We start from the raw sequence: 114927 nt of genomic DNA on the forward strand, positions 1-114927 counted from the left end.
GAAGGCTTGTCAGCCTTCTCTTCCTCCGGAGCTTTCTTTGGCTCCTCTTCTTCCTGAGGCTCCTCGTCCTTTGCCGAGTCCGATGCCGGAGCTTCGCCTTCTTCGCCGATAATCACAATCACGTCACCGACATCAACGGTGTCGTCTTCCTCGGCCTTAATCTCGAGGATTACACCGGCGACAGGGGAAGGAATCTCCGTGTCGACCTTATCGGTGGAAACCTCCAGCAATGGTTCGTCGACCTCTACCTTGTCGCCGACTTCCTTCAGCCAGGTGGTGATAGTGCCTTCCGTGACGGATTCGCCCAGCTCAGGCATCTCGACAGAGTGCGCCATAATTTAGTCTCCTCGCAGATACATTTTCGTAGAAGCTATACAGGTCAATAGCGTACCTGTCACCGAAGACTTTCGTGCCTTTCGGGGGCAACTAATTTGTTGAAGGCCACCAAACGCAGAATTGGGGCGTCGAGAAATATCCGTATGATGAGAGAAGTGTTTAACCTGTTCGGCAAGCGGAAGAAGCAGACCACCTTCAAACCCCCACGCGCACCCGGCGAAACCATCCGGCCGGAAGACGCTGCCTACCTCCAGGAATGGGTTGCGAAGCGTGCCTTCGTTGAGGGGTTTGTTGAGCCGGAAACGATGGTCAACGAGATGTCCGTCGTGCTTGTCGATGAAGAGGGCAACTACACCCGCCGACGCATCGGAGGTCCCAAAGGTATCGACGCCGTCGCTACGCTGCTGAATATATCTCTTTATGACGTCGAAGAGACCGGATACCCGGACCGGATGCGTCGCAAGATGGAGCAAGAACGCATCCTGCGAAAGCGAGCGGAACAGAAAGAACGCCGCGCCAAGTTTGAGCGCGGCGAACATCCCTTTTCCTAAATCCGGCGACTAGTTGGCTTCAGCGATGCTGCGAAGCGTTGCAACGATCGTGCGCAACGGGGCGCCCGTCGCACGCTTCGGCGTGTAGCCGCGTGGCGAGCCACCGTTCCACGCCGGGCCGGCGACGTCGATGTGCACCCACTCGGTGTCCTCGCCGACGAAGCGGGACAGGTACAGGCCAGCGAACAGCATGCCGCCGGTACGGGCATTGTGGACGTTGCGGATATCGGCGACGGGGGACTTCAGCTCTTCTTCCTGTTCCTCCAGCAGCGGCATCGCCCAGGCCTGCTCGCCAACCTCGCGGCCCAGCGCAGCGACGCGGTCGCGGAACTCATCAGAGCCCATGACGCCGGCAGTGCGGTTGCCGAGGGCGACAAGCTGAGCGCCGGTCAGCGTGGACGTCTCAATCATGAAGTCAGGGTTATCTTCAGCCGCGCGTGCCATCGCGTCTGCCAGCACGAGGCGGCCTTCAGCATCGGTGTTGAGTACCTCGCTGGTGATGCCGCCGTAGTGGCGAATCACGTCGCCCGGGCGGGTAGCGGTACCGGACGGCATGTTCTCCGCGAGTGGCAGCCAGGCGTCGACCGCAACATCCAGGTTGAGGCGGGCAGCTGCAACAATTGCGCCGAACTGAGCAGCAGAGCCGCCCATGTCGGAAATCATGTCCTCCATCTTCGCACCCGGCTTGAGGGAGATGCCGCCGGTATCGAAGGTGATGCCCTTGCCAACCAACGCGACAGAGGACTTCGACGCGGAAGGCGTCCACTTCAGGTGCACCAGGCGCGGCGCGCGGGCGGAGCCTTTGCCGACCGCGAGGATGCCGCCGAAGCCCTGCTCCTCAAGCTGCTTCTCGTCGAACACCTCGACCTCGAGTCCAACCTGCGTGCCGACGTTCTCGATGAGCTCCGCGTACACGGCAGGGTAGAGGTGGTTCGACGGCGTGTTCACAAGATCGCGCGCCAGCATGACCGACTCGGCGAGAATCACTGCCTGGTCGAATGCTTCCTTTTCGTCGTCCTTGCCTACAACGGTGACGTCGGTAAGTCCGTGCTCGCCGTCGCAGCCGCACTGGCACGGGGCCTTGAAGCCTTTGTACTTGTACGCGCCGAGCAGCAGGCCCTCCACGACGGGGGCGACGCCGAATTCAGTCGAGATCACCGCAGACTCCGTGCCATACAGTGTGCGAGCCAGGGAACCGACAGCGCGACGGACAGTCTCGTCATCAATCTCATCGGCGTTGCCCAGGCCAAAGGCGATGACCAACTTCCCATCAACGACCACGCGGGTGATCTCGCCGGCGGTGCCCTTCGCGCCGACTGTCTCCAGCGCCTCGAGTGCACCCTTCGGTGCCAGTGAGGTCACTGGGACTTCAACCTTCGAGTCATCCGAGGTCACGGGTAGCAAGAGGGCAGCGGTGTCGCTCGGAGCGGACGTCGAAAAGTTGAGGGAGACGGAGTCGCCCCGGACCGGGAGCAGCGATTCAGGAACCGAAAAAGTCATGAGTACATGCGCCTTTCTTAAGATTATTGAACATCGCCAAGGGTACCTGGAATAAGGGACGCGTGGCGCGGGGCAAGCTATTTGTGCGTGGAAGAAAATATGGAATTCCGGTTCCAAAGAGTGGAATCGGGGAGTAGGGTGGTCTGCATGACTCAAGGCACACCATTTGAAATTATCCCGAATCCGAACAAGGCAACTGACGAAGAGCGCAATGCAGTGCTCGCAAACCCAGCCTTCGGGCAAGAGTTTACTGACCACATGGTCTCCATCGACTGGGACGAGGCCAACGGCTGGCATAACGCGCAGGTCCGCCCGTACGGGCCGATCTCGCTGGACCCGGCGACCAACGTCTTCCACTACGGGCAGGCGATCTTCGAAGGCCTGAAGGCATACCGTCACCACGACGGCTCGATCACGACGTTCCGCCCCGAGCAGAATGCGACGCGTTTTGCCCATTCCGCGCATCGCCTGGCAATGCCTGAGTTGCCGGAGGATCTGTTCATCGAGTCGCTGCAGCAGCTGGTGACGATTGATAAGGACTGGGTCCCCGAAGCCGGTGGGGAAGCGGCGCTGTACCTGCGTCCATTTATGATTGGCACCGAGAAGACGCTCGGGGTGAAGCCCTCGAGCACCTACACCTATTACCTCATTGCATCCCCAGCTGGCGCCTACTTCTCCGGCGGCGTCAAGCCCGTCAGCGTGTGGATCTCCGAGGAATACGTCCGCGCGGCGCCCGGCGGCACCGGTGACGCCAAGTTCGCTGGTAACTACGCGGGTTCCCTGCTCGCGCAGGCCGAGGCAGAAGAAAAGGGCTGCGACCAGGTTGTCTGGCTCGACGCCATTGAGCGCAAGTACATCGAAGAGATGGGCGGCATGAACCTCATGTTCGTCGAGGGCAGCGGGAAGGACGCGAAGTTGATCACCCCAGCACTGTCCGGTTCCCTCCTGGCGGGCATCACCCGCAAATCCCTGCTGCAGGTTGCGGAAGACCTCGGCTACAGCACCGAGGAGCGCAAGATCACGGTGGAGCAGTGGCACAAGGGCGCTGAAAACGGCACCATCAGTGAGACGCTTGCATGCGGTACCGCAGCGGTGATCACTCCGGTCGGGCGTGTGCTGAGCCGCCACGGTGAGTTCACCGTAAACAACAATGAGGCCGGCACCATCACTATGCAGCTGCGCGAGCGCCTGCGCGGTATCCAGGACGGCTCGGTCGAAGACGTCCACGGCTGGAACCACACGCTCGTCCCAGCCGAGAACTAGAGGGATCTCAGGCCGGGGCGCCCTCTGGGGCCTCCGGCCCGAGCACTGTAGTAACGAGCTCAGAAGCCAGGTTGATTTGCGGCAGCGCTGCGAGCGCGCCCACTCCCTGGTTGAGCGACAAGTCCAGTGCCAGCACCGGAATGATATCGAGGGCCTGGAGCGCCAGCATCTGGGCGGGTTCCGGACTGAGCTGGCCCGCCATGATCCACTGCTTCGTGCCGGGTGCGAGGCGCTCGGCGGCGTAGGCGGCGACGGTGGCGTAGAGGCCGTCGAAAAGTACGGGGGTTCGACGAACCGCGGCCTGCGCGAACATACCGACAAGGAACGCGAAATCTGGCCCCGAAAGCTCGGCAAGGACGCGGGGGACGTCGTCACTAAAGGTGCGCACCCGGAACATGGCGTCCCGAATTGCCGCAACTTTCACTTTCCAGACGTTGTCGTCGATGCCCGAGCCGCGCCCGATGACCTTGACCGGCTCGGTGCGCGACAGCGCGCCATAGACGGCGGCGGCGACCGTCGAATTGCCGACGCCAATGTCTCCAGGAATGAACAGGTCAACTCCACTGTCTACGCCCTGGTCAACGACGCGAGCACCGTGCGCGACTGCCTGCTCGAACGCCTCGGGCGTCATGGCGGCTTGCCGGTCTATCGCGCCTGTCGGCAGCGTTAAGTAGTCATTAATCTGAATAATCGACGCGCCCGCGGCTTCCGCTGCAACACGAGCGACACCGCCACCTGCCGCAATCTGCTTTACGGCGGTCCAGGCGGCGTCGTGTGGTTGCGCGGAAATACCGCGTGCTGCGACACCGTGATTACCGGCGACAAGCACGCACTGCGGCTGACGGAACGCAACCGGGCGCGTACGGTTTTGCACCGAGGCAGTCCACTCCGCAATCGTTCCCACGCGACCGAGACCGCGCCCCTCCGGGCTGCGCAGTAGTTCGCGGGCAAGCTCGTGGCGCAGGGTTTCGCTTGGATGCTCAATCGGGTCGAATGCAACAGCCATGAAACGTCCTTTACCCAGTTAGTTCACGGTCTCGCCGATGCGCACCTGTGGCTTCGGCGAGCGCCACTTCCGCGGCTGCGACGCGCGAGAGAACGCGTACATACCAAGGCCGAAGCCGGTATCAGCCGTACCAGGGAACTTCGCGCGCACAGCGTTGTTCGCACGCTTGCCGATCAGGAATGCCTCACCAAGAATCAGCACGATAAACACCATCGGCAAAATAGCGATGGCGCCGGCGATCTCCGGGTACCAGGAGCCGATGAAGAGAATGAGGAACAGCAGGATCGCCAGCGGCATCGCGTAGTTGTTCATGAAGCGGCGCGAATCTACCCAGTCGCGGACGAAGCGGCGGGTTTCGCCACGGTCGCGGTCCATGAGGTAGCGCTCGTCGCCAGCGTCCATCTTGGCTTGGACCTCGCGATTGTGCTTCTTCGCCTCTTCGCGCTGCTGCTTCTTGTATGCCTTCCACTCCTCCTTCGACATCGACTTCTTCAGCTCTTTATTCTTCTGGTACTGCTGAGCGGGAGTCGTCGCGTTGGGGTCGCGGACCACGCCGCGCTTAATCTCCTGATCAAGGCGCTTCGGCGTCGGCCGACCCTTCGGAGGGGTGTAGCCCTTCGGGTACTTCTTCGCGGGTTCCGCGTCGGTTTCGGGAGTCTCCGCTCGATTCGCTGCGGCAGCAGCGGCGGCTGGAGCCTCATCAGATTTCTGCCAAGGAAGTTTCACGCTATACAGGCTACAAGGCCGTCCCCGAAAGTGGGGAATAAGCGCCCGCTCCCATACGCTGTAGACGATGACGGTGTGATGCGAGTACGCTAGTGCCACACTCCGAAGCACGCATCTTGCGTGAAGATATTCGCTAAGCAAGGAGAAAGAATGACTGCACCTACCTCTGCCACGGGCGTGACCCTTACTGAAGCAGCGGCTGCAAAGGCGAAGGCTCTGCTCGACCAGGAAGGCCGCGACGACCTTTCGCTTCGCATTGCTGTTCAGCCAGGTGGCTGCGCTGGCCTGCGCTACCAGCTGTACTTTGACGACCGCGAGCTCGACGGCGACAAGGCTGACGTTGTCGGGGGTGTGCGCCTCGTCGTGGACAAGATGAGCGTGCCGTACCTCACCGGTGCAACGATCGATTTCGCTGACACCATCGAGCAGCAGGGCTTCACCATCGACAACCCGAACGCTGGCTCGGCCTGCGCGTGCGGCGATAGCTTCAACTAAGCAGTAGCTTTTCGACGCCAACACCCCGCGACCCCTCTTTATTGAGGGTGAACGCGGGGTGTTTTGTCTGCGTGGACTATTTGCAACCGTGCTCGGTCGCAAGCCATTGCATCGCTTGCTCGAACGGCACATCGGTTTCGACGTCGGGCTGCACCGGATCTTCGGCGAACTCCTCGCCAGTGCGTGCCTTGTCCTTCGCGATAGTCAGCATTAGCAGGCTGCCGTCCGGGAAGTCGTACACCATATTGGCCGAGGCGTAGCCTGCGGTAGGGGAGCCGAAACTTTGTGAGCGCTCAAGTCCCCGGAACGACAGCATCGTGGCCTCGCCCGACGAAGCAGTGTCGCCATCGACTAAGACCGCCACCGGCGCATCCCACTTCCCGCCAGAAGTCGTGATCGGGGTGCCGCCGCCGGTCACCGAGTTCCCCTCAACCGTGACCTGCGTGGTGTTCGTCCGCGATACGAACTCGAGTGCCGTGCCGTCCGGCAACAGTGAGGAGAGGCCTGCGACCATTGGGCCCATGTCGCCACCGTCGTTGCCACGCAGGTCAACGACCGCCCCGCATGCCCCGGTATCACGTGCGGAAGCCAGGCCAGTCGCGAGCGTGTCTGCGTAGCCCTGCACATCATCGTGCCGATCGACGCCAGGCACGGTTGCCACCGCAACGCGGCCCTCGACGCTGACTGCGGCTTCCGACTTCTCTTCCATAGTCCAGCCGAGGTTAGGGTTACCAGGTTCAATCAGACGGGAGTGCTTCCCGCCAGCAGCTTTGACTGCGTCCTCGAGGGCGGGGTAAACGTCGTGAAGTGTATCAGCCTGCTTTGCGGCCTCCTTTGCGCGGGCCTTCGCCTCCTCGAACTCTGTTGAGTCGGCGTAGATGCCCTGCTCGGCGAGCGCGAGCACCGTCGCGCTATACCGCTTCGGCGTCTGTGTCCCCGCGAAACGAGCGGTGCCCGTCAGCATCGCGGTGAGCGTCGGACCGTAGACGAACGCCACGGCGCCAACTGCAAGCAGTAACGCGCTGAGCATCGCAACGATGGTGGTCAGTACTCGTTTCTTGGTCCACATGAGCAGGTCCTCCTTAAAGCTGAACCGGGTATTCCTTGTGCTCGATGCCCGGATCAATGCGATGCTCGACAAAAATGCCGTGCCAGATCATAAACGCGAGCACCGTCCAAAGGCGACGCGAATGATCGGAAACACCGTCACGGTGCTCCTTGAGCATCTCCAGCACCTGGTCCTTGGCGAAGATATGGTCGGTCTGCGAATCGCGGATAGTGTCCTGCGCCCAACCAAAGAGCTCATCGCCGGCCAGCCAGTGGCGCATCGGAACAGGGAATCCCAGCTTCTTGCGGTGGAGAACATGCGGCGGAACGATCTGCTCCATCGCCTTACGCAACGCGTACTTGGTGGTGCCGTGCGCGATCTTCTGGTCGTACGGAATCGCCTGTGCGACCTCAAAGACCTCCTTATCCAGGAACGGCACGCGCAGCTCCAGCGAGTTCGCCATGTTCATCTTGTCCGCCTTGACCAAGATATCGCCGCGCATCCAGGTAAACAGGTCCAAGTTTTGCATCCGGGCAACTGGATCCATCTCTGTCGATGTGGCGTAAATCGGCGCGGTGACCTCGCGGTGGTCCCACTCGCGCTTCGCCCATGGCAGCACACGCTGTAGTTGCTCGAAGTTAAAGGAACGAGCGTTACCGTAGTAACGGTCCTCCATTGGGGTCGTACCGCGTTCGAGTAAGCTCTTGCCCTTCATGCCTTCCGGCAGCACACGGCTTAGCCTGTTCAGTCCCCGCAGAAGAGGCGTCGGCAACTTCTCGAACGGCGCGAGCGACAGCGGTTCCTTATAGATGGTGTACCCGCCAAACAGCTCGTCGGCACCCTCACCCGAGAGCACCACCTTGACGTGCTTGCGGGCCTCCTGTGCGACGAAGAACAGCGGGACAAGCGAAGGGTCCGCGACCGGATCATCGAGGTACCACATGATCTTCGGCACCGCGTCCGCGTACTCTTCAGGCGAGACAATCTTCACGATGTGCTCAACGCCGATCGCTTCAGCGGACTCCGCAGCCACGTCTACCTCGGAGTAGCCCTCGCGCTCGAAGCCGGTGGTAAACGTCAGCAAGTTCGGATTGTGCCTCTTCGCCAGGGCCGCAATCGCTGTCGAATCAATGCCGCCCGAGAGGAAAGAACCGACGGTGACGTCCGCACGCATATGCTTCTCGACGGAGTCTTCGAGCGCCTGAGCGATCCTGTCGTAAAGCTTCTGTTCTTGACCTTGTGGGACTTGCTGGGGCTTGAAGTGTGGTTTGAAGTAGCGCTCCGATGTGACTTCACCGCCAGGCGTCAGTGACACCGTGCAGCCAGACTCCACGCGTCGAATGCTCTCGTGCAACGTTTCTGGTTCGGGAACATACTGCAGGTCAACGTAGTGCTCGATAGCTCGCCGATCTAGGTCGAGACCAATCTCCAGCTCTGGAGCCATTTCTAGGATGGACTTCTTCTCGGAGGCGAACACGGTACCGACCGGGGTAGTGGCGTAAAACAAGGGCTTAATGCCGAATTGATCACGTGCCGCGAACATACGCTGTGTCTCGGTATCCCAAATGACAAACGCGAACATGCCACGCAGATGTTCGACAACCTTCTCTCCCCAGTGGTGGAAGCCAACAACGATTGGCTCGCCGTCCCCCGAGGTATTGAAATCGTAGCCTGCCTCCTGCAGTTCCTCGCGAAGCTCGATGTAGTTATAAATCTCGCCGTTGAACGTCAGCGCGTAGCGCTCCGGATTCTCCTTCGGGCCCCAGCGTAGGGGTTGGTGAGAATGCTCGAGATCGATAATGGCAAGGCGGTTGAAACCAAAAACGGCGTGGTCGTCGTTCCAGGTGCCGGCGGCATCAGGGCCACGGTGATACATGCAGGGCAACGCGCGTTCCGCGGCTTCCACGAAGCTTGCAGCATTGCTGTTTGTGGTGAGTAGAGCCAACAGGCCACACATAGACTTGAAAACCTCTCCTATATATAAGGTGTACGCAGCCGTGCGGAGTGCTGGGCCACGAAGCATTTCTTCCAATCAACAATAGGGTTTTCTGTAGGAGATGCGCGAACCAACGAAACCAGCGCCAAAATGCGGAAATTCTTCATCCTTTATTCGGTCCCCAAAAGGGGGCCAACTTATGGTTGAGCAATTTGAGTGAAAAATAAAGCTCTTACCAGGACGTTTGTACCGTTTTATGCAAAACCCGTTGAGTGCACGGCTTTTGCATACACGGTAAAAGATGTCAGCTGACCGCGAATGCTTACCTCGACTCAAAATCAAAAGAATTCAGAGGCGATGCGCCTTATCCACTATTCTGACGGAGTAACAATGCTTGGGCGCACCTGTTTGTGCGTCCTGCCGTAAACAGCGAGTGTGGACAGGAAGGCAGACACACGTGGAAAAGGTAAAGGACCGCAACTTCGCGAAGAAAATCGCAGTTGCCGGATCGCTCCTGCTGGGCGGTCTCGCGCTGACGGGCTGTGAGGTTGCACCGCCAGAGGCGCTCTCGAAGGTGCTGGATATGGGTTGGCCAGATCCTGTTACCCCTGAGGGTGAGCAGATGTACAACTTCTGGGTATGGACCTGGGTTGCAGCATGGATTATCGGCATCATCATGTGGGGCTTGTTCCTCACCGCGATTTTCAAGTGGAACGCGAAGAGCCAGGAGAAGCGCGGCAAGTCTGAGTTCCCGAAGCAGCTCCAGTACAACGTGCCGCTGGAACTTGTACTGACGATCATTCCGATCGTCATTGTTATGGTGCTCTTCTTCTTCACCGTCCAGGCGCAGACGAAGACTACAGCCCTCGGCAAGGACCCGAAGGTGACGGTTGACGTAACCGCATACCAGTGGAACTGGAAGTTTGGCTACGCAAACGTTGACGGTGAGTTCACCTCGAACGGTCAGGCATATGACGGTGTTGACACCGAGCGTCAGGCCAAGGCCGAGGCAACGAAGTACGACGACGAAAACATTAAGAACCCGAACCCGATCCACGGCACTTCTACCGGTGACCTCTCGTACCTCAATTTCAATGAGATTGAGACTCTCGGAACCACCGAAGAGGTTCCGGTGCTCGTCCTGCCAACCGATCGTGCGATTGAGTTCCGTCTCGCATCCGGTGACGTGAACCACGCATTCTGGGTTCCTGAATTCCTCTTCAAGCGTGATACCTACGCTCACCCAGAGGTGAACCAGCAGCAGCGTGCATTCCAGATTGAGAAGATCGATAAGACTGGCGCATTCGTTGGTCGCTGTGCCGAAATGTGCGGTACTTACCACTCGATGATGAACTTCGAGGTTCGTGCCGTGACCCCAGAAAAGTTTGCTCAGTACATTCAGTTCCGTATTGACAACCCTGAGGCGCCAAACTCCGATGCGCTCGCATCCATCGGCGAAGCGCCGTACGCCACCTCCACACGTCCGTTCGTGTCTGACCGCCACGGCACCCGCGACGGCAACAACACCAACGACCCTAACGCGACGGTATAGAAAGAGAAGGCAGAGAAATGGCAACTGGTTCAAAAGTTTTCTACGCAATCGGTACCTTCCTGGCGCTGATGGCAGTCTTCTACATGATCAGCACAGCGTGGATTGGTGAAGATGCTTACCTCTACGGGCTCGAATGGGTCGGTGGCGTTGGCTTGGTTCTCGCTACTGCGCTCTGCTTCATGCTCGCCGTCTACCTCGACATCACCGAGCGTCGCATGGACGTTGTTCCGGAAGACTGGGAAGAGGCAGAGGTTGAAGATGGCGCAGGCGTGCTCGGCTTCTTCTCGCCAAGCTCCATCTGGCCGTTCGCAATGTCTGGTGCGGTTATGTTCCTCGGACTCGGAATTGCATTCTGGCAGCTGTGGCTCGTCGTGTTTGGCGCAGTATTCCTCGTGTGGACCACTACGCAGCTGAATCTGCAGTACGGTATCCCGCGCGAGAAGCACTAAAGATTCGCTGACCTCCCCGCCTTCGGGAGGTGTCGGCGAAAACTGATCCCCTTCAGCTAAGGCTGAAGGGGATTTTTGCTTGCTATTTTCATCCTTTCGGTTGAACTCATTCGTAACACTTGGGGGTCATACGAAAGTAGGTCTGCAGGCGGAAACGGCAGCGGTGGAATGTGAGTCCCATCACTATTGGGAACTTTTGAAACACCGCAAAGAATCGATGAAAAAGAATCCTGGATTGCCTAAAAATCAGCCGAAAGTGAGCTGAATGAAGTCGAGAAAGTTGTGACCTGCATTGATGTAGTCGGATGAGTGGCTAGAAAAGTTCCCGGTATTGCAGAAAGTTATTTCCTTCGAGCGCTATTAGGCCAGAAAAGGCAGGTTAGCGCGAAATCTGCCGAAAAGTTTGTGGGTGAAAGGAGATGACTTTGACCCGAAAACAGGGGATAATCACATGCGTGACGACCGCAATTTCTAACCAAGGTATGGCGACACCGCAGAATCGTGTCCCGGCGCTGAACCGACCAAACATGGTCAGCGTTGGCACGATCGCGTTCCTCGCCCAAGAGTTGATGTTCTTTGCCGGTTTGTTCGCGATGTATTTCACCTCGCGTGCAAACGGTATGACCGCAGGCGACTGGGATAACCAGACGGCACACCTGAACGTGATGTTCGGCTTGATCATCACGATCGTGCTCGTGTCTTCTTCCGTGACTTCTCAGTTCGGCGTATTTGCAGCAGAAAGGGGTGACGTTTTTGGGCTCCGCAAATGGTTCACGGTAACTATCGCGCTTGGCGTTGTCTTCCTCGGACTCGTGGCTTTCGAGTGGGGAGAAATGATCATGCACGGCGTGACCATTCAGGCGAGTGTCTTCGGGTCAGTGTTCTTCATCATCACTGGCTTCCACATGGCGCACGTGACCGCCGGCATCATTGCCTTCGTGGTTGTGCTGCTCCGCGTATCTAAGTCGAAGTTCACTCCGGCACAAGCTACTGCAGCAATGGTGACCTCTTACTACTGGCACTTTGTTGACGTAATTTGGGTCGGCGTCTTCATTACTCTGTATATCGTTCAATAGGTATCTGATACGTAGAGTCGCCGTCGAAATGACGGAAGGCCATTTATCTGTATTAGACACTGACGCTCAAAGGGAACAAGATGGAAAAATCACCTAAGAAAAAGCGCAGTCGGCGCAAGGCGCAGCGCACCTTTGCTGGTGCAGCAGCCTTGACGCTCGGCCTCACGGGTGCGGGTTTCCTCGCATCGGCGCTTGCCCCGAACGCGCAGGTCGCTACTGCGCAAAAAGATGACCAGGCAATGATTCAAGAAGGCAAGGACATTTACGACGTCGCTTGCATCACTTGCCATGGCGCAAACCTCCAGGGTGTTGAAGGCCGCGGCCCGTCCCTGATCGGCACCGGCGAAGGTGCTGTGTACTTCCAGGTCAACTCCGGACGTATGCCGATGATGTCGAATGACGCTCAGGCTGAACGCAAGCGTCCTCGTTACACCGAGTCTCAAGCACTGGCACTGGCTGCCTATGTTGCTGCCAACGGTGGGGGACCGGAGCTGGTGTACAACCCAGACGGATCACTCGCGAAGGAAGAGCTTCGCGGTAAGAACTACGATGGCCAGATTCAGGCTGGCGACGTCGCACGTGGCGGCGAGCTCTTCCGCTTGAACTGCGCGTCTTGCCACAACTTCACCGGCCGCGGTGGCGCACTGTCTTCTGGTAAGTATGCGCCGGAGTTGGACCCAGCGAATGAGCAGGAGATCTACCAGGCGATGCTGACTGGCCCGCAGAACATGCCAAAGTTCTCGGACCGCCAGCTCAGCGCCGACGAGAAGCGCGACATCATTGCGTTTATTAAGTCCTCGAAGGAAACCCCAAGCCCTGGCGGTTACGCCCTTGGTGGCCTTGGCCCAGTTTCTGAAGGTATGGCTATGTGGATGATCGGCGTAACGCTCGTTGCTGCCGCAGCTATCTGGATTGGATCGCGCTCATGAGTGAAGTAAACAAGAACTACACATCCCAAGATTTGGACCGCATGAATAATGCGGAGCTCGCTGCTCTGGGCACGGAACTCGACGACGTCACCGTTGCGTACCGCAAGGAGCGGTTCCCAGTTGATGGCGACCCACGCGAGAAGTCTTCCGAACTCGGAATCAACATTTGGTTGATTATTTCGGTGCTCTGCGGAATCGCGTTCCTCGGTGTCTACCTCTTCTGGCCATGGGAGCCACGCTTCCACGGCGATGAAGGACTTTGGGTTTACACGCTTTACACGCCACTGCTCGGCCTTACTTCTGGTGTCGGTTTTGCCGCCCTGGGTATCGCGATTGTCCAGTACGTGAAGAAGTTCATCCCTGAGGAGATCTCCGTACAGCGTCGTCACGACGGCCGTTCTTCCGAATTGGACCGTCGCACGACGACCGCTCTGCTGAATGATGCCTGGGAGACTTCCACCCTTGGTCGTCGTAAGGCAATGAAGGGTCTGCTTGGCACCGCTGGTGTTCTCGCCGGCCTCATGGTCGTTGCACCCCTCGGTGGCATGATCAAAAACCCGTGGAAGAAGCGCCACGACCTTAACTACTTAGGTGATGGCACGCTTTGGACACACGGGTGGACCATGCAGGAGAAGGGCGTCAAGGTTTACCTCGGTCGCGACACTGGCGCGATCGCCGAGCTGCACGAAGGCGTAGCTGGCTCGCACTACTCCACGGCAGGTGTTTCCCGCCTGGTGCGTATGCGTCCAGAAGACCTCGCTGCTGCTTCTATGGAGACGGTATTCCCGCTCTACCCGGAGGATGTCAACGATGGTGACATTTACGACCCAGAGCGCGACGTATACGAACACCACATGCACTCGCTGCATGGCCCTCGTAACGCAGTTATGCTGATCCGCCTTCGCTCTGAGGACGCACGCCGCGTCGTTGAGCGTGAAGGTCAGGAAGATTTCCACTACGGGGATTACTACGCATACTCCAAGATTTGTACGCACATTGGTTGCCCGACCTCGCTTTACGAAGCGCAGACGAACCGCATCCTTTGTCCGTGCCACCAGTCGCAGTTCGACGCACTGCAGTACGGCAAACCGATCTTCGGACCGGCTGCCCGTGCTCTGCCTCAGCTTCCTGTGACTGTTGACGAAGACGGTTACCTCATCGCCAACGGAAACTTCATCGAGCCCGTCGGCCCGGCATTCTGGGAGCGTAAATCCTAATGAGTACTAAACTTGCACAAGCCGCGGACAACGTTGATTCGCGGTACACGGTAGCCGGTTTCCTCCGGCCACAGTTGAATAAGGTCTTCCCGAGCCACTGGTCTTTCATGCTCGGTGAGATGGCGCTGTACAGCTTCATTATCTTGCTGCTGACAGGTATTTACCTCGCGCTGTTCTTTGACCCTTCCATTACGAAGGTGATCTACGACGGCGGGTACCTACCGCTCAACGGCGTGGAAATGTCACGCGCGTACGCCACGGCTCTGAATATTTCATTCGAGGTCCGCGGTGGCCTGTTCGTTCGTCAGATGCACCACTGGGCTGCGCTGATGTTCATGATGGCGATGTTCGCCCACATGATGCGTATCTTCTTCACCGGTGCGTTCCGCCGCCCACGTGAGGCTAACTGGGTCATCGGCGTTACCCTGATTCTCATCGGCATGGCCGAAGGCTTCATGGGTTACTCCCTGCCAGACGACCTGCTCTCTGGTGTTGGCCTCCGTATTATGTCTGCCATTATTGTTGGTATCCCGATCATCGGTACCTGGATGCACTGGGCAATCTTCGGCGGCGACTTCCCGTCTGACCTGATGCTGGACCGCTTCTACATCCTGCACGTTCTGATCCTCCCGGGCGTGATCCTGGCTCTGATCGCAGCGCACCTGCTGCTCGTCTGGTTCCAGAAGCATACCCAGTTCCCAGGCCCCGGCCGTACGGAGAACAACGTTGTTGGCATCCGCATTATGCCGGTCTTCGCAGTCAAGGCGATCGGCTTCATGATGGTTGTCTTCGGTGTCCTCGCTGCTATGGCTGGTCTGACCACCATCAACGGCATTTGGAACATCGGCCCATACAACCCGTCGCAGGTCTCCGCCGGTTCGCAGCCTGACGTTTACATGCTGTGGACTGACGGCGCAGCTCGTGTCATGCCAGCGTGGGAGCTCTACCTCGGCCCATACACCATTCCGGGTGCCTTCTGGGTTGCCCTCATGTGTGGCGTCATGGTCGTCCTGCTGATCAGCTACCCGTTCATCGAAGCGAAGGTGACCGGTGACACGGCGCACCACAACCTGCTGCAGCGCCCACGTGACGTTCCAGTGCGTACCGGCCTCGGTGTGATGGCACTCGTGTTCTTCCTGTTGCTGACCGTTTCCGGTGGCAACGACCACGTTGCTCACTTCTTCCAGATCTCGCTGAATGCGATGACCTGGTTCGGTCGCATCGGTCTCATTGTCTTGCCGCCGTTCGCATACTGGCTGACCTACCGTATTTGTGTTGGTTTGCAGCGTTCCGACCGTGAGGTTCTGGAGCACGGTATCGAAACGGGCATCATCAAGAAGCTGCCTAACGGTGCGTTTGTGGAGATCCACCAGCCGCTTGGCCCAGTCGACGAGCATGGACACCCAGTGCCACTCGATTACGCTGGTGCTCCGGTTCCGAAGCGACTCAACCAGCTCGGCTTCGCTGACTCCGAGACCATCGGTAAATTCAAGCCTGCTGAGCTTGGCGTTTCCGAGCGCGTCCGGGACGCGCAGCGCGAGAACCACCATGAGGAGATCGAGACGTTGCGCAAGCTCGAGGAAACCAAACACCTCGATGACCGCAATGCTTCTGAATAGGCTCTAACACACTAGCGGTCGCTCAAGGCGCCCTGGTTGGTTGTACGAGAGTACAGCTGGCCAGGGCGTTTTTGTATGTCTGGTCAGTTCACTTTTGGAACTCAGCACCTTTATCTCGCCCGTGCTATGACACGAGCCCACTTCTGACTTCGTTCTGTTACGGCACTTGGTATAAATGCGGAGCAATGGCTCACCGCTTCACGTCTGAAGGCGGAGGAATTTGAAGCCATTTCGAAGCGTTATGGAAGCGTTACACAATATTAGTGAGTAATGTCACATAAGAGTGATTTAGTGCATTTTTACCAAATCGGCACTCTGTGTACAGGTGAGGAAGGTTCGCAAAAGCGCAGGTAGCAGGTCGTTCGTCAGGTTCGGTACATTGTGGCGCTCTGCTTGTAGTTCTCAGGAAAATTCGCGCGGAATGAGGGGAGGGAAAAATAACGGAACGATAACGGCGGTGTCGTTGGACAAAGATGTTTCCGTTTCGTAACCTAATCGAGACATTGCAGCAACAGCCGTTGAAAGCAAACAGTAAGTACATATAGCGCCTAATTCCCTGAGCCTTAGTGGCTTCGGGAAGCCGGGGACCCAAGCAGGATTTTCTCTCTGGGGTGAATGCGAACGAGAGCGGAGTTTTCCGTGGAAGTCGTAAGGCTGGTTCTCTAGCCCAACCCGTCAGCTAACTCGGTCGGCAAAAGAGAAGATATGGAGTTTTACAATTATGGCTAAGCACCGTCGTCAGGCACACAGCACTGCACGTAACGTCGCGGTAGTGACCGCAGCAGCTGCAGGTGCCTCGCTGCTCTCGCCAATCTCTGCAGAGGCGGCTGAGGTTCGCGTCCCGAACTCGCCGGTAGCTGTTCAGGTTCCAGGTATTGAGAACGTGCCGGGCATCGCTGCGATTCCTGGCATCGAGGCTTGGATCCCATCCCTGGCAGGTCAGAAGTCCAATGCTGATGTCCCTACGGCAATTGCACAGGTTCGTGCGGTTCCTGGCGTTAACAACGTACCTTCGTTTGGTGCATGGCTGGCAAACGTCGAGGCTCAGTTCAAGGCGCCAGTCGCGAAGGCATACTCCGCAAACGTTGCTGCGCCGGCAGTTGCTCCAGCGCCGCAGGTCTCCGCAGGTCAGCGCCTGGTCGATATTGCACGTACAAAGATTGGTGCTGCATACGTATACGGCGCTGCAGGCCCGAACGTGTTCGACTGCTCCGGTTTCACCTCCTGGGTATATGCGCAGGCTGGTAAGTCCATCCCTCGTACCTCGCAGGCGCAGGCGGCTGCGGGTACTCCGGTTCCGCTTGATCAGCTTCAGCCTGGTGACATCGTGGCTTACTACGGTGGCGCTTCCCACGTTGGTATCTACACCGGCAACGGCACTATCATTGATGCACTGAACACCAACGCTCCGGTCGCTGAGCGTCCGCTGCACATGATGCCAGTGCACTCCGCTGTGCGCTTCTAAGCACGGTATTTATCGGCCGATCCAAACGATTGTGGTGGGGGTCGGCAGAAGAATTACAGGATTGTAACTTTAAGCCCCTCTCGCTATATTGGTGATAGTTTTTCTTGCCAGCGAAGGGGCTTTAAGTGGCTAAACACTCTTTACATGCGCGTCATGTTGCAAATGGGCGTTCCTGGGGGAAGCGCGTGGCGCTGGGTGCATCGCTCTCTGTCGTTGTGGGCAGTAGCGTTGCTGCTCCGTCCGCAGTAGCGGATGATGTCGAGGAACTGATTCATCAGGTTGATGAGCTTTCGCATGAGGTCACCGCAAAGGTAGAAGAGCTCAAGGGCGTTGAGGATGATATTGCCGCGAAGTCGGAGGAACTTGAGCGCCTGCAGTCTGAGGCGGCGGATGCACGTACCCAAGTCCAAGCTGCGAAAATCGCTCGTGATGATCTCCAAAGGGAAGTAGACCGCCTCGCTGCGTCCCGGTACCGCAACGTCCAGGCCGATGTGATCCTTACAACGCTGGACTCTGGTAGTCCCCAGACTGCTATTGACCGTGCTGCGTACCTGGATTCGCTGTCCCGCAAGCAGCAAAGTGTGCTCCGCGAGTACGAAGGCGCTGCCCAGGACGCGGCAACGAAGGCGAATGCTGCAAACGTAGCCCTTGCGGAAGCGCAGTATCTCCGCAATGACCTTGATTCAAAGCGTTCGAAGCTCGAGCGTGAGCGCGAGGCGCTGCAGGGACAGATTGAGGAGATTGAGGCGCGCGTCGATAATTTGTCGCCGGAGGCGCGTTCGTTGTGGGAGGGACGTCTGCACCCCGTTGATGCTGGCTCGTTGCCTCCGGTGGGGGATGGGGTTGTCGGTGCCGCGCTCGCGCAGGTTGGCAAGCCTTATGGCTGGGGCGCGACGGGGCCGTCGGCGTTCGACTGCTCTGGGCTCATGGTGTGGGCTTACGGGCAGAACGGTAAGGCGATCCCGCGTACCTCGCAGGCTCAGCTTGCTGGTGGCATGCCGGTGAGCATGGGGGACCTGCAGCCAGGTGACATTGTCGGTTATTACCCGGGAGTGACGCACGTTGGCATGTATATCGGCGACGGCATGGTTGTGCATGCCTCTGACTACGGTATTCCGGTTCAGGTTGTCCCGTTGAATTCGATGCCTGTCCAGGGCGCTGTCCGTTATTAGGCACCATGACTGTTTTATTGGTGACGAATGATTTCCCACCGACTGTCGGTGGGATTCAGTCGTACTTGCGGGACTATGTGCAGGAAGTCGTTCACCGTCGGGGGGCGCAGAGCATCATTGTGTTTGCCTCGATGCAGGATAAGGCGGCTGCTCTCGCATGGGATGCGGAACAGCCGTACACGATTATTCGCTGGCCCTTTCCAGTAATGTTGCCTACTCCTGCTGTCCGGAGGATGATGCAGCGAATTATCAGGGAACAGCACGTCGATACGGTGTGGTTTGGTGCTGCAGCTCCTCTTGGAGTGATGGGGGGTGCTGCGAAGCGTGCGGGTGCTTCGCGGGTTGTGGCAACGACGCATGGCCATGAGGTCGGGTGGTCAATGTTTCGCGTTGGTCGTCGACTGCTGCGAACGATTGGCGGTAGTGCCGATGTAATCACGTACATTTCGGAGTACACACTGGGGCGATTCAAGGAAGCGTTTGGTCCGAATCCTCAGTTCGTTGCGCTTCCCTCAGGCGTATCGACGTCCCGCTACGCGCCCGCAACGCAGCAGGAGAAGTTGGAGACCAGAGCTTCGTTCCGAATCGGCGCGGAGTCTCCGCTGATTGTGTGTGCGTCGCGTCTGGTGAAACGCAAAGGGCAAGACCGGTTGATCCGCGTCCTGCCGCGAGTGCGCCAGCGGGTGCCGGGTGCACAGTTGGTGATTGTTGGGGAGGGGCCGTATGCCCGTCGGCTTCACGCGATGGCGGAGGGCGTCGACGGTGTCAGGTTCACCGGGCGGGTCAGCGACGATGACCTGTGTCGAATCGTTGCGGCTGCAGACGTGTTCGCGATGCCGGTTCGTACCCGCGGCGGAGGCCTCGACGTTGAGGGTCTCGGGATTGTGTTTCTCGAGGCCCAGGCGTGTGAGGTGCCGGTGGTCGCTGGTGATTCGGGCGGTGCGCCGGAAACGGTGACGGACCACAGCGGAGTGGTCGTCGATAAGAATGATGATGCACTTGTCGCGGCGTTGGTGCGTCTTCTGCGTGATCCCCTGCTGCGGGAATCGATGGGGGAGGCGGGTCGACGCCATGTGCAGCTGGAGTTTTCGTGGCAGGTGTTGGGGGAGCGGTGTGAGAAATTATTATTTTCTCAGGCTCTCGGCGACTAGCATGGTCATGTATGTCTACTGAATCCAAGCTGACTGTCGGTTTTGATATCGGCGGGACGAATACTCGCGCAGCAGTGGTTGATGACTCTGGGCGCATCGTTGCATCGATATCTACTGGTACTCCGCAGACTGGTGATGAGCTTATCGACGTCATCGTCGATATGGTGCGGCAGCTGCAGCGGGAGTACGTGGTTGATGCTGTCGGCTTGGCTATCGCCGGTTTTCTTGACCCGGACTGCGAGATCGTGCGGTTCGCCCCGCATTTGCCGTGGCGCAACGACCAGCCGGTTCGGGCGCAGCTTGAGGAGGCTCTGGGGCTACCAGTCCGCCTTGAGCACGACGCGAACGCGGCAGCCTGGGGTGAATACCGATTTGGCGCAGCAAAGGATGCGGATATCTGGGTGTTCTTTGCCGTCGGTACCGGTATCGGCGCAACGCTGATGATTGATGGCAAGATTTACCGCGGATCGTTCGGCACTGCCCCCGAGTTCGGGCACTTGACTGTTGTGCCAGATGGGCGCGTGTGTTCCTGCGGTAAGCAGGGCTGCTTGGAGCGGTACGCCTCGGGCACGTCGTTGGTGGACTGTGCTTTGGAGGTCGCAGCGCACGGCGGTTTTAAGAAGTGCGGTTTGTACCGGAAAGTCGTCGATAAGCGGGCGACGGGCCATGACGTGATGGAGGCTGCACGCGAGGGCGATGAGCTTGGCGTGAAGGCGCTTGCGAGTTTTGCGGAGTGGCTGGGCCGTGGTTTGTCGATAGTGGCTGACGTTATGGATCCGGGCCTAGTGGTCCTTGGCGGTGGCGTGAGCGCCGACGCAGATCTCTTTATGGAAGATGCCAAGGATTCGTTGCGTCGTAACATGGTTGGCTCCGGGTACCGCCCTGTTCCGGAGATTCTATGCGCAGAGCTGGGCCCGCAGGCAGGTATGATCGGTGTCGCAGACTTGGCTCGTGAGGATCTAGCAGGGAGACACCGTGCATAACAAGTGGTATTCGGCGTTTAAAGCGTTGCTAGGTCCAGCGCTGCTCGTGTGGAATCGTCCCACGATTGAAGGCGCGGAGCATGTGCCAGACGAAGGCGGCGTCATTCTTGTCTCGAACCACCAAGCGGTGATGGATTCGTTCTATCTGCCGCTGATGCTGCGTCGGCAAATCACGTTTCCGGCGAAGAGCGAGTACTTTACGCAACCTGGCTTGAGGGGCAGGTTCAAGCGGTTTTTCTTTACCGCTGTTGGTCAGATCCCCGTGCATCGCAGTGATTCGAATGCGGGCGCGAACCTGCAGCAGGCTGCGCGCGAGGTGATTGTTGATCGCAACGACGTGTTCGGTATCTACCCGGAAGGCACGCGTTCACCGGATGGTCGGATCTACAAGGGGCGCACCGGTATGGCTCGTGTCGCGATGGACACGGGAGCGCCGGTGATCTTGGTGGCCATGATTGGCACCCGCGAGGCGAACCCGATCGGGTCGGTGCTTCCGCGCCCGGCGAAGGTCCGCATCAAGCTCAGCGAACCTATTGACCCGCACGCTTGGGCGACGGAGCACGGATTTGATCCGCACTCGCGGGAGGTGATGCGTCCGTTTACGGACTTCGTGATGCATAAGATGTCTGCGTTGTCCGGGTACCCGTACGTGGATGTGTATGCTTCGGACGTCAAAAAGCATCTGGAAGAGACGGGGCGCTATCCTGAGGGCGCCGAGCCCGAAGAGGATTAAGTAAGGACGTTTGATGGACCGGGACCTCGTTACTCGTATTGTGCTCGTGTGCTGCGCGGTGGGAGCGTATCTCGTCACGAGTGAACTTGAGATAGCCAGGAATGTGATTTCGCCGCTACTCGTACTGTTCGTTGCAGCGGTGATGTTTTGGCCACGCAAACCTGAGGGCCCGGAGGGTGAGGCGAACTAGTGCGTTACTTTTACGACACAGAGTTCATCGAAGACGGCTCGACCATTGAGCTAGTCTCCATCGGCATCGTCGCGGAGGACGGCCGTGAATACTACGCGGTGTCCAATGAGTTTGACGCCGCGCGTGCGAACCAGTGGGTGCGCGACAATGTCTTGGATAAACTGCCCGGTGCTGGTCACCCCGCATGGAAGTCGCGGGAGCAGATCCGCAGTGAGGTCTACGAGTTCTTGACGACGCCCCGCTCCGCCCCGGAGCTTTGGGCATGGGTGGGGGCGTACGATCACGTTGTGCTGGCGCAGCTGTGGGGTGACATGACCGGGTTGCCGAAGAACCTTCCGCGCTTTACTCGAGAGCTGAAGCAGTACTGGGAAATGGCGGGGCGGCCGAGGCTGCCACAGGTGCCGCGCGGGAACCACGATGCATTGGTAGATGCGCGCCATAACTTGAAGAAGTACCGCGTATGCGCGGAGTATTTGCCGCTTGACCGGCTTGGCCGCGCGTCTAGATCGTGAGACGCGCGTTTCACACTTTGAGTCTGTGCAGGTATTCGCGCCGCAAAGTTGTGGTATTCGTCGCAGCTTCGTGCTAAACATTAAGTGTGAGTTGGACAGTAGATATCCCCAAAGAAGTTCTCCCCGATTTGCCACCGCTCCCGGGAGACCTCAATGCACAGTTCCAGGACGCGTTGTCGCGTGACGCGAAGCAGCAGCCGAGCTGGGACCGTCATGAGGCTGAGTATGTGCGGAAGATTCTCGAATCTGTACCGCCGGTAGTTCTTGCCCCAGAGGTTGAAGAACTCAAGCAGAAAATGGCGAAGGTCGCTAACAGTGAAGCGTTTTTGCTTCAGGGTGGTGACTGCGCGGAGACATTTGAGTCCAACACAGAGCCTCATATCCGCGCGAACGTGCGTACACTCCTGCAGATGGCGGCAGTGTTGACGTACGGCGCGTCGATGCCCGTAGTGAAGCTCGGGCGTATCGCCGGACAGTACGCAAAGCCACGTTCATCCGATCTCGACGGCAACGGCTTGCCGAATTACCGCGGTGACATCGTCAATGGCGTCGAACCGACTCCGGAGGCGCGTCGCCATGATCCCGCTCGCATGGTCCGCGCGTACGCAAATGCGTCTGCGGCTATGAACCTGGTTCGTGCACTTACTGCGTCCGGTACCGCGGACCTGCACAACATCAACACTTGGAACCGCGAGTTTGTGACCAACTCTCCGGCGGGTGCACGCTACGAGGCGCTCGGCCGTGAGATTTCGCGCTCGCTTGCGTTCATGGATGCTTGTGGCGTGAGCGACGAACACCTCCGGACCTCGGAGATTTACGCCTCCCACGAAGCTCTGCTTGTGGACTACGAGCGCGCAATGCTGCGCCTCGCCGAAGACGATCAGGGGGAGACGCGGCTGTATGACCTGTCCGCGCATCAGCTGTGGATCGGCGAGCGCACCCGCGATCTCGATGACTTCCATGTGAACTTCGCCGCGATGATCGATAACCCGATCGGCATCAAGTTGGGGCCGACGACCACTCCGGAAGAAGCCGTGGCGTACGCGGATAAGCTCGACCCGAATTTCGAGCCTGGCCGTTTGACGATGGTGATCCGGATGGGGCACGACAAGATTCGCGAAGTGTTGCCAGGCATCGTCAACGCCGTCGAGGCATCTCGCCATAAGGTGATTTGGCAAAGCGACCCGATGCACGGCAACACGTTTACGGCGTCAAATGGTTACAAGACCAGGCACTTTGACAAGATTCTGGATGAGGTCCAGGGCTTCTTCGAGGTGCACCGTCAGTTGGGCACGCACCCGGGTGGCATCCACATTGAGCTGACCGGCGAGGCGGTCACCGAGTGCCTCGGCGGTGCGCAGGACATCACTGACGTTGACCTGCCAGGCCGCTACGAATCTGCCTGCGACCCGCGCTTGAACACTGAGCAGGCACTCGAGTTGGCCTTCCTCGTAGCGGAGATGTTGCGCTACTAAGATTGCGCGCGGCGGTGGCGCCTTAGGGCATCGGTAGGAGGATCTGCGGAATCTCGCCGTACATGCCGGACCCGAGCCACCAGCCGCCCACCGCAACCAAGCCTGTGCAGATTGCGCTGAACACTAGGAAAACTGCCAGGCCGATTCCCGAGCGGTTGCTCACCGGCTTGCGAGGTCGCGCCGGGGAAAGCGGGGCTTGCGGTGGAGCCGGGGCTGGCACCTGTGGTGGTGGCGGTGCAGGCGCCGGGGGCTGGACTGTCGGCGCATCCACACGTGTTCTCGGGGAATCATCTGTTGAATTCGGCCGGAGGCGAAACTGCGTGGGGTGAGCTGCGGCACGATTCGCTGCGGAATGCCTTGGTACGGGTACCGCGTAGGGTGGTAGCTCAAGCGCGTCCGCTACGTCGTTGAGCGCAGCGAGGAACTCCGATGCATCATGGAAGCGGTCGTGGGGGTCGGTCGCGGTGGCGGTGGCCACGAGTTCGTCGAAAAGCTTTGGTACGCCTCCGATCCGAGAGCTGGGCGCGGGCACCACATCATGTAGCCGTGCGAAGGCGTGCGCGATGGGGGTATCGCCGTTGAAGGGCTGCTGGCCGGTGAGTAGCTCAAAGAGCACGATGCCTGCGGAATAGACGTCGGAGGCCTGCGTGATCGGTGAACCGTCCACTTGCTCGGGGGAGAGGTAGGCGACCGTACCTACGATCTGGTCGGTGGAATGCGTGATGTCTGAGACTGCGCGCACAAGGCCGAAGTCCGCAAGCTTGACACTGTGATCGCTGTTAATCAGGATATTGTCCGGTTTGATATCGCGGTGCACCATTCCTTTTTGGTGCGCGACCGCGAGGCCAGTGAGCACAGCCCGCATTACCTCGGCGGCGGCGTGCGGCGGCATGGGACCGCGCTCGGCGAGCAGCTCACGCAGTGTTCCACCGGTGATGAGCTCCATGATTAAAAATATTTGGTTCGTGGGTTCGCCTTGGGCAGCGAAGTCGTACACGTTGACCAGGTTGGGGTGGGAAAGCTGGGCCATCGCCCGAGCTTCTCGACGAAACCTCTCACGAAACACGCTGTCATGCACATAGGACTCGTGCATCACCTTGGCGGCAACTTCACGGCCTAAACGCGTATCGACGCAGCGGTACACCGTCGCCATGCCACCGCGTGCGATGGGGCGATCGATGATGTACCGGTTGTCCAGCGTGTCTCCTACTGCGAGCTGTGCCATGCGCTCCAGTATGGCCCAAACGTGCTCTCGACGCGTAAACTGTCGGTCGTGAGTGCTCAACAGACTATTGATTCTTTGCTCGAACACGATGAACTGCTGACCTTCCCCGAAGTTGCGGAAACACTCGGCGTTCCAGTCACAAAAATCCACGACTATGCTCACGCCGACAAGCTCCTCGTTTACCGCAAGGACGGCGTGAATTACATTCCTGCGCTCCTGCTGGCGGACGGCGAAATGTCAAAGTTCATCAGCGGTGCAATCACCGTGCTTGCGGACGGCGGCTTTTCCCCCGAAGAGTCGCTCCAGTACCTATTCACCCCCGATGAATCACTGAGCGGCCGTCCAATCGACGCGCTGCACGGCCATGGTGCCCGCGAAGTTATTCGCCGAGCACAGGCGATGGCGTTTTAGCCTGCTTGAACGGCCACACCGCAAGCACTGCTGCAAAGGCCACGAACGGTGCCGCGACGAGGAACCAGGCATCGTAAAAGCGGTGGTTACCGCCGCCTGTAAACGCCAGCACGATGATCACGCTCGCACCCACGGCGACCTGTTGCACCCACCGCGGTGCCCGGAAAGTTCCCACGAGTGCCAAAATCGACGCGTAGTACCAGGGGAGCGTGACCGCATTCGTGATGAACGCGGCGACGTACGCGGCGGTCGTGCCCTGGACAGCGCGCACGTCGTTCGCTGCACCCGGTTTCGGGCGGAACCACCACCACACAACGGCTAACGCCACCAACATCAGGATGGAAGCGGCCGTGCGCACGACAACGAGCAGGCTGTTGTAGTAGAAGTGGTCGTCGAAAAGTTGGAACCCGGGAGTGAGTATCTCGGTGACCAGCGTGGGCCCTGCCAACGGGTTGATCACCTTCGAGTTGCCGGAGATCTCAGCCAGCCAGCCCCACGACGCTCCAGACGCCGCGGTGACAACATAAAGCACCCCGCCTGTCAGCGCGATAGACCAAGCCGTGGCAAGGATGAACACGCCGCACTTCTTAAGCACAGATGCTGATGCACCCGCGAAATGGGCAACCATCAGCCACACGATGAAAGGCATCGCCACGGCAGCCGTGGCCTTGAGCGAGACCGCAACAGCCACCACAGCGATGGCGCCACTAAAAGTGGCGAAGGTTGCTGGGCGGCGTAGTGCCCACACGATGCCGACGCTGACGAGCCCCACCATCACGGCCTCGTTGTGCATGCCGCCAACCATATGCAGCAGCATCAAGGGGTTCGTCGCGCCAATCCAGAGCGCAAATGCACTGTCGCCGCCGAGCTGCTGCGCAATTTTCGGGACCGTGATGATAATCAGCGCGAAACCCGCCAGCGCTAGGAGCCGATATGCAACGATGCCGGCGCCTACACTATCGCCAGTTACCAGTGTGATCAGCTTGCCTAACCCCAGGTGCAGCGGACCGTACGGGGTGGTGGTGTTGCGCCAGTCGTGCGAGACTTCCCACAGCAGCGGGCCGGGGTTGACGGCCGCACCTTCTGAGTATGGGTCGAAGCCGTCGCGAAGCATGGCGCCTTGCATCAGATAGGAGTACACGTCGCGCGAGAGCATCGGTGCGCTCAGCGCGAGTGGTGCGGTCCACAGCCAGGTGGTGCGCCGTACCGTATCGAAGGTGGGACGCGTACGCCACAGCCACAGCCAGGCAAGCAACAACAAAACGATGCCGACGCTCATCGTGATGTCCATGAGCGCACGCCCGTGCCCGTACGTCAAATTGTCGACGCCCAACATACGCATCACGCCGCCACGGTTGCGGGTGGCGCCGGCCCCAAAGGAACCAAGGGCCACCAAGATACTTGCCAGCAGCCCTAGTCGTGTCGGCGAAAGAGACTTCATTGCTACATACGCCTAGCCGTGGCTTTGATAGCTAAGTCACGCATGAACTGCGCAACTGCATCATCAATCCCTGCGTCCGAAAGGTGCTGCAGGCCTGATTCAGTGAGGCGGTCGATGCGCGCCTCTACTGCCTCGACGGCGCCACTTTCTTGAATAAGCTCTGCGAGTTCGGAAAGCTCCTCTGACGATGCTGCGACACCAATCCCGTCGCGAAGGCGTTGCGCTGCGGCAGGATCGGACGCGTCCAAGTTTGCCAGCGCAGTGGCGAACAAGACGGTACGCTTGCCCTCACGGATATCGTCGCCAGCCGGCTTGCCGGTCACCTCAGGTTCACCGAAGACCCCAAGGATGTCATCGCGGAGCTGGTACGCAATGCCAATATCACGTCCGTAACCACGGAACGCGGCGATCGTTGCATCCGGCGCGCCGGCAATCGCGGCGCCAAGGTGGAGCGGCCGTTCAATCGTGTACGCAGCGGTCTTGTACCGATTCACCTTGTCTGCGAGCTCAACAGATTCGCTGCCCTTAGCCTCTAACATGATGTCCAGCAGCTGGCCGCCGATCACCTCAGTGCGCATCCCCACCCACGGCTTCGCCGCGCGGTCGAGGGCATCATTCGTGAGCCCCGAGTATCGCCACATGTCTTCTGCCCACACCAGCGCAAGATCGCCAATCAAAATGGCCGAGTGCTCGCCGAACGACGCGGCGTCACCACGGTAGCCTTCGTTGCGGTGCGTAGCCTCAACCGCGCGGTGCACTGTTGGGTTGCCGCGCCGGGTGTCGGAGGCGTCGATAATGTCGTCGTGGATGAGCGCACATGCCTGAATGAACTCGAGCGAGCTCACTGCGCGCAGCACTGCGTCGGGGTTCTCCTGGCTGTGGTCGAGCCCTCCTGCGCCGATGAAGCCAGCCCAACCGTAGAGTGGCCGTATCCGCTTGCCTCCACCGAGGACAAACTTGCGCAGGTAAGACACTGCGTCTTCCACCGGGGCACCAATTTCCGCGACTACCGATTCCTGGCCGTCGAAGAACACGCGAAGTTGCTCCTCAACAAGCGCGGGGATGGCCTCGAGCGTTGGCCCTTGTGAGGATACTTCAGACACGTTGTGCTCCATTCCAGAATCTGTCGTAGACGTATGCACCTAGAGACTACCGAGTTACCACGACAAACCTACAACATTGGTGAGGCGCTGAGTGGCAGCGATCGCCCGAGAATCGCAAATGGCCGCGGATCAGCGGGGTAGAGGTAGTTACGTGCGACGTCGGAGAACCCAAATTTGCGGTAGAGCTTGAACGCGCCGTTGTCCTCGTGCTCGACCTCAGGGGTAGACAGTAGAGCAAATTTTGCCGGCGCAAGGCGCAGGAGCTCCCGGAGCAACCTCGCGCCGATACCTCTCCCTTGATAGCTAGGGAGCACATGGATTTCAGCGACCTCAAAGTAGCTTTGGAGTAACTCCTTTTCGCTTTTCGACGGCCCCCCTTGCATGGCAAGCGCCCGCCTGAGCTGCTGATCCCACCATCGTTCACGCTGTCCCAACATTCCGTATGCAATGCCGATGATCGTGTCGTCAGCAACTGCCGCGATTGCAGTGAAGCCTGGGGAGAGAGCCTCTTGGCGCCAGGAGGAGATGCGTTGTGCCCGAACATTGACCGGGTAGTCCATGGCCTCTATATAGAGGTCGACGAGTGCGGGCGTTGCAAGAAGGTACTCGGCCGATGTGAGTCGGCGGATTTCGGTCTTCATGCCTTTATCGAACCATGAGTCCGGGAAGTTTCGCCATATTCGAACAAATGAGCGAAGTTCTGGGGGATTTGTCGGACCCATTTTCTATATTCATCTCAAATGTGAAAGGGAAATGAAGGAGAAATCAACATGAACAGCGTTATCTCTGCGACAACGAACGAAGTTTACGGTGCTCGCGTCCGTCAATCGAAGCGTGACCAGTTTCTTGAAACCGCCGATGGTTGCCTCACGTATGCCTATGAGCGATTTGAGGAGGGGGCGTGCGACGAGGCTATGGAATATGCCTACCGTGCAGCGCTGCGGACTGCGGGTGCGGTGTGTTCTGATAGTCCGGTAATTCAGAAGCGAAAGCGGCTGCCAAGTAGCGCGTGGAAGAAGCTTGCGCTCACGGGGAAGGGTGGTGAGCGGTGGGCGAATGTGTTTGAGTCGTTCTCGCGGGAACGCGGCCGCGTTGCCTCGGGGATTGAGCATATGCCGCCAGCTGACCGGGTTGCGCAGTTGCTTGAGCAGGCGGAACAGTTCTACCTCGAGGCACTTCCTGCCGGAAATGGTGTTGCGGCTTAGCCCGGGCAATCTTGCCCTCGTCTCCCGGGGAACAAAGGCGCTAGGATGGCCGTTGTATGGATAGCAACGTCCGCTTTGGAGCTTGGGAGTAGAGCAGTGTCACTTTCTGAACAGGAGCAGCAAGCACTCCGCGCAATTGAGCAGTCACTCATGGCAGATGACCCTTCATTTGTGCAAAGCGTCGGCCGAAACGCCGACTATGCGGCTCCATCGTCCACAGGCCGGATTACGATGCGCAGCGTTGCGTTAATGGTGCTTGGAGTGGTGTTGTTGCTCGGCGGTGTTGCGCTTGCCTCGCTTTCCATTTGGACAGTAATCATTAGCGTTATCGGGTTCGGTGTCATGATGGCTGGTGGAATCATGGCGTTGCGCACCCCAGCGCATGGCCCATCTGTATCGCAGTTGCGGAATGTTTCCCGGAACCAGCAGAAGTCTCCTCGAGTGAGCTCGATGGAGCAGAACTTTAAGCGCCGGTTCGAGGATCGGCCTTAATCCTAAAAAGGACCACGCCCCCTTTACTGGGGGCGTTTTTTATTGTGTGGGCGAAGCGCCCCACTTTCACCCACAGTCTCCACTTTTGCCCACACGTGTATGCGGAGATGGACTTTTGTGGGTATTTCTTTGTGTATCTAGTCGACTAGTGGGGTGATTGTGGCTATTGTGAAGCGCGAAGGGGGGAGGGAGCCTCACCGTTTTCTTACTCGTTGACCTGCTGTTATGTTGAATTCGGTAATCTTTTTTGTGTGTGGTGTGGCATTTGTGGGGCACAGTGGGTTAAAGTGGGGCGTAGCGGAAGGCGCGGTGGTGTGCTGACTACACACCTTTGTCGCACGAAGCAGAGAAAACTACATACATCACGTGTCTGACGGCGTAGAGGAAGGTGGGTCGCCCGATGTTTCTGGGAACCTACACTCCCAAGCTTGATGACAAAGGGCGCTTGACGCTGCCTGCGAAGTTCCGAGAGGACCTCGCGGACGGGCTGATGGTGACCAAGGGGCAAGATCACTCTTTGGCGGTCTACCCCCGTGCGGAGTTCGCAGCGCGAGCCAAAAAGGCTGCTGCAGCATCCCGCACGAACCCGAAGGCTCGTGCGTTCATTCGTAATCTGGCTGCCAGTGCGGATGAGCAAACGCTTGACGGTTCTGGTCGTATCACGTTGTCGGCGTCGCACCGGGAATACGCAAACCTTTCAAAGGAGTGCGTGGTTATCGGTTCTGTAGATTTTCTCGAGATCTGGGATGCACAATCCTGGGCTCAATATCAAGAAGAGACTGAAGCTGCCTTCTCGGCGGCGGATGACGACGACATACTCTCCGGTCTGCTGTAAGGCTGACTACCTGACAGCGGACATCGACTACTGACGGAGAGCGTGTACGGACTCTATCCCGGGCGTGAAGCGTTCTGGTGTACTTCCCCGACATCAGAGCAGCCGCCCGGGGTAGGGCTCTATACGCTCCCCAAACATGGGTGTAGGTAATTTTCAGAACAACGCAGTGAAGGGAGTGTGCCCGACAATGGTAGAAGCCGCGATGGACTTTGATCCGGTGGCAAACCGTGGCCACGTTCCCGTGATGCGTAACCGGATGGCGGAATTGCTCGCACCAGCAGTTGAGCAATTCGGCGATCGCGCAGTGATTGTCGACGGCACCCTCGGGGCAGGCGGCCACACTGAGTACTTTCTTTCTACATTTCCAAACGCGTACGTTATTGGAATCGACCGCGACCCAAACGCGTTAGCTGCGGCAACGGAGCGTCTGGCTCCATTCGGCGACCGTTTTGTTCCGGTGCAAGCCCGTTTTGACGCAATTGGCGAAGTTGCGGCTTCTGACGAGCGGGTGCCTTTCGGCATCGTCCGCGAAAATGGAGTTGCCGGGGCGCTGTTTGACCTTGGCGTTTCTTCGATGCAGCTCGATCAGGAAGAACGCGGTTTCGCGTACAAGGTCGATGCCCCGCTAGATATGCGGATGGATACGACGCAATCGCTCACTGCAGCTGACGTGCTGAATACCTACTCGCACGGTGACTTGGCACGCATTTTGAAGACGTACGGAGACGAGCGTTTTGCGGGAAAGATTGCTCGGGCGATTGTTCAGCAGCGTGAACAGGAGCCATTCACAACGAGTGCGCGTCTGGTGGAGCTGCTGTACGACACGATTCCGGCAGCCACACGTAGGTCGGGCGGGCACCCGGCAAAGCGAACGTTTCAGGCGCTGCGGGTCGAAGTGAACCGCGAGCTCGAAGCGGTCGAGCAAGTCCTCCCCGTCATTACTGACCTCCTCGGAGTTGGTGGACGTGCGGTCTTCATGAGCTATCAATCGCTGGAAGACAAAATCGTCAAGGCGGCGTTTCGGGAACTCACGGAGTCGAAAACCCCACCGGGGCTCCCGATGGACTTACCCGGTACGCAGCCGCTGTTTCGATCCATCACAAATGGGTCGGAGAAGGCGTCGAAAACTGAAATTGAACATAACCCTAGAGCGGCGTCCGTACGGGTACGTGGTGTCGAGAAACTAGCACAAGGCAACTAAGGAACTGATCAATCATGGCAGCACGAGAGCACAGCGGATCGAACATGACGCTGACGCGCGGTGATCAGGCGCGCCCGCAGACGCGGCGCTCCGGCCAGCAGCGTAGCGCGAACACTCGGCTGCTCAACCCGGGAATTCGGCCACACGTCCCACACCCGCGTACTCACGGGCGGTTGGGGTCGAAGCAGATTGTGTCCTACCGCGGCAGGAGGATTGCGCAGCCGGCTGTCGCTAAGAAACAGTTGTCGCTGACGTTCACAGTGACGGTGGTACTGCTGGTATTCGGGGTTGTTGCTGCGATGGGGCTCAGCGCTTTGTCGACGACGCAAACGTTTACCATTCAGCGCCTTCAGGCGCAGGAACGAGAGCTGACCAACCGTGTCGAATCGCTGACCCGCGACCTTGAGGACCGCAAATCATCCGCAGAGATTGCGCAACGTGCAGGTGACGCAGGCCTGTTGGTTCCATCGGCTCCAGGGATCGTTGCGGTGCATGAAGATGGCAGTGTGCATGAGCAGCGTCCGTTCGACCCGAACGCAACTGTCGGTGTGGTGGACGTGAATGAGTCTCACGCACGATCTGGGCGCGCGTCCAGTGACCAGCAAGCAACTCGCGAAATCGGTGATTCTTTGACGCAGCTTCCTGGCAATAACGTGCTTGGCAGCACTTCTCGTTTGGACAACGTGGCGCCGTATGCGCCGAATGTCCCACCTACGCTCTAAGCTCTAAGGGCACGAATCGTTTCTTACCCGTTGAATGCAATTGAGTGAGGTGAATATAGGGCAGTGGTCGAATCGCACCCGGACCGGAGAAAACGAACTGCTCGGCCACGTGCCCTGCAAGCACCTCAAGCGCCTAAGACACGGCGAAGTGTGTTGCACCAGAGGTCCCAATGGGCAGTAATTCTGTTTCTTGTAGTCAGCGTATTTTTGGTCGGCAGGCTGTTTCTTGTGCAGGTGGTGTGGGGCCCACAGCTGCGCGAGCAGGCGCAATCGCAGCGCGCCAGGATTTACACTGACCCCGCGCGGCGCGGTGAGATCGTGGACCGCGAAGGTAACCACCTGGCGTACACGATGCAGGCGCGGTCGTTGACTGTGTCGCCGGTGACGCTTCGTAAGGAATTGCGTGAGCAGGTCATGCTCAATGAAAACATTCCGAATCTCGACGATGACGCGACGCGAGCCATGGTTGACGCGAGAGTCGAGGATATTCTGCGCACGATGGCCAACGAGATTCCCGTCATGATTGGCGAGGCAATGGGCGAAGAGGACGTCGATAGGCGACGAGACAATGACGATATGCGCAGTGTGGGCAAGGTTGACGCACGCGACATCCTCGAGAAGCTGCACGCGGATTCGAACTACGAAGTACTTGTCCGGAACGTGGACCCTGATGTGGCGTCGAACATTGCTGCTGAGTTCCACGGCGTGGCCTCGGACCACCAGGACATCCGGCAGTACCCGAACGGGGCGATTGCTGAAAACATCCTCGGCAAGGTGTCGATGGACGGGCAGGGACAGTTTGGGCTTGAAGCATCGAGTGATGCGGTGCTCACCGGGATCAACGGGCGCAAGACAGAGGACGTGTCGAACGACGGGCAGTCCATCCCCGGTACGCTGCGCGACGTTGTACCCGCGGTGGATGGCGCGAAGATCACCTTGACGATCGACCTGGACCTGCAGTCGTTTGTGCAGCAGACTCTGGAGAACGCGAAACGGAACTCGTTGGCAAAGGACGCCGAGGCAGTAGTGCTCGATGCCCGCAGTGGTGAAGTGCTGGCAATGGCGAATACCTCCACTATTGACCCGAACGGGGACATCGAACGGCAGCTGCGCGAAGGGAAGGACTTCAGCAATAACGCGATCTCGCACCCGTTTGAGCCGGGTTCCGTGGCGAAGATTATCGCAGCGACTGCGGCAATTGAGGAGAAGGTGACTACTCCGGAAGAAGTACACCAAGTGCCGGGCTCTATCGACATGGCTGGTATTACTGTGCGCGACGCGTGGGAGCATGGCGTGATGCCGTACACCACAGCGGGCATCTTCGGGAAGTCCTCGAATGTGGGCACCTTGCAGATTGCGCAGAAGCTGGGCGAGGAGCGCTATTGGGATTACCTGCAGCGCTTCGGAATCGGAAACACAACCGGCATTGAGCTGCCCAACGAGTCCGCCGGTCTGTTGCCAGTGCTAGAGCAGTGGTCCGGAGGAACGTTTGCGAACCTACCAATTGGGCAGGGAATGAGCTGGACAGCGCTTCAGATGGCCAGCGTCTATCAAACGCTTGCCAACGGTGGCGAGCGGATTACGCCTCGCATTATCCGCAGCATTGAAAGTGCAGAGGGCACACCGCTGGAACAGCCCGAGCCTGAGCGGCATCGTGTGGTGTCGGAGGCGACGGCACGCACAGTCGTGGACATGTTCCGTTCCACGTTCCAAAACGACCCGGCAGGGATCAACAACGGTACCGCCCAGAACAGCCAACTTCCTGGCTATCAGCTTTCGGGCAAGACTGGTACCGCGCAAAAGGTGAATCCTGAGACTGGCGCCTACTCGCAAAACCAGTTCTGGATTACGTTTGCTGGCATCGCGCCTGCGAACGATCCGCGATTTGTCGTGGCCGTCATGCTTGATGAGCCGCAGCGAGGTACACGAGAAGGCGGAGCCGGTGGACAGTCGGCAGGTCCGGTGTTTACTGAAATCGCCAGCTGGCTGATCAATAGGGAGAACTTGCCGCCTAGCCCAGAAGCGGACCAGTACGTTTTGCAAGCCCAGTAGGGAAGTTTCACAATGAATGACATGACGCAGACAACACCGAACGCGCCTACCCTGGAGGCGCTTGCAGCGCTGTCTGGTGGGACGCTCCACAACGCCCCAGATCAGCCGCTGCACATTGAAGAGATTGCACTCGATTCGTCGAAGATTGCCCCAGGCGGACTGTTCGCAGCTTTGCCCGGCACCCGCGTGCATGGTGCAACGTTTGCAAAGCAGTGCCCAGCGGGCGCCATCTTTACTGACAATGCAGGCGCGAAGATCCTCGAGGGCCAAGGGGAAACGCGGCCGGTGCTGGTCGTCGAAGACGTTCGCGAAGTTCTCGGCGATGTGTCAGCCGAGGTGTATGGTCACCCATCCGAGCACATGACGCTGCTCGGGGTTACTGGCACGTCTGGCAAGACTACCGTGACGTACATGCTGGAGAAGGGGCTTGAGGCAGCAGGAGCGAAGGTTGGTCTGATTGGCACCACCGGCACGAAGATTCTCGGCGAATACGTTCCAACGTCCCTGACTACCCCGGAAGCCCCGACGCTGCAGGCTCTGTTCCGCCGCATGCTGCAGGCTGGAGTGACGCACGTAGTGATGGAGGTTTCTTCCCACGCGCTCATGCTTGGCAGGGTGAGTGGCACGTCTTTCGATGTCGCTGGGTTTACAAACCTGAGCCAGGATCACCTGGACTTCCATAAAACAATGGAGGAGTACTTTGAGGCGAAGGCGCTCTTCTTTGACCCGACGTCGCGCAGTGCCGCGAAACGCGCGGTAGTTTGCGTCGATGACGAGTGGGGCGAGCGCATGGCTGACCGGGCACAGCACCCGGTTCGCGTTGGCACCCACGGGCAGGCTGGGGTCGACGTGAGCGCGAAGCAGCTGTCCGCAGACAAGACTGGCGCGCAAGAGATTTCCTTATCGACGCCCACTTCGACCCACACGTTGACGCTGCAAATGCCGGGCGCGTTCAACGTGGCTAACGCTGCCTTGGCAACCGCTATGGCGTACACCGCCGACGTTGATGTAGATGCATTCATGAAGGGCCTATCAAAAGCGCAGGTCCCTGGACGTATGGAACGCATTGACTGCGGGCAACCGTTTGTTGCAGTCGTGGACTACGCGCATAAGCCTGCGGCCATCGCGGCCGTGCTGGATACGCTCCGAAAGCAAGTGGCTGGGCGCGTCGGCATTGCTGTTGGCGCCGGCGGGGACAGGGATGCGTCGAAACGCGTCATTATGGGCCGCGAATCTGCGCAGCGTGCTGACTTCGTAGTGGTGACTGATGATAACCCGCGTACAGAGGACCCAGCATCGATCCGCGCGGAGGTGCTGCGTGGTGCATTGGAACTCGCGGATGCTCCCCACCACCCGGAGGTGCGTGAAATCGGCGACCGCGCTGCGGCGATTGACGCTTTGGTGCAGTGGGCACAGCCGGGAGATGCGGTCATTGTCGTTGGCAAGGGGCATGAAGTCGGCCAGATTGTTGGCACTACGACGCACCACTTCGATGATCGGGAAGAGATGCGTCGCGCCCTAGAAACTTTCGCGAGGTAACAGTAGATAATGATTGCATGTTCGTTGGGTGAGATCGCCGAGATCGTCGGGGGAACGCTGTCGAAGGAGGCGGACCCCGAGGCGAAAGTATCGGGTGGCGTCGAGTTTGATTCGCGGAAGGTGTCTGAGGGCGACCTTTTCCTTGCGCTGAAAGGCGCGAGGGTTGATGGACACGACTTCATCGGCACGGCATTGGAGCAGGGTGCGGTAGCCGCGCTCACCACGCGCGACGTGGGTGCTCCTGCGGTGATCGTTCCGTGCGCCGAGGTTCGGCCAGATGACAACTCTGACTTGGCTGCGAGTGACCCAACGGGCAGTGCACTCGGTGTTGTCGCGGGCTTTTCGAAGCTCGCAGCGCACGTGGCTCGCCGCCTAGTTCGCGAACACGGACTCACAATTGTCGGCGTGACAGGATCGGCGGGGAAGACCTCGACGAAAGACCTGATCGCTGCGGTGCTTCGCCACAAAGGCGAGACCGTGGCTCCTCCGGGATCCTTTAATAACGAGATCGGTCACCCGTACACGGTGCTGCGCTGCACACAGGAGACGGCGTTTTTGGTGGCGGAGATGTCCGCGAGGGGCATTGGGCACATCGCGCATCTTGCAAAGATTGCCCCGCCATCAATCGGCGTGGTGCTCAACGTTGGCTCCGCACACCTTGGGGAGTTTGGCTCGCGCGAGGCGATTGCTCAGGCGAAGGGCGAGTTAGTCGAATCACTCCCTGATGCGGATCACGGTGGAATCGCCATCTTGAACGCCGATGACCCATTTGTTGCAGGTATGCGCCCCCGCACAACTGCGAAGGTGTGGATGTTTTCGGCTGAGGGATCGCCCGAAGCAGACTTTTTTGCTACGGACATCTCATTGGACGAGGTTGCCCGAGCATCGTTTGTGATGCACACGCCAGACGGGCAACAGCACCGAGTTCGCTTGGGCGTGCACGGCGCCCACCAGGTTGGCAACGCGCTTGCTGCGGCGGCAGTCGGTTTCGGCGCGGGCATGCAGCCTGAAGCGATCGCGGCAGCGCTGAGCCAGGCACGGACCGTATCCGTGAACCGCATGGATGTGCGCACCCGCGAGGATGGCGTGACTGTCATTAACGACGCGTACAACGCAAACCCTGAATCAATGCGTGCCGGGATCGCAGCGCTTGCGTCGACGGCTGCCGCACACCCAGGGGCGCGCTCGATAGCGGTGCTCGGTGAGATGGGCGAGCTCGGCGAGGAGTCCGCGTCAGCCCACGCCGAGCTCGCCGCAGAACTGGTAAAGCACAACATCACGGACCTCGTAGCAGTGGGGCAAAGTGACGCGATGGAATCGCTGGCGCAAGCGGCACAGCAGCAGGGCATCGCCACACAGTCTGTTGCCGATAGTGCCGAGGCAAGCAACGCTGTCGAAGCTACGATTGCCACTGCCACACCCCCGCCAGCAGTGGTGCTGGTCAAAGCGTCGAACGCCCAAAAGTTGTGGGTGGTGGCTGAACAACTCATGCGCACCCGTACGCTTGACAGTCAAAGTAAGTCAACCAATGAGAATGAAGCAAGGTAGCAGTCTCACATGATTCAAGTAATTGTCGCAGGAGTTATTAGCTTCCTCGTTTCCATTTTTGTCACACCTTTGTTGATTCGGTATTTCCACCGCCGCGAGATCGGCCAGGAAATTCGGGAGGACGGGCCGCAGTCGCACGCGCGGAAGCGCGGCACCCCAACGATGGGTGGCATCGCTATTTTGCTCGCGATCACGCTGGGCTACTTGGCTAGCTCGATTGTCGCGCTGGCCACTAACCACGCGGCGTTTACCGCGAGCGGCGTCATCGTGCTGGGCTTGACATTGGCGCTTGGCCTGGTCGGGCTTGCCGACGACGGTATTAAACTCTTCATGAAGCGCAATCTCGGTTTGAATAAGACTGCGAAGCTTGTGTCCCAGTTTGCAATTGCCATTGTTTTCGGCCTGCTGATCACGCGATTCCCTGACGAGAACGGCTTGACGCCAGGCTCGACCCTGCTCAGTTTTGTGCGCGATATCGAAACGATTGACATCGCGGTCGGCGGCGGAATCCTTGGCGCAATCCTGTTCCTGATCTTTATTTACATTCTGCTGGCTGCTTGGTCGAACGCGGTAAACCTCACCGACGGGCTCGACGGGTTGGCCGCTGGTACGACTGCTCTGGTGATGGCCGCGTACACCATGATCACGTTCTGGCAGTTCCGGAATTCTTGCGAGGCAGCGCTGGCAGCGGGTTGCTACAACGTCCGCGACCCGCTTGACTTGGCGGTGCTTGCGGCTGCAGGCTTCGGTGCCTGCGTTGGATTCCTGTGGTGGAACGCGTCCCCGGCTAAGATTTTCATGGGTGATACGGGTTCGCTGGCGCTCGGTGGCCTCGTAGCGGGCCTGTCAGTGGCATCCAAGACCGAGCTTCTGATGATCATCATCGGCGCACTCTTCGTACTCGAGGCAGCCTCGGTGGTCATCCAGGTGGCATCGTTTAAGTCTACCGGCAAGCGCGTGTTCCGGATGGCGCCGTTCCACCACCACTTTGAGCAAGGAGGCTGGGCGGAGACAACCGTGGTTGTGCGCTTCTGGCTCATCGCTGCGATGGCGGTCGCGCTCGGCACCGCAATTTTCTACGGTGAATGGCTCACACAGAACGGAGTGACGCTGTCATGATGGATACGAGTGTGATCCCCGCAGAGATTTCCCGTGGCGTGCTGCTGGCTGGAGCGGGCGTTTCGGGCCGAGGGGTGCTCGGTATGCTCCAGCAGGTCGGCGTTCCATGCATCGTCGCGGACGACAGCGAGGAAAACCGCGAGTTCGCTGAGCGCACGTGGGGAGTGCGGGCCGTCGATACGCAGCTGGCACACGAGTACTTCGGTGAGGTCGGGGTAGTAGTGACGTCTCCAGGGTGGAGGCCCGACACGCCGCTGCTTGTCGACGCCGCCTCGGCCCAACTCGATGTCATCGGTGATGTCGAGCTGTGCTACCGGTTGGATCGCGCGGGCGTGTTCGGGCCACCGCGCGAGTGGCTCGTTGTGACAGGCACGAACGGTAAAACCACCACTACTGGCATGCTCGCAGCCATGATGCAGGAGGCATCGTCCCGCACTGGTAAGCGTGCGTTGGCGTGCGGCAACATCGGTACCGCCGTGGCTGACGCAGTGGCGGATCCCCAGCGTGTCGACGTGCTCGTGGTCGAGCTGTCCAGTTTCCAGCTGCATTGGTCGAGCCAGCTCGTTCCCAACGCGGCAGTTCTACTCAACCTTGCGGACGACCACATTGACTGGCACGGCTCATTCGAGGCGTACGCGGCTGCGAAAGCGAAGGTGCTCAAAGCCCCGAACGCCGTGGTCGGCATCGATGACGAGCACGTGCAAGCGATCGTGGCACAGAATGACCGCAAGCAATTCTTCGGTTTTACGCTCGGCCAGCCCGAAGAGGGCCAGGTCGGTGTTATCGACGGCAAGCTCGTTGCGCGCCGCGACGGCTCGGTCCTTCAACTGGCAGATACGAATGGCATTGAACCCGCGGGTGCTGCAGGCGTGCTGGACGCAGGCGCCGCCGCTGCCGTGGCGTTGCTGTGTGGTGCGACACCCTCTGAGATTCGTGAAGCACTCGCAGGCTTCCACGTTGCGGGGCATCGCGGAGCCGTGGTCCACGAGGCGAACGGCGTTCGGTGGATCGACAACTCGAAGGCGACGAACCCGCACGCGGCTGATTCGGCGTTGACCGGGGCGGGCACCGTCGTGTGGGTTGCAGGTGGTCAGCTGAAGGGCGCTGCGATTGATGAGGTCGTCGAAAAACATGTGGGGCACATGCGTGCCGTAGCGCTGCTTGGGGTCGACCGCATGGAAATTTACGACGCCGTCAAGCGGCTGGCACCTGACCTGCCTATCTTTGCGACAGACTCGACTGACCCTGAGGCGGCAATGGATGCCGTGGTTCGCTTTGCTGGAGAGCACGCGCAGCCTGGCGATAGCGTTGTGCTGGCACCGGCTGCCGCGAGCCTGGACATGTATCCGGGTATGTCTGCGCGTGGCGACGCGTTTCGTGCGGCCGCCAAGCGACACTTTTCACTACAGTAACTTGAGACACAGCAGTGTTCGAAGCGAAGGGTAATGAGGTGCCATGAAGCGAAATCGTCGACAGCAACCGCCGGCGCGTGCGCCAAAGACTGGCACCCGCGACGTGCCTCAAAGCGCACTGGGCAGGGCACATACGTCGTTCATTGCGGCGCTTGAGCAGCGGCCCCTCATTGACTACACCGTGATTCGGACCGTGGTGCTGGTGCTGGCTGCGTTGGGCGTCGTGATGGTGATGAGCTCGTCGATGGCGTCATCGTTCGCTGCTTCGAGCAGTGTGTGGTCGACTGCGCTTCGGCAATCCCTGATGGTGCTGGCGGGCCTTGTCTTGTTTTGGGTTTCGCTGTTGGTCCCGCCCGAGCGCATCCGGAGGCTGGCCACGCCACTATTCCTATTCGCGGTGTTCCTGCTGGTACTGGTGCTGCTAATCGGTACCGGACGTGAGGAAGTCGGTTCGCAATCGTGGCTGATGTTCGGCTCGTTGACGATGCAGCCTTCTGAGTTCGCCCGTGTGGCTATTGCAATTTGGGGTGCTGCGGTGCTGTCGAAGAAGCAGCCGCCAGCATCGGCGCCTGCGTGGCAGTCGCCGACCGCACAGTTCTTGCTTGGAGCGGGCGTGTGCATCCTCCTGATTGCGAAGCAGGGTGACGCCGGCATGACCATGTCGTTTGCCGCCATCGTGATCTTTGTGCTGTGGTTCGCAGGCTTCCCGCTCAAGGCCATCGGCATCCTCTGCGGGCTCATCGGTGCTGCAGCGGTCATGTTGTTCCTGCTTGGCGGCTTCCGCTCGCAACGCTTCCACGTCTACTTCGAGGCGCTGTTCGGAAACTTCAGCGATACTCGCGGTGCTGCGTTCCAGACGCACCAAGGATTCCTTTCTCTTGCCGACGGCTCCCTCTTCGGCGTCGGCCTCGGACAGTCCCGCGCGAAGTGGTTCTACCTCCCAGAGGCTCGAAACGACTTCATCTTCGCCGTCATCGGCGAAGAGCTCGGTATGTGGGGCGGCATTATGGTGATCGCCCTGTTTGCTGCCCTTGGCTACTTCGGTTTGCGCACTGCGCAACGCGCACAGACATCGTTCCAGGGACTCGCCGCTGCCTCGTTAACAGCAGGCGTAGTTTCGCAGGCGTTCATTAACATCGGGTACGTCGTCGGCCTTGTGCCGGTGACGGGTATTCAGCTGCCGATGTTGTCCGCCGGTGGTACCTCGGCAGTGATTACCTTGTGGTCGATGGGCATGCTGGCCTCCATTGCCCGCCACGAGCCCGACGCAGTCTCGGCCATGCAGAACTACGGGCGCCCACGCTTCGACAGAATGCTGTTCGTCCCGGAGCCGAAGGCGACGGCACAGCTGCGCGCGACTCGCGCGGAGCGAACTCGTACACATGAGCAGTCACGCCGAGAGCAACGGTACGGAGTGCCTGTTGCTCACCGAGTTGCCCCAGACGACCGTGCTCAGCGGCACTCGCCCCGGCCCACCAGGAATGTCGAGGTAACGCAACGGAGACCACGACCGAACCAATCAGAGCGACGCCGGTACCGTTAGGTGGCCGTCGAAAAGGAAAGGACGGGATCCATCATGGACAAGACCCAGCACACAGTGGTGCTCGCAGGGGGAGGCACCGCGGGCCATATTGAACCGGCACTCGCGGTAGGCGAGGTGCTTCGTGAACAGTACGGCGCAAATGTGATTGCGCTCGGAACTGAGCGTGGTCTGGAAACCACTATCGTCCCCGCGCGCGGCTTTGACCTTCAACTCATTGACCCTGTGCCGATCCCGCGCAAGAAGCCATGGAAGCTTCTTGGCGTGCCGTTCAAACTTGCGCGTTCCGTGCACCAAACACGGAAGGTGATGAAGGATTCAAAGGCTGAGGCAGTCTTTGGTACGGGTGGCTATGTGTCGGCGTCTGCGTACCTTGCCGCGGCATCGTTGCGCCTACCATTTTTCGTCTTGGAAACGAACGCGTTGGCGGGCATGGCCAATAAGCTTGGCGTCAAGCTAGGTGGTGTCGGGATTAACGCCGTGGCGAACTCGGGGATGCCGGGTGATGTCGTGGGGATCCCGGTGCGTCCGGGAGTGGGCGTCGATACGGATGGAGCGAAAGCGCTGCGTGGGTACAAGATGTGGGACCTTGATCCGGACAAGCCGGTGGTTCTGATTACCGGTGGGTCCCAGGGTGCGGTGAGCATCAACCGGGCTGTTGCCGGGGCCATCGAGGACATCACGGCGCGCGGGTACCAGGTGCTGCACGCCTACGGCAGAAAGAACGACGCCCCGAAGCCACACGAAGGCTACACGGCGGTGCCGTACATCGACGACATGGAAGCTGCGTATGCCGTGGCGGACATGGTTGTGTGTCGCTCCGGCGCCATGACCGTGGCGGAAAACTCAGCCGCTGGCCTGCCAGCCGTTTACATCCCACTGCCGCACGGCAACGGCGAACAGGGGCTTAACTCGGCGCACCTGGTAGCTACCGGGGCGGCAATGCGTATCGATGACGCCGAGCTCACCCCAGACGCGCTTGCCCGCAGCGTCAACGAGATTTTGGGTCGGCCAGAGCAAATGCAGCGCATGCGAGAAGCGCTCGAGCACTCTGGCGCGGGTAGTGTGGCAGAAGATCTCGCTGCACGGATCATTGCGACTATCACAAAGGAGTAACACCGTCATGTCTTCCGAACACACCACCGCGCCTGGTTCTGTGGATCTTTCCCGCGTACATCTGGTTGGTATCGGTGGCGCTGGCATGAGCGGTGTCGCCCACATCCTGCTTGACCGCGGGGCAGTAGTGACCGGGTCCGATGTGAAAGACTCCCGTCCAGTGCGTGCGTTGCGCTCGCAAGGTGCACAGGTCGCAGTCGGACACGACGCCGCGAACCTCGAGCTGACGGGGCAACTTCCGACCGTCGTGGTCACCAGCTTTGCTGCGATTCCGAAAGATAATCCGGAGTTGGTGCGTGCGAAGGAGGAGGGAATTCCTGTGATTCGCCGCTCAGATCTGCTCGGCGAGTTGATGGACGGTTACACGCAGCTCCTGCTAGCAGGCACGCACGGCAAGACGTCCACGACGTCCATGACCGTGGTGGCGTTGCAGGCTGCGGGGGAGGACCCTTCCTTTGCAATTGGCGGACAGCTCAACAAGGCCGGCACCAATGCCCACCACGGTGCGGGCGATATTTTCGTGGCGGAGGCGGACGAGTCCGATGCTTCGTTGCTTCGCTACAAACCAAATATCGCCGTTATCACCAACATTGAGCCTGACCACCTGGACTACTTCGGGACGCGCGAGGCATACTTCAAGGTGTTCGACGACTTCGCCGATCGCGTGCAGCCCGGCGGTTTCCTCGTCGTTTGTATGGATGACGAGCACGCTGCAAGCTGTGGTGAGCGCGCATTGCAGCGCGGCATCAACGTCGTCGGCTACGGCACTGAAGCAGCGGCTGCAGCGCACCCAGACATTCCGGCAGGTGCAGTAGTTATAGAAGAGCGTATCGACGGCTCCTACGTCGACGTGCGTGCTCGACTCAACACCGGCGGCGCATCTGCTGAGTACTCCTACCGCCTGTCGATCCCCGGCCGGCACATGGTGCTCAACTCCCTGGCCGCGCTGTTGTCCTCGACGCTGGCGGGTGCGGAACCTGAACGGATTGCAGCGGGGCTGAGCGGGTTCTCCGGTGTCCGGCGCCGCTTCGAGTTTAAGGGCCTCGTAGAGGACGGGCCGTTCGCAGGTACCCGTGTCTACGACGACTACGCGCACCACCCAACCGAGGTCACCGCTGTGTTGACGGCGGCGCGGGAGAAAGTCGAGTCTGAGGGCAAGGGTGCGCGCGTCGTGGTGTGCTTCCAACCGCACCTGTACTCGCGCACACAGAACTTTGCCCAAGAGTTTGCTGACGCCCTCTCACTCGCGGATGTCGTCATGGTGCTGGACATCTTCGGCGCACGCGAAGCGCCCGTTGAAGATGTGACCAGCAGGCTCATTACTGACAAGATGGATAGCTCGGTGCCGGTAGTGCTTGAGCCCAATTTCCTCGCAGTACCGGTGACACTGGCATCAATGGTTCGTCCTGGGGACGTCATCCTAACGATGGGCGCTGGGTCGGTGACAATGCTCGCCGATGAGATCCTCGCGCAACTTCGGCAGACGGAGGTTTAGCGTGACAGAGCAGACAGAGCAGGAAGCCTTCGAGTCGGACCACCTCGACGAGTTTGGTGATGAGGACGCTCAAACGCGCAGCAAGAGCAAGCGCAAGCGTCGCTTCGCTATCGCGGGAGCTGTCATCGCTGGTCTCGCTGTGTGCGGAATTGCGTTGCCGTTTACACCGTTGATGCCGGTGAAGGGTGTGGTTGTTGATGGCAACGACGTGCTCACGCCCGAGGCGGTGCAAGCCCAGTCCGACATTGAGCTGGGCACGCCTATGGGGCTGGTCAAGGTGCGCCGTGCTGCTGAGAACATCGTGCAGGACCCGTGGGTGGACGTTGTCACGGTGCACCGCGACTGGCCAAGCACTGTGAGAGTTGACCTCAAAGAGCGTGTCGCAGTGGCGTACTTGCAGCAGCCGGACGGGGCGCATCTGATCGATACTGAGGGCAAGGATTTTCTGATCGCTGAACCGCCGGTTGGGGCGATGGAGCTCGTGGGGGTCGACGTCGAGAACAAGGAGCAGATGCGGGACGCTGTGGCGATCGCGGCGTCGATAAGCAGTGGTGCGCGTGCGCAAGTTGCCGCTTTGGAGGCGAATGGCCGGTACTCATTCGTGCTGCGGTTACACGACAACCGCCGCGTGGTGTGGGGCGCCTCAGAAGACAATGCGAATAAATCACTGGCCTTTGAAACCGTTTTGCAACGCGAGGGCGCCGAGTTCAATATTTCTAATCCGGAGCTGATTACCGCGCGGTAGCGGTGTAAAACCCCAGGTCAAAACCCTAAAGTAAAGGTTTAGGGTCGAGACACGCCGAGGGAAACAATAAATTTTTTCGTGTTTTCGCCCATGATGGGATGCGTTACCGCAATTGTTGAAGTTCTAAGAAGTTTTGAAAGGCGAGACACTATCCATGACCTCTCCCGCAAACTACCTCGCCATGATCCGCGTCGTCGGTGTCGGTGGCGGTGGCGTTAACGCTGTCAACCGCATGATCGAAGAGGGCCTGAAAGGTGTGGAGTTCGTTGCGATCAACACGGACTCGCAGGCACTGCTCTTTACGGATGCAGACACCAAGCTCGACATCGGGCGTGAGGCGACTCGCGGACTTGGCGCCGGTGCAAACCCTGAGGTTGGCCGGACCTCCGCTGAGGACCACAAGCAGGAAATCGAAGAGTCGCTGAAGGGCTCGGACATGGTCTTCGTGACCGCTGGCGAGGGCGGCGGTACGGGTACTGGCGCTGCACCAGTTGTCGCGGGTATCGCGAAGAAGATGGGTGCGCTGACCATTGGCGTTGTCACCCGTCCGTTCACGTTCGAGGGTAAGCGGCGCACCCGTCAGGCGCTCGAGGGCATCGCGAACCTGAAGGAAGTGTGCGACACCGTCATTGTCATTCCGAACGACCGACTGTTGCAGCTGGGTGATTCGGACCTGTCCATGATGGATGCATTCCGCGCTGCGGATGAGGTGCTCTACAACGGTGTTCAGGGTATTACGAACCTGATCACCATTCCGGGCATGATTAACGTCGACTTCGCAGACGTGCGCTCGGTGATGGCCGACGCCGGCTCCGCCCTGATGGGCGTCGGCTCCTCCCGCGGTGAAAACCGCGTGATGAATGCGATGGAGCAGGCGATCAACTCGCCACTGCTGGAAACCACGATGGAGGGCGCGAAGGGCGTGCTCATTTCCGTTGCTGGTGGTTCCGATCTCGGCCTGAACGAGACGAGTGCCGCAGCGTCCATCGTCGAAGAGAAGGCAGACGACGACGCGAACATCATCTTCGGCACGATCATCGACGACAACCTCGGTGACGAGGTGCGCGTCACGATTATCGCAACTGGCTTCGACGAGAAGGCCAACGCTCGCCCGGATGCCCAGCAGCCGGTCGATGCTGCAGCCGCATCGGCGGAAGAAGGCGCGGCGCCGTCTCCATCGCGTGGTTCACTGTTTGAGGATCGAGCTCCGGAGACGGAACGCGACGACTCCTACCAGGCGCGTCACCGCTACGAGCCGCACCGCTCGGGCCTCTTCACCGGCGGGGAGTCCGAATCCTCCTATGAGCGTCGTGGACGCGAGGAGCGCGGCGGCGATGATTTTGACGTCGATGTCCCTGATTTCTTGCGTTAGTCTGGGAGCATGACTGACTCTCTTCTCGACGTAGAACAACGCCCCGTCCGCATGGTGTTTACAAGCCGTGCGGGCGGGGCGTCGTCGTCCCCATATGACTCTTTCAATCTTGCGCTGCACGTCGGGGATGACCCGGAGGCCGTACGCGCGAACCGCGCGCGGCTTGCATCGCTGCTCGGGGTTGATGTGGGGCGCTTCGTGTGGATGGAGCAGCTCCACACGCCGAACGTGACGGTGGTGGACGGGCCGCAGTCTGAGCCTGTCGAGGCTTCTGATGCCATCGTAACCACGACCCCGAACCTCGCCCTGTGCGTGCTGGTCGCTGACTGTACGCCGGTGCTGTTGGCAGACCCCGTCGCTGGAGTGATTGCCGCGGTGCACGCTGGGCGTCTTGGGGCGCGAAACGGCATCGTGAAGAAGACCGTTGAAACAATGCGTGACCTGGGTGCTCAGCCTTCACAGATGCAGGCGCTGCTCGGCCCTGCAGCTGCGGGAGCGTCATACGAAGTGCCTGCTGATATGGCAGCGGATGTTGAGCGCAAGCTGCCAGGCTCCCGGACCACTACGCATGCAGGGACCACTGGGCTTGACATCCGTGCCGGTATTCGGCGCCAGCTCACTGAGCTCGGTGTGCAGCGAATTGACGTAGATCCGCGCGATACCATCGCGGACGAGGACTTCTTTTCGTACCGGAGAGAATCCACAACTGGGCGCCAAGCAGGCGTTATTTGGCTAACTGGAGTGAAATAAATGAGCACAACTGATATTGCAAGCAACCTTGCCAAGGTGCAGGAGCGTATCCGCTCCGCGGAGCGTGCCGCGGGTCGCGAGCCGGGAAGCGTGGAACTGCTACCAGTGACGAAGTTTCACCCGTGCTCGTCGATTGAGATACTTGCCGCGGAAGGTATTCGCCTGGTGGGGGAGAACCGAGAGCAGGAAGCGAGCGCCAAGGTCGCGACTCTGCGCGAGCACGGGGTCGACTGTGGTATCGCGATGATCGGGCAGATCCAGTCGAAGAAGGCGAACGCAGTGGCGCGATGGGCGAGTGAGGTTCACTCGGTGGATTCCTTGAAGTTGGCGAAGGGACTCGAGCGTGGCATGGCGCTCGCCCTTGAGCGGGGTGATCGGACGTCCGAAATCCTGCCGTGCCTTGTTCAGGTTTCTGCAGACGGCGACGAAAGCCGTGGCGGTGTCGCGGTGGAGAAGATCGCCGAGTTGGTTGAAGCGCTCGAGGGGGCTGAGCACCTCCAGTTCGACGGGTTTATGGTTGTGCCACCGCTAGATGCAAACGCCAGCGAGGTATTCGACCAGGTCCGCGAGCTGCGAGACACCTACGCGGCCAAGCTTGGGCGACCCCTGCGTTTCTCGGCGGGGATGTCCGCGGACTTTGAAGAAGCCATCGCGCATGGCTCGGATGTCGTGCGTGTCGGAACGGCGGTGATGGGGCCGAGGCCCGTAGTCTAAAAACCTAATCCGGAATTACATAGAGGTAATTTCTGCCCCGTCAGCACAGGCAACAAACGAGGAGCACCCAGATGTCTATTATCGGCAGCGCGAAAGAATTTTTCGGTCTTGGCCCGTTCAACGAAGATGACCCCTACTTCGATGAAGTGCAGTACGACGAGCGCGAGAACACTCGCGAGGAATCGACGAGACCTTCGCGCACATCTGAGTACGGCAGCGAGGATCGCTACCGCTCCTCAGCTACCCGTGACTACGCGGATCGCGCACCGAAGTCCTACACTCCCCAGGTCGTGTCCACTGCTCCGCGCAATTACAACGATGCGAAGGATATCGGCGAGCCGTTCCGTGATGGCGATGCCGTGATTATGGAGCTGACGGATCTCGACCCCCACGATGCAAAGCGCATCGTCGACTTTGCCGCTGGTCTGTGCTTCGCACTTCGTGGCAACATGTACAACCTGAGCAGGGGCGTTGAGACCCGCCGACGAGTCTTCGCGATCGTTCCGGAAAACGCCCGTTTGACCGAAGTTGAGCTGCAGCACACAGCGCGTCTTCGCTAATCGACGTCCAGCTCTGCGAAACATCAAGAAGAACAGGTAGTGTGTGACCCGTGTCTTTATTCGGAGCAATTCTTTACGCCGCGCTTGGGTTGTACTCCCTGATTGTGGTCATCCGCATCATTGTCGAGATGGTGCAATCCTTCTCGAAGCAGTTTGATCCACCAAGTTGGTTTATGGTCGTTGCGGAAGGCATGTTCGTGGTCACGGACCCGCCTGTGAAGTTCTTCCGCAAACTCATTCCGCCCATGCGTATGAGTGGCGGCGTTGGGATAGACGTCAGTGTGATCGTACTGTTCGTGGCGATTATGCTGCTCCAGATGCTGGTACGGGTCACCATGTTGTAATAGTGAGCTTGGATTGAGGCACCTACATTGGTAGGTGCCTTTTTTGCTTAATTTTCCCGTAATTTATGCCCGGATCGACATCAATTATTGGGCATCGGGGGCAGAAAAGGGGTATAACTGGCGGTGATGCCTGGTGCGTGTGAACCTATGCGTTACTATGGATCGATAAAAGAATGACGAACTATTAGATTTTAGGGTTCGCTTCCCGTAGCGTGGGAGGCAATCTGTGTTCGCGACATTGCGGACACAATATCGACATCGAAGGGAACGCCAATGCCGCTGACACCAGCAGACGTGCACAATGTCGCTTTCAGCAAACCACCAATTGGTAAGCGGGGCTACAACGAGGACGAGGTTGACCAGTTCCTGGACCTCGTGGAAGACACGCTTGCGCAACTGCAAGATGAGAACGATGACCTTCGGGCCCGTGTCGAAGAGCTCGGTGCTGGTGGGTCTGCTGCCCCGGTTGCTCCTGCGGCCGCGTCCAGCGATGTCGACGAAGCTGAGATTGAAAAGCGAGTTGAGAAGAAGGTTCGTGCTGAGTACGAGCAGAAGCTCCGTGCTGCGCAGGAGGCAAAGGTAGCGGCTGAGAAGGACGCTCAGGCTGCGAAGCAGGAAGCGGCAAAGGCTCGCCAGGACGCGGAACAGGCTGCAAAGCAGGCTAAGCAGGCGCCAAAGGCTGCCGCCGCACCGCAGCAGGCTGCGGCTGTCGACCAGAATGCAGCATCCGCCGATACGCACATGCAGGCGGCGAAGGTGCTTGGGCTCGCGCAGGAGATGGCAGACCGCCTCACCAACGACGCGCAGGCAGAGGCCCGCTCGATGCTCGACGAGGCCCGTGGTTCCGCAGAGCGTCAGCTGGCAGATGCCGAGGCACGCTCGAAGAAGCAGCTGTCTGAGGCAGAGACGCATTCCCGCGAGCAGATCCAGGCAGCTGAGCGTAAGGCTGCTGAGACGAAGCAGTCGGCTGAGGCTCGTGCACAGCAGCTCGTTGCAGACGCCGAGAAGAAGGCTGAGGAAACCACCAACGAAGCTAACTCGCGCGCTGAGGCGCAGATTCGCCAGGCTGAGGAGCAGGCAACGAAGCTGCGCACCGAGGCTGAGCGTAAGCACACCGAGATCATGAACACGGTGAAGCAGCAGCAGACCGCCCTCGAGAACCGCATCGCTGAGCTGCGCACCTTCGAGCGCGAGTACCGCACTCGCCTGCGCACACTGCTCGAGTCCCAGCTGGAGGAGCTTGAGACCCGTGGCACGTCCGCTCCGAGCGGCGACGCTGGCAATAAGTAGTTTCTTTCAAACATCAGCCACCATTCACTGCGGTGAGTGGTGGTTGTTGCCATTTCTGGGGGACAAAGGGCTAGAATGAGACAAGCTACGTGCTTCACCACCTGGTGGTGCGGTAGCGCGTGATGATCCGACCATCATCGGGGAGCGTTTCCGGAAGAACAGCTGTTGCGCTACAGTGCGCTATTGCTTAGTAGAACCGGACGTAATTAGGAAGCGTTATTTCTTTCACCGCAAATGAAGCGGAAGTTCGTCTCACGGCGGACTTCAAGCAGGGTGGTACCGCGTGGCGTTGTTCGCTGCGTCCCTGTGACAAGGTAAGCATTGTGCGTGAAGGAGAGACGGAGATGAGCAAGGTCGGAAGTGTCTACCCAAAGGTAGATCTGACCGGGGGAAGTGCCGCGTTTCCAAAAATGGAGGAGCAGGTACTGAAGTACTGGAACGAGGATGATACGTTCCAGGCATCGCTGAAGCAGCGCGAAGACTGCGAAGAATATGTGTTTAACGACGGCCCTCCGTTCGCCAACGGTTTGCCACACTACGGCCACCTGCTGACGGGCTACGTCAAGGACATCGTGCCACGCTACCGCACGATGGCTGGTTACTACGTTCCGCGCGTGTTTGGTTGGGACTGCCACGGCCTTCCCGCGGAGCTCGAGGCTGAGAAGCAGCTCGGCATCAAGGATAAGGCTGAGATCGAAAACATGGGTCTGGCACAGTTCAACGAGTACTGTGCCAAGTCCGTGATGCACTACGCCGATGAGTGGAAAGAGTATGTGACTCGCCAGGCTCGTTGGGTGGACTTCGATAACGGCTACAAGACGATGGAACTGCCGTACATGGAGTCCGTCATGTGGGCGTTTAAGACCCTGTATGACAAGGGGCTGATTTACCAGGGCTTCCGCGTGCTGCCGTACTCGTGGGCGGAGCATACTCCGCTGTCGAACCAAGAGACGCGTCTGGATGATTCTTACCGCAATCGGCAGGATCCGACCGTAACTGTAACGATGCCGTTTACGGGTGGGCGTGAAGGATTTGCTGCTGCGGAGACCTGGAAGCAGCACCCTGAGCTGCACGACGCAGCTGCGATCGCCTGGACCACTACGCCGTGGACGCTGCCGTCGAACTTGGCGCTTGCGGTCCATCCGGACGTTGAGTATTCGCTGGTCCGTGTTGGTGCGGACGGTGAAGAGGTGGTCGTCGGCAAGAAGCTGCTGCTGGCGACGGAGCTCATCGGCGCGTACGCGAAGGAGCTCGGCGAGGAGCGCGAGGTCGTTGCTACGTTCAAGGGTTCCGAGCTCGAGGGCTTGGAGTACGAGCCGGTCTTCGACTACTTCCGTGACCAGGAAAAGGCGTTCATGGTGTTGAACGCGGACTACGTGACCACCGAGGACGGCACGGGCGTTGTTCACCAGGCGCCTGCGTTCGGTGAAGACGATATGTACACCTGTCAGGAGTACGGCATCGATTTGGTGATTCCGGTTGATGCTGATGGTAAGTTCACCTCGCTGGTGCCGGAGTACGCAGGCAAGCTGGTTTTTGACGCGAACCGTGACATCATCCGTGACCTTCGTGCGAAGCAGCGCGTGGTCCGTGACCAGACGATTGAACACTCCTATCCGCACTCGTGGCGTTCAGGCGAGCCGCTGATCTACATGGCGCTTCCGGCGTGGTTTGTGAAGGTCACTGAGTTCCGCGACCGCATGGTGGAGCTGAACCAGGAGATCGACTGGATCCCATCGCACATTCGCGACGGCCAGTTCGGTAAGTGGTTGGAAGGCGCGCGTGACTGGAACATTTCGCGTACCCGCTACTGGGGCTCACCGGTGCCGGCGTGGGTGTCGGATAACCCGGAGTACCCGCGTGTGGACGTCTATGGGTCGCTCGAAGAGCTGGAGAAGGACTTCGGCGTTCGCCCGAAGTCGCTGCACCGCCCAGACATTGATGAGCTGGTCCGCCCGAACCCAGACGATCCGACCGGGAAGTCGATGATGCGTCGCGTGCCGGACGTGTTGGACTGCTGGTTTGATTCTGGTTCGATGCCGTTTGCGCAGTACCACTACCCGTTTGAGAATGTTGAGGAGCACGACGCTCGTCAGCCTGCGGACTTCATCGTGGAGTACTCGGGCCAGTCGCGTGGTTGGTTCTACGTGCAGCATGTCTTGGCGACGGCACTCTTCGACCGCCCGGCGTACAAGAAGGTCGTTGCGCACGGCATCGTGCTGGGCAATGACGGTCTGAAGATGTCGAAATCGAAGGGCAACTACCCGAACGTCAACGAGGTCTTCGACCGTGATGGTTCCGACGCGATGCGTTGGTTCCTCATGTCTTCGCCAATCCTTCGTGGCGGCAACCTCATCGTGACGGAGCAGGGCATCCGCGAGGGCGTGCGCCACGCGTTGCTGCCGATCTGGAACGCGTACACCTTCCTGCAGTTGTACTCCTCCGAGGAGGCAAAGTTCAGCGTCGATTCGCAGGATGTGCTGGACCGCTACATCTTGGCGAAGACGCATGACCTCGTGGCTGCGGTGAAGGAGGCGCTCGATGACACTCGCATCGCGGACGCATGTGACGAGGTCCGTCGCTTCGCTGACTCGCTGACGAACTGGTACGTGCGCCGGTCACGCGACCGTTTCTGGTCGGGTCAGGAGGAGCATCCTGAGGCGTTTGACACGCTGTACACGGTCCTGGAGATCCTGACCCGTGTGACGGCGCCACTGCTGCCGTACATCAGTGAGGTCATCTGGCGTGGCCTGACCGGGGGTCGCTCGGTGCACTTGGCGGACTTCCCGTCCGCGGATGCAATCCCGGCGGACCCTGCACTGGTCAGCGCGATGGATGCAACGCGCGCGGTGTGCTCCGCTGCTTCGTCGGTGCGTAAGTCGAAGAAGCTGCGCAACCGCTTGCCACTGCCGAAGCTCACGGTGGCGCTGGCGGGCTCGGACCAGCTGCAGGACTTCGCGTCCGTGATCAAGGATGAGGTCAACGTGAAGGAAGTCGTGCTGACTGACGACGTCGACTCCGTTGGTTCCTTCGAGGTTGTGGTGAACGCGAAGGTCGCGGGTCCAACGCTGGGCCGTGACGTACAGCGCGCTATCAAGAACGTCAAGGCTGGCAACTACGTCCGTGAAGGCGAAAACGTTGTTGTCGACGGCGACATCGTGCTCACCCCGGAGCTCTACACCGAGCGCCTGGTGGCTGAGGACCCGACGAGCACCGCTCGAGTTGACGCTACCGATGACGTCGTTGGCCTGGTCGTGCTTGATACGGAGCTGACCGAGGAACTCGAGGCCGAGGGCTGGGCAGCAGACGTGATTCGTGGTCTGCAGGATGCTCGTAAGCAGGAAGGCTACGAGGTCTCTGACCGCATCTCGGTACAGCTGTGCGTACCTTCCGACAAGGTCGAGTGGGCGCAGCGCCACGCTGAGCACATCGCGCATGAGACGCTCGCGACGTCCTTCGAGATCGTCGAGACGCTCAACGGCGAGGCGCACACGATTCACGAAGGTGTGAGCGCAGCGATTGCTAAGCAGTAATTTGCGATGAAACGTTGGGTCCTGCACATCGACATGGATGCGTTCTACGCATCCTGTGAGCAGCTCACACGCCCAACGTTACGTGGACGCCCCGTCCTCGTTGCTGGTGTCAACGGGCGGGGCGTTGTCGCGGGCGCAAGCTATGAAGCCCGCAAGTATGGGGCGCGTTCCGCAATGCCGACCCACCAAGCTGCGAAGCTGGTGGGTCCGCGAGCGGTGCTCGTTGCCCCGCGGCGCCCGGTGTACAAGGTGGCGTCGCAACGCGTGTTTGAAATCATTGAGCGCAGGGTCAGCGTCGTGGAGCAGCTCTCTATCGACGAGGCGTTCATGGAGCCCGAGGAGCTCGCGGGAGCGAATCCGGAGACCGTGCTTGAGTGGGCCAACGAGCTACGTGGAGACATTAAGGATGAGACAGGCTTGCCAAGCTCGATTGGTGCGGGCAGTGGTAAGCAATACGCGAAGATCGGCTCAGGCCTGGCAAAACCCGACGGGGTGTACATTTTGCCTCACGAACAGCAGGAAGCGCTGCTGCACCCTCTGAACGTCAACGAGCTGTGGGGCGTTGGGCCTGTCACGGAGGCGAAGCTTGCGCAGGCCGGGATTGAAACGATCGGGGACTTTGCGGCGCTGAGCGAGAAGGAAGTCGATATTGCGCTCGGAGGGGTCGTCGCGAAGCAGTTGTGGCAGCTGGCGCGGGGGCACGATGATCGCCCGGTTGCGCCGAGGGCCGTCGCGAAGCAGATTTCTTCCGAGCACACTTTTCCCCAGGACCTGACCACCGCGGCCGAGGTTGACGCCGCGGTCGAGCGCGCCGCCGAGGAGTCGCACAGGCGCTTGCTGAAAGATGGGCGCGGTGCGAGGACTGTGACGGTGAAGCTACGGATGGCGGACTTCCGCATCGAGTCGCGTTCTGCGACGCTGCCTTACGCCACTGACGATGCGGAGACACTGCGCGCTACGGCGTTTCGCATCGTGCGCTACCCGGACGAGGTCGGCCCGATCCGGCTCGTGGGCGTGTCCTACTCGGGGCTGGAAGATGCGCTGCAGGACGTGCTGTTTCCGGAGCTAGACCAGGAAATCATCCGGCCTGTACCCGCTGACAGTGATTACGAATCCGGGGTCAGCGACCACGTGGCCAGCAGCGATATTGCAGTCGAGCTATACGACGGGCCTACCAACGGCGTGTGGCGCGCCACCCAGGACATCTACCACGAGGACTTCGGCCACGGCTGGGTCCAAGGTGCGGGCAAAGGCTGGGTGAGCGTGCGTTTTGAAACGAGGGCCACGGGGCCAGGGAAGATGCGCACATTGCGTATCGACGACCCCAAGCTCCAGCCAGCGGACCCGGTGGATTCCCTCGCGTGGCAGGACTGGCTCGACTCAGAACACTGACGCCGGATCCACGCCGTTGGCCAGCGCAGTCGCGAGCGCGATGCGCGCCTGACCAGCGCGTAGGAACCCCGCGGCGATCGCCCCTTGGGAGCCGAGGGTAGCGCCACCACCGGTGCCGCCGTAGGCGAAGGTGACCTCGCCGTAGGGCACGGAACTGGTGATTACGACGGGGATACCCGAATCGAGTGCGCGGGTGATTGCCTCACCCATGCCGGGGCCAACATTGCCGGATCCGAGCGCCTCGATCACGATGCCATCCGGGTTCATACTGGTCACGGCATCCACGATCTCGCCGTCCGCGCCGGGCCAAGCGCGCAGGATGGGGATGTGAATGGCAGCCAACGGCTTGCGGGCAAGTGCTGCAGGGCGGGGAAGTGGGCGTTCACTGCTCAAGGTGAAGGCCTCGAGGGCGTGTGTGTCGCGCTTCAACAGCCCGCGGGCGGGCAGGGTGGCGCCGCCGAAGTGGAGGAGTACGCCGTTGTTGCGTCGAAGCGGATCTGCGGCGGCGGCAATTGCGCCCGCGAGGTTCCCGGGGCCGTCGGGGTGTTCGTGGTCGGCGGCGTGCTGGGCACCGGTAAGCACAATAGGGCGGGGGTCGTCGTGCACGATGTCGAGTGCGAATGCGGTCTCCGCCATGGAGTCGGTGCCGTGGCTAATTACGATGCCACTGATCTGCGGGTCTTGCAGTGCTTGTGCAGTGAGGGAGCGAAGCTTGTCGATGTCAGCGAAGGTGATCGCGGACGAGTCGAGACGCAGCGCGTCATACACGCGGACGGGCTCGGTGGTGCCACTGGAGTGGACGAGGTCTTCAGCGCTAAGGCTTGGAACGAGTGCGCCTTCAGAGTTTGCGGTGCATGCGATGGTGCCACCGGTGGCGATGAGCAGTACGAAAGATTCCATAACTCACAGCGTGCCAGAGTGGCGTATTGGTGCCAAGGTAAAAACGCCGGTAACGTTGGCAAGGTTAGAGCGGTGTCGGATCGCTAACTGTGACCGTGAGCCGCTGAAGACAATGCTTCAAGGAGAAATCGTGAAAGCAGCACCGATCGTAGCTGTCGCCGCCGCGCTGGGCCTCGGGCTCAGCGTGAGCGCATGCTCTGGCGACAACAGCCAGGATGATCCCGCGACCACGGCAACGCAGGCCACCAGCGAGTCTGTCGCGCCCGCCGCGCAGCAGCCAACCGCTGAAGAACTCAACGCAGTGCTCATGCGCGCAACCGATGCAAGCCTGCCGATTGAGGAGCGCGTGAACACGGTCCAGGGCGGAGAGAACGTCCCTGAACTGTTCGACGTGATGGCGCAGTCCCAGGAGGAGTCCGGCGCGAACTTCCAGGTCGTACCGCCTGTGCTTCCTGGCTACACCCCGGATACCGTTCTGGCAACGGTCAGCTTCACCCGTCCCGACTCCCAGCCGCAGCTCGCGGAGGACGTGGAATTCGTCTTCGAAGACGGCGTGTGGAAGCTTTCTCAGGTCTGGGCATGCACCCTGATCAACAACACCCTGCCGCCTGAGCAGGTGCCAGAGATGTGCAAGAGCTCCGCTCCGCAGCCGGCAGCCCCGGCTGAAGAGCAGCCAGGTGAGCAGCCTGCGGAAGGCTACCAGCAGGCACCGAACCTCTAAGCAGACACTACTGCTTATCCGCGCGCCAGAGCTCCTCCGTCCACAATGTGGCGAGAGTCAGAGTTCTGGCGCGTGCGTCTTTCTCGGCCTGGCGCTCGTGCCACTGGCGGCGCACCCAGCGGTCATGGCTGGTGATGATGACGGTGCCCTCGAATGCGAGCAAGGCGTGCTCCAGCTCTTCGGCCAGTGCAAGCGAGAGGTGGTTTGTCGGCTCGTCGAGCAGCAGCAGGTCAGGCGGGCACGCCAGGATGATACCGAGTGAGACGCGGCGACGCTGGCCGAGCGAGAGGTCGTCGAGCTTCTTCGCCGCCTGCTCCTCGGTCATCAGGCCCATTTCTACGAGGTCTGGCACACCCTCTGGGGTGAGCTCCGCGAACACTTCGGCCGCGGTTTTGTCGAGGTCCGTCCACGAGTCGTCCTGCTCGAGGCGTGCGACGGTCATCTCTTCCGGCATGATGATCTCGCCCTCGTAGTCGCGCAGCTGGCCGTCGATAATTTTCAGCAGCGTGGACTTGCCGGAGCCATTTGGGCCTTCAACGAGGAGCTGCTGGCCGGGCTGCACTTTGATACTCAGTGGGGCGAGGCGGTCAGGAACGGAGAGGTTCTGGGTGACCAGCGCCGGGAGTCCAAGCGAGGTCGCGGTATGCGGCGGAAGGCCGCGGAAGCGCAGGCGAGCCGGCGGCTCCGGAATCTCCGTTCGCTCAAGCGCTTCGAGGCGTTGCAACGCCGAGCGCCTGCGGTTGCCCACCGTCTTCGCCGCGCGGTCCGCCTGGTACTTTGCCGCCATTCGGATGTCAGAAGAAGCTTCTTGGGAGTGGAAGATGTCCTCGCCGGTTTGCTCAGCGGCCTTCTCAAGCCTGGCGCGCTCGTGCTCTTGCGCTGCGTAGTCGCTTTCCCAGCGGCGGCGTCGGTCCTCGCGGGCCTTGAGGTAGTCGCTGAACGCGCCACGGTAGCGGGTGCCCTGGCGGGTCTCCTCGCCGAAGCCGCCCTCGGCTCCAAGGCCGGGGTCGAGGTCGACGATGCCGTCGCAGGCGGTGTCGAGGAAGTAGCGGTCGTGCGACGCGGCGAGTACAGGCCCTTTGAATGCCTCGAGCTCGCCGATGAGGAAGTCGACGGCTTCGTCGTCGAGGTGGTTGGTCGGCTCGTCGAGGACCATGGCGTCCACCGGGTGTAGCAGCAGCGTGGCCAGTGCAAACCGTCGGCGTTGCCCGCCAGACATCTCGCCCAGTGGGGTGGCCAGGTCGACGTTCGCAAGGCCGAGGCCAGCCAACACGGTAGCGATGCGGGCATCTAACTCCCACACGCCGGAGTTTTCCGCGCGGGACAACGCCCGGTCGTATGCGTCGGCCGCCTCCTGGTCGTCTGGGTTGTCGACCATGCGCTGCGCAAAGGTTGAGATGTCTTCCTCGACAGCGCGAAGCTCTTTTACGGCTTCGTCGATAAGTGATTGGGCGGGCTCGCTGAACGGCAGCGAGGTTTCCTGCGGGATGAAGCCCGTGATCGGGGGCGTGATAAGCACCCCTGCGTCGGGTTTCAGCTCTCCGGAGATGATGCCGAGCAGCGTCGATTTGCCGGCGCCGTTCTCTCCGATGAGCCCGGTGACAGACCCGGATGGCACCGCGAAAGAAATGTCGGTGAGGACGCGGTGTCCGCCTGGGTACGAAAACGAAATGCCGTCAAGGCCAATATGCAGTGGGGCAGTCATGGGATGTTCCTCGTCATCAAATGTGGGCCGTCTCTTATACGTTATAGTCCACAACGCTCGTGGTGTCTTGGGCCACACGGGTATCGGCTTCGTCACTGCCGTAGACAAGCCGCGTAGCGGTAAGCACAGAACCGCCCACCGGAAGAGGCGAATGCAGGTCCACCGTCAGCGAGCCCTCCGAGTGCGAAGTGTTGCTCACCACGTGCAGCGTCGTGCCGTCCAAGGCGCCAGCGACCTCGTTATCAATCGTGATGGATCGCTTGAGCGGGCGTTCCTGGACATCTACTTTCAGCTCGAGTGTTGCGTCCTGTGTGGATTCCAGCGTGTACGTGGTGGTCCGTAGCATGTCCGAGGCACCAAGTCCTCGCTGCTCAACTTTCCAGGAGCCGCCTACGCCGACTGGCTCATCCGGGAAGACAACTTGCCACGACATCAATTCGAGCAAGTTCTGCTCGGCGATGGCCCGGCCTTCCTCATCGGAATCCGCCGTAGGCATCAGTTGTACCGCCGATACTGTGCCGTTAGGGTCGCTGTGCCAGCGCATCTGGAAGCCCTCGTTTGACGTCAAGCTGTTCTGCATCGCTAAATCCGAGTGCTCTAACCCTTCTGCGACAAGGTCTACCTGGCGCACAGCACCCTCGTTGTTGCTCTCTGAAGTGTGCGTCGAAACGGTCAGCGTGACTGTGTCGCGCTCGTGCTCGCGCGCGATGACCGGCTCCGAGCCCTCCTCGCCGGGGTACTGCGCAATCGCGTGCGACAGCGCGACCCGCTGCGGCGCCGTAGTTTCGCTGTCTGCTGATGCGCCGTCCTCGTACTTCCACACCTGCGGGTTTTGTCCTTGTGAAAGTACCTGCACGACTGGTGACTCAACGGCGAACTCGGGAATGTCAGCGAATGGATCCGGCTCCTCGGCGCTGCATGCAGTGAGCGCAAAAACCGCGGCGGTGATGGTCAGAGGGCCGAACAATGAACTTTTGGGATGAGCGGAGTACAACACAACTTCACAAGCTACAGCATTTGCATACTACAGTTATCTGCGATGGGTAATTCAAAGGAATCACGTGTGCGCGGCGGGGCGTCAGCGAGGCGTCGCTCGCTCGGTGTCGTCGTCGGCGTTATGCTCGCTGTTGCTGCTGTGGATCAAGTAGTCAAGCAGATTATGGTGACATCCTTGACACCCGGTGAGCCCGTGCCAGTGATCGGTGATTGGGCTCGACTGTATTTATTGTTTAACCCTGGCGCGGCCTTTTCGATGGGGCAGAACTCGACGTGGCTGTTCACGACGATCCAGCTTGCGTTCGTTATCGGTGCGTTGATCTATGCCCCACGCCTTGCTGGCAGGTGGGAGACACTTGGGGTGGCGTTGATCGCGGGAGGGGCGCTTGGCAACCTCATCGATAGGCTCGTGCGCGAGCCGGGCTTTTGGTTCGGCCATGTCGTTGACTACATCTCCATCGGTTCGTTTGCAGTGTTCAACCTTGCCGACGCCGCCATCACCATCGGGGTGGCCGTCGTCGTCATCTCGATGTTTGCAAAGGAGGCGCGGTCGTGAGTACGGGGTTTCGCGCGCTTCCGGTGCCTGAGGGACTGTCGGGGATGCGCGTTGACGCGGCAATTGCAAAGCTCTTTGGGGTCTCGCGCAGTGTTGCGGCAGAGATGATCGCCGACGGCAGCGTACTTATCGACGCCTCCCCAGTACAGAAATCCGATCGTGTTACTGCGGGCGCCCTGCTGGAGGCCACGCTGCCACCGCCGAAGCGCGCGCCGGAGCCTGTGGCCGAGCACGTCGACGGACTCGACGTGATCTACCACGACGCGGACGTCATCGCTGTGGACAAGCCGGTAGGCGTTGCCGCCCATCCGACACTTGGATGGGAGGGGCCAACCGTGGTCGGTGGGTTGCAGGCGATGGGTTTTACGCTGCCAGATGCTGGCCCCCCGGAGCGCAAGGGGATTGTGCAGCGATTGGACGTCGGCACGTCCGGAGTGATGGTTGTCGCAAATAGTGTGCGTGGCTATTCGGTGCTGAAGCGTGCGTTCAAGGAGCGAACAGTGCACAAGACGTACCACGCGGTGGTGCAGGGGCTGCCTGACCCGATTGTCGGCACGATTGACGCGCCGATCGGGCGCCATCCGTCGGCGGGGTGGAAGTTCGCTGTCACGGCGGATGGGCGTCAGAGTATTACGCACTACGAGGTGCTCGAGGCGTTTCGCCAGGCAAGCCTGCTTGAAGTTCATCTGGAAACAGGGCGCACACACCAGATTCGTGTCCACATGTCTTCGGTAGGGCACCCGTGCGTCGGCGACCCAATGTACGGGTGTGACCCGAACCTTGCTGCCAAGCTTGCGCTCAACCGCCAGTGGCTGCACGCCACCAGCTTGACGTTCGACCACCCAAGTACCGGAAAGCCAATGACGGTGAAATCTTCCTACCCGGACGACTTGCAGCACGCCTTGGACATGTTGCGATCGGCGAACCGTGGCTAACCAGGCAAAGGGGTGGCGGGCTGTAATCACGGCATTGCTCGCCGGTGCTGTGCTTTACGGATGCTGCTACCTTGTTGGCGTCAATAATCCGCCGGAGCAACCTGTGCTGCAAGGGGACGCTCTGGGGGCAGAACAAGACGAGACTGCGCCGGAGTACGCGGCGCGCGCGGAGCAAAGCCTCGAAGAGGCATTGCAGGAAGGTGAACAGGCTCACTTCGCGCTTGTATCGTTCGGTCATCCTTTGAATCCAGAAGAAGCAGACGCAGTACTGCGCCCAGTTGGGCGCGTGAACGCCGTGATCACCGAGTTAGGCGCGAATCCAGTCGGAGAGCCTGCGCCCGGAGCGTCGCGCGCCGAGATATTCCGAGGAGTCTCTGCACACATTGAAGGCGCAGTCGTCTACGACGCTGTTGCGCATTTGGCTGATGTGAACGATGTGAACGATGTGTTTGCTGTGGAAGTTTTACCAGCTGACGCGGTATGGGGCGCGTTCGCAATCCGGCCCGTAAGTTTCGTAGACGCACAGTGAAGGCGTGTATAGTTTTCCGGGATTGCACCTATACGCGCATCCAAAAGGTGCGCGGAAAACAACACGAGGAGAGACATTGGTTTCCGACCCTGGAATCAACGCCCGAAGCCCGCAGCGTCAGCGTTTTTCGAAAACGCGAATTGTGGGTGTCACGCTGGCTACAACCGCAGCGTTATTTGCGGCCTCGTGTGGCGCTATTGGCGGTGGTGATGACGGTGGGCACGATGGTTTGCTCGCCGGAGATTACACGATCGCTGCAGAGGAAAACCTCACCAATAGCATCGTGGTCAATGGCAACATTGCGCCGATTCGCTCAGTGAGCATCACGACCGCGCTGCAGTCCGAGGTCGAACGGCTCGCAGTGCAGCCAGGCGACCGCGTCGCGAAAGATCAGTTCTTGGTGCAGATGAACACCGACGCGCTGCAGCGCCAACTTGCCAAGCAGGAAAAACAGCAGGCGAGTGCCCAGGCAGAAGCGATGCAGGGCGTCGAGCAGGCCAAGAGTCAGCTCAACGCGTACGACCAGGCGATGGCAAACGGCTCCAACCCGGCTGTGGCTCAGGCGCAGGCCCAGGTGGATCAGGCGCAGGCAGCGCTTGATGCTGCGCTTGCCGCGCAGGGTGGCGCACGGATGATCGCTTCGCCGAAGATCGCAGCCCACGTTCAGAAGATGGCCGGCGATTTGTCCTCCCGTCTGCCAGGCGGTTCCGGCCACGGCATCCGCACGGCACCTCCTGCAGCCCCGGCCGCGCCGGGTGCAGTCCCGGGTGGTGGTCAGGGTGCTGTCCCAATGCTGAGCGTGGAGCAGGCTCGAGCTGCCCTCCAGGAATCGCAAGCCGCACTGGAGGCCGCCAAGGCTCAGGCCGGGCAGGAGCGCCAGCAGTTGCAAGCACAAGTTGACTCCGCATGGCGTGCCGCAGAGAACGCCTCTGCCGCTGACGACGACGGCACGCTGCAGCTCCAAGTGCAGGAAGCAACGATTAACGCTCCAATGGCTGGCGTAGTCACAAACGTTGACGTGCAGGTAGGCGATATCCCGCAGGGTCGCGTCCTTGGCATCGCAGATGACTCCCGACTGTTGATCCGCGCTAACGTGCGCGAGGCGGACGTCCCGGCGATCAAGCAGGACAACCGCGTTGAGTTCACCTCGACTGCGACGGGTAAGAAGAAGTTCACTGGGCGCGTCACGCGAGTTTCCCCGGTCGGTTCCACAGGCGCGAGTGCTGGTAGTGGGGCAGAGGCTGCAGCCGCAATGTCCGCAGGTGGCAGCGGCGGAGGCTCCTCGGTGATGTTCCCCGTTGAGATCGAAGTCACCGGTGACAAGGAAGGCCTGCTGCTCGGTGGCAGTGTGCGTGCTGAAATTATCACTGAAGAGGCGAAGAACTCCATCAACATTCCTCGCGACGCCGTCTACGACGAGAACAAGATTTTGGTGCTCGCAACGGAGAATCCCGGCGACACCAGCGGCGTCGTAGAAGAGCGCACTGTCAAGACCGGTGCGAAGAATGACGTTGACGTCGCTGTCACGGGGGGCGAGCTCAAGCCAGGCGACATCGTGATCAACTGGCCTGAGAACTTCAAGGACAAGGTTGGCTCCACGGTGAAGGTCAACGACGAAAACTTTGATCCTGAGCAGGTAAAGAACGCAAAGGACAAGAAGCCGACAGGCAGTGCCGCTGCAACCACTCCGGCGACGTCTTCTGCAGCGCCGAAGTCTTCCGCGCCAGCGGAAAAGGAGGGGTAGGCGATGGCACGGAATCCCTTCCGAAAGCACTCCCGACAACGCGTACAGGACGATGCCACCGACGCAGAGTTCGACGAGTTGTTTGAGGCCGCCGAGCCTTCGACGGAGGAGCTCGAAGTACCAACGCTGACAGAGCCAGTTGCGCAACCTCAACCAGCACTGCACACACCTGCAGGGCAAGAGGCGATGTCGAAGAGCGGTCTGCTCATTGACATGCGCAGGATCGTCAAGACGTACAACGTCGGAGAGCCCAGCGAGCTGACCGTGCTGCATGGCATCGACTTCCATGCAGAGCAGGGCGAATTTGTCTCTATCGTCGGCCCGTCGGGTTGCGGCAAGTCGACGCTGATGAACCTGGTTGGCATGCTCGACCGGCCGACAGACGGCGCGTACGCGTTCAACGGCGAGCCGGTGTACGCCAAGTCGGACAACGAGCTGGCCGCGTATCGTAGCCAGAACATCGGCTTTATCTTCCAGAACTTTAACCTGATCGGTCGAATCGACGCGTTGCAAAATGTGGCGATGCCAATGATGTATGCGGGCGTCGATAAGAAAGAGCGCGAGGAGCGCGCCGCTGAACTTTTGAACATGATGGGCATGGGCGACCGCTTGCACCATAACCCGAACGAACTGTCGGGTGGGCAGAAGCAGCGCGTGGCAATTGCTCGCAGCCTTGCGAACGACCCTGACCTGCTGCTCGCGGATGAGCCTACCGGTGCCCTGGACTCCAAGACGGGCCGCATGGTGATGGACCTCTTCCACGAGCTGCACGACGACCTTGGTAAAGCCATCGTCTTCATCACGCACAACCCTGAGTTGGCAGAAGAAACTGGCCGCATTGTTGAGATGATGGACGGGCGCATCGCGCAGGTTCGCGCCCCACTGGGGGCGAGGCCATGAACGTAGGAGAGTCAATCAAGCTTGCCTCCTCGTCGCTTCGCAAGAATAAGCTTCGCTCGTTGCTGACGCTGCTGGGCATCATTATCGGCATTATGGCAGTGGTCATTATTATGACGCTCGGCCGTGGTCTGGAGCGCCAGGTGATGTCGGGGCTTGAAGGCGTCGGCACTACGACGCACCCGGTGATGGTGCATGAGCGTCCCGATGACGCGGATGCATCCGAGGATCCCTTCGCGGCGTTTTCTTACGCGCCACCATCCGATGAGCGCAACGCAGTCACTCCCGAGCAGCTCGATGAGCTGCGTCAGGCATTTGGGGACCGTATCCAGGGCGTGGACATCGATGTTTCCACGAGTGGGGAAGTGGTCTCCGATGACACAACTGTGTCCACGAACGTCAAGCCGGTCCTTGCAGACTCGATGAAGGTGCGAAACATCGAAGTGCAGTTCGGCCGCGAGATTTCCCAGGATGACATCGATGGGCACCGGCCGCTCGCAGTCGTGAGCCCCTCGCTTATCGACGCCCTCTTCGACGGCAACGCCCAAGCCAGTTTGGGCAAGCGCATCGATGTGGTTGTAGACGACCAGCCGGCAGTGTTCACTATCGTGGGCGTGCTCGATGGCGAGGAAGATTCCCGAGGCGGCGGAATGTTTGGTGCCGCAGAACAGTTTGCGGACATCTATATCCCGCTCACCGCTGCAGATCGCGTTGGGCTTGACAGCGACTGGTTCACGTCATTTTCGGTGCAATCGGCGCCGGATGAAGACGCGAAGACCTTCCAGGCCGACCTGCAACACTACATGGACCGTTGGTACGCCAATAACGAGGATTACACCATTGAGGTGGTGGATCTTTCCTCGAGCTTGGAAGAGCTAACGAGCGTATTCCGCATCATGTCGACAGTGCTCTCCGCGATCGGCGGTATCTCGTTGCTGGTCGGTGGCATCGGCGTGATGAACATCATGCTGATCACCGTCACTGAGCGCACGCGAGAGATCGGTGTGCGCAAAGCGTTGGGCGCCAAGCAAAGCGATATTCGCACGCAGTTTATCGTCGAAGCGATGCTGGTGTGCCTGATTGGCGGCATCATCGGTGTGATTCTGGGCGGGGCGATTGGCATGATCGCGACGGCCGCGTTCGATGCCTTTACATGGCCGCCGCTCGGCGCAATTGTGTTGGCGCTCGGGTTTTCGCTGGCAACCGGTATTTTCTTCGGTGCCTATCCAGCCGCGAAGGCTGCAAAGATGCAGCCTATTGATGCTTTGCGTTACGAATAAGTTCGCTGGTTGCTGGCTCTTTTGGCCGTGTCCGAAGTCTGGATAAGATGAAGCGCATGGCCAAAAAATCTTCCTTCGTCCACCTGCATAACCACACCGAGTTTTCGATGCTCGACGGCATGGCGAAAGTTGACATGCTTGCGGAGGAGGTTGTGCGCCAGGGAATGCCCGCGGTGGGCATGACTGACCACGGTAATATGTTCGGCTCGAACGCGTTTTACCGCCAGATGGTGGACGCGGGGGTGAAGCCGATCATTGGCATCGAGGCCTACTTGGCGCCGGAGTCGCGCCTGAATAAGAAGCGCGTGCTGTGGGGCACCCCTGACCAGAAGCGCGACGATGTATCCGCCTCCGGTGCGTATCTGCACCAGACGATGCTGGCAGAAAACGCGACCGGCCTGCGCAATCTGTTCAAGCTCTCGTCGCTGGCTTCGTACGAGGGGCAGCTTGGTAAGTGGCCGCGCATGGATGCGGAGCTCGTCGCCGAACATGCCGACGGCATCATCGGCACCACGGGGTGCCCGTCGGGTGATGTGCAAACCCGTTTGCGGCTTGGCCAGTACCGTGAGGCTCTTGAGGCCGCGGCGATGTGGCAGGACATCTACGGGCGTGATAACTACTTCCTCGAGCTCATGGACCACGGTCTGGATATTGAGCAGCGCGTACGTAATGACTTGCTGCGCATCGGCAAGGAGCTCGATCTTCCGCCACTGGTGACGAACGACTGTCACTACGTCCTGGAGTCCCAGGCGCCGGCGCACGAGGCCATGTTGTGTGTGCAGACCGGCAAGACGCTGATGGACCCGGACCGCTTTAAGTTCGACGGCACCGGCTACTACATCAAGTCAGCTGAGCAGATGCGCGACCTGTGGGACTCTACGGTGCCTGACGCCTGCGATAACACCCTGTGGATTGCGGAGCGTGTCGGTGACTACAGCGAGCTGTGGGAGGAACATCCGCACGACCGGATGCCGGTGGCTGACGTGCCGGAAGGGGAGACCCCAACAACGTGGCTGCGCAAGGAAGTGATGCGTGGTTTGCAGGCGCGCTTCGAGGGCCGGGAGGTGCCGGAGGAGTACATCGAGCGCGCGAACTACGAGATCGACGTCATCGATATGAAGGGCTACCCGTCCTACTTCCTCATCGTTGCCGAGCTGATCAAGCATGCGCGTGAGGTTGGCATTCGCGTCGGGCCGGGCCGTGGCTCCGCGGCGGGTGCGCTTGTGGCGTACGCGCTGACCATCACGAACATTGACCCGATGGAGCATGGCCTGCTCTTCGAGAGGTTCTTGAACCCGGAGAGGCCGTCGGCACCTGATATTGATATCGACTTCGACGACCGCCGCCGCGGGGAAATGATCACGTACGCTGCAGAGCGCTGGGGCGAGGACAAGATCGCGCAGGTGATTACCTTCGGCACGATTAAGACGAAGCAGGCTATTAAGGACTCGGCCAAGGTGAACTTCGGCCAGCCTGGCTTCCAGATGGCGGACCGTATTAACGCGGCGTTGCCTCCTGCGATCATGGCGAAGGACATTCCGCTGGCAGGTATTACGGATCCGGAGCACCCGCGGTATAACGAGGCGACCGAGGTGCGCTCCATGATTGAGACTGACCCGGATGTAGCCCGCATCTACGAGACTGCGCGTGGCCTTGAAGGTACTGTGCGCCAGGCAGGCGTGCACGCTTGTGCCGTGATTATGGCGTCGGTACCTTTGATGGACCACATCCCGATGTGGAAGCGGCCTGCCGACGGTGCGATCATTACTGGTTGGGACTACCCAGCGTGTGAGGCCATCGGCTTGCTGAAGATGGACTTCCTTGGCCTGCGAAACCTCACCGTGCTTGGCGACGCACTGGAAAACGTGAAGAAGAACCGCGGCGAGACCATCGACCTTGAGTCGTTGAGTACTGATGACCCGAAGGTATACGAGTTGCTCTCTCGCGGCGATACGCTTGGCGTGTTCCAGCTGGACTCGGGTGGCATGCAAGAGCTGCTCAAGCGCATGGGCCCGACTGGTTTTAAGGACATCGTCGCTTCGCTCGCGCTGTATCGCCCAGGCCCGATGGGCATGAACGCCCACTGGGACTACGCGGACCGCAAGAATGGCCGCAAGCCGATTACGGCCATCCACCCGGAACTTGAGGAGCCACTGAAGGACATCCTGGACGAAACCTACGGTTTGATCGTGTACCAGGAGCAGATCATGGAGATCTCCCGAAAGGTTGCGAACTACACCGCTGGTGAGGCAGACGGCTTCCGTAAGGCCATGGGTAAGAAGAAGCCAGAGGTGCTGGCGCAGCAGTACGAGAAGTTCTGGTCGGGGATGCAGGACAACGGCTATTCCAAGAGCGCGATGGACGCACTGTGGCAGATTATTGAGCCGTTCGCCTCGTACGCGTTTAACAAGTCTCACGCTGCAGGTTACGCGCTAGTGTCCTACTGGACGGCGTACATGAAGGCGAACTACACCGCTGAGTACATGGCAGCGTTGTTGACCTCGGTGGGCGATAAGAAGGACAAGTCGGCGATCTACCTTTCCGACTGCCGCCACCTTGGCATTTCCGTGCTCCAGCCAGATATTAATGCTTCCGAAGAGAACTTTATGGCTGTTGGCGAGGACGTTCGATACGGCCTCGCGGCGGTGCGTAATGTCGGCGTCGAAGTTGTTGAGTCGATTAAGGAGACACGCCGGACGAAGGGCGAGTTCACGAGCTTCTCTGACTACCTCGACAAGATTGACCTACTGCCATGTAATAAGCGAATTACTGAATCTCTAATTAAGGCCGGTGCGTTCGACTCGCTTGGTCACCCGCGTAAGGGGTTGATGCTCATCCAGGAGGATGCCGTCGATTCTGTGCTTACCACGAAGAAGGCTGCTGACAAGGGGCAGTTCGACCTGTTCGCCTCCTTCGGAGGTGACGACGCTGTTGCTGCTGACAACGCGTTTGCGCTGCAGATCCCGGATGAGGAGTGGGACAAGAAACACAAACTTGCTCTCGAGCGTGAGATGCTGGGCTTGTATGTCTCGGGCCACCCGCTTGACGGCTTCGAGGAAGCAATTGACGCACAGACCGATACTCAGTTAACGACGATCCTCTCCGGCGAATTGCGAAACGGCGCCGAGGTAACGATTGGCGGTCTGATCTCTTCGGTCGATCGGCGTTTCTCGAAGAAGGACGGTTCCCCTTGGGCGATCGTCACGATTGAGGATCACCACGGCGCCTCCGTTGACGTGTTGCTGTTTAACAAGGTGTATTCGCTGGTTGCGCCACAAATTGTGGAAGACAATATCATCCTTGTGAAGGCGCACGTCTCGATCCGTGACGAACGCATGAGCCTGTTCGGCGACGACGTCAAAACGCCGGAGCTCGGGCCTGGCAACGGTGCTGGGCTGCCACTGCGTCTCACGCTTCGCACCGAGCAGTGCACTGTGGATAATATCCAGCGTTTGAAGGGCGTGCTGCAGAACAACCCGGGCGACTCGGATGTGTACCTGAACCTTGTACATGGCGACGAGACGCAAATGATGGTGTTAGGCGACCATCTGCGGGTGGAGCGTTCGGCGAGCTTAATGGGCGATCTGAAGGCGACGATGGGGGTTGGGATCCTCGGCTAGTGGAGGGGAGTGAATATATTCCCCGGTGTGAAAATCAGCTTGGCTACACTCTGTCGTTGGAATCAATACCAGCTAAGAGGCGAATGAGTGGAGCATAATATATGTCCGAGCACAAGATTTTGACAACACATGTTGGGTCCCTGCCGCGCACCCCTGAGCTGCTCGAAGCGAACCAACTTCGTTCGGAGCAGCAAATCAACGACGAGGACTTTAAGGAGATCCTTGAGCGCGCGATCGACGACGTGGTGCAGCGCCAGGTTGATCTGGGCATCGACATCATCAACGAGGGTGAGTACGGTCACATCACCTCTGGCGCGGTCGACTACGGTGCTTGGTGGAACTACTCTTTCTCTCGTCTTGGTGGACTGACCATGACCGACGAGGACCGCTGGGCCTCGCAGGAGATCAAGCGTTCCACGCCTGGAAACATTGAGTTGACCAGCTTCGCTGATCGCCGAGACCGCGCACTCTTTTCCGAGGCGTACTCCGACCCGCACTCCGGCATTTTCACTGGCCGTGCGAAGGTTGGTAACCCGAAGTTCACGGGTCCGATTACCTACATTGGCCAGCAGGAAGTTGAGACGGACGTCGCACTGCTGAAGCGCTCCATGGATCGCGCCGGTGCCACGCAGGGGTTTGTCGCAGCACTTTCGCCAGGCTCCGCCGCCCGTCTGAAGAATGAGTATTACAACACCGACGAAGAAGTCGTACAGGCGTGTGCTGCTGCGATGGCACACGAGTACAAGGCAATTACCGACGCCGGTTTGACCGTGCAGCTCGACGCACCTGACCTTGCGGAATCCTGGGATCAGATTAATCCCGAGCCGACCCTGGAAGACTACCGTGCGTGGCTGCGTATTCGTATCGACGCCATCAATGAGTCCATCCGCGACTTGCCGAAGGAACTGACTCGCCTGCACATTTGCTGGGGTTCGTGGCACGGCCCGCACGTTACCGACGTACCGTTCGGTGACATTATCGAGGAGATCCTGCGGGCAGAGGTTGGCGGCTTTTCCTTCGAGGGGGCATCGCCGCGTCACGCGCATGAGTGGCGCGTTTGGCAGGACCACGCGTTGCCAGAGGGCAGCGTTATTTACCCGGGTGTCATTTCGCACAGCACGAACGCTGTCGAGCACCCACAGTTGGTTGCGGATAGGATCGTTCAGTTCGCCGAGGTCGTCGGCCCAGAAAACGTTATCGCTTCGGCAGACTGTGGCTTGGGTGGGCGCCTGAACCACCAGATCGCCTGGGCGAAGCTGGAATCACTGGTGAAGGGCGCGGAGATTGCATCACGTCAGCTCTTCGGCTAATCGGAAGTAGCAGAAGCGCTAAGGCCGGTGCCCACCTCGGAAAGAGATGGGCACCGGCCTTAGCGCTACTTGCTACGCAGCTACTTAAGCATGGACTTCAGTTTGTCCTGCGCTCCAGGGATAGCCTTGATCGCCGCGGTGATCATCTGAATCAGCCCGACGAAGAGTGCGATGCCAGCCGAGATATAGCTGAAAATCTCGCGAGTTTCATCGGTCATGATGCCTTTGTTGATCGCTTCGGAGCTTGGGCCTTCAGCTTTTCGTGGCTCCGTGGTCTTTGGTACTGGCGAAGCGGTAACCGTCACGGTCACAGCAGGTGCTGTTTCTGTGGCAGTAACACGTGATTGCGTGGTCGGCGTGTCTTGCTTCTCTTGTGCCATCAGTGGGCTTGCCGTGAGGCAAGCACCACCGAGGGCGGTAGTAATGGCAAGAGCGACCAGTGAGCGTGTATTCACGTTCAACTCCCTGTTTGTCTGAAGTAGTGGTGAAGCTTAGAACACCTTCGGCACGTGGACGTGTCCGAGGCCCAGGTGGAACTGAGCATTTGCCATGTCGATGAGCTTGTTGAGGCCGGTCGGGTCGGACAGGACGATCAAGCCGGTGGTCAGGACCGCAGCGAGGATGCCTGCGAAAGCGCCGAGGGCGTGTCCCTTAGAGCTGCCCGACGTCTTCGTGTTGTTGTTGGTGTCAGGATTCGTGTTGTTGTCGCCTGGTTTCTCGGTCTCGCCTGACTTTTCGGTCTCGCCTGGCTTCTCCTCGTCCTTCTTGTCGGACTCCTTGCCGGTGTCAGGGGTTTCCTGGGTGTTCTGATCCTTGGTGTCACCAGGGGTCTGCTCGGCGGTTGGAGCCGTGGTGTCCTTCGCTGGGGCGTTCTCCTCTGCGAACGCAGGGGCGACGGTCAACGAGATTGCGGTTGCGGCGGCAACGGCAACGGTGGAAATGCGCTTCATGAAATCTCCTGAAGTTGTTTGAAAGGATAGGAATTCGAGGCGAAACCACAGCAATGTCAATGAAATGCTACGGTTTCCACGAATTGTTGCTAGAAAATCTAGCAGACAAGCGACGATTTTAATAGTTAGACCGCTTGGACTGACTACTGCAAAGTATCACCTAGACGTGGTGCAGCGGTATACACTTTGCTGTTATGAGTGAACAGGAACAGCCAGCTTTCCACGCGGTACACGCCGCAGATGTTCAAGCAGCGCAGTCGAAGATTTCTGCGGTGATTGAGCCGACACCGTTGCAGTACTGCCCCCGTTTGTCGCAGCAGTACGGTGCCGAGATTTTCCTCAAGCGGGAAGATTTGCAAGACGTTCGTTCCTACAAGATTCGCGGTGCGTATTACAGCATCTCACGGCTCAGTGACGAGGCGCGTGCAGCCGGCGTCGTTGCGGCGTCAGCGGGCAACCACGCTCAGGGTGTGGCCTACGCATGTCGGGCGTTGGGGATCCAGGGCAAGATTTTTGTGCCGAAGCCAACGCCGAAGCAGAAGCGAGACCGAATCCTGGTGCACGGTGGCGAAAACATCGAGTTGGTCGTTGTAGGCGACACGTTCGACGCCGCTGCAGAGGCCGCCCGCAAGGACGCTGCTGAGCGCGGCGCGACCATGGTCGAGCCTTTCGACGCCCGCGATACCGTCATCGGTCAGGGCACGGTCGCAGCGGAGATCGTGTCACAGTTGTCAGTTATGGGCCGCGAGCTGGACACCATCTTCGTGCCAGTCGGCGGGGGAGGACTGCTGGCTGGCGTGCTTTCCTATGTGTCCGACATGGTGCCTGGCACTGCGGTCGTAGGCGTTGAGCCCGAGGGCGCACCGTCGCTTGAGGCCGCCCTGGAGGCAGGACATCCGGTAACGCTGAAGGAAATTGAGTCCTTTGTGGACGGCGCTGCTGTGAAGCGCACCGGCGATTTCCCGTTCGCTGTTATTGAGGAAAACCTTGCTCGCACGCACCTGCTGCGTTGCAAAGAAGGCGCGGTGTGCACGTCGATGCTGGAGCTGTACCAAAACGAGGGCATCATCGCGGAGCCTGCGGGCGCGCTGTCTGTGGCGGCACTATCGCAGATGAAGCTGCAGCCGGGCAGCACGGTGGTGTGCATCATCTCTGGTGGCAACAACGACGTGTTGCGCTACGCAGAGGTCATGGAGCGTTCGCTTGTGCACCGCGGACTGAAGCACTACTTTTTGGTGAACTTCCCTCAGGAGCCAGGGCAGCTGCGCACGTTCCTTACCGACATCCTTGGGCCTAACGACGATATCGCCTTGTTCGAGTACCTGAAGAAGAACAACAAAGAAACCGGTGCTGCACTGGTTGGCCTGGAGCTTTCTTGCGCTAGCGACCTCGAGCCGTTGCTTGAGCGGATGGAGGCGTCGGTCATTGATTGTCGACGCCTCCTGCCAGGCACACCAGAGTATGACTTTATTGTGTCGGCATAACCAGGGCGAATGCCCACGGTTCTAAGCGGGTTTCGTCGGCAGAGACCTCGGCGCCACCGAAGGTGTACAGCAGTGTTCCGCCCACTGGGGCGACGGTGCCCTCCGACCCAAAGTTTGCCACCAGCACTGCCTGGTCACCCATGGTTAGCCACGCGTCGTCTGCGCCCTGGGCTGGGCCGTGATCTACGGTCAGCTGGCGAAGGTCGTCGCGTGCCATCGGGTACTGCTTGCGCAGCTCGATGAGTTTCTTGTACGCCGCGAGGATCTCGCGTTGCTCCTCGTCGAAGTTCCAGTCGAGCTTCGCGGAGGTAAACGTTTCCTCCGCGGCAGGATCCGGGACGGCTGAGGAGTCCCATCCCATGCGGGCGAACTCGTTCATGCGCCCCTGGCGGGTCATTTCCAGGAGCTGTGGATCGCTGTGCGAGACAAAGAATGGGAACGGCGTGCGTGCACCGAACTCTTCGCCCATGAAAAGCATCGGGCTGAATGGAGATAGGAGTACGACGGCCGCCTTGAGGACCTGCTTGCGCGCACTGAGATACTGCGACGGGCGGTCACCCTTCGCGCGGTTTCCGGTCTGGTCGTGGTCGGTGGTGTAGGTGACCATCTGCCACGGTGCGACGCGGTCAAGGTCGAGCGCCTTGCCGTGGGTACGCTGGCGGTACACGGAGTAGTCCTCGCGGAAGCGGTAACCGTTGCGCAGTGTATCCGCCAGGATTTCGAGCGTGCCATAGTCGGCGTAGTACCCGGCACGCTCGCCGGTGACCAGCGTGTGGATCCCGTGGTGGACGTCGTCAAGCCAGTGTGCGTCGAGCCCGTAGCCGCCGCGCTCCGGGGACTCGAGGAGCCGTGGGTTGTTTTGCTCCGATTCGGCGATGATGGTGCGGGGGATGCCGGTGGAAGCTTCAACTTCGTTGGCGACGTTCTTGATTTCCTCCATGATGGAGAAGGCCAGGCGATCGTCGTAGGTCTGCACCGCGTCGAGTCGCAGGCCGTCGACGTGGAACTCGTCGAGCCATTGGAGCACGGCGTCGAGTACATATGCGCGGACCTCATCCGAGTGGGCACCGGACAGGTTGATCACGTCACCCCAGCCGGTGTGCCCTGCGGTTGTGTACGGACCGAAGTTGCCGTTGTAGTTACCTTCGGGGCCGAAGTGGTTGTACACCACGTCGAGGATGACGGCGATACCGCGGGCGTGAGCAGCGTCGATAAGGGTCTTGAGGCCCTCGGGGCCGCCGTACGATTCCTGCACGGCGAACCAGTCCACGCCGTCGTAGCCCCAGTTGCGGGCGCCCGCGAAGGGCTGCACCGGCAGCAACTCAATGGAGTTGACGCCAAGTTCGGCAAGATAATCAAGCTTTTCGACGGCCCCCTCGAACGTCCCCTGTGGCGTGAAGGTGCCCACGTGGAGCTCGTAGAGGACTTGGTCGCGAAGTGCGATGCCTTCCCACGAATCATCCGTCCAATCGAACGTGCTGCTGGTCACCTCTGATGGGCCGTGGACGCCCTCGGGCTGGAAGCGCGAACGAGGGTCGGGTAGTGGCTGTGACCACTCGCCGTCACGAAGCAAGGAGAAGCTGTAGCGCGCACCAATTTCGGGTTGGGCGACTTCGCGCGGAACCACCCACCAGTCCCGGCGGGTCTCGTCACGCTGCATCTCGAGCGTGCGGGGCCCTTCGCTGTCGTGGAGGTGCAGGCGCGCGCCGTGCGCGTTCGGAGCCCACACCCCAAATTGTTGGGGCATCGGAGTGTGCTTGCTAGACATACCACCAACTGTATGGAAGTACCATAACCGTCGCAATGGATTTAGAGTGGAAGCACTATGCGCACATCGTACGAACTGCCCGCCGCCGGTGACATCACCACTCACGAGATCGAGATCAAACGATCCCGATTCATCACTTGGATTGGCCGCACCCAGTCTGAAGCCGAGGCGCGGGCCCTGATCCAGCAGGCCCGTGAGACCTACCCCGATGCACGTCACCATTGCTCCGCATATATTCTGAACGTCGACGACGCCCTGCCCGTCGAACGCTCATCCGACGATGGGGAGCCCTCCGGCACCGCAGGCAAACCGATGCTCGATATGCTGCACGGCTCCGAAATGCTTGACCTCACCGCTGTCGTGATCCGATATTTCGGTGGTATCAAGCTGGGTGCAGGAGGGCTGGTTCACGCCTACTCTGACTCGGTTGGGCAGACGCTTCCACTGGTACCGCGGGTGCTGCGTAGTACAAAGGAACTCGTGCGCGTCGATCTGCCGCACGCGGAGGCAGGTCGCATCGAGGCCGAGCTGCGCAACGCAGGCTTTGACATTGTCAACGTCGAGTACGGCGCCGCCGCCACGTACACGCTGGCGCACGACCCCGGACAACGCGAAGCACTCGACGCGCAACTCGCAGCGAGCACCCAGGGCCGAGCGGAGGCAGAAGAAGCAGGCCGCCAATGGATTGAATCTGCACGCTAAACTGTGAACCATGACTATGCAGCCTCGTCCATCGAATCCGATTGAATCCCGCAAGCAAGCGGTACGCCGTTACTCCAAGAACGCAGTCGTGTGGGCCGGCGGTGGCCTTGGCGCTGGTGTAGCGCTCGGCCTGATTGCCGGTTCGTGGCAACTATTTATCGTGTGCCTTGTCATTGGCGTGGTTGGTGGCTATATCAACTGGAGCAAGGTGCAAAAGATCGTAAACCATCACGACAACTACTAAACAAGCACGATGACTAGCCCAAATACCACCGCGACGAGGATCGACGTCTGGCTCTGGGCTGTCCGCATCTTTAAGACACGCTCGTTGTCCGCAGAGGCGGTTCGCGCCGGACATGCCAAGCTCAACGGCAAAGCAGTCAAGCCCTCAGCACAAGTCGTGCCAGGGGATCGGCTCAAGGTGTGGAAGGACCACCGCTACCTTGACCTGGAAGTCACCCAGACGCTGCAGAAGCGCGCCGGGGCGAAAATCGCCACGACCTGCTATGTAGACCACTCCCCACCTCCTGTGGCATCGGAGGTGTTTGGTGCGCTGCCCGTACGGGATCGTGGGGCAGGCCGTCCGACGAAGAAAGAGCGCAGGCAGCTCGACCGCCTGCGGGGACGCAACAGCTTCTAGGCGTTCTCGCCCGAGTTAGTTTGCGGGGCACCGCCCTCACGGAGTTGGGTGAGCCTGCGTGTAAGTTTGCGTTTGCGTAGTAATGGCCGGTTTCCGCTTTCCCACGTGCGGTTGATGTGCTCCTGCCCGAACTTATTCAGCAGGAGGTCGTCGACAAGCCTGACTTGGCCCGGGGTGAACCGCGTCTGCAGCGTGTTCTGCACGGCTTCGATGTCTGCCGGGTTCGCTAACTCCGCGAGAGCAGAGACTGTCTCGATGCCGTCGGCGCTGAGTAGCTCGTGCAAGAATCTGTAATCATCAACGCGGGACAGGGGAAACGACGCCCCAAGGATCACGGTGAGCACGCCGGGGAGCGTCTCTGGTGCCAATGCCGCTGCGGTATCGGGAGCGCTCGGGCTCTGTTTTTGCGGGTTGGACAGCTCTGCGATTTGGTCGAACTGCTGATCCGCAAGTTCGATAAGCCCGGCTGCGAGCGTGAACGCGCGATCAATTTGTGGGTCCAGCTCGCCGTGGGAGCGCTTATATCGCACATCGTGCTCGAACTCCGCCCACGCGTGCTGTAGCACCGTCCGTACTTGCACCTCGAAGACTTGCCCGCGGTAGTGTTCGAGCTCCTCGTTATGTTCACCTACCTGGAGTACCAGGTGGTGCGAGCCGTATCCGAACGTGCCTGACACCCTCGTCTCCTGTGCCTTGTCCACGCTTCGGAGCACATCGAATTGATCCGCCAGAAGGCGCAGCACCGCCGGTATTTCGGTGGAATGCATCACGGTGATGCGGGCCCCGATGAGGTCACGGATGTCGTTCCACGGGTCCGGGTACACAATCTTTCCACCACGACGCTTCTTAGCTTTTTCTTTCAGCGAAGGCCAGCTTTTGATGCGGACATCGACGCGGTCAAAGTTGATACCGGCGTCGATCATGAGCTCGTGGAGCGCATGACGAAACTCCTCGGCAACCCCTTCGTGTTGCCGCAGCCACGCGAAGTAGGTGTTGCCGAGTTGCGCGATTGTGTCATTGTGCTTCGTGTTCATCGGCACAACAGTGTACCCACCGTTGCTATTCGACGGCCTCTCGACGCTCCAACAGCGCAGTAGGAAGGTACTCGAGCAGGACACCGACCGGGACAGTGCCGTGAAACTCTCTACCGGTGAACCGCTCGAACCAGGACCCCTGCGGCAACGTCAGTGTGGTGTCCTCCCAGCCACCCCGGCGCGCAAGTTCAAGGGGCTTTCGGGTTGCAACCGCAATCATGCCAATCTCGGCCGTATCCCGGTGCTCACGAGCGAATCCAACAAAGTGCTGCTGGGATGGGCCGACCGCAAACACCGCGCGGTGCTTCCCCTCGGTAAACAAGGTCGGCGTGGTCTTTCGTGCCGTAAGGCATTCACGGATAACCAGCTGCTTGGCGGCGTCAACAGACTCGGATAGGCCGGGCCAGGACCGGCCCGGCGAACCGGCTTGCTCGCAGCCCAAGAAGTCACCCAGATTGAACTGCGGTTGCTGCCGTGCATCGAGGTACTGATGCAGCGTTTGGGTACGCGCTGTGTAGTCGATGAAGCTGCGGTTGTCCGGGTCTACGAGTGTGGGTTCGAAAAACTCCATGCCCTGATAGGTATCAGGGATGCCAGCGCCGGCAAGCTGGAGCACCTTGCGTCCCAGTGATACCGCGACGGCCCCCTCGTGGAGAGTCGCCACGAAGTCCGAAATCAGCGAAGTCGCAGGGCCTGCCAATACCGCATTCACCCAATCCAGTACCTGCTGCTCGTACCCTTCATCGGGGTCGAACCAGCTGGTATGAAGAGCGGCCTCGCGGATCGCCTTCAGCGCATAGTCACGCAACCGTTGCGAAAGCGTCTCTGTCACAACCCCATCCGCGGGCCAAATCCCCACGATGTTCTGCAGTAAGAAATGCGCCGTGGCGTGGTCTGGCGGAGGCAACAGCGCTGTCGTCGTGTTCACTAACTCCGCAAACGCGTTTGGTACTTCGGCGATCTCCAGCATCCGCGCGCGGGTATCTTCGGAGCGCTTCGTATCGTGGGTGCTCAGCGTCGTCATTGTTTGTGGCCACAGCTCAGTACGCTCTTGCTGCAACAAGTGGAACTCTGCCGCACCAACCCCGAAACGGCCAGGAGCGCCGCCTACTTCCTGCAGCGCCACCAACCGGTTCGCCCTATAGAACAACGTGTCCTCGACGCCCTTTGCCATGACTGCGCCACACACCTGCGCAAAGCGGGTGCTTGCCTCACCTTCAGCGAGCAGGGCAGCCGCGATGAGGTCGAGGGCGTCGCGCCGGGAAGGGAAGCGCTGCGCCATATCGGCAACGACCGTCGCGGTAATCCTGGACAGTGATCGGTAATCGGCGCGGTAGACGGGGATGGCTGCGACTAATGCAATGACGGTGTCAATGAGGATTTCGTCAGAGACGGCGGAGCCGGCCGTCGAAAAGTTATCGCGCCGAATAGCGCGCGTGAGACGGCGAACCTCCGCCTGAAGCTCGTGCGTTGCCACCTCACGCTTGAGCTGTAGCGCCGCGGCATCAAGCGCCGCCTGATCCCACGTGGAGCCCGATTGGCGCAGTGCAAGCATACTGAGTGTATCCTCGGCCGTCTGGTTGACGAAGATGCCGTCGAGCTCGCGAAGCGCGTCGTAGCCAGTTGTGCCGTTGACGCGCAGGCGTGGGTCGAGCGGCTCGTCGGCCTCCAAGATCTTCTCGATGACCAGCCATCGATCGGGACCAACAACATCACGAAGCCGTGACAAGTACCCGAAAGGGTCCGTGAGTCCATCCGGGTGGTCGACGCGGACGCCGTCAATCAGATCCTCAGCCACAAGTTGGCGGATGATCGCATGCGTGTGTTCAAAGACCGCGGGGTCCTCTTGTCGGATGCCCGCAAGCCCGTTGACAGAGAAGAATCGGCGATAAGAAATGATGCCGTCGCGCCAAAACATCAGCTTATAGGACTGACGCTCGTAGACCTTCTTCGGATCGTCGTCGAGGGAAGAGCAGGTGCCTGGCTTGAGTGGGAATACGTTGTCGTAGTAGGCCAGCACGATGCCGCTTTCGGGGTTGTCCTGATCTAAATAGCGCAGCGTGAGAGCATCTTCGTCGTGTTCCTTCCCGAAGATCGGCAGGCCGAGCTTCCCGCCCGCCCCGTTGTCAGCGTGCCAATCGATATCGAAGTAGCGCTCGTACTCAGAGTCGCGACCATGCTTGAGAACGTCCCACCACCAGCTATTGAGCTGCGGGGAAGCGACACCCAGGTGGTTCGGCACGATATCGATGATCACGCCAAGGTTGAGTTTTCTGGCTGCCTCCACGAAGCGCCGGAAGCCCGGTAGTCCACCCAGTTCCGGGTTGACCACAGTCGGGTCAGTGACGTCATAGTTGTGATTCGATGTCGGCAGTGCCTGCAAGATAGGAGAGAGGTACACATGGGAAATACCGAGTGACTCCAAATAGGGCAGACACTGCGCTGCCTGGTCGAAGCCGAACGCGCGACCCGACGGATCGGCTTGTGGGCCACGCAGCTGGAGACGGTAGGTTGATGTAATTGGGGCTTGCAATACGTCCTCCTTGAAGTTACCAGCCACCCTAGTAGCTCAAGACGCACTTAGCTGCGGACGCGAGAATCACAAGAGAGAGGGAAGCCAACCGAATAGCGCATGACGTGCTCCGGATTGGCGAACGCCAGAACTTCCTCCAAGGTGGCGTCGAAGACGAAGAGTTCTTGCTGATCGCGGGAATAAAACAGCAGTTCGTTGTGCGGCATGAGTACGCGATCAACGTGAGCATAGAGCGTCGAGAAGAGTTGCGGGTGAGCGAGCCAAGACGCCGCATACCCAGCAGAGCTTTGCACCTGCACCCCCTTCGGCACTACCTCCCCCAACGAATCCTCCGCCCGCTCGTAGTCCAGAGTGACTCGGCCCTCGAGAAGATCGGTGCTCAGCATGCGCGCAGCTGAGTTCCACGCCTGATGGACCGTCAAGCCCATCGCGCCAATGGACTGGTGCGTCAGGCCCTCCACCGAATCTGAGTCAAAGACGCACACCAACCCGGGCGCCAAACTGATGTAAGCGGTCGAAGCCCCGAAACCTGGCGTGAGCCACGCACGCGAAGAACTCGACGTGATTTCACAACGTCGGGCCAGACGGGGGAAAATGGGTACAAGCATTGAAGGGGCGCACGGAGCGGGCATATGAGTAGTCATATGTACTTAGACCGTTCAAACCCGCCGATGGTTCCCAAAAAGTTTTAAAACGGTGGTTGCTCGTTCAATCCTAGGGCATCCAGCAATTGATCAGCCTTCCAGATTGCTATGTCTTGGCCCTGCTCAATAAGCTGCCGAGCCCGCTTTTCCTTCGAGGTCATTGACCCCCATTCGCCAACAACGAGGATGGTGGTCTTCTTCGTCACGTTCTTGCCCACCTGGCCGCCCTGAGCAGCAATGCCTTGCCACAGCGCACCCTTATCAAATGGAGAAAACTCACCGGTCAGCGTGACGTGCTGCCCAAACAATGGCGAGGAAGCATCAGCATCGAGCGCCGGTTCTGGCACCGTGTCCGGGGTTGCCACCGCTTGCCACGGAGCTGGCTTGCGATCCTTGCTCTGCTTCGGCGTGCTCTTTCTAGAGGGGCCCGCTTGGTTGCTTCCAGCAGGTGCAGGAACTGCAGCGGCAGCTGCCTGCATGCCTCCCTTGGCGATGCTTTCTGCTTGCAGTGCACGGCCCGCGCCGGATCGGTCCCTGAGCACTGGAGTCACCCGATGAGAATCGATCGAGCCCAAAGTGAAGCCAGCGTCATGGACAAACCCAACAAGTGAACCCTGGTAGTGCGCCCGACGGGCCAGGCCAACCATGATGCCCGCACAGGCTGCAGCATCCGCGCAGGCGTCGTGGTGCTGCTCCAGCGGCACGCCGAAGTGAGACGCCAAGGTGGGCAACTTGTGGTTCTCAACATCAAGGTCGCACGAGCGTGCCTGCGCCAACGAGCATGCGAAGAGCACCTGTGGCGCATCAATCCCGACTGCACCAGCAGCTTGAAACAGCGCAGTGCTATCAAAATGCGCATTGTGAGCCACAAGGGGGAGGGAAGCAGCGAACTCGACAAGTTGCGCAATACAGTCAGCCACACTTGGTGCGTCTGCCACGTCCTCCCGACGAATCCCATGAATAGCGACGTTGTGGGGGTCAAACTCGGCCCACTGCTCCGGAGGCATACACAACCAAGAAACGCGGTCAGTTTCTACACCATCAATGACTTTCACCGCACCGATCTGACAGATAGAACCCCACCTCTGGTTGGCGGTTTCCACATCAAACGCAACGAAATCAAAGCCAGGCAAACCGCTTGAACCGCCTCGCTGCGCGTCCTGCGTCGGGGCGTCGCCACGCTGCGCAGCAGAAATAGCATCCTCGAGCTCGCGCATCGCAGCGCCCGCGCCAGGCGCAAAAACAACGTTTACAACGATGTCGCTACACGTGATACTGACGGTGCCCGTGCTCCAGTCATCGCCTTCGGTCAAGTCAACCTTTGTGATTGCCTCTATCGGAATGCGCGTGGGCTCGCTGGAGCCAGCCAGCGCCGCCTCCAAGGGGGTTGGGGTGACGACCAGCTCCGTATTCGAAACACTCAACGTCGCACGGCAAGCAGTAATCACAGCGTATGGCTCCAATCAAAAATCCGGTAGGCGGGTAGCACACATACTACTCACCCACCGGACATGAAACTGACGGCGGTCAAGCCCCTGGAGTTAGGCGTCCTCGCGAACCGGGGCACCTACCTGCTTCAGCACAACTGTAGAGCGCGCCGGGACGACTGTGGTCTCCGAGGCGCCGATTGTCAGCGTGCTCGCCGGGTAGCCAAGTTTCTCAGTTGTATCGATGAGCACCTCCCAGCTTGATCCGAACTCCTGTGGAGGAAGCGTGAATTCGATGTCTTCGTAGTGGGCGTTAAACATCAGAATGAATGAATCGTCTCGCACACGCTGACCGCGAGCATCCGGTTCTGCGATGGCGTCGCCATTGAAGTAAACCATCAGTGCCTTGCCAAACGCGAAGTCCCAGTCGGATTGCGTCATCAGCTCGCCGGACGGCACCAACCAGGCGATTTCGCGGTCGACAGCATCCGTGCCCAGCGCGCCGCCTTCCAAGAACCGGCGCCTGCGGAAGACCGGGTGGGCCTTGCGGATAGCGATCAGGCGCTTGGTGAACTCGTGCAGCTGTTCGCTGTCGTCGAGCTGTGTCCAATCCATCCACGCAATCTCGTTGTCCTGGCAATAGACGTTGTTGTTGCCACCCTGGGTACGGGCCAGCTCGTCTCCATGGGAGATCATGGGCGTGCCTTGGGAGAGCAGGAGCGTCGTCAAGAAGTTGCGACGCTGCTGGGCGCGCAACTGATTCACCTCGGGGTCATCCGTCGGGCCCTCGACGCCACAGTTCCAGGAGCGGTTGTGGCTTTCGCCGTCGCGGTTGTCCTCACCGTTGGCCTCGTTGTGCTTGTGGTTGTAGGAAACCAAGTCATTGAGCGTGAAGCCGTCGTGTGCAGTGATGAAATTAATTGACGCAGTTGGGCGGCGATCGTTGTGCTGGTACAGGTCCGAAGAACCGGTCAGCCGCGATGCGAACTCACCAAGTGTCGCTGGTTCACCACGCCAGAAGTCGCGCATTGTGTCGCGGTACTTACCATTCCACTCGCTCCACAGTGCAGGGAAGTTACCAACTTGGTAGCCGCCTTCGCCGACATCCCACGGCTCGGCGATCAGCTTGACCTGGGAGACAACCGGGTCCTGCTGGACCAGGTCGAAGAACGTTGCCAGACGATCGACGTCAGAGAACTCACGCGCAAGGGTCGAAGCTAGATCGAAACGGAAACCATCGACGCGCATCTCGGTGACCCAGTAACGCAAAGAGTCCATGATGAGCTGCAGTGAGTGAGGGTCGCGGACATTGAACGAGTTTCCGGTGCCTGTGTAGTCCATGTAGTGAAACTTGTCGTTGTTCACGAGTCGGTAATAGGCCTCATTGTCGATGCCGCGGAAAGCAATGGTGGGGCCGAGGTGGTTGCCTTCAGCAGTGTGGTTGTACACGACGTCAAGGATGACCTCCATGCCTGCTTCGTGGTACGCCCGCACCATGCCCTTGAACTCGGCGACGGCGTCGCTCGGCTGTGCAGCAGCTGCGTAGTTGTTTTCGGGGGCAAAGAAGCCAAAGGTGTTGTAACCCCAGTAGTTACGCAGACCAAGGTCGCGCAGACGCCCATCCTGCAAGAACTGGTGGACAGGCAGGAGCTCGACAGACGTCACACCCAGATCCTTGAGGTAATTGACCACTGCTGGGTGTGCCATGCCTGCGTAGGTGCCGCGGAGGTTTTCGGGTACGTCAGGGTGCGTCTGGGTCATGCCTTTGACGTGGCATTCGTAGATGACGGTTTCCTCATCCGGGATGCGTGGTGCGCGGTCATCGCCCCAGTCGAAGAACGGGTTGATGACGACAGAGAGCATCGTATGGCCCAGCGAGTCTTCTTCGTTGCGGCCCGTTCCGGGAGCGTCTGCGTTGATGTCATAGGAAAACAGTGAAGAATGCTGTGAGAACTCGCCGTCGAAAGCGCGCGCGTAGGGGTCGACGAGCAACTTGTTCGCGTCGCAGCGCTTGCCGTTCGCTGGATCCCACGGACCATGGACGCGGTAGCCGTAGCGCTGTCCAGGTGTAATTCCTGGAAGGTAGGCGTGCCACACGTGGTTGTCTACCTCTTCAAGTTCGATGCGAGTTTCGGCGCCTTCGTCGTCGATAAGGCAAAGTTCAACCTTCTCCGCAACTCCTGAAAAGAGCGTGAAGTTTGTTCCGGCACCGTCATAGGTAGAACCTAGCGGGTATGGGGAACCAGGCCACACGACGATATCGTTCGCGGGCTTTGGGGAAGTAGAGCTTTGAATCATAAGGAATCACCATAGTGCACCCCCGGGGGTTCCCGCATTGCGAAACCCTCATCAGCCTGGCAATCAGCGGCCCGCTTGCAGCCCGCGAATGATGAGATCGACGGAAAATGCGAACGAGTCGTCCCTCTCAATGGTCTGTGATTGTGGCAACGTTTCGCTTGCATTCGTAGCCGCTACCAGCTGGGATTCAGTTTGCTGGACGAGGGCACTGCCAAGGATTAGGTGTAGGAGAGCATCGGCGGTTGCGCGGAGCTGAGGTGTCGACGCCCCTTCGACTTCCATAGCCAATGATGTGATGAAAAAGCGCTGGAGTTGGGAGTGTATCGGAGACTCCGGATTGCCTACCGCTGTGACCGTCACCTCAGCACCATCTCGAATGCTGAGCAGGCAGTTACGGAGCATTCTGGCTGCTTCACTCGTGGATGTGGCTGGTGAGGAGGAGGTTGTGAGGGGCGCAACGATGTGCTCTGCCAGGCGAGCCACAAGGTCCTGTTTGCTTGCCACATGCCAATACAGCGCTGACGGTGCGACGTCGAGCTCCTTGGCGATCCTGCGCATTGACACATCGGCTAAGCCATATGACCTGAGTAAATCCATCGCAGTGATCGTGATCTGATCCACGGACAGGTGCATGTGTGCCTATGTTACCTGTCTCACGGTGGAGAGGGGGTGGGCGTTTACAACGAGTTCACAGAGAGTGTTCAGATACTTTGTACCGGAGCGTAATTGGGCCAGCAGAAACGAGTGGTTAAAATTGGCATCAACGATTTTTAACGTAACAGGCCGGGTACAACCGTTGTGCTGGTCGCTGTAAGGAGAGATACGTCGTGAGGATTTCCACCACTGGTTCCAAGGTTGCTGCAGCTGCCGTTGTTGCATTGGCAATGTCATTGACTGCGTGTGGCTCTGATGACGAGACCGCGGGCGGCGGACTGTCCACCGCTGCCAGCGCTCCGAATTCGGCGGCTTCCGAGAAAGATAAGGCCGAGAATTCGGCGAAGGAAGAGCCGAAGAAGGACGAAAAGGGCGAGAAGAAGTCCGACGACAAAAAGCAGACGGAGGCACAAGGGGAGCCCGGTGCGATCCCAACGATTGCGAATCCGTTTGAGGACGGAGAGTTCGCTGTTCCAACCTTCGAGCCAATCGAGGGCGGTAAAGAAGGCACTGAAGAGCAGCGCAAGGAAATGGAGGAAGTGGTTCGCAAGGTGACGAACCCGGAGTCCTTCGAAAAGTGGACGCGCGTCATCTTGGATAACTCCTGTAAGAAGATCACCGAACCCGCACTGGAAGAGATGGAGCGCCAAGGCGTTTCTCTCGAGGTGATTGAGCAGGCTGCCCGTATGCAGGAAGAGGCCGGTCAGGCGATTGAGATCCCGAAGACCGAAATTTCTCTGAGCGACGTCCGCGTTGATGGCAACCATGCTTCGGCGACAGTGAAGTCGAATAACTCCGAGGGCGAAAAGACCCAGACCCAGCTCTTCACGCACGAAGACGGTCGCTGGAAGCTGTGCAACTAGCACAGCAGCTCGACTCCAGGCCGCGCGCCACGATCCACGCTGGCGCCGGCCTCCTTTTCGCTGGGCTTGTCAGCGGTGTAATCGGTGGGGCAGCGTGGGCGTGGTTGCGTCCCCCGATAGTGACCGTTGTGTCGGATGGATCGTTCATGATCGATGAAACGGAAACGATCCAGAATGCGCAGTTTGCTGGACTCGGCTGGCTAGCGGTGGTGTTGTTGGTAGTCGGGTTGGTTGTCGGTGCTGCGGGTCGAGCGCGTCGAGGCGGGGGCCAGCTCGCATGGTTTGTCTGGCAGCTCATCGTTGCCGCGCTCGCCGGATACGTTGTATTGGCGGTTGGCGGAATGGTCTCGGGCTGGTTCACAGCTTTGCCTGAGCATGCAGACGGCTTCCAGGACGGTCAACGCTTAAGCGTGTTTCCGATAGTTGCCCCGGGAGTGGCGTTGTGCCTCGCTCCATTCGCCACAGGACTCGTCGCGTGGTCGAGGATGGTGATCCGCGCAGTCGACACCCCCGAAATAGTGTGAACTACCTTATTCCCTTGGTGAAAGCTCTGGGGTGACGCCTTTTTTGGCCTGAACAGCTTTTTCGCGCCTGTCGGAGAATACAATGGCTGCGGTACGTATTGTGCTCATTTGTTGAATCTGGGAGACACGAAAATGCTGAGAGTTACCGACCTCCGGGGGACAACCCCAACGACCGCCGAACTTCGCAGGGCACTGCCACGTGGTGGCGTTGATGTCCATGCCGTGCTTCCCGCAGTTACGCCGATCGTTGAAGAGGTTCGCGTAGGCGGTGCCGAAAAGGCACTCGAATACGGAGAGAAGTTCGACGGGATCCGTCCAGCATCCGTGCGGGTGCCGTCGGAGGTGATCAAAGAGGCCGTCGACAAGCTTGATCCTGCGCTGCGCTCCGCGCTTGAAGTCGCGATCGAGCGGATTCGCAAGGTACACGCTGAACAGAAGCCGCAGCCACACACTACGACGCTTGCGAATGGCGCAACTGTCACCGAGACATTTATTCCTGTTTCGCGCGTGGGACTTTATGTTCCAGGTGGAAAGGCGGTGTACCCCTCGAGCGTGCTCATGAACGTGATTCCTGCGCAGGAGGCGGGGACGGACAGCATGGTGGTCTGCACTCCTCCTCAGGAGGAGTTCGGCGGCTGGCCGCACCCAACGACGCTCGCCGCGTGCGCGCTGCTCGGCGTCGATGAAGTGTGGGCAGTCGGTGGAGCCCAGGCGATTGCATTGCTGGCGTACGGCGATGATGCCCACGGCCTGGAACCAGTTGATATGGTGACCGGACCGGGGAACATCTACGTTGCTGCCGCGAAGCGTGTAGTCAACGGCACGGTGGGCATTGACGCGGAGGCCGGCCCGAGCGAGATCGCGGTTATCGCCGATGATAGCGCGAATGCGGAATACGTGGCGCTCGATCTGATTTCGCAGGCAGAGCACGACGAGCAAGCAGCTAGTGTGCTTATCACCGACTCAGAGGCCCTGGCGCAGGAAGTCGGCCAACTCGTTGAGCAGCGCTCGAAGGAAACGCTCAACGCTGAGCGCGCCTCTACTGCGCTGGGCGGTAAGCAGTCCGGCATCATCCTGGTCGATGATATTGAGAAGGCTGTCGCAGTCGCAGACGTTTACGCAGCAGAGCACCTGGAGGTGCACACGCGCGATGCTCGCGCGGTTGCGGAGCGAGTTCGAAACGCGGGCGCAATTTTCGTCGGGCCATACTCACCGGTCCCACTCGGTGACTATGCGGCTGGCTCGAACCACGTCTTGCCGACATCCGGGACGGCGCGCTTCAACCCCGGCCTGTCCACCCTGACGTTCCTGAAGCCTGTCAATCTCATCGAGTACGACAAGGCAGCGTTGGCGGAAATTGCTGAGGACATCATGGTGCTGGCTGCGGAAGAGCAGCTTCCTGCACACGGTGAATCCATTAAGGCACGAGGAAACGGAGCTAAGTAAGTATGTTTACTGATCCCTCGACGATCGCGAAGGGCGTCACGCTCGAATCGCTACCACTTCGCGACGAGCTGCAAGGAAAGAACCCATACGGCGCCCCACAGTTGAAAGTGCCTGTCGCGCTGAACACCAACGAGAATCCGTACCCGCCCTCTGAGGCGTTGATTCAGGACCTGGTTGCCGAGGTTGAAGCTGCGGCACGGTCGCTCAACCGCTACCCAGAGCGCGACGCCGTGTTGCTTCGGGAAGACTTGGCCGCATACGTGTCGAAGCAGACGGGGGTTCAAGTCAGCAAAGACAACATTTGGGCTGCTAACGGTTCGAACGAGATTTTGCAGCAGCTGTTGCAAGCTTTTGGTGGCCCCGGACGCAGTGCCATGGGGTTCGTGCCTAGCTACTCGATGCACCCAATCCTTGCGGCGGGCACGCAAACCGAGTTTATCCCGATTGATCGCAACGAATCTTTCGATATCGATGTGCAGGAGGCTGTGCAGGCCGTCGAAAAGCACGCGCCGGACGTCATCTTTATCACTACGCCGAACAATCCAACTGGCGGTGAGACTGCACTCGAAGACATCGAAAAGATTGTTCAGGCTGCACCTGGCATCGTGATTATTGACGAGGCGTACGCTGAGTTCTCGGATTCCCCGTCCGCAACGACGCTGCTGGCAACGTATCCAGAGAAGCTCGTTGTGTCGCGCACGATGTCGAAGGCGTTCGATTTCGCAGGCGCGCGCCTAGGGTACTTCGTTGCAGCACCGGCGTTTATCGACGCCGTCATGCTGGTTCGCTTGCCGTACCACCTCTCGGTGCTCTCCCAGGTCGCTGCACGCGTGGCGCTGAAGCACGCCGGGGACACGCTCGCGACGGTTGACAAGTTGGCGCAGGAGCGCGTGCGCGTGCAAGCAGCGCTGGAAGAGATGGGCTACAAGGTTGTGCCGAGCTCGTCGAATTTCATCTTCTTCGGCCCGTTTGGCGACGCCACTTCGACCCATGCAGCGTGGCAGCAGTTCCTCGACTGTGGCGTACTCATTCGTGACGTTGGCGTCGCAGGTCACCTGCGAGTGACGGTTGGACTTGATAGCGAAAACGATGCCTTCCTAGAGGCAGCAAGAAAGGTACTTCATGGCGAATAGGGTAGGGACCGCACACAGGAAGACGTCTGAATCCGACATCACTGTGTCCATCGATCTCGACGGCACAGGCGTGACTGACATTGACACCGGATTGCCGTTTTTCGATCACATGCTCACCGCATTCGGGGCGCACGGTGCTTTCGATCTCACGGTGAAGGCGAAAGGCGACACGGAGATCGATGCCCACCACACGGTGGAAGACACCGCCATCACGCTCGGGTGGGCCCTGCTGGATGCGATCGGGGACAAGCGTGGCATCCGCCGCTTTGGCTCGATGCTGTTGCCGATGGACGAAACGCTCGTTGAGGCAGTTGTAGACCTGTCTGGGCGTCCGTACTTTGTGATGAACGGTGAGCCGGAGCATATGGATTGGCAGGTCATCGGCGGACACTACGCCACGGTGATAAACCGTCATTTCTTTGAGACGCTTGCGTATAACTCCCGAATGACCTTGCACGTGAATGTGCGCTATGGTCGCGATCCGCACCACATTACGGAAGCCGAATTCAAGGCTGTGGCCCGCAGTTTGCGAGCTGCAGTGGATGCAGACCCAAAGATTACGGGTGTGCCGTCGACAAAGGGTGCGTTGTAGGTGGGAGGCATTCCAGCAAGTATGGGAGTGCTTGGCCTCTTCGTGTTGGCGGGTGTGCTCGCAGGCGGAGTGTGGTCAACGTACCAGCGTGGATTGAGGGTGCCGACTGCAGTGTTAGCCTTGGCTACTGCGCTGGCGCTCGCATTCGCGATCATGGCAATGATGGAGGTTATGTAGTTTGAAGTTCTTCCCACCAACACCGCTTACTGTTGAGGAAATTAACTCGGTCTCGAGCGTTTGGAAGGCACGCGGCATGAAGCCCGTCCTGCTCGCGGTGATGGCAGCGTTCGCCGCATGGGCGGTGCTGCTACCGGTGATTCCTACGGCGGTGCTCGATGCAGGAGGAACCGAAACGCTGGCCGGGCTTACCACCGGTGTGTTCATGCTCGCTACAGTGCTTACACAGATGGCGACACCTGCGCTGCTGCGTAAGTTCGGGTTTGGCCTGATTATGGGGCTGTCTTCTTTGCTCTTGGGTGTTCCGGCGTTCGCCTACGCGTTGGGAATGGAAGCCGGAACAGTGCTGACTGTGAGCGCGATCCGCGGTGTTGGGTTTGGCGCGCTGACGGTAGCGGAGGCAGCCGTCGTCGCTGAGTTGGTACCGCGTCGCTTGCTGGGGCGGGCGACCGGCACGCTGGGCATCATGGTGGGCTTGTCTCAGATGGTCGGCTTGCCGACGGGCCTCGCCCTGGTCAACGTCATTGGGTATAACGCGGTGTATTACATTGCAGCGGGCGTAGGCCTCATTTCGTTGGTGGCATGCATGTTCATCCCAGCTGTGCCACAAGCGGACCGCGATGAGTTGAGCGTGGCGCACGTGCACGTACCGATGTGGCGGCTTGTGTTTGTTCCGGGCATGGCCTTGATGTTCGTCACCTCAGCGTATGGCGCAATTACTAACTTCCTTCCCGCGGCGATGCGCGATCTCGATCCGGCCAAGGGAGCGGCGCTTGGCGGTGTGATGCTGGGCGTGATGAACTTCGCTTCTATGTTGTCGCGGTACGCAGCGGGTCAGGTCATGGACCGCAAGGGATACCCAGGCAGCATTCTCATTCCGTGCCAGTTCATTGCTGCAGGTGGTGTCTTTCTCATCGCGCTCATTCTGCTTCTTGATCTGCCGGTGTGGTGGATGGCGTTGGCAGCGTTGATCTACGGTGTTGGATTCGGCGCGGTACAGAACGAGGCGCTCACCTTGATGTTCTATCGCTTGCCCCGTTCGAAGAGCTCTGAGGCCTCTGCGATTTGGAATATCGCATTCGACGGAGGAACAGGTCTGGGGTCGACGATGTACGGCATGTTGCTGACAATGATGATGTTTACTCCGATGTTTGGTCTTGCGGCGGCCGTGATCCTTATTGGCGTAGTTATTACGTTGCTGGATAGGCAGCTGGGCAAGCACCGCGTCGTCGAAGTTAATAACTTGTCCGTGCGGCTGAAAAATGTTCAGCCCCCGCGCCTTTATCGGCGGAACGGGCGCTAGAATTAGTCTTCATGACTGCTAACGACATGCCACAACCCCATGTTGCGCTGCTCGACTACGGGGCAGGAAATATCCGATCCGCTCAGCGTGCGCTAGAACAAGTTGGTGCGCGCGTCAGCGTTACTGCCGATCCGGCGATCGCGGTGGAGGCTGACGGCCTGTTAGTGCCGGGGGTTGGCGCGTTTGATGCATGCATGCGTGGGTTGCAGGCGATGCAAGGCGGGCGCATCATCGGACAGCGCCTTGCAGGTGGTCGTCCTGTGCTGGGTATCTGCGTTGGTATGCAAATCCTTTTTGAGCATGGAGTCGAGCATGGCATTGATACCGCTGGACTAGCAGAGTGGCCGGGGACCGTTGAAAAGCTCCAGGCTCCTGTGCTTCCACACATGGGGTGGAACACCGTCGACATAGTTGGCGGCTCGCGCATGTTCGATGGCATTAATGTAGACGAGCGCTTCTACTTCGTGCATTCGTACGGCGTTCGCGAATGGACGCTGAAAGCGGATGAGTTCATTGCGCCGCCACTTGTGCACTGGTCGGAGCACGGTGGAGATAAGTTTGTGGCTGCCGTCGAAAATGGTCCGCTCTGGGCGACGCAGTTTCACCCTGAGAAGTCTGGTGACGCAGGACTTCATCTCCTGGAAAACTGGGTGAAGACTCTGTAGCAAGCGCCGAACCTGGCTGAGTTAGATTGGATAAGATGAGCACCATGACTTTTACCTTGTTGCCTGCTGTTGATGTTGTTGAAGGTCAGGCCGTGCGGCTTGACCAGGGGGAAGCTGGGACGGAGAAGAGCTACGGGGATCCCCTGGAGGCTGCTCGTCGCTGGGAAGAGCAGGGGGCGCAGTGGCTGCACTTCGTGGATTTGGACGCCGCGTTTGGGCGTGGCTCGAACCATGAGTTGATGGCGGATATCACTGCGAAGCTGGGTATCGCTGTCGAGCTCACGGGTGGTATTCGTGACGACGCCACGTTGGAGCGGGCCCTTGCCACCGGAGCGAAGCGCGTCAATATTGGTACCGCGGCGCTACAGGATCCGGAGTGGACCTGTAAGGCAATTGAGCGCTACGGCGACAAGATCGCGATTGATATCGCGGTGCGTGAAACTGATGGTGAGTGGCGCACGAAGGGGAACGGCTGGACGTCCGACGGCGGTGATCTGTGGGAGGTTCTGGAGCGGTTCGATGCCGCTGGTTGCAGCCGTTTCGTGGTGACCGACGTGAGCAAGGACGGCACGCTAGCGGGGCCGAATGTTGCACTGTTGCGGGAGGTCGCCGCAGCGACGGACGCACAGATTACTGCCTCGGGCGGAATCGCGACTCTCGACGACGTCGTAGAAGTGGCCCGGTATACCGATGAAGGGATCGACTCCGTCATTATCGGCAAGGCTCTCTACGAGAAGCGCTTCACGCTGAGTGAGGCGCTGGAGGCCATCGCAAAGGTATCGAAGGGCGAGTAAACAGCGTGCGGGATCTGCAGGCATACCGAGCTATTGCGTTAGCGGCGGTCGATGAAGCCGCCGAGCTCTTTCGAACACATATCGGTGCAGCTCCAGCGCTCTTTAAGGGCGAAGGTGACTTTGCCACGGAAGCGGATCTCGCGATTGAAACGTTGCTGAGGAAACGCTTGACGGAAGCGACCGGTATCCCCGTGTTTGGGGAGGAACACGGCGGGGACCTCAACGCTGAGGCGTGCTGGGTGCTCGATCCTATCGACGGCACCTCGAACTACTCGTGTGGCAACCCGATGTGCGCGATCTTGGTAGCGCTCCTTATCGACGGCCAACCGGTCGTCGCGGTGACCGACATGCCATTGCTGGGGCACCGCATGCATGCGATCTCGGGTGAGCCCGTTGTGCTTGACGGCGACCCATTGCCTGCGCTCCCACAGGGCGTTGATCCTTCGACGACGGCCGCTCAGGTAGGCGTTGCAACCGTTAGTTCGGATGATCGCGCTGCGTTTCCAGCGGAAGGCCGATTGGCCTTCGTCGGTGAATTGGCTTCCACCTCACTGCGACCACGCATGACTGGCTCAGTGGGCGTGGACTTGGCGTTTGTGGCGTCGGGTGTGTTCCAGGCCAGCGTGAGTTTCTCCCCGCACGTGTGGGATAACGCGGCCGGTGTCTTGTTCGGTCGCTGCGCGGGCGCGACGGTGACTGACGTGTACGGGCAGCCATGGGAGATGTCGTCGATGGGGGCTGTCATTGGTACGAATGCTGCCCATGCGACTGCGCTCGCGACGGTCCAACGGTGCTTTGAAAGCCCTGATAGGCAGAGTGCTTCGCGGTAGTATGTAGTTTCCGGAACGTATTTGCGGGCTGGAGTAGCGTGGCACAAAACATGTATGGAGGGTAATTACCTTGTCTGTTGCAATCCGTGTGATTCCTTGCCTCGACGTGGACGACGGGCGGGTAGTAAAAGGCGTAAATTTTGAAAACCTGCGGGACGCTGGTGATCCCGTAGAACTTGCTCAGCGGTACGGTCTGGAAGGCGCTGATGAGCTTACTTTTTTGGACGTAACCGCGTCGCGTGAGGGCCGTGGAACGATGCTTGAGGTCGTCCGTAAGACCGCAGAGCAGGTATTTATCCCGTTGACCGTTGGCGGAGGCGTTCGAAGCGTCGAAGACGTCTCTGAGTTGTTGCGTGCTGGCGCGGACAAAGTCAGTGTGAATACAGCGGCGATTCACCGGCCAGAGCTACTGCGTGAGCTCAGCGAGAAGTTTGGAGCGCAGTGCATTGTCTTGTCTGTCGACGCGCGTCGCGTGCCGAATGGTGGGCTTCCGCAGCCGTCTGGGTTTGAAGTGACCACGCACGGTGGTACGCGTTCGGCTGGTCTCGACGCGGTGGAGTGGGCTCGCACTGGACAAGACCTGGGTGTGGGGGAAATCTTGCTGAACTCGATGGACGGAGATGGGACCAAGGAAGGGTTCGATCTCGAGCTGTTGGAGAAGGTTCGAGCAGCGGTAAGCATCCCGGTGATTGCTTCCGGTGGCGCTGGCAAGGCTGCAGACTTCCCGCCAGCAGTAAAAGCGGGCGCAGACGCCGTACTTGCGGCGTCGATCTTCCACTTCGGCGAAGTGAGCATCGCGGAAGTAAAGGATGCGCTTCGGAATGAGGGCTTTGAGGTTCGCTGATGACTGAACTACGCCCAGAAGATGCCGTATTGGATCCTGCAATTGCTGCTCGGCTGAAGAAGAACGACCGCGGCCTGGTTCCCGCCGTGGTGCAGGCTGCTGACACCGGTGAGGTCCTCATGATGGCCTGGATGGATGAGCGGGCGCTGGCGTACACGCTGGAAACGCGACGAGGGACGTACTTCTCTCGCTCCCGTAACGAATACTGGGTAAAAGGGCTCACCAGTGGCGCTGTGCAAGAGGTCCGCGAGGTGCGCCTCGACTGCGACGGCGACACCTTGCTGGTGAAGGTGATCCAGACGGATGGTGCCTGCCATACGGGGGACCGTACGTGCTTCGATGCAGATCTGCTGTTGGAGGATATCTAGGTGAATACGGCGAACCGCGTCGGCGCACTGCTGGTGGGCGTCGGTGGCGCGCTGGCGTGGGTGGGGTCCAGGATGGACTGGTTTACTGTCGAAGTTTTCGACGACCGCGCTGGAGCCAGTACCACTACCGTCGATGGTTCAATGTGGTCTACGGAGATCGCGGCAGTGGCGCTCATTCTGATCGTTGCAATGATTGCGATATTCGCGCTGCGGCGAGTTGGGCGTCGAATAGTAGGTGTGGTGGCCGCACTAGGCGCTGTGGGCGCCGGCGTATCGGGCTTGCGAACCTTATTAGCCGAGCCTGACTTGGAGCGTTTGCACACACTGCTGAGTGCCGGAAGCGGGGAGCAGGGAGGAGCAGCCAGTGACGGGGCGATTGCCGCGTGGGCGGAGATCACACAGGTGCAGCAGCATAGCGCTGGCATTTACCTGGTCATCTTGGGGGCGCTCCTGGGGCTTATTGGAGCGCTCACGGTAGTAATGCGGCCCGGTGTAGATTCCGCGAAGCTCAACAAGTATGAGACAGAGGCTGTGCGCCGTGAAAAGCTCGGTGAAGATCTCGAAGCTCGGCCGGACTCTGGGCGCGTGATGTGGGATGCCTTGGACTCCGGAATTGACCCTACGGATGATGAGGCACGCCGATAAATATTCGGTATACCCCCGTGAAATTTCATGAACTAAATACGCGCGGGCTACGCTGGCAACTGCAACAATAGGCTTTCACCTCGGAGTCACGCGGGAGGCGAGTATGTGTGCCACGGATGTACACAGCGATCTCTTCGCTGCAGTGCAGCGGCAGGTCGCGCGCCGTGAGTCCTTGGTGTCGTTCCAAGAGGTGAAGGATCGCTCGCGGGCAGCTGCATCTGCGCGCGACGCATACGCGGCCGTTGACTCAGACGGATGCGCAATTATTGCCCAGGTACAGTACAACCAGCACGGCGTCCGGACTACGCAGCAGCGGATTCACCGAGCGGCACTTGCCGCAGTGGAGCTTGAGATGCAGGGGGCGCAGCTGCTCGCGTGTTCGGGTGCGCTGTTTGGCCGTGAGGTCGCGAACATTGAGATGGACGCAGCGAGGGCAGCAGTGCATATACCGGTGGTGAGCTTGGATACGATTGTTGATCCGTACCAAGTGCACGAGGCTCGCTGCTATGGAGCCGATGCGCTTGTGCTTCGCGCAGATATTCTTGAGCAGCCGCGACTGGAGGCGTTGCTAGATAGAGCGGAGACGCTTGGCATGTCGGCCTTCGTACGAGTCGGAGGCTCTGAGGAGGCGGCACGTGCGCTTCGGGCGGGTGCATCGGTGTTGGCTGTTGTGCCACCGAAACGTCCATCGGGGGAGACTGATCACTTCGCGCTGGGTGAGCTTGTTGCAGGCCTTCCGAGCAAGATCCGGGTGGTGATGATGGCGGATGTGTTGACTCCGCGTGATCTGTTTAACGTCGCCGCTGCAGGAGCAGACGCTATTTTGGCGAATGCTGAAGCGGCTATTCCTTCTCTTGCTACTGCCGGGCGACACCCCGCGTGCGCTTCCCGCCGATAATCAGGCACACTAGGGGGCGTGCAAACTACGATTCTGGCAAACATTCCCTCGCCACCACAGGGTGTGTGGCACATTGGCTGGCTCCCGGTGAGGGCGTACGCGCTGTGCATCATCACCGGCATCCTGCTTGCAATGTGGGTGGGCACGCGGCGCTATCGTGCGCGTGGTGGTGATCCCGACGTGATTTGGGACGCGGCGATCGTCGCTATCCCAATGGGCATTGTTGGTGGTCGGCTCTACCATGTGCTGACGGACCACGAGAAGTATTTCGGCCCCGGGAAAGATCCCCTACAAGCTCTGAACATTACTGCTGGAGGACTGGGCATTTGGGGCGCAGTCGCACTGGGCGCGGCGAGCGTGTGGTTGCTGCTGCGGTGGAAGAAGATTGCTGTTGGGCCTGTTGCGGATGCGCTGGCGCCAGGCATCGTGTTGGCCCAGGCGGTGGGGCGCCTTGGGAACTGGTTCAATCAGGAACTCTATGGTGCTGAAACGACGGTACCGTGGGCGTTGGATATCTACTACCGCGTTGACGAGCAAGGGGCGTTCGCTCCGCTGACAGGGCGTTCTACCGGTGAGGTCATCGCGAGCGTTCACCCGACGTTCCTCTACGAGTTGGTGTGGAATCTGCTTGTGTTTGCTTTCCTGCTTTGGGCAGATAAGCACTTCAGGCTCGGACACGGCAGAGTATTTTGGCTATACGTTGCTGGCTACACGATGGGCCGATTTGCAATCGAGTTGATGCGTACTGACGCCGCAACACTAATTTTGGGGTTGCGTGTGAACACGTGGGTTTCAGGCCTGCTTTTTGTTGTTTCACTTGGGATTTTCTTCCTATTGCCACGTGGGAGAGAAGCCGAGAAAGAACTCGTTCACAACGATAATGATGATACGAATCGTGATTCGGGGTAGGGTGGTATCCGAAGTGGAAGATAGGCCACACGATACGGCAGTGGAGAATTCACACACTATCTGGCCTTGAAACCACCGGTAATTGTTGAATCGCTACTAGGTTGGATCTCGTGGATAGAAGAACAAAGATCGTATGTACGCTTGGCCCTGCTGTGGCCAGCAAAGAAGCAATCCTCGGACTTGTGCGCGACGGCATGGATGTCGCCCGCCTCAACTTCTCCCACGGCGACTATCCGGACCACGAGCAGAACTACCGCTGGGTCCGCGAAGCCACCGATGAAACGGGACACGCAGTTGGCATCCTCGCCGACCTTCAGGGTCCGAAAATCCGTCTTGGGCGCTTTGAAGAAGGCGCCACCGTCTGGGAGACGGGCGAAACGGTCCGCATCACAGTCGATGACGTGCCAGGCACGCACGACCGAGTCTCGACGACTTACAAGAACCTCGCCAAGGACGCGAAGCCGGGCGACCGCCTGCTCGTCGACGACGGCAAGGTCGGTCTGGTCTGTGTCGAAGTCGACGGCAACGACGTTGTCTGCCGCGTGACCGAAGGTGGCCCTGTTTCCAACAACAAGGGTGTTTCCCTGCCGGGGATGGACATCTCCGTCCCGGCGTTGTCCGAGAAGGACAAGGCGGACCTGCGGTTCGCACTCAAGATGGGTGTCGACGTCGTCGCGCTGTCCTTCGTGCGCTCGCCGGCAGATGTTGACCTGGTTCATGAGATCATGGACGAAGTTGGCCGTCGTGTCCCAGTCATCGCGAAGCTGGAGAAGCCAGAAGCAGTCGACGCCCTGGAGTCAATCATCCTGGCATTCGACGCCGTGATGGTTGCCCGTGGCGACCTCGGCGTTGAGATTCCGCTTGAACTTGTTCCAGGTGTGCAGAAGCGCGTCATCCAGATCGCTCGTGAAAACGCGAAGCCGGTCATCGTCGCTACGCAGATGCTGGATTCGATGATTGATAACTCGCGTCCGACGCGTGCTGAGGCTTCCGACGTTGCGAACGCCGTGCTCGACGGTGCAGACGCCGTCATGCTCTCCGGTGAGACCTCCGTTGGCGTTGACCCGCACAACGTGGTCCGCACGATGAGCCGCATTGTCCGCTCCGCTGAGGCTATGGACAAGGTGCCGCCTCTGAACCACATCCCGCGTACCCGCCGTGGTGTGATCTCCTACTCGGCGAACGATGTGGCAAACCGTCTGCATGCACGCGCAATCGTGGCGTTCACCGCGACCGGCGATACCGCTCGACGCGTTGCGCGCCTGCGCCCAGACCTGCCGCTGCTCGTGTTTACTCCGAAGCAGGAGGTTCGCTCGCAGCTCGCACTGACCTGGGGCGTGGAGACCTTCCTGTGCCCGCCGGTGCACAGCACGGATGACATGATCGCCACCGTTGACAAGTACCTGCTGGCGATGGATGAGTACCAGGAGAATGACACCATGGTGATGGTTGCAGGTACTCCTCCAGGAGTTGCAGGCTCGACCAACACGGTCCACGTCCACCAGTTGGGCGAGGAGGCTTACTGGTCGAAGAAGAAGGAAGAGGAACAAGACTAAGTTCCAAATCGGAGAACACCCCGGGCAGCTGCTCCGGGGTGTTTTTCATCTCGGCTTGTAGCTCGCTAAATACATGGGGACATATAAAAGGCCTGCCGCGAAGCAACAGCGGCAGGCCTTTTGTAGTAGGAGCTACAGGCTAGTTAATCGGCGTCGGCTCGATCTTCCAGACCTCGTTCGCGTAATCGCGGATCGTGCGGTCAGAGGAGAAGCGACCGGATTCGCAGATGTTGATCCAGCACTTGCGTGCCCATGCATCTGGGTCCTCGTAGTACTCCTTGGCCATGCGGTCGCGGGTCTCGCGGTAGTCCGCGAAGTCACCCAGCACGTAGTAGACGTCGGCTTCGTCGAAGCCGAAGCCCTCGAGCAAGGAAGCACGGATGTTGTGGAACGCGCCGGTGCCGCAGTCGTCCAGGGTGCCGTCGACCAGTGCGTTGAGCACACGGTGCAGGCCTGGGGTCTGCTCGGCGGTAGCCTTCGGGTCATAGGAGCGCTGCAGCTCAGGCAGATCCTCCTCGAGAGCGCCGAAGATGTAGGCGTTCTCTTCACCGACAGCGTCAACGATTTCCACGTTTGCGCCGTCCATCGTGCCCAAGGTCAGCGCACCGTTCATCATGAACTTCATGTTCGAGGTGCCCGATGCCTCCTTGCCGGCCGTCGAGATCTGCTCGGAAACATCCGTTGCCGGGATGATGTGCTCAGCAGGGGAGACGTTGTAGTTCTCCACGAAGACCACATGCAGGTACTTCGAGACGACTGGGTCGTTGTTCACCAGCTCGCCGATGGCGTTGATGAGCTTGATGATGCCCTTTGCCATCGTGTAACCAGGTGCAGCCTTCGCGCCGAAGATAAAGGTGCGCTTCGGTACGTCGGTCTCGCCGTCTTCCTTGATACGGAAGTACAAGTCGATGATGTACAGAGCGTTCATCAGCTGGCGCTTGTACTCGTGCAGACGCTTGATCTGCGTATCGTAGACGGAGTCCGGGTCGATGACCGAACCCTGACGCTGCTCGATCCAACGAGCGAAGTCTTGCTTGTTAGCAGCCTTGATCTCCCGCAGTTCCTTGAGCACTGCAGGATCATCAGCGTACTTGCGCAGCTCCTTCAGCTTGGACAGGTCCGTGGTCCACTCATCAGAGCCAGACAGGCGGTCGAGCAGGGATGAGAGACGCGGGTTGCACATACGCAGCCAGCGACGTGGGGTGACACCGTTGGTCTTGTTATTGAAGCGCTCTGGGTACATGGAGTACCAGTAGTTGAGCGTGTCACGCTTCAGGATCTCGGTATGCAGCGCAGCCACGCCGTTCACGGAGTACGAGGCGTAGCAGGCGATCCACGCCATGTGCACCTTGCCGTCGTGGACTGGGGAGTAGTGGTGTGCGTCCTCCGGGCCAATGCCACGGGACTCCATGTCGAGGCGGTAGCGGCGGTCAATCTCCAGGACAATTTCCCAGATACGCCAGAACAGCTGCTTGAAGATGGACTCGTCCCAAGTCTCCAGAGCCTCCTGGAGCACGGTGTGGTTCGTGTACGCGAAGGTCTGGGTGGTGACGTTCCACGCCTCATCCCAGCCCAGGCCGTGCTCATCCATGAGCAGGCGCATGAGTTCCGGAACCGCCAGCACCGGGTGGGTGTCGTTGAGCTGCACTGAGTTGTACTCGTGGAACTTGCTCAGATCCTCGCCGTGGTGCTCGATGTAGTTGTCGATCATCTCCTGCAGCGAAGCAGAGACGAAGAAGTACTGCTGGCGTACGCGGAGCACCTTGCCAGCGTACGTGGTGTCGTTCGGGTAGAGCACGCGGGTGATGTCGTGGACAGCCTCGCGCTCCAGGATGGCGTCGGAGAAACGCTGCGAGTTGAACGCATCGTAGTCGAACTCGTGGATTGGGGATGCGTCCCACAGACGAAGGGTACCAACGTTATCGGTGCCGTAGCCGGTAATCGGCATGTCGAACGGTACTGCTCGAACCGTCATGTCGTCGAACTTCACGATGCGCTGCTGGGAGGTGCGCTCAACAACGAACGGGTAGAACGATTCCTTCCAGGAATCTGGGTGTTCCTTCTGGAAGCCATCGACGAACTCCTGGCGGAACAGGCCGTAGCGGTAGAGCAGGCCATAGCCGGTGACTGGGTAGTCCTGCGTCACTGCGGAGTCCAGGAAGCACGCTGCGAGGCGGCCAAGGCCACCGTTGCCCAGCGCGGCATCGTGCTCTGCCTCGAGGACATCGGTCAGGTTGTGGCCGAGCTCTGCTGCTGCAGCCTCAGCCTCTTCCACCATGCCCAGGTTCGTGAGGTTGTTCAGCAGTGCACGGCCTTGCAGGAACTCTGCGGAGAAGTACGCCTGCTGACGAGTAGCCGAGTAGGCCTTTTGGGTTGCATCCCACTTGTCGGCAATCTGCTCCACAACGGCGGCCGAGAGGCCAGTCCAAAACTTGTTATTGGTGGATGCCTGCGGGCTGCGTCCAGAGAAACCACGAACATGGCCGGCGACAGTGTCCTGCAGTGCCGGTACCGATGTTCCTACAGTGTTCTTCATAAAAACCTCAGATCTCTTGATGTGTCGAATTGGAATGCGTCGTGCTCAGCCGGAACGGCGTTGCGCTATGGCTGAGCAAGATACGTCAGAACTGCCGTGAGTCCGGCATTGGTAGCTGCTTTCACCGTGGGTGCGTAGTCCGGCAAGAAGGTCGGCATGTGGTTGACTGGAATGTCTTCCGCGACTCTATTTGCCGCAACGGCTTCATCCCACTGTGCCTTCGGGGTGCACCCGATAAGCCAGTAGAAGTACGGCACGTCAAATGCCAGGGGGATGACTGGGAAGTCCTCAGACACTGTCTTTCGGTCGGCTTCAGCAGACTCATGCTTGAAAACCTCGTCGAAAGACTGGCGGACCTTTGCGTACACCTCGGCGTCATTGCTCATAAGTTCTCCGTGAGCGAAGTACTCGAACGTAGGCGCTTCGGTGGCACCCGATGCTTGCACCTCTGCGCGAACAACCCGCTCGATGGAGGCGTACATCTGCTCTTTTGTCTTGTTTTGATAAAAGCGACAGTTGAGTACGAGTTCCGCGGAGTCGGGGATAATGTTGTTCGTCGTTCCAGCGTGCAAACTGGCAACGGTGACGACTGCGAAGTCAGAAGGATCGACTTCCCGGCCCACGAGACCTTGCAGGCGGGCAATGATCATCGCTGCCGTAAACGTTGGGTCTATGGCGTTGTGTGGCATAGAGCCGTGCGCACTTCGCCCCGGGATCGTAATCCTGATGGAGTCACATGCCGCGAACTGGGGACCCGCTTTTGACATCACGGTTCCCGCAGGTCCGGGCATCACATGCTGGCCAAAGCAGACGTCAGGACGTGGGATGCGTTCCAGAAGTCCGTCATTGACCATCGCTTCTGCCCCTACCCCCAGCTCTTCTCCTGGTTGAAACAGTGCAATGAACGTCCCACGCCAGGCGTGGCGGGTGTTGTCCATAAAACTGCACATACTGAGAAGTGCCGTGGTGTGCATGTCATGGCCGCAAGCATGCATGGTGCCGACGCTCGTGCCGTCCTCAAGACGCACCTTTTTCTTTGAAGCGTATGGAACTTCGGTAGATTCCGTAACTGGGAGCCCATCGAAGTCGGCACGGAACAGTACAGTTGGCCCGTCACCGTTGCGGAAGACCGCACAGATTCCGTAGCCCCCAATCGGTGCAATTACTTCGCAGTCGAACTGGGTAAGTTCGGCGAGGAGCCGTTGGTGCGTCTCCTCTTCTTGCATCGATAGCTCGGGCGTGGTGTGCATGAATTCGTAGAATGCACGCTGCCACGATTCGTCAACGACGTAACTGTTGAGAATATCGTTGATGTTGATCATGTACGTCCCTCTGTGCGTCACTCCGCACGTGCTTGCTTAACTACCATCACATTAAGTAATACCAGTCTTTTGGGAGGAAGGTATAAACAACTTTGGTCTAAAGGACTGGGTTGTAGAGGAGAGAGTTGCGTGACGGGGCACATTCTGTGGCAATACGCAGCGACTTTGTCACATTCCCGGCATCGCGGAGTCGGTAGAGTTTGTCCACCATTTTGTCACGAACATCAAACGGGGAAAGCGTATTGACGTAGATTTTAGTGCCGCCTTCGAACCCCGCGAGTGTAGAAATACGCCACTTAATGTTCACTCTCCATGGCATCGGAAGGTCCAGATCCACAGGCCGGTAGTGCCACTCCTCGTTGCACGCGACCTCAGGTCCCATCGCTGCGTGGATCGCGTGCACGAGGTCCGACAGACCGCGCACTTCCTGCTCCGACTGCTCCCAAGGTGCGCAGGTTGCGGACTTGGAATAGATGGAGACAGTGGGGTAGCGGTGCCCGATGCCTGCGATGGCGATTGCGAAGTCGTTCTCCGCGATCACCAGGTTGTGGTAGAACGCGTAGTTCACTCCCCATTCGTTGTACATGTTGATGTTCTGGCGCAGCTTTGCAATCTCCATCTCGGCCTGCACGCCACGCGCGTCGACGGTGACGAGCTGCTTGTGCAGGTGGTCGAAGGAGGCGCCAGCAGGCGCAAGCCAGTTTTGGAAGACCACGACGTACGGGGAGTAGGGATTCTTTACGACGAGGTCGTGGAGGGAATCAACTGTGAACTTGAAGAAAGCCCCGTGCTCGTCTTCGGTGAGTGTTCCGGAGCTTGCTAGCTGTGTGTCGTCGGTGGCACCGTCGACGAAGTGGCGTCGAGCAATAATGACGTCGTGACCGCCGCCGAAATACGCGGGCGCGATCTCCAAGAGTGACGCCTCGTCGCGGTCGGGATTCTCCCCGGAGGCCTTGAGGCGGGTGCGAACGATGTCGAGGACGTGGGCCTTGCCGGCGGGGTCCGCGAGGTAGCGGTCCATGTGTTCCTGCTGAGACTGGGGCATGCTGTAGCCGTAGTTCTTTGCCCAGTAGTCGTAGGAGACTATCTCGAAGAGGTTCGGTACACGGCGGAACTCGGCGGTGGTGGCGTCGAGCTCTTCGGGCATCGCGTTGCGGACGATCTCCCAACCATCCCGGGTGCGAACCATGCGTGACTTCTCTGGTGGGGTGCGAAGCTGGTGGGCGTCACAGAAGTTGCAGTGCTCGTGAAAGTCGGAATCGCTGAGCGGGTGCGGGGTTCCTGAGGGGTGGGAAAGGGGCCGGTTTCCTCTGCCTGGGACCGTCCAAACCTCGGTGCCGGAAAATGGGTTGACTTGCTTGATCGTGCCGTCAGCCATGGTCGTCAGGGCGTCACGATACGAGTGCACTGGAAAAGTCATACCTGCTACGTTACTCCCCGGTGTATTAGCCTGTTCGTCATGGCGATCATTCAGTTCCATGTGCTGGCCCCCGATGCGTCGGCAGAAAAGTTGGCGGAGGCGTACCAGCGCGCAATCGATATTTTGGTGCGGCGCGAAAAACTCACTGCCGGAAATGTTGTGTACACCCCGCATGTAGCGTTGCCTAGCGAGGTCACCGAGGAACTGGAAGCAACATACGTGCAGGACAGGCAGGTCTCGGCTGAAGAAGAGGGTGCCGCCCTCCAGCGCTACGACATCGAGGTTGAAGGCGCGAGGAGCCTGAACAGCCTGGCGATGGGCCTGTCGCGGATTCTGACCCCGCGAGCGCAGCTTCCATCAGACCCCGTCGCGTTGGAGCAGCAAGACCAGTTTGAGACGCCTGCGCTTTACCCCTGGACCGTCGAGGTGTTCAGGTAATGAATCGCCGCCTCGCGGCCTGCGCGGCGGAGTTGCTCACTGGTGTCAGCGATGTTTTCAAGGGGGACTGCGATTGCTTCACCAGCGGGTTCGGCGTCGAAGCTACCCGCCACAATTACGCAGACAGCACCTGCATCAGCGGCAAGGTCGCTTACCGTGCTGGCAACCTTGCCAGCGGCGGTTTGGGCGTCATAGCGTCCCTCGCCGGTGATGACGAGTCCGGACTGTGCGATAAGATCTGCGAGCCCGCTGGCGTTCGCGATGACGGGCGCACCGGGGGAGATGGAGACGTGGCTGGCATCGCCGTGCAGGAGCGTTGATAGCCAGGTGATGCCGATCGCGATTCCACCCGCAGCCCCGAAGGCCGGAGTAGTGGGGTCGAGACCTGCTACTTCGCACAGCCTGGCCAGCCCGCGGTCGAGCTTGGCCACGTCTTCTTCGGAAGCGCCCTTCTGAGGTCCAAATACAGTGGCGGAGCCTTCCGGTCCCGTGGCGGGCGAATCCACATCGGTGAGTAGTACCCAGTCGAGCGCGCCTGCGGGAATGTTGACCTTTGCGGTATCGAGGTCCGCGAGGCGCTCGAGGTTGCCGCCGCCAGGCTTGAGTTGATAGCCCTCAGCGTCGACGGGGTTGGCGCCAAGGGCTACGAGGATGCCGGTGCCACCATCGGTGGTTGCCGAGCCGCCCAAGCCGAGCACGATCCGTGTTGCGCCACGGGTTTGTGCGTCGGCGATGAGCACTCCGGTGCCGTAGGTATCGCCGGTCAACGGAACTGGTGAATCTGCGACGGCGGGTAGCCCAGAGGCGGCAGCGACGTCGATAAACGCTGTGGTTGAAGCGGCATCATAGGTGTAGGTAGCCTCCGTGAGGCGCCCCGCGGCGTCCGTGGTGGGCAGGGTGATGCGCTCGCCCTTGAACAGTTCGGAGGTGCCTTCGCCGCCGTCGGCCATTGGGGCGAGTTTGATGGTTGCGTCCTTTAATATCTCGCGGACGCCTTCTCCGATCCACGTTGCGGCCTGCTCAGCCGACGCCGTGCCTTTGAATGCGTCTGGGGCGATGGTGACTGTGGTTGGGGTACGCAATGCTTCATCCATGAGGGCAAAGTGTAGTGCATACCTTCCGTTGTGTTGCACACTCAGCGCAGTGGTTCTCGGGTACGATGACCGACATGTATCGCGTTTTTGAAGCACTTGATGAACTCGTCCAAATCGTCGAGCAGGCCTACGGCGTGCCAATATCAAGCTCTTGCCTCGTGCCGCGCAACGAAGTGCTTGCGCTGTTAGACGATATTCGTGACGCAATCCCGAATGAGATGGACGACGCTCAAGATGTCCTCGACCGGCAGGACGCTATCTTGCATGGTGCACAGGAACGCGCGGACGATTTGGTGGCTCAAGCCAATGCAGACGCGAAGCACATTATGGATGAGGCAAACGAGCAGTCTCAAGAAATGATTGACGACGCCCAGTCCCACGCGACCATGCTGGTGACCAACGCTGAAGAGGACTCCCGCGATATGGTCAGCCGCGCACGCGAAGACGCGGAAGCCACCGTGGCGCGAGCACAGGAAGAAGCTCAGCGCCTGGTTGAAAACGGTCAGAAAGAATACCAGCGCTCAATTGATGAGGGCTTGGCGCAGCAGGAACACCTTGTTTCCGAGGCAGAGGTCATGCGTCGCGCAGACGAGGAGGCGCACCGCCTGGTCGAGCAGGCGCACGCGGAGTCCTCGCGTCTGCGCGGGGAGTGCGACGAGTTTGTGGATTCCAAGCTTGCGGAGTTTGAGGAGTCACTTTCCGCAGTGCTTCGCACAGTATCTAAGGACCGTTCTGCGCTCCGGCGTGGCGCCGGCGTCTCAGGCGGCAGCCAACGCGCGGAGCGTTACGACTACGGCGAGCATTAGGAACGCACAAGAGAAAACCAGGTAGCACTTCCGGAAGAAAACCGATGTAGAGTTTGGGTTGCTATGGCTAAAAATCCTTTCATTATTCAAGTAGCTGACGCTCTGCACGGCGACGGCATGCCGGTAGTTGTCCACAACGTGGGCCCAGCTCCTTCCCGCATCGGGCCGGAGATGATCGCAATTCCGGAAGGCCAGGAGGTGGCCGTCGACGCTACCGTGACCCCGCTCGGTTCTGGCGTGATGGTCGACGCCACCGTGACCGCGGTACTGGAAGGGCAGTGCGTACGCTGCCTGCGCACCCTGCAGCCGACGGAAACGCTGCGTGTCTCCCAGGTGTTTTCTAACGGCGACGACTTCATCCAGGGTGATGAAGAAGTAGAGGAAGACGCAGGATCCGGGGATGAGATCATGCGCATCGTGGAAGAAACGGTTGATCTCGAGCAGGCCTTCGTCGACGAAGCTGGCCTCACACTGCCGTTTAACCCGACCTGCCAGCCTGCATGCCCCGAAGACAGCGACGTTCCGGCACCAGACGGCATCAGCGGCGAAGCAACCGACGCGGTGGATCCGCGCTGGGCTGGATTGGAGAAGTTCCTATGAGCCGACGTTCAAAGAAGAATCGCGTCAGCGGCGAAGAAGCGTGGAACAGCGCGTTCTCCGAAGTAGACCATGCGCCTCTGCTCGAGTGGCTGGGTGTGGAGCTGGACGACGAACTGTTGCGACTCGCCTTGACGCATCGCTCCTTTGCCAACGAGCACGACTACCTGCCAAATAACGAGCGGCTTGAGTTTCTCGGAGACGCAGTGCTCGGTCTGACCGTAGCCACGAAGCTCTTCGAGATCTACCCTTCGAGCTCCGAGTCGGTGCTCTCCCCGATGCGGGCCTCAATTGTGTCACGCTACGGGTTGGCGGATGTCGCCCGTGGCATCGAGCTTGGTAAGTACGTGCTGCTTGGAAAAGGCGAGTTGCATACCGGTGGCAGGGACAAAGAGTCCATCCTCGCCGATACGACGGAGGCGCTCTTTGGCGCGATCTATCGGCAGCACGGATTCGAAGCAGCCCGCGACGTAATTCTTAAGCTCTTCCACGAGAAGCTCCACAACGCGACGGCACACGGCCACAGGCAAGACTGGAAGACTGTGCTGCAGGAACGCCTCGCGGAACGTGGCATCCCAATGGTCGAGTACGAAACGACGTCTGAAGGCCCCGAGCACGACCTCGAATTTACGTCGTACGCGATCATTCTTGGTGAAAACCGCGGACGTGGAGTGGCGCACAACAAAAAGCTCGCCGAGCAAGAAGCAGCCAGGGAAGCAGTGGCGTTCCTTCAGAAGCACCCGGAAGCGCTCGTTCTTGAGCAGCAGACCCACGACAAGGCGTAGCTGATGCCCGAACTGCCGGAAGTTGAGGTCGTGCGTCGGGGCCTGAACGAGCACATTGTTGGCAGGACATTCGACAGTATCGAGGTCGCGCATCCCCGAGCAGTCAGGGACAGCACCGTCGACCTCACAACGATCCTGCCTGGGCTTCGCGTCACTGGTACCGGACGTCGCGGCAAATTCCTCTGGCTCACCCTCTCCGACGGGGGCTGCCTCCTGGTACACCTCAGGATGAGCGGACAGATGCTGGTCGCCGCGCCGGGCAGCGTGGACAGTCCACACGCGCGGATTCGCGCCAGGATGGGCGACGTGGAACTGGTCTTCGTGGATCAGCGCACGTTCGGCTCGTGGCAATACTGCCAGCTCGTCGACGGTATCCCTGAACTCGCGAGCCACATCGCGATGGATCCCTTCGAGGCGGGTTTCGATGTTGACGAAACTGCGGCGTTGATGCGTAAAAAGCGATCGGCCGTCAAAACGGTGCTGCTCAATCAAGCCGTGGTGAGCGGTATTGGCTCCATCTACGCCGACGAGGCGATGTGGGCCGCGCGAGTCGCGCCGTGGCAACGGGCAGATACACTCGCTCAGGAGAGTGCGGTCGAGCTTCTCGACGCATCACGTGACGTCATGGAGCGTGCACTCGCCCAAGGCGGAACGAGCTTCGACTCCTTGTACGTGAACGTCAATGGTGCCTCGGGGTATTTTGCCCGCTCGCTGAATGCCTACGGGCGCGCGGGTGAACCTTGCGCCCGCTGCGGGGACGCCATTGTGAAGACGGTCGTGAACCAGCGGACGAGTTATTACTGCCCAACATGCCAGGATCCTGAGCAAAATCGCGAATAATCCTGTCATTGCGACTAGGATTCTCCGCATGGAAAAAGCAACCGAGTTCATTGACGGAACTCTCAACGGCATCATCTGGGACATTGTCCCGTGGCTCCTGCTTGCTGCGGGTGTCTACTTCGGGCTACGTACCTTGTTCGTACAGGTCCGACTGCTTCCGGAAATGTTCAAGGCGGTCACTGAGACCCCGAAGGGCAAAGACCGCGACGGGCGCGATTTGGACGAAGAATACGGCGGTATTTCTGCGTTCAAGGCGTTTACCATTTCCGCTGCTTCCCGCGTGGGCACGGGCAACATCGCTGGTGTCGCTCTCGCGATCTCGGTTGGCGGGCCTGGCGCAGTGTTCTGGATGTGGATGATCGCCATTGTGGGTGGCGCTACCGCGTTCGTTGAGTCCACGCTCGCACAGCTGTGGAAGACGAAAGACGAAAGCGGCAACTACCACGGTGGTCCCGCCTACTACATGACGCGCGGACTCGGGTGGCGCCCGCTCGCCGTGATCTTCGCTGTCGCGCTCTCGTTCACCTATGGCTTTGTGTACAACGCAATTCAGACGAACTCCATCGTTGAGGCCGTCGGCGGTTCTGTTGGCTCCGACTCGATGACGCTGAAGCTGATTGTGGCAGTGATCCTTGCTGCCCTGACTTCTGCCATCATCTTCGGCGGTGTGACCCGTATCGCGAACTTCACGCAGGTCGTCGTTCCTTTCATGGCGGTCGCCTACATCCTGGTTGGCCTGCTGGTAGTCATTCTGAACATTCAGGAAGTTCCAGGGATGATCGCGCTGATCGTCGGCCACGCCCTGGGGCTGAAGCAGGTTGGTGGTGCGACGCTGGGTATGGCGTTTGTCTGGGGTATGCGCCGTGGTCTGTTCTCGAACGAGGCCGGCCAGGGGTCCGCTCCGAACGCAGCGGCTACTGCGACGGTATCGCACCCGGTGAAGCAGGGACTGGTGCAGACGCTCGGCGTGTACTTCGACACCCTCGTTGTGTGCTCGATTACGGCGTTCGTCGTGCTGCTCGGCCCTGAGATCAACTACGGCTTGGATGATGTACAGGGTGCATCGCTGACACAGTCCGCCTTGGCGGCAACGGTGGGTGCGTGGGGCACGCACTTCATCACGTTCATTCTCTTCTTCCTGGCGTTCTCGTCAGTGATCGGTAACTACTACCTTGCGCAGGCGAATATTGAGTACCTCTCGGACTCGAAGACGGTGCTGAACGTTTTCCGCTGCGGTGTCATCGTCTTTGTGTTCTTCGGAGCGTTCGGCTCGATTCCGCTGGTGTGGTCGCTTGGCGACACGATGGCGGGCACGATGGCCATCATCAACATCATCGCGATCGTCCCGCTTGCGGGTGTCGCCATCAAGCTGCTCAAGAACTACAACGAGCAGCGCGTCCAGGGCATCGACCCGGTGTTCCACCGCGACATGATGCCTGAGGTCAAGAACGTAGAGTTCTGGGACGGCTCCGACCCGGTCACGCGCCGCAGCCTGGAGGACCGCATCACGGCTTCCGAGGCCCGCGCCGTAGGTGAAGACAACGAGCAGGGCGGTTTGAAGTAGCCGATGGCCACCATTCGTATGACCGCGTTTGTGCACGGGCACGTTCAAGGCGTCGGGTTCCGCTGGTGGACCCGCTGCCGGGCCTTGGAGCTCGGCCTACAGGGGTATGCGAAGAATCTTGTCGACGGCCGCGTTGAAGTGGTCGCGGAAGGCGACGAGGGGGACGTCGAGAATCTGAGGCGGCTGCTGGAGGAGCAACCCTCCTCACAACGGCGACCGGGCCGCGTGGACACGGTCGTCGCGCAATACGGTGAGCCCCGTGGGGCGGAAGGCTTCCACGAACGGTAAACTCACCACAATGCATTTGAAATCGTTGACGCTGAAGGGCTTCAAGTCCTTCGCTTCTTCAACGACGATGAAGTTCGAGCCCGGCATCTGCGCTGTTGTCGGACCGAACGGCTCAGGTAAATCGAACGTCGTCGACGCGCTTGCCTGGGTGATGGGGGAGCAGGGTGCGAAGAATCTACGCGGTGGGAAGATGCAGGATGTCATCTTCGCGGGAGCGGGGGACCGCAAGCCACTAGGGCGCGCAGAGGTAACACTCACCTTCGACAACAGCGATAAGCACCTTCCAGTGGACTTCACGGAGGTTGCGATCACGCGACGTATGTTCCGTGATGGAGCCTCCGAGTACGAAATTAACGGCTCGAAAGCCCGGCTGATGGACATTCAGGAGCTGTTGTCGGACTCCGGTATTGGCCGCGAGATGCACATCATCGTCGGGCAGGGCAAGCTGTCTGAGATTTTGGAATCGCGCCCTGAGGAGCGCCGAGCGTTCATTGAGGAAGCCGCGGGTGTGCTGAAGCACCGACGTCGTAAAGAGAAGGCACAGCGCAAGCTGCAGTCGATGCAAGGCAACGTCGACAGGTTGCAGGATCTGACAGATGAGCTTGGCAAGCAGCTCAAGCCGCTGGAGCGCCAGGCCGAAGCCGCGAAGCGCGCCGCGACTGTGCAAGCCACGCTTCGCGACGCCCGGCTCCGCCTCGCCGGCCACCAGATGGTCACGCTGCAGGCAGCGCATGCACAAAGTGACGAGAGTGCGAAGCTGCTCGAAGAACAGGTCGAGACCGTGACCGCGTCGCTCGAGAGCGCTGAGGAACAGTACGCGCAGCTCGAGGAAGAACAACGGGAGGTACAGCCGCGTGCCCAGGAGTCACAGGAAACTTGGTTTGCACTGTCATCTCTCGAGGAACGGGCGAACGCGACGTTGCGCATCGCACAGGAACGCGCGCACAACCTGAACACGCAGACTGAGTACCACGGGCAAGACCCAGAGGAGCTGCTCGCTCGGGCAGCAGCAGCGGACGAAGAATATGAGGTGGCCATTGAGGCTGCCGAGGAAGCCGCGGAGCGACTTGAGGTTGTTCGGGAAGACGTTGCCGAATACCAGGCTGCGTTCGATGAAGCTGAACGCGAACACGTGGCGCAGATTCAGGCGGTAGCGGATCGCCGTGAGGGCGTTGTGCGGCTGGTGGCGCAAGAGGAGGCGCACCAGCAGGCCGTGCTCGGAGGTGAGCAAGAGGCAACCCGGCTTGAAGAGCAGCTTTCACTCAGCAGCGAGCGGGCCCACAGCGCCCGCGGCGAAGCCGAGGAGGTAGCGGAGAAGATTGCTGAGCTTGAAGCCCGCCGAGGGCCACTCGTCCATGAGTACGAGCAAGCAAGCTCAGAGCTCACTGCCGCCGAGCAGCGCTTTCAGGAGCTACAGATGCAGCAACGCGAGCATGAGCGGGCGGTGTTTACGCTGCAGTCGAAGATAGAGACGCTGCAGCACCAAATGCCAACACGTACCGCGGAGGAGATGCTCGGGGGCTATCCCGCGCTTGCATCACTGGTGAAGGCTCCTGCTGACCTGGCAGGAGCGCTGGCTGCCGCGCTGGGTGGCTTCAGTGAGGCATTGGTGGGCGAGCGCGACTTGGACGTTGTGGAGCAGCTGCAATCTGCAGATCGTGCCAGCATCGTTGAGGCAGTCGGCGGCGCGCTGTGGCGTGTTGAAACCGACGGGTGCTATGACTGGCTCCTCGACCACCTCGACGTCGACGTTTCGGTCGCGGGCCCCGTGGCGCGCCTGTTAGCAGACGTTGTTGTAGTGGAGACGCCGCAGGAGGGCGTGGACGTCGTGAAGGCAGACCCACGACTGCGTGCTGTGACGCGAGAGGGGGCACTATTCGGCGAAGGCTGGATGTCGGTAGGCATCGCGAGCGCGTCTACGGTCGAGGTGAGTGCGCAGGTTGAAGCCGCACAGCGAGACCTACGCACCGCAGAGCACGCGTTGGCGGAGCTCTCGGGCACGTTTGAGGGAGCGCAGCTCGCAGCCGAGGACGCGCGGGTGAATGTTGCGGCGGCGAAGGCAGCGCTGCGCGAGCACGACACCGAGGTTGCTTCGTGGCAGCGTGAGCATCAGCGCTTGGCTGCGCAATCGGACACGGCCGAGCAAGAGCGCGTCCGTGCCGCGCAGCAGCTTGAGGAGGCAGAGCAGCGGCTCGCTCAGCGCCGTGAGCAACTGCTGGAAACCCAGGAGCGTCTTTCTCGCATCGACGACACTCCTGCTGCGGAAGGCCCTTCGCCCGAGGCCCGTGATGCTGCATCCCAGCAACTGACGCAGGCGAAGGCGATCGAACTGGAAGCGGTTCTCGCTGCTCGTGAGACGCAACAGCGCGCTCAGACAATTGCGGGGAAGGGCGATGCGTTGCGGCGCCAGGCGGAAAACGAGCGCCAGGCAAAAGCGCGTCATGACGCAGCCGTTGCACGTCGGCGGTCCCAGGCCCTGCTCGCCGGAGCCGTGAAGGAACACACGGAGGCACTGATCTCGCGAGTCCAGGATGCATTACAACGAGCCACCGCGCAGCGCGATGAGCTGCAGCGCACGCTTGCTGCGCTGCAGGGCAGGATTCAACAAGAGCGATCGCAGGTCAGCGCTGCTCGTCAGCAGCTGAATCGGTTGAGTGACCGCGCGCACGCCGCAGACATTGCAAGGTCGCAGGCGAAGGTGCGTCTTGAGGAAGCTCAGCAGAAGATCGTCGAGTCGCTCGGTATTTCGGTCGATGACTTGCTCGCGAACTTCGCGCCGGGAGAAGACTTTGACGAGTCCACTGAGACCCAGCGACTGCGCCAGGCCGAAAAAGACTTGCGCTCTTTGGGGAAGGTGAACCCGCTGGCTCTCGAAGAGTTTAAGGCGCTTGAGGAACGCTATACGTTCCTCTCTACCCAGCTTGCCGATGTGATTCAGGCTCGAAAGGACTTGCTCGACGTCATCGAGGATGTCGACGCCCACATCCTGCAGCTCTTCACGGATGCATGGCACGACGTGGAGGAGGAGTTTCCACGTGTGTTCCATACGCTGTTTCCCGGTGGGGAAGCCCGCCTGATACTCACGGAACCAGATGACATGCTGCTCACCGGCATCGAGATTGAGGCGCGTCCACCGGGCAAGCGCGTCAAGCGGCTGTCACTGCTTTCAGGTGGGGAGAAGTCGCTGACTGCTCTGGCGTTTCTGGTGGCGATTTTCCGAGCGCGCCCGAGCCCGTTCTACGTGCTGGACGAGGTGGAGGCAGCGCTCGATGACGTGAATCTGCGCCGATTGATCGCGCTGCTCGAGGAGCTGCGGCAGGACTCGCAGCTCATTGTGATCACGCACCAGAAGCCGACCATGAATGTGGCGAACGTGCTCTACGGTGTCACCATGCGCGGTGATGGTGTAACGAGGGTGCTCTCACAAAGAATGCGCCCGGCGGGGTCAGCTCCTGACTCCGATCCGGACGCATAAATAGGGGTGCGGGGCTTAGTTCTTTACAACAAGCTCCAGTGTTCCCTCAGGACCAACTGCGAAGAGTTTATCCTGGCCGAGCACCTTCAGGCTCGTGGTCTGCTTCAGCAAGTCGCTGGTGGTGTTTTCCCAGATGGTGTCCTCAGACGGGCATGCCTTCCTCGTCGTCGGCGTCTTGAACGTGGAGACCGCACCAGTTGCTTCGTCAATGGTGAAGCCGACGCCGTAGCCGTTGCATGGACCGCCTACAAGCACGTAGCCCTTATCTTCCTTGACAAATTGGACAGTAGCGCCGTCATACAACGGCAGCGGTGCCCAGGTGGTGTTCAGTGCGGTGGTGAGCGCCTCACCAGTCGCTGGCACTGCCTCCTTCGGCGCGTCGGTGCCAACGCTCGGCACGTCTACCTTTGAGCTGCCAAGCTGGCCACTTGAGGCAATGATGCCAAGTCCGACGGCCAGCGAAATCAGTGTTGTGAGGACTGGCAGGATCCATTGGGCAACGTCTTGTGGCAGATTCTTCAAAAATGGGGGAGTATTCATAAACCTTATTCAACCACGTTGTTGGCATAAATGGGGTATTCCACACAGTTTTTGGGCGCCTTTGGCACTATGGAAGTCATGACTACGTACTCGTTATGGATTGCAATCGCAGCTGTGGTGCTCGTGATTCTCATTGTGGGCATCATCATTGTTGGCAATAAACGGAAATCGGCAAAGTCTGTTTCCTTTGAAAAGACCGAGGAGCCGAAAGAACTTACCCAGCAGGAGAAGTCTGGAAACTACCAGGCAAAGGGGGGTTTTAATTTCGCTCAAGCAGGAGTGAAGGAAAAGGAACCTATCCCGCGTGTCGACGCCCCCTCCGATCCGAAGCCCGCTCAGGCTGTGCCAATGCCGGATCCTGAGCCGGTTGTAGAGGACGGGTCGGCGCCTGAGCCTGAGCCTGCGCCTGAGCCGGAGCCAGTTGAGGAAACTCAGTCCGAAAAGCCTGAGCCGGTGGTTGTACCGGAACCGCAGGCCGACCCTGAACCTGCAGTAGAACCGAAACCTGAGGTTGAGAAGGAGCCGGAACCGACACTGGTCGCGGAAGAGCCAAAGGCGCCCGCGCCTGCAGAACCCGCCTCCGACGAAGCAGACGTCGAACACCACGACATCGAAGAAGCACAAGAGGCAGCGGACGCAGCCGCAGCAACGGTCGACGGGGCGGAACGTGCCCTGGAACACGGCGCCGAACCGACCGAGGACGCAATTGTCAGCGAACCAGTCTCCTCCGAGCCTGTCGAGGCAATCGCGCCAGCCGCAGGCCGGATGGGCAAGCTGCGCGGGCGCCTGTCGCGCTCGCAGAACGCGATTGGCCAAGGGCTGCTTGGCATTCTTACCGCAGGCGACCTCGACGAGGACGCGTGGGAAGAGATCGAAGACACCCTCATCATGGCAGATATCGGTGCGGATCTGACCATGCGCATTACCGATGCACTGCGTCAGAAGATTGCCGAGCGAGGCGTGGCATCTGAGGCTGAAGCACGCGCAATGCTGCGGGAAACCCTGATCGAAGCTGCGAAGCCAGAGCTCGATCGTTCGATTCACGCAATGCCGAACGAAGGCAAGCCCGCTGTGATCTTGGTAGTCGGCGTCAACGGCACGGGTAAGACCACCACGACGGGCAAGCTTGCACGCGTACTCGTAGCGATGGGCCACTCGGTGGTACTTGGCGCTGCGGATACATTCCGCGCTGCTGCGGCAGACCAACTGGAGACGTGGGGGCGTCGGGTAGGTGCCTCTACGGTCCGCGGAGCAGAAGGCGCGGACCCTGCCTCTGTCGCGTTCGACGCCGTGGCGACCGGCGTGCAAGAGGGTGCGGATGTCGTGCTTGTCGACACAGCGGGCCGTCTGCACACCTCGACTGGCTTGATGGATCAGCTGGGTAAGGTGAAACGGGTCGTCGAAAAGAAATCCACTGTTGATGAGGTGCTCCTGGTACTGGATGCAACGGTTGGACAAAACGGCATTGCGCAGGCGCGAGTGTTCCGTGAGGTCGTCGATATCACCGGTGTGGTGCTGACGAAGCTGGACGGTACCGCGAAGGGCGGCATTGTGTTCCAGGTACAAGAGGAACTGGGCGTGCCGGTCAAACTTGTGGGTCTTGGCGAAGGCGCCGATGACCTCGCGCCGTTTGAAGTAGAGAGCTTTGTGGATGCTCTGCTGGGATAGCCTGGCGTGATGTGAACAGTTGGGCGGAAAGGCGCTAGGCTAGGTGCGTTCTGTCTCATTACCGAAGAATGAATTAGTTAAGGGAGCAACGCACTGTGTTCGAGTCACTGTCTGACCGCTTACAATCAGCGCTTGGAGGC

At 59.7% G+C, this 114927-nt stretch carries 105 protein-coding genes, 1 pseudogene and 1 riboswitch (1 of these 107 only partly in view); of the genes and pseudogenes, 79 read left to right on the top strand and 27 right to left on the bottom strand.

The annotated features are described in order from the left end of the window. The coding region (locus tag HMPREF3170_RS06915; protein ID WP_305764005.1) for a biotin/lipoyl-containing protein at positions 1 to 335 on the bottom strand (335 nt) is incomplete at its 3' end. Between the two features lie 156 nt (positions 336 to 491). On the opposite strand from HMPREF3170_RS06915, the gene HMPREF3170_RS06920 reads away from it, so the two are divergent. Next, complete coding sequence (locus HMPREF3170_RS06920; RefSeq protein ID WP_070478965.1) at positions 492 to 887, top strand: oxidoreductase; 396 nt, start codon at positions 492 to 494, stop codon at positions 885 to 887. A 9-nt stretch (positions 888 to 896) separates the two neighbouring features. Here the strand turns inward: HMPREF3170_RS06920 and HMPREF3170_RS06925 are convergent, their stop codons facing one another. Then, positions 897 to 2387 carry a leucyl aminopeptidase gene (locus tag HMPREF3170_RS06925; protein ID WP_070478754.1) on the bottom strand — a complete coding sequence of 497 codons (1491 nt, stop codon included), beginning with the start codon at positions 2385 to 2387 and terminating at the stop codon, positions 897 to 899. A gap of 147 nt (positions 2388 to 2534) precedes the next feature. Between HMPREF3170_RS06925 and HMPREF3170_RS06930 the strand changes: the two genes are divergently transcribed. After that, complete coding sequence (locus tag HMPREF3170_RS06930) at positions 2535 to 3650, top strand: branched-chain amino acid aminotransferase (protein WP_070362184.1); 1116 nt, start codon at positions 2535 to 2537, stop codon at positions 3648 to 3650. 7 nt (positions 3651 to 3657) lie between these two features. On the opposite strand, the gene HMPREF3170_RS06935 is transcribed toward HMPREF3170_RS06930, so the two are convergent. Then, entirely contained in the window at positions 3658 to 4656 is a 999-nt protein-coding gene (locus tag HMPREF3170_RS06935) for a nicotinate-nucleotide--dimethylbenzimidazole phosphoribosyltransferase (RefSeq protein WP_070478756.1), read from the bottom strand. Between the two features lie 18 nt (positions 4657 to 4674). After that, entirely contained in the window at positions 4675 to 5382 is a 708-nt protein-coding gene (locus HMPREF3170_RS06940; RefSeq protein ID WP_070362186.1) for a DUF3043 domain-containing protein, read from the bottom strand. Between the two features lie 150 nt (positions 5383 to 5532). Between HMPREF3170_RS06940 and HMPREF3170_RS06945 the strand changes: the two genes are divergently transcribed. Next, positions 5533 to 5877, top strand: a complete 345-nt coding sequence (locus HMPREF3170_RS06945) for a HesB/IscA family protein (RefSeq protein ID WP_070362187.1) — start codon at positions 5533 to 5535, stop codon at positions 5875 to 5877. A gap of 76 nt (positions 5878 to 5953) precedes the next feature. Here the strand turns inward: HMPREF3170_RS06945 and HMPREF3170_RS06950 are convergent, their stop codons facing one another. Together HMPREF3170_RS06950 and asnB are read right to left on the bottom strand one after the other, a co-directional pair. Continuing rightward, positions 5954 to 6946, bottom strand: coding sequence for a S41 family peptidase (locus HMPREF3170_RS06950; protein WP_070478758.1), 993 nt, complete (start codon positions 6944 to 6946; stop codon positions 5954 to 5956). Positions 6947 to 6959: 13 nt separating this feature from the next. After that, positions 6960 to 8882 (bottom strand): asparagine synthase (glutamine-hydrolyzing), encoded by a 1923-nt coding sequence (asnB, locus tag HMPREF3170_RS06955; protein ID WP_070478760.1) that lies wholly within the window; start codon positions 8880 to 8882, stop codon positions 6960 to 6962. A gap of 436 nt (positions 8883 to 9318) precedes the next feature. On the opposite strand from asnB, the gene HMPREF3170_RS06960 reads away from it, so the two are divergent. From HMPREF3170_RS06960 to HMPREF3170_RS07020, 14 genes are all read left to right on the top strand, one after another. Next, complete coding sequence (locus HMPREF3170_RS06960) at positions 9319 to 10413, top strand: aa3-type cytochrome oxidase subunit II (RefSeq protein ID WP_070362189.1); 1095 nt, start codon at positions 9319 to 9321, stop codon at positions 10411 to 10413. A gap of 17 nt (positions 10414 to 10430) precedes the next feature. Continuing rightward, positions 10431 to 10862: an aa3-type cytochrome oxidase subunit IV gene (locus HMPREF3170_RS06965; protein WP_070362190.1), complete on the top strand. Its 432-nt coding sequence runs from the start codon at positions 10431 to 10433 to the stop codon at positions 10860 to 10862. A 455-nt stretch (positions 10863 to 11317) separates the two neighbouring features. Next, positions 11318 to 11938: an aa3-type cytochrome oxidase subunit III gene (locus HMPREF3170_RS06970; protein WP_176754846.1), complete on the top strand. Its 621-nt coding sequence runs from the start codon at positions 11318 to 11320 to the stop codon at positions 11936 to 11938. An 80-nt stretch (positions 11939 to 12018) separates the two neighbouring features. After that, a complete protein-coding gene (locus tag HMPREF3170_RS06975) occupies positions 12019 to 12867 on the top strand; it encodes a cytochrome bc1 complex diheme cytochrome c subunit (RefSeq protein WP_070362191.1) in 849 nt (282 codons plus the stop codon). Further along, positions 12864 to 14084, top strand: coding sequence for a cytochrome bc1 complex Rieske iron-sulfur subunit (locus HMPREF3170_RS06980; protein WP_070362192.1), 1221 nt, complete (start codon positions 12864 to 12866; stop codon positions 14082 to 14084). The genes HMPREF3170_RS06975 and HMPREF3170_RS06980 overlap by 4 nt, the downstream gene beginning before the upstream one ends. Continuing rightward, entirely contained in the window at positions 14084 to 15703 is a 1620-nt protein-coding gene (locus HMPREF3170_RS06985) for a cytochrome bc1 complex cytochrome b subunit (RefSeq protein ID WP_070478762.1), read from the top strand. Before HMPREF3170_RS06980 ends, HMPREF3170_RS06985 begins: the two co-directional genes overlap by 1 nt. A 535-nt stretch (positions 15704 to 16238) precedes the next feature. Then, positions 16239 to 16410: riboswitch (cyclic di-AMP (ydaO/yuaA leader) on the top strand. 14 nt (positions 16411 to 16424) lie between these two features. Then, positions 16425 to 17168, top strand: a complete 744-nt coding sequence (locus tag HMPREF3170_RS06990; protein ID WP_070362194.1) for a C40 family peptidase — start codon at positions 16425 to 16427, stop codon at positions 17166 to 17168. A 125-nt stretch (positions 17169 to 17293) separates the two neighbouring features. Further along, entirely contained in the window at positions 17294 to 18340 is a 1047-nt protein-coding gene (locus tag HMPREF3170_RS06995) for a C40 family peptidase (RefSeq protein ID WP_083290912.1), read from the top strand. A 5-nt stretch (positions 18341 to 18345) separates the two neighbouring features. Next, complete coding sequence (locus HMPREF3170_RS07000; protein WP_070478765.1) at positions 18346 to 19491, top strand: glycosyltransferase family 4 protein; 1146 nt, start codon at positions 18346 to 18348, stop codon at positions 19489 to 19491. Between the two features lie 11 nt (positions 19492 to 19502). Further along, positions 19503 to 20474, top strand: coding sequence for an ROK family protein (locus HMPREF3170_RS07005; protein WP_070362197.1), 972 nt, complete (start codon positions 19503 to 19505; stop codon positions 20472 to 20474). Continuing rightward, positions 20467 to 21207 carry a lysophospholipid acyltransferase family protein gene (locus HMPREF3170_RS07010; RefSeq protein WP_070478767.1) on the top strand — a complete coding sequence of 247 codons (741 nt, stop codon included), beginning with the start codon at positions 20467 to 20469 and terminating at the stop codon, positions 21205 to 21207. The genes HMPREF3170_RS07005 and HMPREF3170_RS07010 overlap by 8 nt, the downstream gene beginning before the upstream one ends. A gap of 13 nt (positions 21208 to 21220) precedes the next feature. Further along, positions 21221 to 21397 (top strand): hypothetical protein, encoded by a 177-nt coding sequence (locus HMPREF3170_RS11745; protein WP_168161635.1) that lies wholly within the window; start codon positions 21221 to 21223, stop codon positions 21395 to 21397. Next, positions 21397 to 21909 (top strand): polyadenylate-specific 3'-exoribonuclease AS, encoded by a 513-nt coding sequence (locus HMPREF3170_RS07015; protein ID WP_070478769.1) that lies wholly within the window; start codon positions 21397 to 21399, stop codon positions 21907 to 21909. Before HMPREF3170_RS11745 ends, HMPREF3170_RS07015 begins: the two co-directional genes overlap by 1 nt. Positions 21910 to 21995: 86 nt before the next feature. After that, positions 21996 to 23384 (top strand): class II 3-deoxy-7-phosphoheptulonate synthase, encoded by a 1389-nt coding sequence (locus HMPREF3170_RS07020; protein ID WP_070478771.1) that lies wholly within the window; start codon positions 21996 to 21998, stop codon positions 23382 to 23384. Between the two features lie 37 nt (positions 23385 to 23421). On the opposite strand, the pseudogene HMPREF3170_RS07025 reads toward HMPREF3170_RS07020, so the two are convergent. Then, positions 23422 to 24609 (bottom strand): annotated as a pseudogene (locus HMPREF3170_RS07025) (protein kinase); the annotation flags it as partial. Between the two features lie 48 nt (positions 24610 to 24657). Here HMPREF3170_RS07025 and HMPREF3170_RS11855 point away from each other — a divergent pair. Next, a complete protein-coding gene (locus HMPREF3170_RS11855) occupies positions 24658 to 25020 on the top strand; it encodes an Rv2175c family DNA-binding protein (RefSeq protein ID WP_246814938.1) in 363 nt (120 codons plus the stop codon). On the opposite strand, the gene HMPREF3170_RS07035 is transcribed toward HMPREF3170_RS11855, so the two are convergent. Genes HMPREF3170_RS07035 through HMPREF3170_RS07045 form a run of 3 tightly spaced genes read right to left on the bottom strand, consistent with a single transcriptional unit; the run spans position 24989 to position 28205 of the window. Next, positions 24989 to 26461, bottom strand: a complete 1473-nt coding sequence (locus HMPREF3170_RS07035; RefSeq protein WP_070478774.1) for an alpha-(1->6)-mannopyranosyltransferase A — start codon at positions 26459 to 26461, stop codon at positions 24989 to 24991. The two genes, HMPREF3170_RS11855 and HMPREF3170_RS07035, sit on opposite strands and share 32 nt — an antisense overlap. A 2-nt stretch (positions 26462 to 26463) precedes the next feature. Beyond that, the gene (locus HMPREF3170_RS07040; protein WP_070478775.1) at positions 26464 to 27576 is read right to left on the bottom strand and encodes a polyprenyl synthetase family protein; all 1113 of its coding nucleotides are present in this window, start codon (positions 27574 to 27576) and stop codon (positions 26464 to 26466) included. Positions 27577 to 27632: 56 nt separating this feature from the next. Then, complete coding sequence (locus HMPREF3170_RS07045) at positions 27633 to 28205, bottom strand: GNAT family N-acetyltransferase (RefSeq protein WP_070362204.1); 573 nt, start codon at positions 28203 to 28205, stop codon at positions 27633 to 27635. 129 nt (positions 28206 to 28334) lie between these two features. On the opposite strand from HMPREF3170_RS07045, the gene HMPREF3170_RS07050 reads away from it, so the two are divergent. From HMPREF3170_RS07050 to HMPREF3170_RS07155, 22 genes are all read left to right on the top strand, one after another. After that, positions 28335 to 28769, top strand: a complete 435-nt coding sequence (locus HMPREF3170_RS07050) for an SAV_6107 family HEPN domain-containing protein (protein ID WP_070478777.1) — start codon at positions 28335 to 28337, stop codon at positions 28767 to 28769. Positions 28770 to 28865: 96 nt separating this feature from the next. After that, positions 28866 to 29261: a DUF3040 domain-containing protein gene (locus HMPREF3170_RS07055; RefSeq protein WP_070478970.1), complete on the top strand. Its 396-nt coding sequence runs from the start codon at positions 28866 to 28868 to the stop codon at positions 29259 to 29261. A gap of 400 nt (positions 29262 to 29661) precedes the next feature. After that, positions 29662 to 30096 (top strand): division/cell wall cluster transcriptional repressor MraZ, encoded by a 435-nt coding sequence (gene mraZ / locus HMPREF3170_RS07060; protein WP_070362207.1) that lies wholly within the window; start codon positions 29662 to 29664, stop codon positions 30094 to 30096. A 202-nt stretch (positions 30097 to 30298) separates the two neighbouring features. Next, positions 30299 to 31297 carry a 16S rRNA (cytosine(1402)-N(4))-methyltransferase RsmH gene (gene rsmH, locus HMPREF3170_RS07065; RefSeq protein ID WP_141742248.1) on the top strand — a complete coding sequence of 333 codons (999 nt, stop codon included), beginning with the start codon at positions 30299 to 30301 and terminating at the stop codon, positions 31295 to 31297. 14 nt (positions 31298 to 31311) lie between these two features. Further along, positions 31312 to 32019, top strand: a complete 708-nt coding sequence (locus tag HMPREF3170_RS07070; RefSeq protein WP_070362209.1) for a cell division protein FtsL — start codon at positions 31312 to 31314, stop codon at positions 32017 to 32019. A 114-nt stretch (positions 32020 to 32133) separates the two neighbouring features. Further along, positions 32134 to 34071 carry a peptidoglycan D,D-transpeptidase FtsI family protein gene (locus HMPREF3170_RS07075; RefSeq protein ID WP_370295848.1) on the top strand — a complete coding sequence of 646 codons (1938 nt, stop codon included), beginning with the start codon at positions 32134 to 32136 and terminating at the stop codon, positions 34069 to 34071. Positions 34072 to 34092: 21 nt separating this feature from the next. Next, positions 34093 to 35610, top strand: a complete 1518-nt coding sequence (locus tag HMPREF3170_RS07080) for a UDP-N-acetylmuramoyl-L-alanyl-D-glutamate--2,6-diaminopimelate ligase (RefSeq protein ID WP_070478971.1) — start codon at positions 34093 to 34095, stop codon at positions 35608 to 35610. Positions 35611 to 35619: 9 nt separating this feature from the next. Then, on the top strand, positions 35620 to 37158 hold the full coding sequence (gene murF / locus HMPREF3170_RS07085; protein ID WP_070478778.1) for a UDP-N-acetylmuramoyl-tripeptide--D-alanyl-D-alanine ligase: 1539 nt from the start codon (positions 35620 to 35622) through the stop codon (positions 37156 to 37158). A 9-nt stretch (positions 37159 to 37167) separates the two neighbouring features. Next, complete coding sequence (mraY, locus tag HMPREF3170_RS07090; protein WP_070478780.1) at positions 37168 to 38277, top strand: phospho-N-acetylmuramoyl-pentapeptide-transferase; 1110 nt, start codon at positions 37168 to 37170, stop codon at positions 38275 to 38277. Continuing rightward, the gene (gene murD, locus HMPREF3170_RS07095; RefSeq protein WP_070478782.1) at positions 38274 to 39689 is read left to right on the top strand and encodes a UDP-N-acetylmuramoyl-L-alanine--D-glutamate ligase; all 1416 of its coding nucleotides are present in this window, start codon (positions 38274 to 38276) and stop codon (positions 39687 to 39689) included. Before mraY ends, murD begins: the two co-directional genes overlap by 4 nt. Before the next feature lie 43 nt (positions 39690 to 39732). Beyond that, the gene (locus HMPREF3170_RS07100; protein ID WP_070478783.1) at positions 39733 to 41232 is read left to right on the top strand and encodes an FtsW/RodA/SpoVE family cell cycle protein; all 1500 of its coding nucleotides are present in this window, start codon (positions 39733 to 39735) and stop codon (positions 41230 to 41232) included. A gap of 33 nt (positions 41233 to 41265) precedes the next feature. Then, complete coding sequence (murG, locus tag HMPREF3170_RS07105) at positions 41266 to 42345, top strand: undecaprenyldiphospho-muramoylpentapeptide beta-N-acetylglucosaminyltransferase (RefSeq protein WP_070478785.1); 1080 nt, start codon at positions 41266 to 41268, stop codon at positions 42343 to 42345. 7 nt (positions 42346 to 42352) lie between these two features. Next, on the top strand, positions 42353 to 43840 hold the full coding sequence (gene murC / locus HMPREF3170_RS07110; protein WP_070478786.1) for a UDP-N-acetylmuramate--L-alanine ligase: 1488 nt from the start codon (positions 42353 to 42355) through the stop codon (positions 43838 to 43840). A 1-nt stretch (position 43841) separates the two neighbouring features. After that, the gene (locus HMPREF3170_RS07115; RefSeq protein WP_168156177.1) at positions 43842 to 44585 is read left to right on the top strand and encodes a cell division protein FtsQ/DivIB; all 744 of its coding nucleotides are present in this window, start codon (positions 43842 to 43844) and stop codon (positions 44583 to 44585) included. A gap of 154 nt (positions 44586 to 44739) precedes the next feature. Further along, positions 44740 to 45957 carry a cell division protein FtsZ gene (gene ftsZ / locus HMPREF3170_RS07120; protein ID WP_070362217.1) on the top strand — a complete coding sequence of 406 codons (1218 nt, stop codon included), beginning with the start codon at positions 44740 to 44742 and terminating at the stop codon, positions 45955 to 45957. Between the two features lie 9 nt (positions 45958 to 45966). After that, entirely contained in the window at positions 45967 to 46707 is a 741-nt protein-coding gene (gene pgeF, locus HMPREF3170_RS07125; protein ID WP_070478788.1) for a peptidoglycan editing factor PgeF, read from the top strand. Beyond that, entirely contained in the window at positions 46708 to 47421 is a 714-nt protein-coding gene (locus HMPREF3170_RS07130; protein WP_070478790.1) for a YggS family pyridoxal phosphate-dependent enzyme, read from the top strand. A gap of 71 nt (positions 47422 to 47492) precedes the next feature. Further along, positions 47493 to 47981, top strand: a complete 489-nt coding sequence (locus HMPREF3170_RS07135; protein WP_070362220.1) for a cell division protein SepF — start codon at positions 47493 to 47495, stop codon at positions 47979 to 47981. A 50-nt stretch (positions 47982 to 48031) separates the two neighbouring features. Continuing rightward, on the top strand, positions 48032 to 48325 hold the full coding sequence (locus HMPREF3170_RS07140; protein ID WP_070478791.1) for a YggT family protein: 294 nt from the start codon (positions 48032 to 48034) through the stop codon (positions 48323 to 48325). A 273-nt stretch (positions 48326 to 48598) separates the two neighbouring features. Further along, the gene (locus tag HMPREF3170_RS07145) at positions 48599 to 49615 is read left to right on the top strand and encodes a DivIVA domain-containing protein (protein WP_070478792.1); all 1017 of its coding nucleotides are present in this window, start codon (positions 48599 to 48601) and stop codon (positions 49613 to 49615) included. Between the two features lie 344 nt (positions 49616 to 49959). Next, positions 49960 to 53148, top strand: coding sequence for an isoleucine--tRNA ligase (gene ileS / locus HMPREF3170_RS07150; RefSeq protein ID WP_070478794.1), 3189 nt, complete (start codon positions 49960 to 49962; stop codon positions 53146 to 53148). 6 nt (positions 53149 to 53154) lie between these two features. After that, entirely contained in the window at positions 53155 to 54540 is a 1386-nt protein-coding gene (locus tag HMPREF3170_RS07155) for a DNA polymerase IV (protein ID WP_070478796.1), read from the top strand. On the opposite strand, the gene HMPREF3170_RS07160 is transcribed toward HMPREF3170_RS07155, so the two are convergent. After that, positions 54529 to 55440: an asparaginase gene (locus HMPREF3170_RS07160; protein ID WP_070478798.1), complete on the bottom strand. Its 912-nt coding sequence runs from the start codon at positions 55438 to 55440 to the stop codon at positions 54529 to 54531. The two genes, HMPREF3170_RS07155 and HMPREF3170_RS07160, sit on opposite strands and share 12 nt — an antisense overlap. A gap of 130 nt (positions 55441 to 55570) precedes the next feature. On the opposite strand from HMPREF3170_RS07160, the gene HMPREF3170_RS07165 reads away from it, so the two are divergent. Next, positions 55571 to 56161, top strand: a complete 591-nt coding sequence (locus HMPREF3170_RS07165) for a WKL family lipoprotein (RefSeq protein WP_070478799.1) — start codon at positions 55571 to 55573, stop codon at positions 56159 to 56161. Positions 56162 to 56168: 7 nt separating this feature from the next. Here HMPREF3170_RS07165 and HMPREF3170_RS07170 read toward each other — a convergent pair whose 3' ends face one another. Then, positions 56169 to 57866 carry an ABC-F family ATP-binding cassette domain-containing protein gene (locus HMPREF3170_RS07170; protein ID WP_070478800.1) on the bottom strand — a complete coding sequence of 566 codons (1698 nt, stop codon included), beginning with the start codon at positions 57864 to 57866 and terminating at the stop codon, positions 56169 to 56171. A gap of 34 nt (positions 57867 to 57900) precedes the next feature. Then, the gene (locus tag HMPREF3170_RS07175) at positions 57901 to 58863 is read right to left on the bottom strand and encodes a DUF6263 family protein (protein ID WP_141742241.1); all 963 of its coding nucleotides are present in this window, start codon (positions 58861 to 58863) and stop codon (positions 57901 to 57903) included. A 42-nt stretch (positions 58864 to 58905) separates the two neighbouring features. Between HMPREF3170_RS07175 and lspA the strand changes: the two genes are divergently transcribed. The 8 genes from lspA to HMPREF3170_RS07215 all read left to right on the top strand — a co-directional run bounded on the left by lspA (position 58906) and on the right by HMPREF3170_RS07215 (position 69733). After that, complete coding sequence (gene lspA, locus HMPREF3170_RS07180; protein WP_070478802.1) at positions 58906 to 59418, top strand: signal peptidase II; 513 nt, start codon at positions 58906 to 58908, stop codon at positions 59416 to 59418. A 44-nt stretch (positions 59419 to 59462) separates the two neighbouring features. After that, positions 59463 to 60353, top strand: a complete 891-nt coding sequence (locus HMPREF3170_RS07185; protein WP_083290930.1) for an RluA family pseudouridine synthase — start codon at positions 59463 to 59465, stop codon at positions 60351 to 60353. Next, positions 60346 to 60882, top strand: a complete 537-nt coding sequence (locus HMPREF3170_RS07190; protein ID WP_141742242.1) for a hypothetical protein — start codon at positions 60346 to 60348, stop codon at positions 60880 to 60882. The genes HMPREF3170_RS07185 and HMPREF3170_RS07190 overlap by 8 nt, the downstream gene beginning before the upstream one ends. Before the next feature lie 76 nt (positions 60883 to 60958). Next, on the top strand, positions 60959 to 62626 hold the full coding sequence (locus HMPREF3170_RS07195; protein WP_070478806.1) for an efflux RND transporter periplasmic adaptor subunit: 1668 nt from the start codon (positions 60959 to 60961) through the stop codon (positions 62624 to 62626). Positions 62627 to 62812: 186 nt separating this feature from the next. Continuing rightward, entirely contained in the window at positions 62813 to 63526 is a 714-nt protein-coding gene (locus HMPREF3170_RS07200) for an ABC transporter ATP-binding protein (RefSeq protein WP_070478973.1), read from the top strand. Continuing rightward, positions 63523 to 64803 (top strand): ABC transporter permease, encoded by a 1281-nt coding sequence (locus HMPREF3170_RS07205; protein ID WP_070362232.1) that lies wholly within the window; start codon positions 63523 to 63525, stop codon positions 64801 to 64803. Before HMPREF3170_RS07200 ends, HMPREF3170_RS07205 begins: the two co-directional genes overlap by 4 nt. Positions 64804 to 64859: 56 nt before the next feature. After that, entirely contained in the window at positions 64860 to 68423 is a 3564-nt protein-coding gene (gene dnaE / locus HMPREF3170_RS07210; RefSeq protein ID WP_070362233.1) for a DNA polymerase III subunit alpha, read from the top strand. 101 nt (positions 68424 to 68524) lie between these two features. Continuing rightward, positions 68525 to 69733 (top strand): cobalamin-independent methionine synthase II family protein, encoded by a 1209-nt coding sequence (locus tag HMPREF3170_RS07215; protein WP_070478808.1) that lies wholly within the window; start codon positions 68525 to 68527, stop codon positions 69731 to 69733. A gap of 80 nt (positions 69734 to 69813) precedes the next feature. Here HMPREF3170_RS07215 and HMPREF3170_RS07220 read toward each other — a convergent pair whose 3' ends face one another. Both HMPREF3170_RS07220 and HMPREF3170_RS07225 read right to left on the bottom strand, forming a co-directional pair. Continuing rightward, a complete protein-coding gene (locus HMPREF3170_RS07220; RefSeq protein ID WP_070362235.1) occupies positions 69814 to 70188 on the bottom strand; it encodes a hypothetical protein in 375 nt (124 codons plus the stop codon). Between the two features lie 36 nt (positions 70189 to 70224). Then, the gene (locus tag HMPREF3170_RS07225) at positions 70225 to 70683 is read right to left on the bottom strand and encodes a hypothetical protein (protein ID WP_070478810.1); all 459 of its coding nucleotides are present in this window, start codon (positions 70681 to 70683) and stop codon (positions 70225 to 70227) included. Positions 70684 to 70877: 194 nt separating this feature from the next. On the opposite strand from HMPREF3170_RS07225, the gene ilvA reads away from it, so the two are divergent. Further along, positions 70878 to 72167, top strand: a complete 1290-nt coding sequence (gene ilvA / locus HMPREF3170_RS07230; RefSeq protein WP_070478812.1) for a threonine ammonia-lyase IlvA — start codon at positions 70878 to 70880, stop codon at positions 72165 to 72167. Here the strand turns inward: ilvA and treZ are convergent. Next, positions 72151 to 73935 (bottom strand): malto-oligosyltrehalose trehalohydrolase, encoded by a 1785-nt coding sequence (treZ, locus tag HMPREF3170_RS07235; protein ID WP_070478814.1) that lies wholly within the window; start codon positions 73933 to 73935, stop codon positions 72151 to 72153. The two genes, ilvA and treZ, sit on opposite strands and share 17 nt — an antisense overlap. A 57-nt stretch (positions 73936 to 73992) precedes the next feature. Between treZ and HMPREF3170_RS07240 the strand changes: the two genes are divergently transcribed. From HMPREF3170_RS07240 to HMPREF3170_RS07250, 3 genes are read left to right on the top strand one after another with little or no spacing between them, the layout of a single operon-like run. After that, the gene (locus HMPREF3170_RS07240; RefSeq protein ID WP_070478815.1) at positions 73993 to 74637 is read left to right on the top strand and encodes an IMPACT family protein; all 645 of its coding nucleotides are present in this window, start codon (positions 73993 to 73995) and stop codon (positions 74635 to 74637) included. 10 nt (positions 74638 to 74647) lie between these two features. Further along, on the top strand, positions 74648 to 74881 hold the full coding sequence (locus HMPREF3170_RS07245; RefSeq protein ID WP_070362240.1) for a hypothetical protein: 234 nt from the start codon (positions 74648 to 74650) through the stop codon (positions 74879 to 74881). Positions 74882 to 74890: 9 nt separating this feature from the next. Beyond that, positions 74891 to 75277, top strand: a complete 387-nt coding sequence (locus HMPREF3170_RS07250) for an RNA-binding S4 domain-containing protein (protein WP_070478816.1) — start codon at positions 74891 to 74893, stop codon at positions 75275 to 75277. On the opposite strand, the gene HMPREF3170_RS07255 is transcribed toward HMPREF3170_RS07250, so the two are convergent. The 6 genes from HMPREF3170_RS07255 to HMPREF3170_RS07280 all read right to left on the bottom strand — a co-directional run bounded on the left by HMPREF3170_RS07255 (position 75274) and on the right by HMPREF3170_RS07280 (position 83846). Beyond that, entirely contained in the window at positions 75274 to 76311 is a 1038-nt protein-coding gene (locus tag HMPREF3170_RS07255; RefSeq protein ID WP_070478818.1) for a GTP pyrophosphokinase, read from the bottom strand. The genes HMPREF3170_RS07250 and HMPREF3170_RS07255 overlap by 4 nt on opposite strands. A 25-nt stretch (positions 76312 to 76336) precedes the next feature. After that, positions 76337 to 78844, bottom strand: coding sequence for a malto-oligosyltrehalose synthase (treY, locus tag HMPREF3170_RS07260; RefSeq protein ID WP_070478820.1), 2508 nt, complete (start codon positions 78842 to 78844; stop codon positions 76337 to 76339). 47 nt (positions 78845 to 78891) lie between these two features. Continuing rightward, positions 78892 to 79305: a hypothetical protein gene (locus tag HMPREF3170_RS07265; RefSeq protein ID WP_141742243.1), complete on the bottom strand. Its 414-nt coding sequence runs from the start codon at positions 79303 to 79305 to the stop codon at positions 78892 to 78894. Between the two features lie 227 nt (positions 79306 to 79532). Beyond that, the gene (locus tag HMPREF3170_RS07270) at positions 79533 to 80936 is read right to left on the bottom strand and encodes an exonuclease domain-containing protein (RefSeq protein ID WP_070478824.1); all 1404 of its coding nucleotides are present in this window, start codon (positions 80934 to 80936) and stop codon (positions 79533 to 79535) included. A 93-nt stretch (positions 80937 to 81029) separates the two neighbouring features. Then, positions 81030 to 83213, bottom strand: coding sequence for a glycogen debranching protein GlgX (gene glgX / locus HMPREF3170_RS07275; protein ID WP_070478826.1), 2184 nt, complete (start codon positions 83211 to 83213; stop codon positions 81030 to 81032). A 63-nt stretch (positions 83214 to 83276) separates the two neighbouring features. Next, on the bottom strand, positions 83277 to 83846 hold the full coding sequence (locus tag HMPREF3170_RS07280) for a TetR family transcriptional regulator (protein ID WP_070478828.1): 570 nt from the start codon (positions 83844 to 83846) through the stop codon (positions 83277 to 83279). A gap of 194 nt (positions 83847 to 84040) precedes the next feature. Between HMPREF3170_RS07280 and HMPREF3170_RS07285 the strand changes: the two genes are divergently transcribed. The 16 genes from HMPREF3170_RS07285 to pyk all read left to right on the top strand — a co-directional run bounded on the left by HMPREF3170_RS07285 (position 84041) and on the right by pyk (position 97414). Beyond that, complete coding sequence (locus HMPREF3170_RS07285) at positions 84041 to 84730, top strand: hypothetical protein (protein ID WP_070362246.1); 690 nt, start codon at positions 84041 to 84043, stop codon at positions 84728 to 84730. Next, on the top strand, positions 84721 to 85254 hold the full coding sequence (locus tag HMPREF3170_RS07290; RefSeq protein ID WP_070478830.1) for a hypothetical protein: 534 nt from the start codon (positions 84721 to 84723) through the stop codon (positions 85252 to 85254). Before HMPREF3170_RS07285 ends, HMPREF3170_RS07290 begins: the two co-directional genes overlap by 10 nt. A gap of 132 nt (positions 85255 to 85386) precedes the next feature. Next, the gene (hisD, locus tag HMPREF3170_RS07295; protein ID WP_070478832.1) at positions 85387 to 86700 is read left to right on the top strand and encodes a histidinol dehydrogenase; all 1314 of its coding nucleotides are present in this window, start codon (positions 85387 to 85389) and stop codon (positions 86698 to 86700) included. Positions 86701 to 86702: 2 nt separating this feature from the next. Next, a complete protein-coding gene (locus HMPREF3170_RS07300; protein ID WP_070478834.1) occupies positions 86703 to 87833 on the top strand; it encodes a histidinol-phosphate transaminase in 1131 nt (376 codons plus the stop codon). Beyond that, on the top strand, positions 87823 to 88425 hold the full coding sequence (hisB, locus tag HMPREF3170_RS07305) for an imidazoleglycerol-phosphate dehydratase HisB (protein WP_070478835.1): 603 nt from the start codon (positions 87823 to 87825) through the stop codon (positions 88423 to 88425). The genes HMPREF3170_RS07300 and hisB overlap by 11 nt, the downstream gene beginning before the upstream one ends. Further along, positions 88426 to 88602, top strand: a complete 177-nt coding sequence (locus HMPREF3170_RS11755; protein WP_168156151.1) for a hypothetical protein — start codon at positions 88426 to 88428, stop codon at positions 88600 to 88602. 76 nt (positions 88603 to 88678) lie between these two features. Beyond that, entirely contained in the window at positions 88679 to 89905 is a 1227-nt protein-coding gene (locus tag HMPREF3170_RS07310; protein WP_083290931.1) for an MFS transporter, read from the top strand. Between the two features lie 11 nt (positions 89906 to 89916). Then, positions 89917 to 90570 carry an imidazole glycerol phosphate synthase subunit HisH gene (gene hisH, locus HMPREF3170_RS07315; protein ID WP_083290915.1) on the top strand — a complete coding sequence of 218 codons (654 nt, stop codon included), beginning with the start codon at positions 89917 to 89919 and terminating at the stop codon, positions 90568 to 90570. A 44-nt stretch (positions 90571 to 90614) separates the two neighbouring features. Then, on the top strand, positions 90615 to 91364 hold the full coding sequence (priA, locus tag HMPREF3170_RS07320; RefSeq protein WP_070478837.1) for a bifunctional 1-(5-phosphoribosyl)-5-((5-phosphoribosylamino)methylideneamino)imidazole-4-carboxamide isomerase/phosphoribosylanthranilate isomerase PriA: 750 nt from the start codon (positions 90615 to 90617) through the stop codon (positions 91362 to 91364). A gap of 5 nt (positions 91365 to 91369) precedes the next feature. Beyond that, a complete protein-coding gene (locus HMPREF3170_RS07325; protein ID WP_070478839.1) occupies positions 91370 to 92194 on the top strand; it encodes an inositol monophosphatase family protein in 825 nt (274 codons plus the stop codon). Between the two features lie 70 nt (positions 92195 to 92264). After that, a complete protein-coding gene (gene hisF, locus HMPREF3170_RS07330) occupies positions 92265 to 93038 on the top strand; it encodes an imidazole glycerol phosphate synthase subunit HisF (RefSeq protein ID WP_070478840.1) in 774 nt (257 codons plus the stop codon). Beyond that, complete coding sequence (gene hisI / locus HMPREF3170_RS07335; protein ID WP_070362254.1) at positions 93038 to 93406, top strand: phosphoribosyl-AMP cyclohydrolase; 369 nt, start codon at positions 93038 to 93040, stop codon at positions 93404 to 93406. The genes hisF and hisI overlap by 1 nt, the downstream gene beginning before the upstream one ends. After that, the gene (locus HMPREF3170_RS07340) at positions 93407 to 94051 is read left to right on the top strand and encodes a TIGR02234 family membrane protein (protein WP_070362255.1); all 645 of its coding nucleotides are present in this window, start codon (positions 93407 to 93409) and stop codon (positions 94049 to 94051) included. It abuts the gene before it with no gap. 103 nt (positions 94052 to 94154) lie between these two features. Beyond that, a complete protein-coding gene (locus tag HMPREF3170_RS07345) occupies positions 94155 to 94949 on the top strand; it encodes a hypothetical protein (protein ID WP_070478842.1) in 795 nt (264 codons plus the stop codon). An 18-nt stretch (positions 94950 to 94967) separates the two neighbouring features. Continuing rightward, positions 94968 to 95858, top strand: a complete 891-nt coding sequence (lgt, locus tag HMPREF3170_RS07350) for a prolipoprotein diacylglyceryl transferase (RefSeq protein WP_070478844.1) — start codon at positions 94968 to 94970, stop codon at positions 95856 to 95858. A gap of 110 nt (positions 95859 to 95968) precedes the next feature. Beyond that, positions 95969 to 97414 carry a pyruvate kinase gene (gene pyk / locus HMPREF3170_RS07355; RefSeq protein ID WP_070478976.1) on the top strand — a complete coding sequence of 482 codons (1446 nt, stop codon included), beginning with the start codon at positions 95969 to 95971 and terminating at the stop codon, positions 97412 to 97414. Between the two features lie 139 nt (positions 97415 to 97553). Here pyk and HMPREF3170_RS07360 read toward each other — a convergent pair whose 3' ends face one another. The 3 genes from HMPREF3170_RS07360 to HMPREF3170_RS07370 all read right to left on the bottom strand — a co-directional run bounded on the left by HMPREF3170_RS07360 (position 97554) and on the right by HMPREF3170_RS07370 (position 102692). Next, positions 97554 to 99950: a glycogen/starch/alpha-glucan phosphorylase gene (locus tag HMPREF3170_RS07360; RefSeq protein ID WP_070478846.1), complete on the bottom strand. Its 2397-nt coding sequence runs from the start codon at positions 99948 to 99950 to the stop codon at positions 97554 to 97556. A gap of 65 nt (positions 99951 to 100015) precedes the next feature. Further along, positions 100016 to 101272 (bottom strand): amidohydrolase, encoded by a 1257-nt coding sequence (locus HMPREF3170_RS07365; protein ID WP_070362259.1) that lies wholly within the window; start codon positions 101270 to 101272, stop codon positions 100016 to 100018. A 97-nt stretch (positions 101273 to 101369) separates the two neighbouring features. Then, positions 101370 to 102692, bottom strand: coding sequence for a DUF4921 family protein (locus HMPREF3170_RS07370; RefSeq protein WP_176754849.1), 1323 nt, complete (start codon positions 102690 to 102692; stop codon positions 101370 to 101372). Between the two features lie 39 nt (positions 102693 to 102731). Between HMPREF3170_RS07370 and HMPREF3170_RS07375 the strand changes: the two genes are divergently transcribed. Next, positions 102732 to 103130, top strand: a complete 399-nt coding sequence (locus HMPREF3170_RS07375) for a hypothetical protein (protein WP_070362260.1) — start codon at positions 102732 to 102734, stop codon at positions 103128 to 103130. On the opposite strand, the gene HMPREF3170_RS07380 is transcribed toward HMPREF3170_RS07375, so the two are convergent. Then, complete coding sequence (locus HMPREF3170_RS07380; RefSeq protein ID WP_210385510.1) at positions 103100 to 104224, bottom strand: glycerate kinase family protein; 1125 nt, start codon at positions 104222 to 104224, stop codon at positions 103100 to 103102. The genes HMPREF3170_RS07375 and HMPREF3170_RS07380 overlap by 31 nt on opposite strands. Positions 104225 to 104298: 74 nt before the next feature. Between HMPREF3170_RS07380 and HMPREF3170_RS07385 the strand changes: the two genes are divergently transcribed. The 7 genes from HMPREF3170_RS07385 (at position 104299) to smc (ending at position 112579) form a co-directional block, all read left to right on the top strand. After that, complete coding sequence (locus tag HMPREF3170_RS07385; RefSeq protein WP_070363481.1) at positions 104299 to 105030, top strand: DivIVA domain-containing protein; 732 nt, start codon at positions 104299 to 104301, stop codon at positions 105028 to 105030. A 63-nt stretch (positions 105031 to 105093) separates the two neighbouring features. Continuing rightward, positions 105094 to 105630 carry a YceD family protein gene (locus HMPREF3170_RS07390; protein WP_070362261.1) on the top strand — a complete coding sequence of 179 codons (537 nt, stop codon included), beginning with the start codon at positions 105094 to 105096 and terminating at the stop codon, positions 105628 to 105630. Further along, positions 105627 to 106412 (top strand): ribonuclease III, encoded by a 786-nt coding sequence (gene rnc, locus HMPREF3170_RS07395; protein ID WP_070478848.1) that lies wholly within the window; start codon positions 105627 to 105629, stop codon positions 106410 to 106412. The genes HMPREF3170_RS07390 and rnc overlap by 4 nt, the downstream gene beginning before the upstream one ends. Before the next feature lie 3 nt (positions 106413 to 106415). Continuing rightward, a complete protein-coding gene (mutM, locus tag HMPREF3170_RS07400) occupies positions 106416 to 107252 on the top strand; it encodes a bifunctional DNA-formamidopyrimidine glycosylase/DNA-(apurinic or apyrimidinic site) lyase (RefSeq protein WP_070478850.1) in 837 nt (278 codons plus the stop codon). A gap of 28 nt (positions 107253 to 107280) precedes the next feature. After that, positions 107281 to 108816: an alanine/glycine:cation symporter family protein gene (locus HMPREF3170_RS07405; protein WP_070362264.1), complete on the top strand. Its 1536-nt coding sequence runs from the start codon at positions 107281 to 107283 to the stop codon at positions 108814 to 108816. A gap of 3 nt (positions 108817 to 108819) precedes the next feature. After that, positions 108820 to 109104: an acylphosphatase gene (locus HMPREF3170_RS07410; protein WP_070478851.1), complete on the top strand. Its 285-nt coding sequence runs from the start codon at positions 108820 to 108822 to the stop codon at positions 109102 to 109104. A 10-nt stretch (positions 109105 to 109114) separates the two neighbouring features. Further along, positions 109115 to 112579 carry a chromosome segregation protein SMC gene (gene smc, locus HMPREF3170_RS07415; RefSeq protein WP_070362266.1) on the top strand — a complete coding sequence of 1155 codons (3465 nt, stop codon included), beginning with the start codon at positions 109115 to 109117 and terminating at the stop codon, positions 112577 to 112579. A 15-nt stretch (positions 112580 to 112594) separates the two neighbouring features. Here the strand turns inward: smc and HMPREF3170_RS07420 are convergent, their stop codons facing one another. Continuing rightward, positions 112595 to 113119 (bottom strand): META domain-containing protein, encoded by a 525-nt coding sequence (locus HMPREF3170_RS07420; protein WP_070362267.1) that lies wholly within the window; start codon positions 113117 to 113119, stop codon positions 112595 to 112597. A 78-nt stretch (positions 113120 to 113197) separates the two neighbouring features. Between HMPREF3170_RS07420 and ftsY the strand changes: the two genes are divergently transcribed. Further along, complete coding sequence (gene ftsY, locus HMPREF3170_RS07425) at positions 113198 to 114787, top strand: signal recognition particle-docking protein FtsY (RefSeq protein WP_070478853.1); 1590 nt, start codon at positions 113198 to 113200, stop codon at positions 114785 to 114787. A 95-nt stretch (positions 114788 to 114882) separates the two neighbouring features. Then, positions 114883 to 114927, top strand: the 5' end (the start) of a protein-coding gene (gene ffh, locus HMPREF3170_RS07430; RefSeq protein WP_070478854.1) for a signal recognition particle protein. Its footprint extends 1557 nt past the window's final position; only the first 45 of its 1602 coding nucleotides appear in the window; it begins with the start codon at positions 114883 to 114885; the stop codon falls past the right edge of the window.

Origin of the sequence: Corynebacterium sp. HMSC08D02, assembly GCF_001807505.1 — a bacterium.
In the GTDB taxonomy this organism is placed as follows: Bacteria; Actinomycetota; Actinomycetes; order Mycobacteriales; family Mycobacteriaceae; genus Corynebacterium; species Corynebacterium pseudogenitalium.

What these genes read in the sequence shown, in the direction of transcription:
- HMPREF3170_RS06925 (WP_070478754.1), bottom strand. Translation starts at nt 2,387, where the DNA reads ATGACTTTTTCGGTTCCTGAATCGCTGCTCCCGGTCCGGGGCGACTCC.
- HMPREF3170_RS06930 (WP_070362184.1), top strand. Translation starts at nt 2,535, where the DNA reads ATGACTCAAGGCACACCATTTGAAATTATCCCGAATCCGAACAAGGCA.
- HMPREF3170_RS06935 (WP_070478756.1), bottom strand. Translation starts at nt 4,656, where the DNA reads ATGGCTGTTGCATTCGACCCGATTGAGCATCCAAGCGAAACCCTGCGC.
- HMPREF3170_RS06945 (WP_070362187.1), top strand. Translation starts at nt 5,533, where the DNA reads ATGACTGCACCTACCTCTGCCACGGGCGTGACCCTTACTGAAGCAGCG.
- HMPREF3170_RS06950 (WP_070478758.1), bottom strand. Translation starts at nt 6,946, where the DNA reads ATGTGGACCAAGAAACGAGTACTGACCACCATCGTTGCGATGCTCAGC.
- asnB (WP_070478760.1), bottom strand. Translation starts at nt 8,882, where the DNA reads ATGTGTGGCCTGTTGGCTCTACTCACCACAAACAGCAATGCTGCAAGC.
- HMPREF3170_RS06965 (WP_070362190.1), top strand. Translation starts at nt 10,431, where the DNA reads ATGGCAACTGGTTCAAAAGTTTTCTACGCAATCGGTACCTTCCTGGCG.
- HMPREF3170_RS06975 (WP_070362191.1), top strand. Translation starts at nt 12,019, where the DNA reads ATGGAAAAATCACCTAAGAAAAAGCGCAGTCGGCGCAAGGCGCAGCGC.
- HMPREF3170_RS06980 (WP_070362192.1), top strand. Translation starts at nt 12,864, where the DNA reads ATGAGTGAAGTAAACAAGAACTACACATCCCAAGATTTGGACCGCATG.
- HMPREF3170_RS06985 (WP_070478762.1), top strand. Translation starts at nt 14,084, where the DNA reads ATGAGTACTAAACTTGCACAAGCCGCGGACAACGTTGATTCGCGGTAC.
- HMPREF3170_RS06990 (WP_070362194.1), top strand. Translation starts at nt 16,425, where the DNA reads ATGGCTAAGCACCGTCGTCAGGCACACAGCACTGCACGTAACGTCGCG.
- HMPREF3170_RS07000 (WP_070478765.1), top strand. Translation starts at nt 18,346, where the DNA reads ATGACTGTTTTATTGGTGACGAATGATTTCCCACCGACTGTCGGTGGG.
- HMPREF3170_RS07005 (WP_070362197.1), top strand. Translation starts at nt 19,503, where the DNA reads ATGTCTACTGAATCCAAGCTGACTGTCGGTTTTGATATCGGCGGGACG.
- HMPREF3170_RS11745 (WP_168161635.1), top strand. Translation starts at nt 21,221, where the DNA reads ATGGACCGGGACCTCGTTACTCGTATTGTGCTCGTGTGCTGCGCGGTG.
- HMPREF3170_RS07035 (WP_070478774.1), bottom strand. Translation starts at nt 26,461, where the DNA reads ATGAAGTCTCTTTCGCCGACACGACTAGGGCTGCTGGCAAGTATCTTG.
- HMPREF3170_RS07040 (WP_070478775.1), bottom strand. Translation starts at nt 27,576, where the DNA reads ATGGAGCACAACGTGTCTGAAGTATCCTCACAAGGGCCAACGCTCGAG.
- HMPREF3170_RS07045 (WP_070362204.1), bottom strand. Translation starts at nt 28,205, where the DNA reads ATGAAGACCGAAATCCGCCGACTCACATCGGCCGAGTACCTTCTTGCA.
- HMPREF3170_RS07050 (WP_070478777.1), top strand. Translation starts at nt 28,335, where the DNA reads ATGAACAGCGTTATCTCTGCGACAACGAACGAAGTTTACGGTGCTCGC.
- mraZ (WP_070362207.1), top strand. Translation starts at nt 29,662, where the DNA reads ATGTTTCTGGGAACCTACACTCCCAAGCTTGATGACAAAGGGCGCTTG.
- rsmH (WP_141742248.1), top strand. Translation starts at nt 30,299, where the DNA reads ATGGACTTTGATCCGGTGGCAAACCGTGGCCACGTTCCCGTGATGCGT.
- HMPREF3170_RS07070 (WP_070362209.1), top strand. Translation starts at nt 31,312, where the DNA reads ATGGCAGCACGAGAGCACAGCGGATCGAACATGACGCTGACGCGCGGT.
- HMPREF3170_RS07080 (WP_070478971.1), top strand. Translation starts at nt 34,093, where the DNA reads ATGACGCAGACAACACCGAACGCGCCTACCCTGGAGGCGCTTGCAGCG.
- murF (WP_070478778.1), top strand. Translation starts at nt 35,620, where the DNA reads ATGATTGCATGTTCGTTGGGTGAGATCGCCGAGATCGTCGGGGGAACG.
- mraY (WP_070478780.1), top strand. Translation starts at nt 37,168, where the DNA reads ATGATTCAAGTAATTGTCGCAGGAGTTATTAGCTTCCTCGTTTCCATT.
- murD (WP_070478782.1), top strand. Translation starts at nt 38,274, where the DNA reads ATGATGGATACGAGTGTGATCCCCGCAGAGATTTCCCGTGGCGTGCTG.
- HMPREF3170_RS07100 (WP_070478783.1), top strand. Translation starts at nt 39,733, where the DNA reads ATGAAGCGAAATCGTCGACAGCAACCGCCGGCGCGTGCGCCAAAGACT.
- murG (WP_070478785.1), top strand. Translation starts at nt 41,266, where the DNA reads ATGGACAAGACCCAGCACACAGTGGTGCTCGCAGGGGGAGGCACCGCG.
- murC (WP_070478786.1), top strand. Translation starts at nt 42,353, where the DNA reads ATGTCTTCCGAACACACCACCGCGCCTGGTTCTGTGGATCTTTCCCGC.
- ftsZ (WP_070362217.1), top strand. Translation starts at nt 44,740, where the DNA reads ATGACCTCTCCCGCAAACTACCTCGCCATGATCCGCGTCGTCGGTGTC.
- pgeF (WP_070478788.1), top strand. Translation starts at nt 45,967, where the DNA reads ATGACTGACTCTCTTCTCGACGTAGAACAACGCCCCGTCCGCATGGTG.
- HMPREF3170_RS07130 (WP_070478790.1), top strand. Translation starts at nt 46,708, where the DNA reads ATGAGCACAACTGATATTGCAAGCAACCTTGCCAAGGTGCAGGAGCGT.
- HMPREF3170_RS07135 (WP_070362220.1), top strand. Translation starts at nt 47,493, where the DNA reads ATGTCTATTATCGGCAGCGCGAAAGAATTTTTCGGTCTTGGCCCGTTC.
- HMPREF3170_RS07145 (WP_070478792.1), top strand. Translation starts at nt 48,599, where the DNA reads ATGCCGCTGACACCAGCAGACGTGCACAATGTCGCTTTCAGCAAACCA.
- ileS (WP_070478794.1), top strand. Translation starts at nt 49,960, where the DNA reads ATGAGCAAGGTCGGAAGTGTCTACCCAAAGGTAGATCTGACCGGGGGA.
- HMPREF3170_RS07155 (WP_070478796.1), top strand. Translation starts at nt 53,155, where the DNA reads ATGAAACGTTGGGTCCTGCACATCGACATGGATGCGTTCTACGCATCC.
- HMPREF3170_RS07160 (WP_070478798.1), bottom strand. Translation starts at nt 55,440, where the DNA reads ATGGAATCTTTCGTACTGCTCATCGCCACCGGTGGCACCATCGCATGC.
- HMPREF3170_RS07170 (WP_070478800.1), bottom strand. Translation starts at nt 57,866, where the DNA reads ATGACTGCCCCACTGCATATTGGCCTTGACGGCATTTCGTTTTCGTAC.
- lspA (WP_070478802.1), top strand. Translation starts at nt 58,906, where the DNA reads ATGGGTAATTCAAAGGAATCACGTGTGCGCGGCGGGGCGTCAGCGAGG.
- HMPREF3170_RS07185 (WP_083290930.1), top strand. Translation starts at nt 59,463, where the DNA reads ATGCGCGTTGACGCGGCAATTGCAAAGCTCTTTGGGGTCTCGCGCAGT.
- HMPREF3170_RS07200 (WP_070478973.1), top strand. Translation starts at nt 62,813, where the DNA reads ATGTCGAAGAGCGGTCTGCTCATTGACATGCGCAGGATCGTCAAGACG.
- HMPREF3170_RS07205 (WP_070362232.1), top strand. Translation starts at nt 63,523, where the DNA reads ATGAACGTAGGAGAGTCAATCAAGCTTGCCTCCTCGTCGCTTCGCAAG.
- dnaE (WP_070362233.1), top strand. Translation starts at nt 64,860, where the DNA reads ATGGCCAAAAAATCTTCCTTCGTCCACCTGCATAACCACACCGAGTTT.
- HMPREF3170_RS07215 (WP_070478808.1), top strand. Translation starts at nt 68,525, where the DNA reads ATGTCCGAGCACAAGATTTTGACAACACATGTTGGGTCCCTGCCGCGC.
- HMPREF3170_RS07225 (WP_070478810.1), bottom strand. Translation starts at nt 70,683, where the DNA reads ATGAAGCGCATTTCCACCGTTGCCGTTGCCGCCGCAACCGCAATCTCG.
- ilvA (WP_070478812.1), top strand. Translation starts at nt 70,878, where the DNA reads ATGAGTGAACAGGAACAGCCAGCTTTCCACGCGGTACACGCCGCAGAT.
- treZ (WP_070478814.1), bottom strand. Translation starts at nt 73,935, where the DNA reads ATGTCTAGCAAGCACACTCCGATGCCCCAACAATTTGGGGTGTGGGCT.
- HMPREF3170_RS07240 (WP_070478815.1), top strand. Translation starts at nt 73,993, where the DNA reads ATGCGCACATCGTACGAACTGCCCGCCGCCGGTGACATCACCACTCAC.
- HMPREF3170_RS07245 (WP_070362240.1), top strand. Translation starts at nt 74,648, where the DNA reads ATGACTATGCAGCCTCGTCCATCGAATCCGATTGAATCCCGCAAGCAA.
- HMPREF3170_RS07250 (WP_070478816.1), top strand. Translation starts at nt 74,891, where the DNA reads ATGACTAGCCCAAATACCACCGCGACGAGGATCGACGTCTGGCTCTGG.
- HMPREF3170_RS07255 (WP_070478818.1), bottom strand. Translation starts at nt 76,311, where the DNA reads ATGAACACGAAGCACAATGACACAATCGCGCAACTCGGCAACACCTAC.
- glgX (WP_070478826.1), bottom strand. Translation starts at nt 83,213, where the DNA reads ATGATTCAAAGCTCTACTTCCCCAAAGCCCGCGAACGATATCGTCGTG.
- HMPREF3170_RS07280 (WP_070478828.1), bottom strand. Translation starts at nt 83,846, where the DNA reads ATGCACCTGTCCGTGGATCAGATCACGATCACTGCGATGGATTTACTC.
- hisD (WP_070478832.1), top strand. Translation starts at nt 85,387, where the DNA reads ATGCTGAGAGTTACCGACCTCCGGGGGACAACCCCAACGACCGCCGAA.
- HMPREF3170_RS07300 (WP_070478834.1), top strand. Translation starts at nt 86,703, where the DNA reads ATGTTTACTGATCCCTCGACGATCGCGAAGGGCGTCACGCTCGAATCG.
- hisB (WP_070478835.1), top strand. Translation starts at nt 87,823, where the DNA reads ATGGCGAATAGGGTAGGGACCGCACACAGGAAGACGTCTGAATCCGAC.
- HMPREF3170_RS07310 (WP_083290931.1), top strand. Translation starts at nt 88,679, where the DNA reads ATGAAGCCCGTCCTGCTCGCGGTGATGGCAGCGTTCGCCGCATGGGCG.
- hisH (WP_083290915.1), top strand. Translation starts at nt 89,917, where the DNA reads ATGACTGCTAACGACATGCCACAACCCCATGTTGCGCTGCTCGACTAC.
- priA (WP_070478837.1), top strand. Translation starts at nt 90,615, where the DNA reads ATGACTTTTACCTTGTTGCCTGCTGTTGATGTTGTTGAAGGTCAGGCC.
- hisI (WP_070362254.1), top strand. Translation starts at nt 93,038, where the DNA reads ATGACTGAACTACGCCCAGAAGATGCCGTATTGGATCCTGCAATTGCT.
- HMPREF3170_RS07345 (WP_070478842.1), top strand. Translation starts at nt 94,155, where the DNA reads ATGTGTGCCACGGATGTACACAGCGATCTCTTCGCTGCAGTGCAGCGG.
- HMPREF3170_RS07360 (WP_070478846.1), bottom strand. Translation starts at nt 99,950, where the DNA reads ATGAAGAACACTGTAGGAACATCGGTACCGGCACTGCAGGACACTGTC.
- HMPREF3170_RS07365 (WP_070362259.1), bottom strand. Translation starts at nt 101,272, where the DNA reads ATGATCAACATCAACGATATTCTCAACAGTTACGTCGTTGACGAATCG.
- HMPREF3170_RS07370 (WP_176754849.1), bottom strand. Translation starts at nt 102,692, where the DNA reads ATGACTTTTCCAGTGCACTCGTATCGTGACGCCCTGACGACCATGGCT.
- HMPREF3170_RS07375 (WP_070362260.1), top strand. Translation starts at nt 102,732, where the DNA reads ATGGCGATCATTCAGTTCCATGTGCTGGCCCCCGATGCGTCGGCAGAA.
- HMPREF3170_RS07380 (WP_210385510.1), bottom strand. Translation starts at nt 104,224, where the DNA reads ATGGATGAAGCATTGCGTACCCCAACCACAGTCACCATCGCCCCAGAC.
- HMPREF3170_RS07385 (WP_070363481.1), top strand. Translation starts at nt 104,299, where the DNA reads ATGTATCGCGTTTTTGAAGCACTTGATGAACTCGTCCAAATCGTCGAG.
- HMPREF3170_RS07390 (WP_070362261.1), top strand. Translation starts at nt 105,094, where the DNA reads ATGGCTAAAAATCCTTTCATTATTCAAGTAGCTGACGCTCTGCACGGC.
- rnc (WP_070478848.1), top strand. Translation starts at nt 105,627, where the DNA reads ATGAGCCGACGTTCAAAGAAGAATCGCGTCAGCGGCGAAGAAGCGTGG.
- mutM (WP_070478850.1), top strand. Translation starts at nt 106,416, where the DNA reads ATGCCCGAACTGCCGGAAGTTGAGGTCGTGCGTCGGGGCCTGAACGAG.
- HMPREF3170_RS07405 (WP_070362264.1), top strand. Translation starts at nt 107,281, where the DNA reads ATGGAAAAAGCAACCGAGTTCATTGACGGAACTCTCAACGGCATCATC.
- HMPREF3170_RS07410 (WP_070478851.1), top strand. Translation starts at nt 108,820, where the DNA reads ATGGCCACCATTCGTATGACCGCGTTTGTGCACGGGCACGTTCAAGGC.
- smc (WP_070362266.1), top strand. Translation starts at nt 109,115, where the DNA reads ATGCATTTGAAATCGTTGACGCTGAAGGGCTTCAAGTCCTTCGCTTCT.
- HMPREF3170_RS07420 (WP_070362267.1), bottom strand. Translation starts at nt 113,119, where the DNA reads ATGAATACTCCCCCATTTTTGAAGAATCTGCCACAAGACGTTGCCCAA.
- ftsY (WP_070478853.1), top strand. Translation starts at nt 113,198, where the DNA reads ATGACTACGTACTCGTTATGGATTGCAATCGCAGCTGTGGTGCTCGTG.